At 66.9% G+C, this 115,343-nt stretch carries 94 protein-coding genes and 1 tRNA gene; 64 read left to right on the top strand and 31 right to left on the bottom strand.

Going from position 1 to position 115,343, the window contains the following annotated elements; translation table 11 throughout:
* Positions 1-77: 77 nt before the first annotated feature.
* Positions 78-2,030: an acetyl-CoA hydrolase/transferase C-terminal domain-containing protein gene (locus ACVOJ1_RS13910; RefSeq protein ID WP_346480552.1), complete on the bottom strand. Its 1,953-nt coding sequence runs from the start codon at positions 2,028-2,030 to the stop codon at positions 78-80.
* Between the two features lie 33 nt (positions 2,031-2,063).
* On the bottom strand, positions 2,064-2,621 hold the full coding sequence (locus ACVOJ1_RS13915) for a flavin reductase family protein (RefSeq protein WP_053518474.1): 558 nt from the start codon (positions 2,619-2,621) through the stop codon (positions 2,064-2,066).
* A 121-nt stretch (positions 2,622-2,742) separates the two neighbouring features.
* Here ACVOJ1_RS13915 and ACVOJ1_RS13920 point away from each other — a divergent pair, with 121 nt between their 5' ends.
* The 3 genes from ACVOJ1_RS13920 to ACVOJ1_RS13930 are packed head-to-tail and all read left to right on the top strand — an operon-like array spanning position 2,743 to position 4,911.
* Positions 2,743-3,108, top strand: coding sequence for a BlaI/MecI/CopY family transcriptional regulator (locus ACVOJ1_RS13920; RefSeq protein WP_065181668.1), 366 nt, complete (start codon positions 2,743-2,745; stop codon positions 3,106-3,108).
* Positions 3,101-4,354: a M56 family metallopeptidase gene (locus ACVOJ1_RS13925; RefSeq protein ID WP_111186767.1), complete on the top strand. Its 1,254-nt coding sequence runs from the start codon at positions 3,101-3,103 to the stop codon at positions 4,352-4,354. Before ACVOJ1_RS13920 ends, ACVOJ1_RS13925 begins: the two co-directional genes overlap by 8 nt.
* A complete protein-coding gene (locus tag ACVOJ1_RS13930) occupies positions 4,351-4,911 on the top strand; it encodes a hypothetical protein (protein ID WP_065175751.1) in 561 nt (186 codons plus the stop codon). Before ACVOJ1_RS13925 ends, ACVOJ1_RS13930 begins: the two co-directional genes overlap by 4 nt.
* 55 nt (positions 4,912-4,966) lie before the next feature.
* Here the strand turns inward: ACVOJ1_RS13930 and ACVOJ1_RS13935 are convergent, their stop codons facing one another.
* On the bottom strand, positions 4,967-5,767 hold the full coding sequence (locus ACVOJ1_RS13935) for an MBL fold metallo-hydrolase (protein ID WP_053518482.1): 801 nt from the start codon (positions 5,765-5,767) through the stop codon (positions 4,967-4,969).
* Positions 5,768-5,778: 11 nt separating this feature from the next.
* Complete coding sequence (locus ACVOJ1_RS13940) at positions 5,779-6,597, bottom strand: S1/P1 nuclease (RefSeq protein ID WP_346480553.1); 819 nt, start codon at positions 6,595-6,597, stop codon at positions 5,779-5,781.
* Positions 6,598-6,711: 114 nt separating this feature from the next.
* On the opposite strand from ACVOJ1_RS13940, the gene ACVOJ1_RS13945 reads away from it, so the two are divergent.
* Positions 6,712-7,836 carry a GGDEF domain-containing protein gene (locus ACVOJ1_RS13945; RefSeq protein WP_053518485.1) on the top strand — a complete coding sequence of 375 codons (1,125 nt, stop codon included), beginning with the start codon at positions 6,712-6,714 and terminating at the stop codon, positions 7,834-7,836.
* Positions 7,837-7,933: 97 nt separating this feature from the next.
* Here ACVOJ1_RS13945 and ACVOJ1_RS13950 read toward each other — a convergent pair whose 3' ends face one another.
* Entirely contained in the window at positions 7,934-8,563 is a 630-nt protein-coding gene (locus ACVOJ1_RS13950; RefSeq protein ID WP_111186764.1) for an OmpW/AlkL family protein, read from the bottom strand.
* 192 nt (positions 8,564-8,755) lie between these two features.
* Here ACVOJ1_RS13950 and gap point away from each other — a divergent pair, with 192 nt between their 5' ends.
* From gap to ACVOJ1_RS13990, 8 genes are all read left to right on the top strand, one after another.
* A complete protein-coding gene (gene gap, locus ACVOJ1_RS13955) occupies positions 8,756-9,760 on the top strand; it encodes a type I glyceraldehyde-3-phosphate dehydrogenase (RefSeq protein WP_053518489.1) in 1,005 nt (334 codons plus the stop codon).
* A gap of 127 nt (positions 9,761-9,887) precedes the next feature.
* Positions 9,888-12,545 (top strand): DUF2339 domain-containing protein, encoded by a 2,658-nt coding sequence (locus ACVOJ1_RS13960; protein ID WP_346480554.1) that lies wholly within the window; start codon positions 9,888-9,890, stop codon positions 12,543-12,545.
* Entirely contained in the window at positions 12,542-13,915 is a 1,374-nt protein-coding gene (locus tag ACVOJ1_RS13965) for a DUF3999 domain-containing protein (RefSeq protein ID WP_164150927.1), read from the top strand. Before ACVOJ1_RS13960 ends, ACVOJ1_RS13965 begins: the two co-directional genes overlap by 4 nt.
* Positions 13,916-14,038: 123 nt before the next feature.
* Positions 14,039-15,214: a phosphoglycerate kinase gene (locus ACVOJ1_RS13970; RefSeq protein ID WP_053518495.1), complete on the top strand. Its 1,176-nt coding sequence runs from the start codon at positions 14,039-14,041 to the stop codon at positions 15,212-15,214.
* Positions 15,211-15,897: an HAD hydrolase-like protein gene (locus ACVOJ1_RS13975; protein ID WP_053518497.1), complete on the top strand. Its 687-nt coding sequence runs from the start codon at positions 15,211-15,213 to the stop codon at positions 15,895-15,897. The genes ACVOJ1_RS13970 and ACVOJ1_RS13975 overlap by 4 nt, the downstream gene beginning before the upstream one ends.
* 143 nt (positions 15,898-16,040) lie before the next feature.
* A complete protein-coding gene (pyk, locus tag ACVOJ1_RS13980; RefSeq protein ID WP_065175757.1) occupies positions 16,041-17,507 on the top strand; it encodes a pyruvate kinase in 1,467 nt (488 codons plus the stop codon).
* Between the two features lie 166 nt (positions 17,508-17,673).
* Positions 17,674-18,678: a class I fructose-bisphosphate aldolase gene (locus ACVOJ1_RS13985; protein ID WP_053518502.1), complete on the top strand. Its 1,005-nt coding sequence runs from the start codon at positions 17,674-17,676 to the stop codon at positions 18,676-18,678.
* 130 nt (positions 18,679-18,808) lie between these two features.
* Positions 18,809-19,948, top strand: a complete 1,140-nt coding sequence (locus ACVOJ1_RS13990) for an ABC transporter substrate-binding protein (RefSeq protein ID WP_065175758.1) — start codon at positions 18,809-18,811, stop codon at positions 19,946-19,948.
* 74 nt (positions 19,949-20,022) lie between these two features.
* On the opposite strand, the gene ACVOJ1_RS13995 is transcribed toward ACVOJ1_RS13990, so the two are convergent.
* Together ACVOJ1_RS13995 and cysK are read right to left on the bottom strand one after the other, a co-directional pair.
* Positions 20,023-20,622, bottom strand: coding sequence for an O-acetyl-ADP-ribose deacetylase (locus ACVOJ1_RS13995; RefSeq protein WP_053517092.1), 600 nt, complete (start codon positions 20,620-20,622; stop codon positions 20,023-20,025).
* Positions 20,623-20,895: 273 nt separating this feature from the next.
* Entirely contained in the window at positions 20,896-21,855 is a 960-nt protein-coding gene (gene cysK, locus ACVOJ1_RS14000; RefSeq protein WP_065175759.1) for a cysteine synthase A, read from the bottom strand.
* A 206-nt stretch (positions 21,856-22,061) separates the two neighbouring features.
* On the opposite strand from cysK, the gene ACVOJ1_RS14005 reads away from it, so the two are divergent.
* The 8 genes from ACVOJ1_RS14005 (at position 22,062) to ACVOJ1_RS14040 (ending at position 33,413) form a co-directional block, all read left to right on the top strand.
* A complete protein-coding gene (locus tag ACVOJ1_RS14005; protein ID WP_053517088.1) occupies positions 22,062-23,045 on the top strand; it encodes a LysR family transcriptional regulator in 984 nt (327 codons plus the stop codon).
* Positions 23,046-23,396: 351 nt separating this feature from the next.
* Positions 23,397-24,503, top strand: coding sequence for an efflux RND transporter periplasmic adaptor subunit (locus ACVOJ1_RS14010; RefSeq protein ID WP_346480555.1), 1,107 nt, complete (start codon positions 23,397-23,399; stop codon positions 24,501-24,503).
* Positions 24,500-27,625, top strand: coding sequence for an efflux RND transporter permease subunit (locus tag ACVOJ1_RS14015; protein ID WP_053517085.1), 3,126 nt, complete (start codon positions 24,500-24,502; stop codon positions 27,623-27,625). Before ACVOJ1_RS14010 ends, ACVOJ1_RS14015 begins: the two co-directional genes overlap by 4 nt.
* Positions 27,618-28,202 (top strand): GNAT family N-acetyltransferase, encoded by a 585-nt coding sequence (locus tag ACVOJ1_RS14020; RefSeq protein ID WP_346480556.1) that lies wholly within the window; start codon positions 27,618-27,620, stop codon positions 28,200-28,202. The genes ACVOJ1_RS14015 and ACVOJ1_RS14020 overlap by 8 nt, the downstream gene beginning before the upstream one ends.
* Before the next feature lie 168 nt (positions 28,203-28,370).
* A complete protein-coding gene (locus ACVOJ1_RS14025) occupies positions 28,371-29,879 on the top strand; it encodes an alanine/glycine:cation symporter family protein (protein WP_065175761.1) in 1,509 nt (502 codons plus the stop codon).
* On the top strand, positions 29,880-30,716 hold the full coding sequence (locus ACVOJ1_RS14030) for a TrmH family RNA methyltransferase (protein ID WP_065175762.1): 837 nt from the start codon (positions 29,880-29,882) through the stop codon (positions 30,714-30,716). It abuts the gene before it with no gap.
* 246 nt (positions 30,717-30,962) lie between these two features.
* The gene (locus ACVOJ1_RS14035) at positions 30,963-31,952 is read left to right on the top strand and encodes a hypothetical protein (protein ID WP_111186758.1); all 990 of its coding nucleotides are present in this window, start codon (positions 30,963-30,965) and stop codon (positions 31,950-31,952) included.
* A 9-nt stretch (positions 31,953-31,961) separates the two neighbouring features.
* The gene (locus ACVOJ1_RS14040) at positions 31,962-33,413 is read left to right on the top strand and encodes an alanine/glycine:cation symporter family protein (protein ID WP_346480557.1); all 1,452 of its coding nucleotides are present in this window, start codon (positions 31,962-31,964) and stop codon (positions 33,411-33,413) included.
* Positions 33,414-33,549: 136 nt separating this feature from the next.
* Here ACVOJ1_RS14040 and ACVOJ1_RS14045 read toward each other — a convergent pair whose 3' ends face one another.
* The 4 genes from ACVOJ1_RS14045 to ACVOJ1_RS14060 all read right to left on the bottom strand — a co-directional run bounded on the left by ACVOJ1_RS14045 (position 33,550) and on the right by ACVOJ1_RS14060 (position 36,683).
* Positions 33,550-34,971 (bottom strand): M28 family peptidase, encoded by a 1,422-nt coding sequence (locus ACVOJ1_RS14045; RefSeq protein ID WP_053517073.1) that lies wholly within the window; start codon positions 34,969-34,971, stop codon positions 33,550-33,552.
* A gap of 178 nt (positions 34,972-35,149) precedes the next feature.
* Positions 35,150-35,554, bottom strand: coding sequence for a large-conductance mechanosensitive channel protein MscL (mscL, locus tag ACVOJ1_RS14050; protein WP_053517072.1), 405 nt, complete (start codon positions 35,552-35,554; stop codon positions 35,150-35,152).
* 52 nt (positions 35,555-35,606) lie between these two features.
* Positions 35,607-36,323, bottom strand: coding sequence for a fumarylacetoacetate hydrolase family protein (locus tag ACVOJ1_RS14055; protein ID WP_065181655.1), 717 nt, complete (start codon positions 36,321-36,323; stop codon positions 35,607-35,609).
* 78 nt (positions 36,324-36,401) lie between these two features.
* A complete protein-coding gene (locus ACVOJ1_RS14060) occupies positions 36,402-36,683 on the bottom strand; it encodes a hypothetical protein (RefSeq protein ID WP_065181654.1) in 282 nt (93 codons plus the stop codon).
* A 180-nt stretch (positions 36,684-36,863) separates the two neighbouring features.
* Between ACVOJ1_RS14060 and ACVOJ1_RS14065 the strand changes: the two genes are divergently transcribed.
* On the top strand, positions 36,864-37,199 hold the full coding sequence (locus ACVOJ1_RS14065; protein ID WP_053517065.1) for a Rieske (2Fe-2S) protein: 336 nt from the start codon (positions 36,864-36,866) through the stop codon (positions 37,197-37,199).
* A gap of 293 nt (positions 37,200-37,492) precedes the next feature.
* Here the strand turns inward: ACVOJ1_RS14065 and ACVOJ1_RS14070 are convergent, their stop codons facing one another.
* The 4 genes from ACVOJ1_RS14070 to thiS form a co-directional block, all read right to left on the bottom strand.
* Complete coding sequence (locus ACVOJ1_RS14070; protein WP_053517063.1) at positions 37,493-39,340, bottom strand: SLC13 family permease; 1,848 nt, start codon at positions 39,338-39,340, stop codon at positions 37,493-37,495.
* A 27-nt stretch (positions 39,341-39,367) separates the two neighbouring features.
* A complete protein-coding gene (trmB, locus tag ACVOJ1_RS14075; protein WP_053517060.1) occupies positions 39,368-40,102 on the bottom strand; it encodes a tRNA (guanosine(46)-N7)-methyltransferase TrmB in 735 nt (244 codons plus the stop codon).
* Complete coding sequence (locus ACVOJ1_RS14080) at positions 40,102-40,896, bottom strand: thiazole synthase (protein ID WP_053517058.1); 795 nt, start codon at positions 40,894-40,896, stop codon at positions 40,102-40,104. The genes trmB and ACVOJ1_RS14080 overlap by 1 nt, the downstream gene beginning before the upstream one ends.
* 117 nt (positions 40,897-41,013) lie before the next feature.
* Complete coding sequence (gene thiS, locus ACVOJ1_RS14085; protein WP_053517056.1) at positions 41,014-41,214, bottom strand: sulfur carrier protein ThiS; 201 nt, start codon at positions 41,212-41,214, stop codon at positions 41,014-41,016.
* A gap of 240 nt (positions 41,215-41,454) precedes the next feature.
* On the opposite strand from thiS, the gene ACVOJ1_RS14090 reads away from it, so the two are divergent.
* The 14 genes from ACVOJ1_RS14090 (at position 41,455) to ACVOJ1_RS14155 (ending at position 56,445) form a co-directional block, all read left to right on the top strand.
* The gene (locus ACVOJ1_RS14090; RefSeq protein ID WP_180875532.1) at positions 41,455-43,257 is read left to right on the top strand and encodes an autotransporter outer membrane beta-barrel domain-containing protein; all 1,803 of its coding nucleotides are present in this window, start codon (positions 41,455-41,457) and stop codon (positions 43,255-43,257) included.
* 128 nt (positions 43,258-43,385) lie between these two features.
* A tRNA-Gly gene (locus ACVOJ1_RS14095) sits at positions 43,386-43,459 on the top strand.
* Positions 43,460-43,677: 218 nt separating this feature from the next.
* A complete protein-coding gene (locus ACVOJ1_RS14100; protein WP_065181652.1) occupies positions 43,678-44,124 on the top strand; it encodes a hypothetical protein in 447 nt (148 codons plus the stop codon).
* 142 nt (positions 44,125-44,266) lie between these two features.
* Positions 44,267-45,145, top strand: coding sequence for a 30S ribosomal protein S6--L-glutamate ligase (rimK, locus tag ACVOJ1_RS14105; protein ID WP_340045007.1), 879 nt, complete (start codon positions 44,267-44,269; stop codon positions 45,143-45,145).
* A gap of 253 nt (positions 45,146-45,398) precedes the next feature.
* Complete coding sequence (locus ACVOJ1_RS14110; protein WP_263175474.1) at positions 45,399-45,875, top strand: hypothetical protein; 477 nt, start codon at positions 45,399-45,401, stop codon at positions 45,873-45,875.
* Positions 45,876-45,964: 89 nt separating this feature from the next.
* Complete coding sequence (locus ACVOJ1_RS14115) at positions 45,965-46,438, top strand: hypothetical protein (RefSeq protein WP_065175768.1); 474 nt, start codon at positions 45,965-45,967, stop codon at positions 46,436-46,438.
* An 8-nt stretch (positions 46,439-46,446) separates the two neighbouring features.
* Positions 46,447-47,124 (top strand): response regulator transcription factor, encoded by a 678-nt coding sequence (locus tag ACVOJ1_RS14120; RefSeq protein ID WP_053517044.1) that lies wholly within the window; start codon positions 46,447-46,449, stop codon positions 47,122-47,124.
* A gap of 4 nt (positions 47,125-47,128) precedes the next feature.
* Positions 47,129-48,457 carry a sensor histidine kinase gene (locus ACVOJ1_RS14125; RefSeq protein WP_277381039.1) on the top strand — a complete coding sequence of 443 codons (1,329 nt, stop codon included), beginning with the start codon at positions 47,129-47,131 and terminating at the stop codon, positions 48,455-48,457.
* Positions 48,458-48,714: 257 nt separating this feature from the next.
* Complete coding sequence (locus tag ACVOJ1_RS14130; protein WP_346480558.1) at positions 48,715-49,098, top strand: hypothetical protein; 384 nt, start codon at positions 48,715-48,717, stop codon at positions 49,096-49,098.
* Positions 49,099-49,218: 120 nt separating this feature from the next.
* Positions 49,219-51,831 (top strand): type VI secretion system Vgr family protein, encoded by a 2,613-nt coding sequence (locus ACVOJ1_RS14135; RefSeq protein WP_346480559.1) that lies wholly within the window; start codon positions 49,219-49,221, stop codon positions 51,829-51,831.
* Positions 51,832-51,922: 91 nt separating this feature from the next.
* A complete protein-coding gene (locus tag ACVOJ1_RS14140) occupies positions 51,923-52,636 on the top strand; it encodes a DUF4123 domain-containing protein (protein WP_180875503.1) in 714 nt (237 codons plus the stop codon).
* 165 nt (positions 52,637-52,801) lie between these two features.
* Complete coding sequence (locus ACVOJ1_RS14145) at positions 52,802-53,425, top strand: DUF3304 domain-containing protein (RefSeq protein WP_346480560.1); 624 nt, start codon at positions 52,802-52,804, stop codon at positions 53,423-53,425.
* Positions 53,425-55,590 carry a T6SS phospholipase effector Tle1-like catalytic domain-containing protein gene (locus ACVOJ1_RS14150; RefSeq protein WP_346480561.1) on the top strand — a complete coding sequence of 722 codons (2,166 nt, stop codon included), beginning with the start codon at positions 53,425-53,427 and terminating at the stop codon, positions 55,588-55,590. The genes ACVOJ1_RS14145 and ACVOJ1_RS14150 overlap by 1 nt, the downstream gene beginning before the upstream one ends.
* Positions 55,591-56,058: 468 nt before the next feature.
* Positions 56,059-56,445 carry a hypothetical protein gene (locus tag ACVOJ1_RS14155; RefSeq protein ID WP_065181646.1) on the top strand — a complete coding sequence of 129 codons (387 nt, stop codon included), beginning with the start codon at positions 56,059-56,061 and terminating at the stop codon, positions 56,443-56,445.
* An 85-nt stretch (positions 56,446-56,530) separates the two neighbouring features.
* On the opposite strand, the gene coaE is transcribed toward ACVOJ1_RS14155, so the two are convergent.
* Genes coaE through ACVOJ1_RS14170 form a run of 3 tightly spaced genes read right to left on the bottom strand, consistent with a single transcriptional unit; the run spans position 56,531 to position 59,282 of the window.
* A complete protein-coding gene (gene coaE, locus ACVOJ1_RS14160; RefSeq protein WP_065175777.1) occupies positions 56,531-57,142 on the bottom strand; it encodes a dephospho-CoA kinase in 612 nt (203 codons plus the stop codon).
* Between the two features lie 10 nt (positions 57,143-57,152).
* Positions 57,153-58,016: a prepilin peptidase gene (locus ACVOJ1_RS14165; RefSeq protein ID WP_053517036.1), complete on the bottom strand. Its 864-nt coding sequence runs from the start codon at positions 58,014-58,016 to the stop codon at positions 57,153-57,155.
* A 6-nt stretch (positions 58,017-58,022) separates the two neighbouring features.
* Positions 58,023-59,282, bottom strand: a complete 1,260-nt coding sequence (locus ACVOJ1_RS14170) for a type II secretion system F family protein (RefSeq protein ID WP_346480562.1) — start codon at positions 59,280-59,282, stop codon at positions 58,023-58,025.
* 361 nt (positions 59,283-59,643) lie between these two features.
* Between ACVOJ1_RS14170 and ACVOJ1_RS14175 the strand changes: the two genes are divergently transcribed.
* The 3 genes from ACVOJ1_RS14175 to pilB all read left to right on the top strand — a co-directional run bounded on the left by ACVOJ1_RS14175 (position 59,644) and on the right by pilB (position 65,045).
* Complete coding sequence (locus ACVOJ1_RS14175) at positions 59,644-60,099, top strand: pilin (RefSeq protein ID WP_197571760.1); 456 nt, start codon at positions 59,644-59,646, stop codon at positions 60,097-60,099.
* A 159-nt stretch (positions 60,100-60,258) separates the two neighbouring features.
* Positions 60,259-63,306, top strand: coding sequence for a fused MFS/spermidine synthase (locus ACVOJ1_RS14180; protein ID WP_346480563.1), 3,048 nt, complete (start codon positions 60,259-60,261; stop codon positions 63,304-63,306).
* Between the two features lie 11 nt (positions 63,307-63,317).
* Positions 63,318-65,045 carry a type IV-A pilus assembly ATPase PilB gene (pilB, locus tag ACVOJ1_RS14185; protein WP_053517028.1) on the top strand — a complete coding sequence of 576 codons (1,728 nt, stop codon included), beginning with the start codon at positions 63,318-63,320 and terminating at the stop codon, positions 65,043-65,045.
* Positions 65,046-65,114: 69 nt separating this feature from the next.
* Here pilB and ACVOJ1_RS14190 read toward each other — a convergent pair whose 3' ends face one another.
* On the bottom strand, positions 65,115-66,488 hold the full coding sequence (locus ACVOJ1_RS14190; protein ID WP_053517026.1) for a sigma-54-dependent transcriptional regulator: 1,374 nt from the start codon (positions 66,486-66,488) through the stop codon (positions 65,115-65,117).
* A gap of 54 nt (positions 66,489-66,542) precedes the next feature.
* Positions 66,543-68,162, bottom strand: coding sequence for a sensor histidine kinase (locus ACVOJ1_RS14195; protein ID WP_053517024.1), 1,620 nt, complete (start codon positions 68,160-68,162; stop codon positions 66,543-66,545).
* Positions 68,163-68,492: 330 nt separating this feature from the next.
* Here ACVOJ1_RS14195 and sucC point away from each other — a divergent pair, with 330 nt between their 5' ends.
* The 3 genes from sucC (at position 68,493) to ACVOJ1_RS14210 (ending at position 72,405) form a co-directional block, all read left to right on the top strand.
* The gene (gene sucC / locus ACVOJ1_RS14200) at positions 68,493-69,662 is read left to right on the top strand and encodes an ADP-forming succinate--CoA ligase subunit beta (RefSeq protein ID WP_005418614.1); all 1,170 of its coding nucleotides are present in this window, start codon (positions 68,493-68,495) and stop codon (positions 69,660-69,662) included.
* A 24-nt stretch (positions 69,663-69,686) separates the two neighbouring features.
* Positions 69,687-70,562, top strand: coding sequence for a succinate--CoA ligase subunit alpha (sucD, locus tag ACVOJ1_RS14205; protein WP_005418610.1), 876 nt, complete (start codon positions 69,687-69,689; stop codon positions 70,560-70,562).
* A gap of 208 nt (positions 70,563-70,770) precedes the next feature.
* Positions 70,771-72,405: an NAD+ synthase gene (locus ACVOJ1_RS14210; protein ID WP_053517022.1), complete on the top strand. Its 1,635-nt coding sequence runs from the start codon at positions 70,771-70,773 to the stop codon at positions 72,403-72,405.
* A 72-nt stretch (positions 72,406-72,477) separates the two neighbouring features.
* Here ACVOJ1_RS14210 and ACVOJ1_RS14215 read toward each other — a convergent pair whose 3' ends face one another.
* Positions 72,478-73,365: an outer membrane protein assembly factor BamD gene (locus ACVOJ1_RS14215; protein ID WP_053517021.1), complete on the bottom strand. Its 888-nt coding sequence runs from the start codon at positions 73,363-73,365 to the stop codon at positions 72,478-72,480.
* Positions 73,366-73,478: 113 nt separating this feature from the next.
* Here ACVOJ1_RS14215 and rluD point away from each other — a divergent pair, with 113 nt between their 5' ends.
* From rluD to ACVOJ1_RS14235, 4 genes are read left to right on the top strand one after another with little or no spacing between them, the layout of a single operon-like run.
* Complete coding sequence (gene rluD, locus ACVOJ1_RS14220) at positions 73,479-74,468, top strand: 23S rRNA pseudouridine(1911/1915/1917) synthase RluD (RefSeq protein WP_053517019.1); 990 nt, start codon at positions 73,479-73,481, stop codon at positions 74,466-74,468.
* Entirely contained in the window at positions 74,468-75,238 is a 771-nt protein-coding gene (gene pgeF, locus ACVOJ1_RS14225; RefSeq protein WP_065175783.1) for a peptidoglycan editing factor PgeF, read from the top strand. Before rluD ends, pgeF begins: the two co-directional genes overlap by 1 nt.
* Before the next feature lie 20 nt (positions 75,239-75,258).
* A complete protein-coding gene (locus tag ACVOJ1_RS14230; protein ID WP_081279775.1) occupies positions 75,259-75,765 on the top strand; it encodes a DUF4166 domain-containing protein in 507 nt (168 codons plus the stop codon).
* The gene (locus tag ACVOJ1_RS14235) at positions 75,740-76,156 is read left to right on the top strand and encodes a thiol-disulfide oxidoreductase DCC family protein (RefSeq protein ID WP_277381033.1); all 417 of its coding nucleotides are present in this window, start codon (positions 75,740-75,742) and stop codon (positions 76,154-76,156) included. The genes ACVOJ1_RS14230 and ACVOJ1_RS14235 overlap by 26 nt, the downstream gene beginning before the upstream one ends.
* A 25-nt stretch (positions 76,157-76,181) precedes the next feature.
* On the opposite strand, the gene ACVOJ1_RS14240 is transcribed toward ACVOJ1_RS14235, so the two are convergent.
* From ACVOJ1_RS14240 to ACVOJ1_RS14260, 5 genes are all read right to left on the bottom strand, one after another.
* A complete protein-coding gene (locus ACVOJ1_RS14240; RefSeq protein ID WP_197572149.1) occupies positions 76,182-77,492 on the bottom strand; it encodes an OmpA family protein in 1,311 nt (436 codons plus the stop codon).
* Positions 77,493-77,814: 322 nt separating this feature from the next.
* Positions 77,815-79,179 (bottom strand): alpha,alpha-trehalose-phosphate synthase (UDP-forming), encoded by a 1,365-nt coding sequence (gene otsA / locus ACVOJ1_RS14245; RefSeq protein WP_053517011.1) that lies wholly within the window; start codon positions 79,177-79,179, stop codon positions 77,815-77,817.
* Positions 79,176-80,957, bottom strand: coding sequence for a glycoside hydrolase family 15 protein (locus ACVOJ1_RS14250; protein WP_053517094.1), 1,782 nt, complete (start codon positions 80,955-80,957; stop codon positions 79,176-79,178). Before ACVOJ1_RS14250 ends, otsA begins: the two co-directional genes overlap by 4 nt.
* A gap of 40 nt (positions 80,958-80,997) precedes the next feature.
* On the bottom strand, positions 80,998-81,756 hold the full coding sequence (gene otsB / locus ACVOJ1_RS14255) for a trehalose-phosphatase (protein ID WP_346480564.1): 759 nt from the start codon (positions 81,754-81,756) through the stop codon (positions 80,998-81,000).
* 158 nt (positions 81,757-81,914) lie between these two features.
* Positions 81,915-84,347: a TonB-dependent receptor plug domain-containing protein gene (locus tag ACVOJ1_RS14260; RefSeq protein ID WP_262100836.1), complete on the bottom strand. Its 2,433-nt coding sequence runs from the start codon at positions 84,345-84,347 to the stop codon at positions 81,915-81,917.
* A gap of 214 nt (positions 84,348-84,561) precedes the next feature.
* Between ACVOJ1_RS14260 and ACVOJ1_RS14265 the strand changes: the two genes are divergently transcribed.
* The 4 genes from ACVOJ1_RS14265 (at position 84,562) to ACVOJ1_RS14280 (ending at position 90,050) form a co-directional block, all read left to right on the top strand.
* Positions 84,562-85,044, top strand: coding sequence for a DUF3574 domain-containing protein (locus tag ACVOJ1_RS14265; protein ID WP_053517005.1), 483 nt, complete (start codon positions 84,562-84,564; stop codon positions 85,042-85,044).
* A gap of 36 nt (positions 85,045-85,080) precedes the next feature.
* Positions 85,081-85,932: an XAC2610-related protein gene (locus tag ACVOJ1_RS14270; RefSeq protein ID WP_263175445.1), complete on the top strand. Its 852-nt coding sequence runs from the start codon at positions 85,081-85,083 to the stop codon at positions 85,930-85,932.
* A 109-nt stretch (positions 85,933-86,041) separates the two neighbouring features.
* Positions 86,042-87,760, top strand: coding sequence for a thiamine pyrophosphate-dependent enzyme (locus ACVOJ1_RS14275; protein ID WP_263175443.1), 1,719 nt, complete (start codon positions 86,042-86,044; stop codon positions 87,758-87,760).
* 679 nt (positions 87,761-88,439) lie between these two features.
* Positions 88,440-90,050 carry a SulP family inorganic anion transporter gene (locus tag ACVOJ1_RS14280; RefSeq protein WP_346480565.1) on the top strand — a complete coding sequence of 537 codons (1,611 nt, stop codon included), beginning with the start codon at positions 88,440-88,442 and terminating at the stop codon, positions 90,048-90,050.
* 26 nt (positions 90,051-90,076) lie between these two features.
* On the opposite strand, the gene ACVOJ1_RS14285 is transcribed toward ACVOJ1_RS14280, so the two are convergent.
* Positions 90,077-90,787 (bottom strand): glutathione S-transferase, encoded by a 711-nt coding sequence (locus tag ACVOJ1_RS14285; protein WP_277381026.1) that lies wholly within the window; start codon positions 90,785-90,787, stop codon positions 90,077-90,079.
* 171 nt (positions 90,788-90,958) lie between these two features.
* Between ACVOJ1_RS14285 and ACVOJ1_RS14290 the strand changes: the two genes are divergently transcribed.
* The 3 genes from ACVOJ1_RS14290 to ACVOJ1_RS14300 all read left to right on the top strand — a co-directional run bounded on the left by ACVOJ1_RS14290 (position 90,959) and on the right by ACVOJ1_RS14300 (position 95,996).
* A complete protein-coding gene (locus ACVOJ1_RS14290; RefSeq protein ID WP_277381025.1) occupies positions 90,959-91,780 on the top strand; it encodes a DUF3014 domain-containing protein in 822 nt (273 codons plus the stop codon).
* Between the two features lie 192 nt (positions 91,781-91,972).
* Positions 91,973-94,558, top strand: a complete 2,586-nt coding sequence (gene clpB, locus ACVOJ1_RS14295; RefSeq protein ID WP_111187257.1) for an ATP-dependent chaperone ClpB — start codon at positions 91,973-91,975, stop codon at positions 94,556-94,558.
* Between the two features lie 151 nt (positions 94,559-94,709).
* On the top strand, positions 94,710-95,996 hold the full coding sequence (locus ACVOJ1_RS14300) for an O-acetylhomoserine aminocarboxypropyltransferase/cysteine synthase family protein (RefSeq protein WP_053519387.1): 1,287 nt from the start codon (positions 94,710-94,712) through the stop codon (positions 95,994-95,996).
* Between the two features lie 181 nt (positions 95,997-96,177).
* On the opposite strand, the gene ybaL is transcribed toward ACVOJ1_RS14300, so the two are convergent.
* Positions 96,178-97,875 (bottom strand): YbaL family putative K(+) efflux transporter, encoded by a 1,698-nt coding sequence (gene ybaL / locus ACVOJ1_RS14305; RefSeq protein WP_053519386.1) that lies wholly within the window; start codon positions 97,873-97,875, stop codon positions 96,178-96,180.
* 179 nt (positions 97,876-98,054) lie between these two features.
* Positions 98,055-100,442 (bottom strand): TonB-dependent receptor plug domain-containing protein, encoded by a 2,388-nt coding sequence (locus ACVOJ1_RS14310; RefSeq protein ID WP_074899615.1) that lies wholly within the window; start codon positions 100,440-100,442, stop codon positions 98,055-98,057.
* Between the two features lie 335 nt (positions 100,443-100,777).
* Between ACVOJ1_RS14310 and ACVOJ1_RS14315 the strand changes: the two genes are divergently transcribed.
* On the top strand, positions 100,778-102,643 hold the full coding sequence (locus tag ACVOJ1_RS14315; RefSeq protein ID WP_053519381.1) for an ABC-F family ATP-binding cassette domain-containing protein: 1,866 nt from the start codon (positions 100,778-100,780) through the stop codon (positions 102,641-102,643).
* A gap of 82 nt (positions 102,644-102,725) precedes the next feature.
* Here ACVOJ1_RS14315 and ampR read toward each other — a convergent pair whose 3' ends face one another.
* Positions 102,726-103,589 (bottom strand): LysR family transcriptional regulator AmpR, encoded by an 864-nt coding sequence (gene ampR, locus ACVOJ1_RS14320; RefSeq protein WP_053519379.1) that lies wholly within the window; start codon positions 103,587-103,589, stop codon positions 102,726-102,728.
* Positions 103,590-103,765: 176 nt separating this feature from the next.
* On the opposite strand from ampR, the gene blaL2 reads away from it, so the two are divergent.
* The 3 genes from blaL2 (at position 103,766) to ACVOJ1_RS14335 (ending at position 106,672) form a co-directional block, all read left to right on the top strand.
* Positions 103,766-104,677, top strand: coding sequence for a L2 family extended-spectrum class A beta-lactamase (gene blaL2 / locus ACVOJ1_RS14325; RefSeq protein WP_193396486.1), 912 nt, complete (start codon positions 103,766-103,768; stop codon positions 104,675-104,677).
* 84 nt (positions 104,678-104,761) lie between these two features.
* The gene (locus ACVOJ1_RS14330) at positions 104,762-105,976 is read left to right on the top strand and encodes a cation:proton antiporter (protein ID WP_197572676.1); all 1,215 of its coding nucleotides are present in this window, start codon (positions 104,762-104,764) and stop codon (positions 105,974-105,976) included.
* 48 nt (positions 105,977-106,024) lie between these two features.
* A complete protein-coding gene (locus ACVOJ1_RS14335; protein WP_346480566.1) occupies positions 106,025-106,672 on the top strand; it encodes a hypothetical protein in 648 nt (215 codons plus the stop codon).
* An 85-nt stretch (positions 106,673-106,757) separates the two neighbouring features.
* Here ACVOJ1_RS14335 and ACVOJ1_RS14340 read toward each other — a convergent pair whose 3' ends face one another.
* Entirely contained in the window at positions 106,758-107,495 is a 738-nt protein-coding gene (locus tag ACVOJ1_RS14340) for a DUF3011 domain-containing protein (RefSeq protein WP_065174757.1), read from the bottom strand.
* Between the two features lie 158 nt (positions 107,496-107,653).
* On the opposite strand from ACVOJ1_RS14340, the gene aspS reads away from it, so the two are divergent.
* From aspS to ACVOJ1_RS14380, 8 genes are all read left to right on the top strand, one after another.
* The gene (gene aspS, locus ACVOJ1_RS14345) at positions 107,654-109,405 is read left to right on the top strand and encodes an aspartate--tRNA ligase (RefSeq protein WP_053519369.1); all 1,752 of its coding nucleotides are present in this window, start codon (positions 107,654-107,656) and stop codon (positions 109,403-109,405) included.
* Between the two features lie 16 nt (positions 109,406-109,421).
* Complete coding sequence (locus tag ACVOJ1_RS14350; protein WP_346480567.1) at positions 109,422-109,751, top strand: DNA primase; 330 nt, start codon at positions 109,422-109,424, stop codon at positions 109,749-109,751.
* A gap of 31 nt (positions 109,752-109,782) precedes the next feature.
* Positions 109,783-110,304 (top strand): GNAT family N-acetyltransferase, encoded by a 522-nt coding sequence (locus tag ACVOJ1_RS14355; protein WP_065174759.1) that lies wholly within the window; start codon positions 109,783-109,785, stop codon positions 110,302-110,304.
* 79 nt (positions 110,305-110,383) lie between these two features.
* Positions 110,384-111,016: an esterase/lipase family protein gene (locus tag ACVOJ1_RS14360; protein ID WP_053519363.1), complete on the top strand. Its 633-nt coding sequence runs from the start codon at positions 110,384-110,386 to the stop codon at positions 111,014-111,016.
* A 193-nt stretch (positions 111,017-111,209) separates the two neighbouring features.
* The gene (locus ACVOJ1_RS14365) at positions 111,210-111,941 is read left to right on the top strand and encodes a YebC/PmpR family DNA-binding transcriptional regulator (protein ID WP_053519361.1); all 732 of its coding nucleotides are present in this window, start codon (positions 111,210-111,212) and stop codon (positions 111,939-111,941) included.
* 105 nt (positions 111,942-112,046) lie between these two features.
* On the top strand, positions 112,047-112,568 hold the full coding sequence (gene ruvC / locus ACVOJ1_RS14370) for a crossover junction endodeoxyribonuclease RuvC (protein WP_053519359.1): 522 nt from the start codon (positions 112,047-112,049) through the stop codon (positions 112,566-112,568).
* Positions 112,569-112,581: 13 nt separating this feature from the next.
* Entirely contained in the window at positions 112,582-113,175 is a 594-nt protein-coding gene (gene ruvA, locus ACVOJ1_RS14375) for a Holliday junction branch migration protein RuvA (RefSeq protein ID WP_053519357.1), read from the top strand.
* Between the two features lie 47 nt (positions 113,176-113,222).
* The gene (locus ACVOJ1_RS14380; RefSeq protein ID WP_053519356.1) at positions 113,223-115,142 is read left to right on the top strand and encodes a potassium transporter Kup; all 1,920 of its coding nucleotides are present in this window, start codon (positions 113,223-113,225) and stop codon (positions 115,140-115,142) included.
* Positions 115,143-115,343: the final 201 nt, after the last annotated feature.

Consider the following 115,343-nt stretch of genomic DNA (forward strand, 5'->3'; position numbering starts at 1 on the left):
CATTGTCTTTGGGGGCGGGGGCGGGCCCGGCCCGGGGGGTGGGGGGGCGCGCGGGGCCGCCCCCGGCGCTACCGGCTTCAGGCCGTGCGTGCCAGCGCCAGCCGCAGCAGGCGCGCGTCCAGCCGCTCGTTGAAGTCCTTCGGTGACTGCAGGCCCATGCGCTGCAGGTACACCGCATCGCCATCGCCGGCCGGTTGCCGCAGCGCTGCCCAGACGGTACGCAGCTTGTCGCCGCGGGTCTGCGTGTTGGCCTTCAACCAGCCCAGCGCCTTCACCAGCACCTGCTCGATCTCATTGAAGTCGCTGCCCAGCGGGTAGTCGGGCAGGGTGCCGTCGGAACGGAAGGGTGCCAGCGCTGCGGCCAGGGCCTGCGGTGTATTGCGCTGCAGCCGCTGCGGATCGGGCTGCGGTGCGGCCAGCAGCTTGCGTGCGGCCTGTGCCTGCTGCAGCAGGCCCTGCTGGAACGGCGCCTCGGTGATCGCCGCCATCGCCTGCACGCAGTCCTCGTCGGTCAACCCGCGCAGGTCGGCGATGCCGTACTCGTCCAGGTAGATATCACGCAGATGGCGGGGAATGGTGGTGTGGCCATAGTTCCAGCGCACGTTCGATTCGCGCTGGCCCTTGTCATCGCGTGCGGCGCGGAACATCAGCACGCTGCGTGCTTCCGGCAGGGCATGGGCCATCGCCACGAAGTTGTACTGGCCGCCGACGCCGGACACCACGCGGCCATCGTCCAGGGCATCGGAGACCGCCGCGCCCAGCGCAGTGGCCATCATGCAGGAATTGAAGAAGCGTGCATGGCGGCGCTGCAGGCGCTCCAGCGTCTCGTTGCCGCCGTAAAGCTGGTTGATCTCACTGATGCGGCGCATGCCGATGGCGCGACGTTCATCCGCCGGCAGCTCGCGCAGCCACTGGTAGAACTCCGGCGAGCCCAGGTAGAACGCGCCATGCAGGTATTCGCCTTCGGCGGCCAGCGTGGCATGGTCGATGGACAGCGTGCTGCCGTTCTCGATGCGCTGCATCAGCGCCAGGTCGTCATGCACCTTGCGCTTGATCACGCCGGTCTGGACCAGCCGCCGGAAGCCCTCGTTGAGCATCTCGCTGCAGCCGTACAGGCCGATCTCGAACGGCTCCAGGCCGCCGATTTCCTGTACCAGCGGATGCCGCGCAAGCTGCGGATCCAGCGCGTGCAGCACGCGCCGGTAGCGCGCGTTGTCGGTATGCCGCAGCACCAGTGCATGGCTGAGTGCATCGGCCAGCGTGCCGATGCCGATCTGCAGCGTGCCGCCATCGCGCACCAGGGTGCTGGCATACAGGCCGATCGCATAGTCGGCGTCGGCGACCGGCTGCCGCGGCAGGCCGAACAGCGCCGGATACGGCGGCGGCGGGGTGATGACCAGGTCGAAGAAGGACACATCGACCGTGGCGGTGCCGCCCAGATAAGGCAGCTGCGGATCGATCTCGGCCACCATCAGCGGACGCGGCAGGCCGCGTGCGGCGATTGCATCGAGCGTGTCCTGGGTGATGTCGTTGTTGCAGGACAACGAGAGGCGGCGATCGTCCGGGCGCATCGCCACCTTCTGCACGATTACCTGCGGCGCGCGCTGGGCCACTGCATCAGCGGCATGGGTGTAGTTGAGGCTGGTGTAGCTGGACTGCGCCTGCCGGGAACCGAGCAGGGCGCCGGACTGCATGTAGAACTCCTCCACCTGCACATGGGCGGGCAGTGCGTCACGGGCGATCGCGTCGGCATAGGCCAGGCGGGGGAAATCCTCGCCGAAATGGCGCTGCGCGAAGGGGCCCAGGAAGCGGGCCTCCAGGCCGCTGCCCCGCACCTTCGGCGGATTCAACGACAGGGCAGTGTAGAGCTGGAGGGGGTGCGAGGGATCGTTCTCGACCCGTGCATACAGTGCATTGAGCAACCGGTGTGGCTTGCCCAGCGCCAGCGGTGCTCCGATCCGCAGCGGCCCTTCCACGCGCGCGAACAGCCAATCGACGGCGGCGTCCAGGTCGGTGAGGTGTTCGGTCATCCGGGGCAGTCCTGCGTAAGGGGAGTTCCGGCATTACAGCATGTCGGGCTTGAACCGCCGTCGACGCGAGACTTCCGCACCGGCCACCATGAAGCGGCCATCGCCACGGTAGTGCACGGTGCGCGGCAGTTTCGGCCGTGGCGCGACGTGGGCACGCACGATCTCCCAGATGAAAAGGTTGCTGGTCTCGATCTGGCTGTCGTCGTACAGGCGGCACTCGAAGCACGAATGGCACTGGCCGACCAGCGGCGCGCCGACCTCGCGGGCGGGCAGGGCATCCAGGCCGAAGTGCGCGAACTTGTCGACCTCCCGCCCGCTGCAGTTGCCGATGTCCACTACGGTATCGAGCAGCTCCACGCCCGGCACATTGATCACGCATTCGCCGCTGCCCCGCGCCAGCGCGAAGCTGTGGTTCTCGTTCCACAGATAGGTCGCCACCAGTGATGGCGAGAAGCCCATCACCATGTGCCAGCCCATCGTCATCAGGTTGCGCTGGCCACGCCATGCGGTGCTGACCAGCACGATCGGGCCGGGTTCGAGGAAGCGGCGGGCCTGTTCGACGGGGAAATCCTTCTTGGGCAGCGGTTTCATGCGCACTCCGGGACCGGAAGGGCCGATGCTGGGCCAGAGCGCATGAAGTGCAGGTCGATGGAGGGCTTGACAGCAGTTTTGATTACGTGCGTAATCGAATTGTCGATTACGGGCGTAAACAATGAATCCGATCAGTGAGGCCGAAGCCGTCGTGATGGAAGTGCTGTGGCAGCAGGCGCCCCGCGGTGCCGATGAGGTGGTTGCCGCACTGGCCCATCGGGACTGGGCCGAACCGACCATCAAGACGCTGCTCAACCGCCTGCTGACCAAGGGCGCGATCGCTGCCGAACGCGAAGGCCGCCGCTATCTGTATCGGCCGCTGCTGCAGCGCGAGGCCTGGGTGGCGGCGCAGAGCCAGGACTTTCTGGGCCGGGTGTTCGAAGGACGGGTGGCGCCACTGGTAGCCCATTTCAGTGAGCGCGGCCAGCTCAGCGCGCAGGACATCGCCGAACTGAAGAAACTGATCCAGGAGCTGGACCATGAGTGAGGTGCTCGACAGCGTGTGGCGGGCCAGCGTGTGGCTGGCGCTGGCGGTGATCCTGCTGGCGGCGATGCGGCCGCTGCTGCTGCGGCTGGGAGGGCCCTCGCTGGCCTATCGCAGCTGGTGGTTGTTGCCCCTGCTGCTGGCAGGCCTGTTGCTGCCGTTGCCTGCGCTGCCCCTGCTGCAGCATGTGCCGACCCTGCCCCTGAACGTGATGCCTGTCGCGCCGGAGGGCGAGCCCACCCAGGTCATGCGCTGGCCGCAATGGTTGCTGCTGGCCTGGATGCTTGGCGTGGCGATCAGTCTGCTGCGCAGCCTGCGCGCGCAGCAGCGCTTCGAACGTGTCCTGGGCCGTCTGCAGGCGCGCGTCGACGGCAGCTGGCAGGCCAGTGCCGATCCCGGTCTGCCGGCCCTGGTCGGCCTGTGGCGGCCGCGCATCGTGGTCGGCCCCGATTTCGACCAGCAGTTCGATGCACGCGAGCAGGGCTTGATCCTGGCACATGAACGCAGCCATCGCCGCAATGGCGATCACTGGGCGAACGGCGCGTTGCTGCTTGCACGCGCAGCGTTCTGGTTCCATCCGCTGATGCCGTGGGCAACACGCAGGTTCCTGCGCGACCAGGAACTGGCCTGCGATGCCCGCACCATTGCCACGCAGCCTGCGCTGCGCGGACTTTACGCCAGCACGCTGCTGAAGGCACAGCTGGTTCACCCGGTTGCGCCGGCAGTGTGTCACTGGCGCAGCCAACCCGTGTTGAAGGAGCGAATCGCCATGTTGAAGCAGTCCAAGCGGAAGGCATTGCCGTGGGTGTTCGGGCAGGTGCTGGTGGTCGGGGTGTGCGCGGGCCTGGCCACGGTGGCGTGGGCAAGCCAGCTCGGGATGGCCGGCGTGTCGTCGATCGGCGTCGAGCCAGCCGAGTACGCGCAGGCCGATGCCGCTGCGGCCGGCCTGCAGCGTTCTGCGCAGGTCGAGAGGATGGCACCGCCGAAGTATCCGGAGTCTGCTTTCCAGCAGGGCCTGACCGGCGTCGTCACCTTGAAGGTCGAGATCGACGCAGAGGGCAGGCCGACCGACGTACAGGTGCTCAGTGCCACCAATCCCGGTGTGTTCGATGCGGTGTCGATCACGGCCGCCAAGGGCTGGACCTTCCGGCCGGCCCTGAAGGATGGGCGTCCGGTGGCTTCCGCCGTGCGGATTCCACTGACGTTCTCCATGAGTGAGGACGAGAGGGAAGCGGAGCGCGCGCGGTGAGGCAGGCCGCGCTGCTGTTGGCCACGCTGCTGGCCGGCTGTGCCACCCAGGAGCGACTGGGCACGGTTGACACCCGCAGCGAGAGTGTCGGCCATCAGCGGTTGCAGCCCACAGCGGCGGGCGGCAGCGGTCAGGTGCAGGCCTATGCGCTGGCAGCGGGCGAAGGCTATCGGATGCCGCAGCTGTATGCGGCGCCTGATCCGAAGGTGGGCGACCGCGATCCGCGTACCGAACTGGCGCCCACCACCATCTGCCTGCAGGTGGTGGTCGATGCGGAAGGCATGGTAGAGCGCAGCCTGCCGCTGACTGACCGCCCCGAGTGCGCCGCCGGCGCTGCAGCGGAGAACGCGCCGCTGCTGCAGGCGGCGCAGGAGGCGGTGGCGATGTGGAAGTACAGCGCTGCCGCGGTCTGCCACTACCCGGTCGGCAAGGTCCCAGCCGACCGCGGCGACTGCGGGAGCGCCGAGCGCATCGAGCCGGTGCCGGTCAGCCTGCTGTACGCCTTCACCTTCGAGATCGTGAAGGGCCGGCAGACGGTCCGTACGCAGGGGAAATGATCGCGCGTGATGCCGGGTAGCGCCGGGCCATGTCCGGCCAGTACAGCGGCGTCGATCAGGCGCCGCCCTGGATGTTGGCCTTCACCGCCGGTTGCATCAGCGCCGGTTCGGCCAGCGTGGCGTCGCGGGCCTGGCGCACGCTGACGAAGTCGGCCTCGGCCACGCCGTCATGCACGTGGATGTTGCGCGCGCGCTGCTCGCCGATGGTGGTCTCGTTGGCGATGTCGCGGCCGCCCGGGCCATAGTCGTGGCAGACGAACACACGGGTGGACTCGGGCAGCGCCAGCAGGCGCTGGATCGAGCGGTACAGCTGCGCCGCATCGCCGCCGGGGAAATCGCAGCGGGCGGTACCGCCGTCGGGCATGAACAGCGAATCGCCCGTAAACAGTGCGTCGCCGATCAGGTAGGCGATGCTGTCGCTGGTGTGGCCGGGCACGGCGATGACCTGGCCGCGCACTTCGCCCAGCGTGAAGGTCTCGCCGTCGGCGAACAGGTGGTCGAAGATGTCGTCCGCGGCAGGAAGCTGCAGGCCGAACCGCGGCGCAAAGGTCGCCTGTACGGCGCGGATGCCTTCACCGATGGCCAGCGTGGCGTGAGGGAAACGCTGCTTGAGCCGCCGCCCGGCCGACACATGGTCGGCGTGGGCGTGGGTCTCCAGCAGCCACCTCAGCCGCAGCCCCTGCTGCTCGATCGCGTGCAGTGCCGGCTGGACCGGCGACTCGCTGCTGGCATCGGTGTCCGGGTCGTAGTCCAGGACCGGATCGATCAGCGCAGCCTCGCCGCTGGCCGGGTCGCTGACCAGGTAGCTGAAGGTATTGCTGTCACGATGGAAGAACGACTGGACCTGGACCGGCATCGGCAACCTCCTCAGCGTGCGGCGAGCACGCGGTTCAGCAGCTGCGCCAGATTCTCGCCGGCCAGCCGCAGCTGCGCTTCCGCCACCGGGCGGTAGCGCGCGGTGTATTCATCGCCGATCTTACGCGAGGCTGGATAAACGCCGGCTTGCATCGAAATGCGGCAGCTGGCTTCAGCCCACGCCTGCGGATCGCGCTGCGGATTGGACTGGCGCGCCAGTTTCGGCGCCGGCAGCGACCGCAGCACCGGCAGATAGCCGTTGTCGTCCAGCTTGCGGGTGTTGAGCATGCCGCTGTCCCACAGCGAATGGAGGTTGGTGCCGCGGTTGCCGTACTGCAGCTGGAAGTCGTTGCCGCCCTTGTCGTGACCGTAGCCGGCATGCATTGGCTGGTGGATGTCGCCGACCAGATGCACCACGAACTTCAGGGCCTGCAGCCGCTCGCCGTCGGTCAGGCTGCGATCGCCGAGGATCGCGCTCTGTGCCTTCAGCGCCTCGACGATGCAGTTGCCGTTGGTGCAGTGCCTGGGCGCTTCGTAGTGGCAGCCGTCTTCGGCGATGTTGACGTAATGCCAGCCGGCGGAACGGCGGCCGAGGCCCGGGTCCTTGGCGCGCAGCTGGTCGGCCCAAGGGGCCACGCTGGCGAGGGTGGCACCGGGTTCGCTGGCCAGCAGGCGGTCGACTTCGGCGCGCGCAGCGGGCGAGAGGCGGGAATCCGCTACCTCAGCGACAAGGCGATGACCTTGCGCGCCCCAGGCATGGGCAGGGGCGGAGGCGGACAGCAGAGCCGGCGCGATCGCGGCGGCGAGGAACAGGGAATGCAGGGCTTTCATGCCGGCATTCTAGCGGGGCGGCGGCCGGACGCGTTTGATCCAGCATGGCCGCTCGCCACGCGCCCTTGATGCGCGGACCGTTACGGTGGCGCGGCCACGGGCGGGGACATCGCGATGAGCATCACGGACCGGCGCATCACGGCAATACATGCGGACGACGGCTTTGCCCGCGCGTTCGATGAACAGGTGGTCTGGCGGATGCGCTGGGCCTGTGCCGTTGCCGGCATCTTTTCAATCGGCTTTGCCGTGCTGGACCATTTCTGGCTTCCGCCGGATGTGCATGCACAGGTGCTGCGCTGGCGGCTCGGGCTGCTGCTGCCGGTACTGCTGGTGGCGGTAGCACTCACCTTCGTCCCAGCGTTCCGCCGCCATCTGCAATGGCTGGGGGGCGGTGCTGTGCTGATCAGCGGGCTGGCGCTGGTGACGATGATCTGGACGGCGCATCGCGCCGGCGTGGATTATCCCTATGAAGGCGTCAGCCTGTTCCTGCTGCTGAACTACTTCCTGTGTGGCCTGCGCTTCGGCGTCGCCACGCTGACCGGAACCCTGATCGCATCGGCGTTCGTGCTGGCGGAGCTGCAGGTCGGCCGGCACTGGGCGCAGATGCTGCAGAGCGTGACGTTCGTGCTGGCCAGCAACCTGGCTGGCATCTTCGGTAGTTACATCCTGGAAAGGCAGGCGCGTGCAACCTGGCGCGCCGAGCAGCGGCTGGATGCACTGGCCAACCACGACGGATTGACCGGATTGCTCAACCGGCGCGCATTCGATCGTCGTGCCAACCAGATCTTCCAGCGTTATCTCCGCCGGCCGCACGCGCGTGGCGCCTTGCGCATCGCGATGATCGACATCGACTACTTCAAGCGCTACAACGACCATCATGGTCACCCGGCGGGCGATGCGGTCCTGCATGCGGTGGCGGTGACGCTGGCCGCGCAGCTTCGCGGCGCTGACTCGGTGGTGGCGCGGTACGGCGGTGAGGAGTTCGTGGCGCTGGGGCAGTGGTCGCCAGGCGAGCCGGAAACCGCGCCGTTCGAGCGGATGCGTCAGCAGGTCCAGGCGCTGGCGATCGCCCATGCCGATTCGGACGCCGCGCCGGTGGTGAGCGTCAGTATTGGTGTGGCGCGGTGGCATGACGATGGCGCCGATTCGCTGGAGCAGGCACTGGCGCGTGCGGATGCCGCGCTGTATCGGGCCAAGGCGTCCGGGCGCAACCGGGTCGAGGTGGCCACGGATGGGTAAGCCGAAAAAAGCCCCGGCGATCACCGGGGCAACATGCTGCGGAGGGTTCAGCGGTTGGCCGGAGGGCGGGGCAGGCCCGCCACGCCGGAGGCCGCGCTCAGAACTTGAAGACGTAGGAGGCGCCGTAGACCAGCGGATCGATGTTGACCGTACCGATCTTCTGGCCGTCCAGCTTCACCTTGCTGTCGATGTCGATCCAGCGCATGTCCACGCGCAGCGCGCCCCTCTCGCCGATCGCGAAGTCCACGCCGGCGTGCGCGGCCAGACCCCAGGAGTCCTGCAGCTTCAGTCGGCTGTCCTTGAGCGCGCCCGTGGTGTCTTCGCTGAAGAAGGTCGTGTAGTTCACGCCCGCACCGATGAACGGCGACACCTTGCCCTTGCTGTTGAAGTGGTACTGCACGGTCACCACCGGCGGCAGCTGCTTGGTGCTGCCGACGCGGCCGAGGCCGTTGATGTTGATGTCGTGCTTGAACGGCAGTGCCGCCAGCACTTCGATGCCCAGGTTGTCAGCGATGAAGTACTCACCGGTGATGGTCGGCTTGACGTCGTTGTCGACGTCGACCTTCAGCGTGCCACCGGCCAGCCAACCGTTGTTCGACTTCGGCGCCACCTGGTGCACGCCGGCCGAAAGGGTCCAGTCGCCCTTGGACTGGGCCATCGCCGGGGCGGCGGCGAGGGACAGGGCGGCGGCCAGGCTGGCCACGATCAGGGGAGAGGTCTTGCGCATGGGGGTGTTCTCGTTGCGGGGTGGATGGGGCCAGTCTCGGCCTCACGCCGCGCTAACGCTTTGATCCGGATCAAATCCGGCCAGCCCGCCCGCCACCGGCCCGGTCTGGCCGGCGGTGGCCAGGCCGGGCCTGCTAGACTTGTGGGCCCTATCCACCCCGCCGCACCCGTCGCGGCTGCAGGAGCTTGAGAAATGGCAATCAAGGTTGGTATCAACGGTTTCGGTCGCATCGGGCGTAACGTCCTGCGCTCGGCGGTGCTGAACTTCGGCGACGACATCGAAATCGTGGCCATCAACGATCTGCTGGAGCCGGATTACCTGGCCTACATGCTCAAGTACGACTCCGTGCACGGTCGCTTCAAGGCTGACGTGTCGGTGCAGGGCAACGACCTGCTGGTCAACGGCAAGAAGATCCGCCTGACCCAGGAACGCGATCCGGCCAACCTGAAGTGGGACGAAGTGGGCGTGGACGTGGTCATCGAGTCCACCGGTCTGTTCCTGACCAAGGAAACCGCGCAGAAGCACATCGATGCCGGCGCCAAGAAGGTCATCCTGTCCGCCCCGTCCAAGGACGATACGCCGATGTTCGTGTTCGGCGTGAACGACAAGACCTACGCCGGCCAGGCGATCATCTCCAACGCCTCGTGCACCACCAACTGCCTGGCCCCGCTGGCCAAGGTCATCAATGACAAGTGGGGCATCAAGCGTGGCCTGATGACCACCGTGCACGCCGCCACGGCTACCCAGAAGACCGTTGACGGCCCGTCCAACAAGGACTGGCGCGGCGGCCGCGGCATCCTGGAGAACATCATTCCGTCCTCCACCGGTGCGGCCAAGGCGGTCGGCGTGGTCATTCCGGAACTGAACAAGAAGCTCACCGGCATGAGCTTCCGCGTGCCGACCTCGGACGTGTCGGTGGTCGACCTGACCGTCGAGCTGGAAAAGGAAGCCACCTACGCCGAGATCTGCGCCGAAGTGAAGGCACAGAGCGAAGGCGCGCTGAAGGGCATCCTCGGCTACACCGAAGACAAGGTCGTGGCTACCGACTTCCGCGGTGAGACCCACACGTCGGTGTTCGATGCCGAAGCCGGCATTGCCCTGGACGGTACCTTCGTCAAGCTCGTGTCGTGGTACGACAACGAGTGGGGCTACTCCAACAAGTGCCTGGAAATGGCCAGGGTCGTCGCCGCCAAGTAAGGCCGGCGAAGATCGCGCACGAACCCCGGCCTGGCCGGGGTTCGTCGTTTGAGGGACCGGCCCTGTCGTAGCATGGGGCGGTCCGACCGCCGCCGCAGGGGCGCGGGATCGCATGGGAAGGCACGCAATGGAAGCACTGATAGCCCTGGTCGTATTGATACTGCTGGCGATTCCGCTGCTGCTGGTGGTCGCGCTGGTGATGATCGCCGGCCTGCGGCGCCGGGTCGCTGCGCTTGAGAGCGCACTGGCCGATGTGTCGCAATCGCCGCGCGCTGCCGCGCCACCGCCCGGGCCCGCCCCCGTTCCGGCAACGGACGCGCCAGCCATGGAGCGACCGCGGGCTGCGGCAGCACCTTCTCCCGTGGCGGCCCATGCGCCGGAATCCTCCGTGCCGGCGCCGCCGCGGCAGGCAGCGCCGCCACCACCGCCGCTGCCGGCCACGCCGCCCCCGCCTGCGCCGCCGGTCGAGCCGGCCGGGCCGGGCTTCTTCGAGCGTGGCATCGGCGCCGTCAAACGCTGGTTCACCGAGGGCAACGTGCCGGTCAAGATCGGCATGCTGGTGCTGCTGGCCGGTGTTGCCGCGCTGCTGAAGTACGTCAGTGACCAGGGCTGGCTGGTGCTCCCGGTCGAACTCCGGCTGGCGGCCGTCACCGCTGGTGCGCTGGGCCTGCTGGCCTTCGGCTGGCATCAGCGCGAACGCCGGCGCCTGTTCGCGCTGGCCCTGCAGGGCGGCGCCATCGGTGTGCTGCTGCTGACCATCTTCGCGGCATTCAAGCGTTTTGAGCTGCTTGCGCCGGGATTTGCGTTCGCCAGTTCGATCGCGCTGGTCGCCGGCCTGTGCGTGCTGGCAGTACTGCAGAACTCGCGCACCCTGGCGGTGCTGGGCATCCTGGCGGGCTTCATGGCCCCGCTGTGGCTGTCGACCGGCAGTGGCAACCATGTCGGCCTCTTCAGCTACTACGCAGTGCTCAACGCCGGCATCTTCGCCATCGCCTGGTTCCGTCCGTGGCGCGCGCTGAACCTGCTGGGCTTCGCGTTCACCTTCGGTATCGGCACGTTCTGGGGCGTGCTTCAGTACAGGGCCGAGAAGTTCTCCAGCACCGAACCGTTCCTGCTGCTGTTCCTCGCCTTCTATCTGCTGATTCCCCTGCTGTACGCGCGCAGGCAGCCTGCCGGTCGCCGCGATCTGGTCGATGGCAGCCTGGTGTTCGGCACGCCGTTGATCGCCTTCTCGCTGCAGGCGGCGATGCTGCACGAACAGCCGATGACACTGGCACTGTGCGCGCTGGGCCTGGCGGTGATCTACGCGGTGCTGGCGCGTGCCTTGATCGCCCGGGCCTCGTATACGGTGCTGGCGCAGTCGCACGCGGTGCTGGCGGTGGGTTTCGCCACGCTGGCCGTGCCGCTGGCCTTGTCCGCCCGTGCCACCGGTGCGGTGTTCGCGCTGGAAGGTGCCGGGCTGGCCTGGCTCGGTCTGCGCCAGAGGCGCTGGCTGCCACAGGTGTCCGCTGCGCTGCTGCAGATGGCGGCGGCATTCGCCTTCGTGGCAGGTGGCAACCACTGGCACGAGGACGGGCGCCTGCTGCTCAATCCCACCGCGATCGGTGCGCTGCTGCTGGCCGTGGCGGGGTTGGCGTCGGCGTGGAGCTACCAGCGCCGGGCACGTCATGAGATCGCCCTGGTCTACTACCTGTGGGGCCTGCTGTGGTGGCTCGGCGGCTGGGTGCACGAGATCGGTCGTTTCCTCGCGCATGCCTCGCAGGCCGATGCACTGCTGGTGCTGGCGGCGGCGACCGCCTGGCTGGCAGCCGAGGTGCAGCGCCGGCAACCGGCACGTGCGCTGGGGATGACCGCACTGGCGATGCTGGCGATGGCGTTCCCATTGGCATTGGCGCAAAGCCATGCACACCAGCAACCGTTCGCGGGCCACGGCGCCCTGGCATGGGCGCTGTTCGCCGTGCTGGGGGGGCGCACGTTGCTGTGCCTGCGCCAGGGCGGCGACACGGTGGCGCGCATCGCCCAGTTCCTGTGGTGGCTGCTGTGGCCATCGCTGCTTTCGCTGCTGGCCCTGTGGGGAGGCGGCGAGGCTGGCCTGGCACAGGGCTGGACGTTGTTGCTGGTGACGCTGCCCTGGCTGCTGCTGGCCGCCCTGTCACTGTGGCGCTGGGGTTGGCTGCGCTGGCCGCTGGGCCCGGCATTCGATGCCGCACGCGTGCCGCTGCAGTGCGTGCTGTTCGCGCTGCTGGCGACCGGATGGCTGCTGGGCCAGCTGCTGCCGGGCACTGCGGCACCGCTGCCGTGGCTGCCGGTGCTGAACCCGGCCGAGATGGGGCAGTGGCTGAGCCTGTTGCTGCTGGCGCGCTGGCTATACAGCGATGTGGCACCGCCCGCGCTGCGCAGGCTGCGCCTGCCGGTGCTGGCACTGGCGGGCTTCATCGCCCTGACCAGCCTGGTCCTGCATGGCGTGCACCACTGGGGGGGACTGGCCTGGAGTACGTCGATGGCGCGCTACAGCTTGGCCCAGACCAGCCTGACCGTGCTGTGGAGCGTGCTCGGCGTGATCGCCTGGGTGTGGGGCTCGCGTCGTGGCCAGCGTGTGTTGTGGATGGTCGGCGCGGTGCTGATGGGCGTGGTCCTGGCCAAACTGGTCCTCATCGACCGCCAGCACCTGGGCAACCTGCTCGGGATCGCATCGTTCATCGCCTATGGCCTGCTGTGTACGGTCGTCGGCTATCTGGCACCGGCGCCACCGGGCGCGGTGCCATCCGTGGAGGAGAACCAATGAGAATGTGGAGCAGGATGGTGGTGCCGGCGATGCTGGGCCTGTTCGCCACCATGGCCGTACACGCGTCCGACTACCGCACGCAGTACGCCGAGCAGTGGCCGCTGACGCTGTCCAGTGCGCAGTCCGGCGCCTATCGGGTGGTGCTGGAACCGGCGATCTACCGCCGTGCAGGCGCAGCAGACCTGGGTGACCTGCAGGTGTTCAACGCGGCCGGACAGGCCCTGCCGTCGGCATTGCTGGCACCGGACGCGCCGCTGGCACAGCCGCCGGTGCAGCGCGAGCTGCCCTGGTTCGCACTGCCGCCGCTGGCCGATGCGCAACGCAACGACCTGCAGTTGCTGACCGAGCGCGATACCGACGGCCGTGTGCGCCGGGTCGAAGCGCGTGTCGGTGCTGGCACGGTGAACGGGCAGGGCGGCTGGCTGATCGATGCCAGCGTGCTCGGCCAGCAACCGCTGGCGGCGCTGGTGCTGGATTGGGCCGACAGTGGCCAGCCGCTGCAGGCGCAGGTGCAGCTTGATGCCAGCGATGACCTGCAGCATTGGCGCTCCATCGGTCGGGACATTCCGCTGGTGGACCTGCAGCGCGCCGGCAAACGGTTGCTGCAGCGACGCCTGCAGGTTGACGGCAATGCGCGCTATCTGCGCGTGCTGCCGCAGGGCGACGCGCGACTGCCTGCCCTGCATGGCGTGCTCGCCGAGCTTCCGCCGGCACCGGCGACGTTGCCTTGGGAATGGCTGTCACTGACGCCGATAGCGCAGGGCAAGGGCGAATACACATTCGAACTGGACGGCCGTTTCCCGATCGCGCGCGCCGATGTCGCCAGTACCGACAACAGCCTGGTGCAGTGGACGCTGTTCAGCCGCGACGATGAAGGCGCGGAGTGGCAACGACGCAGTGCACCGTGGATCGCCTATCAGCTGCAGCAGGGAACGCAGGGCCCGCGTCAGCAGTCGGCGGCGCAGGTGCTGGGCGATGTGCACCGCGACCGCTACTGGAAGCTGGTGGCAAGCCCGGCGGAGATCGCCGGCGCCCCCACCCTGCGCCTGGGCTACCAGCCGGAAGTGATGGTGTTCCTGAGCCAGGGCGCTGCGCCCTATGCACTGGCGGTGGGCAGCGCGACGGCGCGCCGCGCGGAGGCGCCGATCGGGGTGCTGATCGAGGAACTTCGCCAGCGCAACGATCCGGCCTGGCAGCCGACGCTGGCACGCCTGGAGGGCCGTCCCGAGCCGCTGGCCGGAGACGCAGCGCTGGAACCGCAGCGGGACTGGAAGGCCTGGCTGCTGTGGGCGCTGCTGGGCGTGGGGGTCCTGGTCGTGGGCGGTCTGGCGGTCAGCCTGCTCAGGCAGAAGCCTTCGCCTTCGGCGTAGATCCCGATGAATCCCGGCCGCGCATGGAGCGGCGCTGCGGCCGGCGCCATCCGTTCTGCCGCAGCCGATACAATGACGGTCTGCCGAACGCCGGCACCCCGTCCCTGAGCCCAAGAGTTGCCCATGTCCATCGTCCGCATGACCGACCTCGACCTCTCCGGCAAGCGCGTGCTGATCCGCCAGGATCTGAACGTGCCGATCGAGAATGGCCGCATCACTTCCGAACAGCGCATCACCGCTTCGCTGCCGACGCTCAAGCGCGCACTGGAGCAGGGCGCGGCGGTGATGGTCACCTCGCACCTGGGCCGGCCGAAGGAAGGCGTGTGGAGCGAAGCCGATTCGCTGGCACCGGTTGCCGCACGCCTGTCCGAACTGCTGGGTCGCGAGGTGCCGCTGGTGCGCGACTGGATCGACGGCGTCGAGGTGCAGCCGGGCCAGCTGGTGCTGCTGGAAAACTGCCGGATGAACGTCGGCGAGGGCAAGGATGACGAAGCCCTGTCGAAGAAGTACGCCGCGCTGTGCGATGTGTTCGTGATGGATGCCTTCGGTACCGCGCACCGCGCGCAGGCGTCCACCCATGGCGTGATCCGTTTCGCCCCGGTCGCCGCGGGTGGCCCGCTGCTGATGGCCGAGCTGGATGCCCTGGCGCAGGCGCTGGACGCACCGGCCAAGCCGCTGCTGGCCATCGTGGCCGGCAGCAAGGTCAGCACCAAGCTGGAACTGCTGGCCAATCTGGTGGGCAAGGTCGACCAGCTGATCGTGGGGGGCGGCATCGCCAACACCTTCATCGCGGCTGCCGGCTACAAGGTCGGCAAGTCGCTGTACGAGCCGGACCTGCTGGACACCGCCCGGAAGATCGTTGCCGACGCCAAGGCGCGCGGGGCCGAGATTCCGCTTCCGGTGGACGTGGTCACGGCCAAGCAGTTCCTGCCCGACGCCATTGCCGAAGTGAAGGCCGTGGATGCGGTCGCCGAAGATGATCTGATCCTGGACATCGGTCCGCAGACCGCTGCCCAGTACGCGCAGCTGATTGCGAATGCCGGCACCGTGGTCTGGAACGGCCCTGTCGGCGTGTTCGAGTTTGAAGCCTTCAGCAAGGGAACCGAAGCGCTGGCGCGTGCCATCGCCACGTCCCCGGCATTCTCCATCGCCGGCGGTGGCGACACCCTGGCAGCGGTCGACAAGTTCGACATCGCCAAGGACGTGAGCTACATCTCCACCGGTGGCGGCGCGTTCCTGGAATTCCTGGAAGGCAAGACCCTGCCGGCCGTGGCCGCGCTCGCCGCGCGCGGCGCATGAACCCGGACGGCACCCAGGCCGGTTCTGCCCACCCGGCACCGGAAGAACGCGCGACGCTCTTCTTCGACCTGGACGGTACGTTGATCGATTCGCAGGTGGGCATCACCACCTGCATCGCTTATGCGCTGCAGAAGATGGAGCATCCGGTGCCGGCGCGGGAAACGCTGCTGGGCTGGATCGGGCCTTCGCTGCGCACCACGTTCGCGCCGCTGTTCATCGAACCGGCGCGGGTGGAGCAGGCCGTCGGGTACTACCGCGAGCGCTTCGATGCCGAGGGCTGGCGCGAGCACACGGTGTACCCCCAGGTGGAGGACGCCCTGCGCACCTTGCATGCGCGTGGCCACCGCCTGGCGGTGGTCACCGCCAAGAACGAGCCGCACGCGCGCCGGATCCTGGCCCATCTGCCGTTCGGCGGATTGTTCGAGGACATCATCGGCTCGACCCTGGATGGTTCGCGCAGCCACAAGCCCGAGCTGGTCGGCGAAGCGCTGCGCCGGCTGCAGGTGTCGCCCACGCAGTGCTGGATGATCGGCGACCGTCGCATGGATATCGAGGGCGCGCGTCACCACGGCCTGCGAAGCATCGGCGTGCTGTGGGGGTTTGGTGGCGAAGCGGAACTCACTGAAGCCGGTGCGGGCCAGCTGGCACGCGAACCGGTCCAGCTGACGACACTGTTGGCCTGATACCGGGCACCCTGCGCCGGCGTATGTCCGGGCGATGTCCGTTACATGTCCCGCAGAGTCAGGCAGCACAAGGTTGTAACCGCATACATGGGGCGTGAAGGATGTGCTAATTTCCGTGCTTTAACGGGAGAGGCCCATTCACCATGTTCGAGCGTCAGCGTCGCACCAAGATCCTAGCCACCCTCGGTCCGGCCACCGATCCGCCGGGCGTGCTGGAGGATCTGTTCCGCGCCGGCGTCAACGTGGTGCGCCTGAACTTCAGCCACGGTGACCCGTCCGGCCAGGCCAAGCGTGCCGCCGACGTGCGCGCTGCCGCGCAGCGGGTGGGCGTGGAAGTGGGCATCCTGGCCGACCTGCCGGGCCCGAAGATCCGCATCGAGCGCTTTGCCGAAGGCAAGATCCATCTCAAGGCGGGCGATCGTTTCGATCTGGTCGCCTCGCCCAACGCACCGGCCGGCGATGCCACGCAGGTGGGTGTGAGCTACCTCGGCCTGCCGCAGGACGTCGGCCCCGGTGATGTCCTGCTCCTCGATGACGGCCTGATGCAGCTGCAGGTCGTCGAGGTGCAGGGTGAGCGGATCATCAGCACCGTGCTCAACGACGGGGTGCTGTCTGATCGCAAGGGCTTGAACAAGCAGGGCGGTGGCCTGTCGCTGGGCGCGTTGACCGAGCGCGACAAGGAGCTGATCGGGATCGTCGCCAAGATCGGTGTCGACTTCATCGCCGTTTCCTTCTGCCGCAATGCGCAGGACATGAACGATGCCCGCGCGATCGCCGAATCGCACGGCTGCTACGCCGCGCTGGTGTCCAAGATCGAGCGCACCGAAGCGATCGAGAACCTGGAGGAGATCGTCGAGGCCAGTGACGTGGTGATGGTGGCGCGCGGCGACCTCGGCGTGGAAATCGGCGATGCCGAACTGCCGGGCCTGCAGAAGAAGATCATCAAGGCTTCGCTGGCGCAGAACAAGGTGGTGATCACTGCCACCCAGATGCTGCAGTCGATGGTGGAAAGCCCGATCCCGACCCGCGCGGAAGTGCTGGACGTGGCCAACTCGGTGATCGACGGCACCGATGCGGTGATGCTGTCGGCCGAAACCGCTGCCGGTGCGTATCCGGTCAAGGCCGTGGAGGCGATGGCGCGCATCTGCCTGGGCGCCGAGCGCCAGTTCCAGACCGAGACCGACTTCAATGCGTCGCCGCGCAACCTGGAGCGCGCCGACCAGGCCATCGCGATGGCGACCATGTTCCTGTCCCAGCACGTGGGCGTGCGGGCCATCGTGGCCATGACCGAGTCCGGCGGTACCGCGCGCTACCTGTCGCGCTTCCGTGCCAAGGCACCGGTGTTCGCGGTGACCCGCCATGACGGCGCACGCCGGCAGATGGCGCTGATGCGCGATGTGTTTCCGATCAATTTCGACAGCCGTGGCCTGACCCCGCGCGAAGCCGCACGTGGCAGCATCCGCCTGCTGGTCGAATCGGATCTGCTGCAGGCCGGCGATCGGGTGGTGTTCACCAGCGGTGAGCACATGGAAACCCACGGTGCGACCAACACCCTGCGCCTGCTCGAGGTGGGCGAAGACGGTCGCGCCAGCGGTCTGGGCGATCTGTAACCGCTGCGGAACCGGGTCGGAGCCCCACCGGGGCTCTGACCGGAACGGCGCAGGACAGCGCCTGTCCTGAACGGACATTGGAATCGTTTCCAGTCTGGCCTCCACGTCGAGGCCACGGGCTGCGGGGCTATACTTACGTTTTTCCCGCACCCGCCACAGGAAGTACATGAGCATCGAACAGCTGGCTGAAACCGCCCAGGCCATGGTTGCCCCGGGCAAGGGCATCATCGCGATCGACGAATCCACCGGTACCATCGCCAAGCGCTTCGCCGGCGTGGGCATCGAGAACACCGAGGAGAACCGTCGCGCCTATCGCGAACTGCTGCTGACCACGCCGAAGCTCAACGAGCACATTTCCGGCGCCATCCTGTACGACGAAACCATCCGCCAGTCGACCAAGGACGGCGTGCCGTTCGCCAAGTACATGGCCGACCACGGCATGATTCCGGGCATCAAGGTGGACAAGGGTGCGCATCCGCTGGCCGGCTGCCCGGGCGAACTGGTCACCGAAGGCCTGGACGGCCTGCGTGAGCGCCTGCAGGAGTATTACAAGCTGGGTGCGCGCTTTGCCAAGTGGCGTGCGGTCATCAACATCGGCGAGAGCATTCCGTCGGGCACCTGCATCGAATCCAACGCCCATGCGCTGGCCCGCTACGCCGCGCTGTGCCAGGAATGCGGCCTGGTGCCGATGGTCGAGCCGGAAGTGATCATGGACGGCGACCACGACATCGAGACCTGCTACGAAGTCACCGAAGCCACCCTGCGTTCGCTGTTCGACGCCCTGTACCAGCAGAACGTGCTGCTGGAAGGCACCATCCTGAAGGCTTCGATGGTCATCTCGGGCAAGGACTGCGAAGAGCAGGCCGACGTCGAGGAAGTGGCCGAGTCCACCGTGATGTGCCTGAAGAGCACCGTGCCGGCGATCCTGCCGGGCGTGGTGTTCCTGTCCGGCGGCCAGAGCGATGAACAGTCCACCGCCCACCTCAATGCGATGAACCAGCTGGGCAACCTGCCGTGGCCGCTGAGCTTCTCCTACGGCCGTGCCATGCAGCAGGCGGCACTGAAGCTGTGGGCCAAGGACATGAAGGGCAACTACGCCGCCGCGCAGAAGACCGTGTTCGAGCGCGCCAAGGAAAACGGCCTGGCTGCACTGGGCAAGTGGAACGGTTGATCGGTTCCATCGCAGGATGAACAGGGCAACGCCGGCCTCACGCCGGCGTTTGCTTTTGCGGGTATCTTTTCCGCCTCCCGCGGGCCCGGCCGGCCCGGGGGACACACATGGAAGGCCAAGGAGAAAAAACATGCGTTTGGCAGCAATCACGCTGGCCGTTGCTACGGTCCTCGCCGCAGGCGGTTGCAACCGCTCCGGCAGCAATGCGGATGTGGGCAAGGCCCCGTCGCTCGAGTTCGACAAGCCCGTTTCCGGCGAGATCACCTCGCGCAGCGGCATCAATTTCAATGACGGCAGCCACCACCAGCTGTACCAGATCACGCTGGAGGACAAGCAGCTGGTGGGCATGAAGCTGACCGGTGCCCTCAGTGGCTCGATTGCCGTGTTCAACAATGGCAGCCTGGTCGCCAGCAGCCGCACCGGCTATGAGCGCAGCGGGGATGTATCGCTGGCGTTCCGCGCCAACGGTGCCGGCACCTACCAGGTGGCGGTCAACGCCGACAGCCCGACCGCCTACGGCCCTTACCGCCTGCGGGTGGAGAAGCTGGTGCCCTACGACGGCAAGCCCATCGCAGGCAGCGGCGAAGTCGTGGACATGCTGGTTTCCGGATCGCAGGACTACACCCTGCAGGTGGACAAGGCCGGCCTCTATGAGGTCAACCTGTCGTCCGATGCGTTCGATACCGTGCTGAAGCTGAAGGGCGGCGAGATCGACGCGGAGAACGACGATGGCGGTGACAGCACCAATTCGCGCCTGTCGCTGCCGTTGCAGCCCGGCAAGTACACGCTGGGCGTGCGCGGGCTGGACGACGATGCGTCCGGCACCTTCAAGCTGACCGTTGCCCGCACCGAGCTGCCGGGCAACATCGTCGAGCGCGACGGTACCCAACTGCCGCAGTCGGGCAGCGTGTTCACCATGCTCGACAGCGAAGGTCGCCGTCGCTTCCTGCTGACACTGGAGCGTCCGGGCGATGTTCGCCTGGATGCGATCTCCGGTCAGGTGGACACCGTGCTGCGTGTGGTCGGCGGTGATGTCGAGCTGGTCGACGACGACGGCGGCAACGGCACCAACGCGCGTCTGCAGGAATCGCTACCGGCCGGTCATTACACCGTCGATGTTTCCAGCCTCAGCGACGAGCAGGGCCTGGTCGAGGTGCGCGTGCAGATCGATGGCGCCAGCGCTGCCGGCGCCGCGGCGTCGGCGGCCCGCGCAGCGGCGGATGCGGCGGCCGTGCCGGATGACGCCGCGGTCGACGCGGCCAGCCGCTGACGCGTCCAGGGGCACTGCCGCAATGAAAAGGCCGGGCATTGCCCGGCCTTTTCTTCAGTGCCGCCGCCCCGTGTTCAATGCGCGGCAGCGAAGCCGGTATCACCCAGTGGCGGCAGCAGCGTGCCGCGCACTTCGTTGTCCGCGTTCTGCCCGGCACTGGCCAGGGCCTGCTGATACGCCTTGGCCGTGGCGGTGTTGAAAGCAACCAGCACGATCCGCATCGGCTGTGCATGGCTGCGTTGCCACGCCAGGGTTTCCGTCACGGCGATCTGCGCGGCCTGGTAAAGCGGATAGCCGTACACGCCACAACTGATGGCCGGGAACGCGATCGACTGCACCCCGAGCGATTCGGCCAGCTGCAGCGATTTCCAGTAGCAGTTGGCCAGCAGCGCGGGTTCATCGCGCAGGCCGTCGTGCCAGACCGGGCCCACCGTGTGCAGCACGTGCCGCGCCGGCAATGCATGGGCGCCGGTGGCGCGCACTTCACCGGTCGGGCAGCGCACGCCTGGGCGCAGTTCCGGCAGTTGCCGGCATTCGGCCAGCAGGCCGGGGCCGGCGGCACGGTGGATCGCACCGTCCACTCCGCCGCCGCCCAGCAGCGATTCATTGGCCGCGTTGACGATCGCATCCACCGCCAGGGTCGTGATGTCGCCCTGCCACACTTCGATCTTCATGCGTCCGTCTCCTGCCTGTCGGATGTTCCGCGCAGTACCTGCGGCGGCTGTACCCAGCGTAGGGGACAGGCCATCGATGCTGCGTCATGACCGTCTCACGCGCTGCGATCCGACGGTCTTCACGCACGATGGCGGTCGCCACCTTCACGCAGGCTGAAGCAGAGAGGGGTCAGATCCTTTTCCGTATGGAAAAGGCCCTGACCCCATGTTTCCGAGGTGCGCAGGCAGGGTCAGAGCCCTCTCCCGGACGGGAAAGGGATCCGACCCTGTGCATCACGGCAGGCCGGCCAGCCAGTCGTCGTCGGAACCTTCGTTCACGTCGGCGAACAGGGGCGTGGAGAAGTAGCGCTCGCCGGTATCCGGCAGCATCGCCAGGATCACCGAACCCGGCTCGGCACGGCTGGCCACATCCAGCGCGCTGGCGACCGTGGCGCCGGCGGAGATGCCGACGAAGATGCCTTCCTCGGCGGCCAGCCGGCGCGCGGTGGCGATGGCGCGTTCGTCGTCCACGCTCAGCAGCTCGTCCACCACGTCGCGGTTGAGCACGTCCGGCACGAAGTCCGGCGTCCAGCCCTGGATCTTGTGCGGCTTCCAGTCATCGCCCTTGAGCAGCGCGGCGCCGGCTGGCTCGGTGGCAATGATGCGGGTCTGCGGCCGTGCGACCTTCAGCACCTCGCCGACACCGGTGAGGGTTCCGCCGGTTCCCCAGCCGCTGACGAAATAGTCCAGGCGCCTGCCGGCGAAGTCGCGCAGGATCTCCGCCGCCGTCGTGTTGCGGTGGTAGGCCGGGTTGGCCGGATTGGCGAACTGGCTGGCGAGGAACCAGCCATGCTGTTCGGCCAGTTCGCGCGCCTTGCGCACCATGCCGCTGCCACGTTCCGCCGCCGGGGTCAGGATCACCTTGGCGCCGTAGGCACGCATCAGCTTGCGGCGTTCCACCGAGAACGTCTCGACCATGGTCGCCACGAACTTGTAGCCACGGGCGGCGGCCACCATCGCCAGCGCCACGCCGGTGTTGCCCGAGGTGGCTTCGACGATGGTGTCACCCGGCTTGAGCAGGCCACGGGCCTCGGCGTCGAGGATGATCGCCAGCGCCAGGCGGTCCTTGACCGAACCGCCGGGATTGAACGACTCGACCTTGGCGTAGAGGCTGACCTGCGGCGGCGCCAGGCGCTGCAGCTTGACGATGGGGGTGTTGCCGACGGTGTCGAGGATGGAGTCGTACAGGGCCATGGAAGCGCTCCGGAGGCGGGGCCACGCCAGGACGGCGGGCGGAAGAGGGAGGGCTGGCTGTTCACGCCAGCGGCTGCCGGCTGACCGTAGCGCCGGCATATGACGCCCGGAAATGACCAGATGCCTTTCTTAAACAACCTTTGGTTATAAGCTGGTGACGGCAATTGACCCTAGAGTGGACCTCCGCCCCTGCTGCCTGCCCGCCCATGACGCTGACCCAGCTGCGCTATCTGGTCGCCATCGCCGACGCCGAGCTGAACATCACGCTGGCTGCCTCGCGCGTGCACGCCACCCAACCCGGCCTGTCCAAGCAGCTCAAGCAGCTGGAGGACGAGCTGGGCTTCCTGTTGTTCGTACGCAAGGGTCGCAGCCTGGAGTCCGTTACCCCGGCCGGTACCGAGGTGATCTCCCGCGCGCGCGCCGTGCTGGCCGAGGCCAACAACATCCGCACCTACGCGGCCAACCAGCGCCGCGAAAGCCAGGGCCAGCTGATCCTGACCACCACCCATACCCAGGCGCGTTTCGTGCTGCCGCCGGCGGTGGCGGCGATCAAGCAGGCGTATCCGCAGGTCAGCGTGCACCTGCAGCAGGCCGCCGAAGCCGATGCGCTGGATCGGTTGAACCAGGGTGATGCGGACATCGCCATCATCAGTACGGCTGGTGGGGAGCCTGGCGATGGCATCGCCGTACCGTTGTTCCGCTGGCGGCGGCTGGTGGTGGTGCCCAAGGGCCATCCGCTGGATCGCGCGGGCCGCGCACCGGACCTGGCGGCGCTCGCCCGCCAGCCCCTGATCAGCTATGAATCGTCCACGCGCCCGAACTCGTCGCTGCAGCGTGCCTTTGCTGCCAACGGGCTGGTTCCGGATCTGGCGCTGACTGCGCTGGACGCCGATCTGATCAAGACCTATGTGCGTACCGGCCTGGGTGTGGGCCTGCTGGCCGAAATGGCGGTCAGTTCCCTCGACGAAGACCTCAAGGCATGGCCGGCACCCGCTCCGATCGCCGAGTGCATCGCCTGGGCGGTGCTGCCGCGTGACCGCGTGCTGCGCGATTACGCGCTGGAGCTGGTGCATGTGTTGGCGCCACAGATCGATCCGCGGGACCTGCGCCGGGTGCTGGACGGCAACCAGGTGGCCGCGTGGCCGCTGCCGCCGACCTGGGAATCGCTGACCCAGACCATCACGGTGTGAGGGTGCTCGGGCAGGGCTGCGCCCTGCACCTGCGAAGAACTGGCGCAACAGCAACAACGCGGCCAGGCCCCGATGGATCGGCCGCGGAGAGGAACAACCGGATCGGATCCCCGCCAGGATCCGACCCGGTCCGACGCCCTCCGCCGGACCTGTCCGACTCTACGGCAGCCGCACGCCCAGCGGTCGCCCGGATACATCCCGACATACGCCGACACCGCCGCACAGACCCTTGCATGGAACGGGTTCAGGCCGCTATCGCGACGCCGGTTCCACGCCGGTAAACGCTTGGCATATACCGCCTTCGCGGGGGGATGCCTACACTCGGCGGCCGTGGATCAATCAGGACCGTTCATGTTGGCTCGTATCGCTTCGACCCTGGCCCTTGGCCTCAGCCTGGCCGTCCTGGCCGGGTGCGCAGGCAAACAGGAGGCCGCCGCGCGACGGCAGGGGGAAGCGGTGCCGGTCACCGCGCAGATCGTGCAGCCGACGCAATGGAACGACACCCTGCAGGCGCTGGGTACGGCCAAGGCGCGGGAGTCGATCAGCGTCACCGCCAAGGTCAGTGAGATCGTTGAGAAGGTGCACTTCGAAAGCGGCCAGCAGATCGCTGCGGGTGCGCCGATCGTGACTCTGCGTGGCCAGGCCCAGGAAGCGGCGCTGGTGCAGGCGCAGGCCACCTTCCACGAGGCCGACCAGCTGTACCGCCGGCAGCGCGAACTGGCCACGCAGCGGTTGGTGTCCAGCGCCACGCTGGATACGCAGAAGTCGATCCGCGATGCCGCCGAGGCCCGTGTCGCGCAGATGCAGGCCGACATCGGCGACCGTCGTGTGCGTGCGCCGTTCGCAGGTGTGCTGGGTATCCGCCAGGTCAGCCCTGGCACGCTGCTGACGCCGACCACGGTGATTGCCACCCTGGACGACATCGAGCGCATGCACGTCGATTTCCAGGTGCCCGAAGTGGAACTGGCCGCGCTTTCGGCGGGCGACAAGGTCAGCGCGACCAGCGTCGCGTGGCCGGGGCGCACGTTCGAAGGAGAGGTCACCACCATCGATGCACGTATCGACCCGGCCACCCGCGCGGTGACCGTGCGGGCCGACTTCGCCAACGCCGACCATGCGCTGCGCCCGGGCATGCTGCTCGATGTGCGCCTGTTCCGCCCCGAGCGCCCGGCGCTGGTGATCCCGGAGATAGCGGTGGTGCAGGTGGGCCGTGACAGTTTCGTGTACCGCATCGGCGCCGACGACACCGTCGAGCGCGTGGACGTGGTCACCGGCGCGCGCCGTGCCGGCGTGGTCGAGATCAAGCAGGGGCTGGCCGCCGGTCAGCGCATCGTGGTCGACGGCACCGGCAAGCTGCGCCCGGGTCTGAAGGTGGCCGCCCGTGATGCGGCGCCGGCCAGCGGTGCCAAGCCTGCCGATGCGCCTGCGCCGGTCGCGACCGAGGAACAGGGCGGATGAAGCTGTCCGACGTTTCCATCCAGCGGCCGGTGTTCGCCGTAGTGATGAGCCTGCTGCTGCTGGTGCTGGGCATCATGTCCTTCACCCGCCTCACGCTGCGCGAACTGCCGGCCATCGACCCGCCCATCGTGTCGGTGTCGGTTGACTACACCGGTGCCTCGGCGGCAGTCATCGAAAGCCGGATCACCCAGGTGCTGGAAGATGCGCTCGCCGGCATCGAAGGCATCGATACCATCAACGCGCGCAGCACCAACGGCCGCTCGCAGGTCAGCATCGAGTTCACCTCCAACCGCGATATCGAGGCCGCGGCCAATGACGTGCGCGATGCCGTCAGCCGGGTTGCCGACCGCATGCCGGAAGAGGCGCGCCCGCCGGAGATCGCCAAGGTCGAGAGCGATGCCGATCCGATCATCTGGTTCAACATGGTCTCCTCGACCATGGATACGCTGGAGCTGAGCGACTACGCCGACCGCTATGTGGTCGACCGCTTTTCCAGCCTCGATGGCGTCGCCCAGGTCCGTATCGGTGGTCGCCAGCGCTATGCGATGCGCATCTGGCTGGACCGCGATCAGCTGGCCGCGCGTGGACTGACCACCGGTGATGTGGAAACCGCGCTGCGCAACGAGAACGTGGAACTGCCCGCCGGGCGCATCGAATCCACCGACCGCGATTTCACCCTGCGCGTGGAACGCAATTACATCAAGCCCGAAGACTTCGCGACCATCCCGCTGGGCAAGGGCAGCGACGGTTACGTCGTGCGCATGGGCGACGTGGCGAAGATCGAGCTGGCGTCGGCCGAGCGCCGCGCCTATTACCGCAGCAATGGCGAGCCGGGCATCGGCCTGGGCATCGTCAAGACCTCCACCGCGAACTCGCTGGACGTCGCGCGCACCGCGCGCGCCGAAGCCGAGCGGGTCGCGTTGACGCTGCCCAAGGGCACGCAGATCTTCGTTGCCTTCGACAACACCACCTTCATCGAAGCGGCCGTCGATCGCGTCTATGCCACATTGGTGGAGGCGATGATCCTCGTGCTGGCGGTGATCTGGCTGTTCCTCGGCAGCTTCCGCGCAGCGCTGATTCCGGCCGTGACGGTACCGGTGTGCCTGGTGGCCGCATTCATCGCACTGTACGCGTTCGATTTCTCGATCAACCTGCTGACATTGCTGGCGTTGGTGCTGTGCATCGGCCTGGTGGTCGACGATGCGATCGTGGTGGTGGAAAACGTGCAGCGCCGGATCGATCTGGGTGAGCCGCCGCTGGTGGCGTCCAAGCGCGGTACCGCGCAGGTGGCCTTCGCGGTGATCGCGACCACCGCGGTGCTGGTGGCGGTGTTCCTGCCGGTCGGTTTCCTCGAGGGCAACACCGGACGCCTGTTCCGCGAGCTGGCGGTGGCGCTGGCCGCGGCCGTGGCGCTGTCCGCGTTCGTGGCGTTGACGCTGACACCGATGATGGCCTCCAAACTGCTCAAGCCGCATACCGGACAGGCGCCGCGTGGCCTGCATGGCTTCGTCAACCGCAACCTGGAGCGGCTGGCCGGCGCCTATGGCCGCATCCTGCAGCGCCACGTCGATCGCACCTGGATCTACCTGCTGGTGATGGCGGCGGCATTGGCTGCCAGCTGGCTGCTGATCAAGGTGCTGCCCTCGGAACTGGCGCCAGCCGAAGACCGTGGCTCGTTCCAGATCATGATCGACGGCCCGGAAGGCGCAGGCTACGACTACACCGTGCAGCAGGTGCAGCAGGTCGAAGCGATGCTGGCGCCCCACGTCGGAGCGGACAAGCCGATCGTGCGCGCCAACCCGCGCGTGCCCGGTGGCTGGGGCGCAAGCGAGGAAATGCACACCGGCCGGGTGAGCATCTTCCTGCAGCCGTGGCGCCAGCGCAGCGAAGGCACCCCGGAGGTCGCCAATGAGCTGCAGAAGGAGCTGGACACCATCCAGGGCGTGCGCGTGCGCACGCAGGTCGGCGGTGGCCTGGTCCGCAGCGGCGGCCAGCCCTTCCAGATCGTGCTGGGAGGCCCGGAGTACGCCGAGATCGCGCAGTGGCGCGACCGCATCCTGCTGCGCATGGCCGACAATCCCGGCCTGGTCGGCCCCGACTCGGACTACAAGGAAACCCGCCCGCAGATGCGGGTGAACATCGACCGCCAGCGCGCGGCCGACCTGGGCGTGCCGGTCACCGCAATCGGCTCGGCGCTGGAAACGATGATGGGCTCGCGTCGCGTCACCACCTTCGTCGACAACGGCGAAGAGTACGACGTGCTGGTCCAGGCGGGCCGCGACGGACGCGCCACGCCGGCCGATCTGGCCGCGATCCGCGTGCGTGCCACCTCCGGTGAGCTGGTGCCCTTGTCGAACCTGGTCACCCTGAGCGAGGTTGCCGAGGCAGGCACCTTGAACCGCTTCAACCGCCTGCGCTCGATCACCATCAGCGCAGGCCTTGCGCCGGGCTACCCGTTGGGCGAGGCCATTGCCTGGGCACAGAACGTCGCGCGCGAGGAGCTGCCGCAGTACGCGCAGGTGAACTGGAAGGGCGAGTCGCGCGAGTACCAGAGCGCGGGCGGTGCGGTCCTGCTGACCTTCGCCATGGCCCTGCTGGTGGTGTACCTGGTGCTGGCCGCACAGTTCGAGAGCTTCATCCATCCGCTGACGATCATGCTGACGGTACCGCTGGGCGTGCTCGGCGCGCTGGTCGGCCTGTGGTTGAGCGGGGGCACAGTGAACCTGTTCAGCCAGATCGGCATCGTGATGCTGGTCGGCCTGGCGGCGAAGAACGGCATCCTGATCGTCGAGTTCGCCAACCAGCTGCGTGACGACGGCCGCAGCGTGCGCGAGGCCATCATCGAATCATCGATGGTGCGCCTGCGTCCGATCCTGATGACGTCCATCGCCACCGTGGTCGGCGCGATTCCGCTGGTGGTGGCCGGTGGACCGGGTTCGGCGAGCCGTGGCACGATCGGTATCGTGATCATCTTCGGCGTCACCCTGTCCACCTTCCTGTCGCTGTTCGTGGTGCCGGCGTTCTACGCACGTCTGGCCCCGTACACGCGCTCGCCGGAAGCAGTGAAGCGCGAGCTGGAAAAGCAGGAAGCAGCGTCGCCCTCGGTGGGCGGGCATGCCTGACCGTCGCGCCGACGGGGGCGGATCCCTTTCCCTGCAGGAAAGGGCCCCGACCCCAGTGCTGCGCGGCGACGGTTTCCAGCTGCGTCCATGGCGCGGCGGCGACCTCGAATCGCTGCTGCGTCATGCCAACGATGCCGAGGTGTCACGCGGCCTGCGCGATCGCTTCCCCTGTCCCTACACACGTGGGGACGGTGAGGCGTTCCTTGCCGGTCGCGTGTTGACCCCGGGCACCCTGGCACTGGCCATCGAGATCGACGGCCAGGCCTGCGGCAGCATCGGTGCCCAGCCGGGCGTGGCCGAGCGTGGGCATACCGCCGAGCTGGGCTACTGGCTTGGCCGGGCGTACTGGGGGCGGGGCATCATGACCCGCGTGGTGGGCGTCTTCGCGCCGTGGGTGATGGACGAACTGCGCCTGTTCAGGCTTCAGGCCACCGTGGTGGACTTCAATCTGGGCTCGGCCCGGGTGCTGGAAAAGAACGGTTTCCAGGAAGAGGGCGTGGAGCGCTGCGCCATCTACAAGCGCGGCACCCTACATGACCTGCGCCGGTTCGCGCGGGTGCGCACCGAGCTGCCCTGAACGGCGCCGGGCATGGCCCGGCGCTACCCGCGGCGGAACCGGTAGCGCCCGGGCATGCCCGGCGGTTGGCATCCGGCGCGATCGCAGCGACCTTCGATCTGGGAGTTACGACCGGTCCCTGCCCGCCGACGGGGCGTCCAGTCAACCCGCCGGCGGGGGCGAGCGCGCGTGGAAGCTACCGTACATTTCGTCAACAGCATCATCTGGAGCAAGGCACTGATCTTCGTGTGCCTGGCGGCCGGCCTTTATTTCAGCGTCCGCACCCGCTTCATGCAGATCCGCGGCTTCGTGGAAATGTGCCGCCTCACCGTCAAGGGCGAAAAGTCCGACGCCGGCGTTTCTTCGTTCCAGGCGCTGGCCATGTCCATGGCCGGGCGCATGGGTATCGGCAACATCGCCGGCGTGGCCACGGCCATCGCCTTCGGTGGCCCCGGTGCGATCTTCTGGATGTGGGTGATGGGCTTCCTCGGTGCATCCACCTCGTATGTGGAATGCACCCTGGCGCAGATCTACAAGACCAAGGATGCCGAAGGCCGCTACCGTGGCGGCCCGGCGTACTACATTGAAAAGGCGATGGGCCTGAAGTGGTATGCCATGGCCTTCGCCATCGCCACGATCATCGCCGCCGGCTTCCTGATGCCGGGCGTGCAGGCCAATGCCATCGCCGACAGCATCATCAATGCCTGCCGTGGCGGTGCGCTGTGCGGGCCGCTGGATGGCCAGGCCTTCGGCATGGAATCGGTTGCCGCGCTCAAGCTCGGCATCGGCATCGTGGTCGCGCTGCTGCTGGGCGTGGTGATCTTCGGCGGCGTCAAGCGCATCGCCACCTTCGCCGAGATCGTGGTGCCGTTCATGGCGGCGGCCTTCATCCTGATGGCCATCGTCATCATGATCCTCAATGCCGACCAGGTGCCGGAGATGTTCGGCATCATCTTCAACAGCGCGTTCGGCACCCATGCGGCGTTCGGCGCGATGATGGGCCTGGCGATCGAATGGGGCGTCAAGCGCGGCATCTACGCCAACGAAGCGGGACAGGGCTCCGGCCCGCACGCGGCAGCGGCGTCGGAAGTCTCGCATCCGGCCAAGCAGGGCTACGTGCAGGCGTTCGCGATCTACTTCGACACCATGATGGTGTGTACCGCCACCGCGTTCCTGATTCTGGCCAGCGGCACCTACAACGTGTACTCGCCGGTGGAAGGCGCGGCTCCGGTGTTCCAGGGCCTGGCCGGCATTCCGGAAGGGGCGGGCTATGCGCAGGCCGGCGTTGAAGCCGTGCTGCCGGGCTGGGGCGCGTCGTTCGTCTCGCTGGCGATCTTCTTCTTCGCCTTCACCACCATCATGGCGTACTACTACATGGCCGAGACCAACCTCAGCTATGTGAACCACAACAAGCACCGTCCGCTGACCGTGTTGTGTCTGCGCCTGGGCATCATCGCCATGGTGGTGTTCGGTGCGTTCCACAACGCGACCCTGGCCTGGGGCCTGGGTGACATCGGCGTGGGCCTGATGGCCTGGCTGAACATCATCGCCATCTTCATCATCCAGAAGCCCGCCATGCTGGCGCTGCGCGATTACGAACGACAGAAGAAGCTGGGCCTGGATCCGACGTTCGATCCCGATGCACTGGGCATCCGGAACGCCGATTTCTGGCGCCAGCGCAAGCAGGAGAACGTGTAAGTGAACAACCCCTGGAACAACCGCCGCCCGTCCGCTCGTCCGCCGCGCGCCACACCGTTGCCGCGCACGGACCTGCCGGCAACGGGCGGCGGTGGACGCGGAGGCAGCGATGAGCTGCGCCTGTACGGCCTGAATGCCGTGCTGGCCGCGTTCGCAGCGCGGCCGCAGGCACTGCGCAAGCTGTATCTGCTGGAGGCCCGGATTCCGCGCCTGCAGCCGCTGTTGAAGTGGTGCGTGGCCAACCGCGTGGGTTACCGCGTGGTCGAGGAGGGCGATCTGAACAAGCTGGCCGGCACCACCCACCACGAAGGCGTGGTGGCCGACGTGCTGCGTGCGCCGACCGTGCCGCTGGCGCAGTGGCTGCAGCAGATCGGTGAAGGCCCGTCACTGGCGCTGTGGCTGGATGGCGTAGGCAATCCGCACAACCTCGGCGCGATCCTGCGTTCGGCGGCGCACTTCGGCGCGAAGGCGCTGCTGTTGCCGGCCGGCAGCACGCTGGCGCTGTCCGGTGCGGCTGCCCGCGTGGCCGAAGGCGGTGCCGAAGCAGTGCCGCTGGTGCAGCTGCCTGCGACCCCGCAGGCGATGGCCCAGCTGCGCGATGCTGGCTTCGGTCTGGCGGCCACACTCGTCGATGGGGGTGACGATGTATTCCGCACGTCGCTGCCGGCGCGTCTGGTCTACGTCATGGGCGCCGAAGGCGAGGGGATGGACCGCGACCTGGCCGGTGAATGTGACCTGCAGGTCTCCATTCCCGGCAGTGGCGCGGTGGAGAGCCTAAATGTGGCCTCGGCCACCGCAGTGCTGCTGGCGCAGTGGGCGAGCCGTCGCGACGGCTGACGGACAGGTCGCCGCCATCGGCTGCCAGGACCCGGCCCCCGTGGCCGGGTTTCTTTTGCGCGATGTGCCGGCGGGACCACCGCGGACGTCGTGCAGCGTCAAGGCAGCTTAAGGCGGATAACGTCGTCTTGCGTTGCGTACAGCCTGATTTTTCCGATCAAGCATGCTTTTGAAACTTGCCTCATTGTTGCGCCCTCTTGCTCGACGCAGGTTGGAGTTCCATTCCTGTCAGGCAAGGTGTTCCACATGCATGGTCGTCATCGTTGCGCCCTCGGCGCGCTCCTCTCGCTGTCAAGCCTGCTTGCGTCGGTCGATGTGTATGCCGGCGCACGCAGTCTGGAAGGCGTCAATTTCACGGGTCCGCTGATCACCCCGAATCCGGCCGGCATGCCGAAGGGGCACGGCTACATCGAACCCTATCTGGTACGTGTCGACAGCCGCGATCACTTCGATGACCGTGGCCAGCGCCAGCGCAGCGGTGAACGTAGTGGCGGCTGGACGGTGGTGGTGCCCATCGCCTATGGATTGGGTGAGCGGATCACCGGCCAGGTCAACCTGAGCGCGTCGCGCGCCGAATCCGGTGCCGCCCACAGCCGGGGTTTCCGCGCGGGTGACACCACTGCGCGCCTGCAGTATCTGCTGCAGGCGGCCAATGCGGATGGCACCCGGCCCGCGGTTTCAGTAGCGCTCGTGCAGCGCTTCAGCACGGGCAGCCATGACCGCATCACCGGCAATCCGCTCGACGCGCAGGGTGACGGCGTGCAGCGTACCGTTGCCGCGCTGGGCGTGCAGCAGGTGGTGTGGCTGGGCAACGAGCGGCCACTGCGCTGGCGTGCCCAGCTCAGTGCGGGTCCGGCGCCTTCCCGCACGGCCCTCACCGGTGCCAGCGTGTACGGTACCGCCGCGGGCTTCCAGGGCCACATCGCGCGCGGTTCGGTACTGGGCCTGTCGATCGGCGCCGAATACAGCGTCAACCCCCGCTGGGTGGCGGTGATGGAAGTGGCGGCCAGCCGCGAGACCCGGCAACGCCTCAGCGGCTTCGCTCCCGGCGCGGACGGCGCCATCGCGCGCGTCGACGAATGGCGCCCGGCCAGCCGTACGCTGACTTTCGCCCCTGCGTTGCAGTACCACTTCAGTCCCTCGCTTGGCCTGATCGCCGGCGTGGAGGTCACGGTGGCCGGCCGCAATGCCGCCCGCCTCATCAGCCCCCAGGTCGCCCTGGGCATGTCCTTCTGAGGGGGCGCGATGAACGTCGAATCGATCGTCAATGCCCTTCTCGGCGTGGTGTGGAGCCCTTACCTGGTGGTGCTGTGCCTGCTCGCCGGCCTGTACTTCAGCGTGCGCACCCGCTTCATCCAGCTCCGCGCGCTGCCTGACATGCTGCGCCTGGTGTTCCGCCATGAGCGGTCCGATGCAGGGGTCTCCCCGTTCCAGGCGTTGTCCCTGTCGCTGTCCAGCCGGGTGGGCGTTGGCAATATCGCCGGTGTGGCGATGGCCATCGCCTTCGGTGGTCCCGGTGCGATCCTGTGGATGTGGGTTGTCGCGTTCCTGGGTGCATCCAGCGCCTTCATCGAATCGACGCTGGCGCAGATCTACAAGGATCGCGACGCCGGTGGCCAGTATCGGGGTGGCCCGGCCTATTACATCGAGAAGGGACTGGGGCAGCGCTGGTATGCGGTGCTGTTTGCACTGGTCGCCGTGCTGGCTGGCGCGATGCTGGCGGGCACGCAGTCCAATGCGATCACCAGCGCGGTGAATGAAGCCTGGGACGTACCGGTCGTGTTCACCACCGGCGTACTGCTGGTGGCGCTGGGTGCCATCCTTGTCGGCGGTGTACGCCGCATCGCCGGTGTCGCCCAGTGGCTGGTACCGCTGATGGCCATCGCCTATCTGCTGGTGGCCGCGATGGTAATGGTGCTCAACGCGGACAAAGTGCCGGAGGTCGCAGCGCTGGTGCTGCGCAGTGCCTTCGGCATGGATGCAGCGTTCGGCGCCATGATCGGCACGGCGATCCAGTGGGGCGTGCGCCGCGGCGTGCTGTCCAACGAAGCCGGCATGGGCAGTGGTGCGCACCCGGCGGCCGCAGCGGAGGTCTCCCATCCGGTCCAGCAGGGCCTGGTGCAGTCGTTCTCGGTCTATATCGACACGATGGTGGTGTGCAGTGCGACCGCCTTCCTCATTCTGTCGACCGGCCTGTACAACGTCTACGACCCGGCGGTGAACGGCATTCCGGATGATGCGCGTCTGCTGCTGGGCAATCTGCCGGGCGTCGAGGCCGGACCGCGTTTCGTGCAGCACGCGGTGGAATCGGCATTGCCGGGCTTCGGCCGTTCATTCGTGGCGTTGGCCATCCTGCCCTTTGCGTTCACCACCATCCTGGCGCTGTACTACATGGCCGAGACCAACATCAGTTACCTGTGCCGGGACCGCCCGATGCCGTGGGTGATGGGCGGGTTCCAGCTGCTGTTCCTGCTGGCCACCGGCTACTCGGCGCTGAACAGTGCCACGGTCGCCTGGTCGCTGGGGGATATCGGCGTGGGCCTGATGAGCTGGTTGAACATCCTCGCCATCCTGCTGCTGCAGAAGCCGGCGCTGGCCGCGCTGCGCGATTACGAGCACCACCGTCGCTTGGGGACGGATCCCCTGTTCGATCCGCACCGGCTTGGTGTTCGCAACACCTGCGCGTGGGAACGGTAACTCTCCGGGCAGATGGGGCGACCCAGCCTGGTGGGTGCGATCCCCTCTGGTGATGCGATCCCCTCTGGTGGGTGCGGACCTCGGTCCGCACCTCCTTTCCCGCAGCACCCACCGGGCATCGCCCGGCGTGGCCCCCTCACTCGTTCGGCGGTGTGGTCGCTTTGGCTTCACTGCCGAAGTTGCCGTCGGCCTCTGCGGCCAGATAGGCAAATACGGTGTATGCCGCCACATTCTGCGCCAGCGCCTTCGGGTCGATCTTGTCCAGCGTGTCGTCGGCGGTGTGGTGCAGGTGGAAGTAGTCCGAACCATCCTGTGCCAGCCACGCCCAGGCGCCACCCTTGGCCGCCAGCGGGCCGATATCCGGCCCCGGGCCGCCCTTGTCGGCTGCGTACTCGATGCCCAGCGGCTTCATCACCTCGGCGATCTGCCGGGTCGCTTCGCGCGAGCCTTCCGGGTTTGGCGAGCCGGTATTGAACGCATAGATGCGGCCGGCACCGAAATCGCTCTCGGCAGCCAGCTGGTGCAGCGCCACGTCCTTTGCATGTGCTTCGGCGTAAGCCTTGCCGCCGTACAGCCCCTGCTCTTCGTTGGCGAACGCGATCACCCGGATCGTGCGCTTGGGGGCCTGCTTGAGCTGGCCGATCAGATGCCCCGCGGCCATGGTGATGCCGACACCTGCGCCGTCATCGACGGCACCGGTGCCCAGATCCCACGAATCCAGATGGCCACCGATCACCACGACTTCCTTGGGCAGGGTGCGGCCAGTGATCTCGCCGATCACGTTGTAGGAGGTCGCCGTACCGTCCCAGCCGCAGTCCAGCGCGACTTTCACCGTAGTGCTGCCACGTGCCAGCAGACGTGCCAGCTGGTCGGCATCGGGCACCGACAGGGCCGCGGACGGTACCGGGGTCAGGCCGTCATCGAATCGGGTGATGCCGGTGTGCGGCACGCGGTGCGAATCGGTGCCGGCCGAGCGCATCAGGAAACCGACGGCGCCCTTGCGGATCGCCTCGGACGGTCCCTTGCTGCGGATCGCGCCACCACGGCCGTAGTCGCGGCCATCGCGGAACGGCAGCATCTGGTAATCGACGAAGGCGATCTTGCCCTTCAATGAACCGGCGGGCGCAGCCTGCAGCGCGGCCAGGTCGGCGAAGCGCACGACCTCTGCTTCAACGGTACCGCCCGGGCTGCCACCCAGTGCGGTGATCTGCAGCGGCTGCGGGTTCCTGCCGGTCACGGCGGCGTGTTCGCTGCGGCGCTCCCACTTCGGGAAGGTCACCGGTTCTTTCCAGACCTTGTCGAAACCCAGGGCCTTGAACTTGGCTTCGGCCCAGGCGACCGCACGCGCGTCGGCTTCGCTGCCGGCGATGCGTGGACCGATTTCGGTGGTCAGCGACTCGACCACCTTCCAGCCGGTGTCATCGGCCAGGGCCTGATCGCGCAGCTGCGCGGCCGTGGCCAGCGACGCCGGGGGCAGGGTGGTGGCGCGCGGTGCCGCGAAGGCCGGGGCGGCCAGCAGGGCAAGGGAGGATGCGATGGCAAGGACGCGGCGACGCATGGACAACTCCGGGAAGGGACCAAGCCTTGGAGCTTAACAGTCGTTCAGACGCGCGCATGGGCGGGAGGTCATGTCCGGAGCGAACGCTGTTTTCCGCCACGTCCGGCAAAGCGAAAGCCCCGCCGGAGCGGGGCTTTCACATGCGGCGGCCTCGCCGGGTACGGGCCGGCGCTACGCCTTATTTCTTCAGGCTGTCGCGGATCTCGCGCAGCAGCACCACTTCCTCGGCCGGGGCGGCGGGAGCGGCTTCCTTCTTGCGCGACAGACGGTTGATGACCTTGATCACCAGGAAAATGGCGAACGCAACGATCACGAACTGGATCAGGGTGTTGATGAAATCACCGTAGCCGATCACCACCGCCGGAATCTCCTTGCCGTCCGGCCCGATGCGTGCCGGCGACAGCGTCCACGCCAGCTGCGAGAAGTCCACCTTGCCGATCAGCAGGCCCAGCGGCGGCATGATGATCTTCTCGACCAGTGCAGTGACGATCTTGCCGAAGGCGGCGCCGATCACCACGCCGACGGCGAGGTCGATGACGTTGCCGCGCATCGCGAATTCCTTGAATTCGGTGAGCACTCCCATGTGTTTTCTCCTGTGGGGGATGTGGACAGCGCGCAGAGTAGCGCAGGTGGTGTCAGCCGGCGATCACGCCGTGACGCTCGGCCACGTTTTCCAGGCGCGCGCTGAAACGGTCGCCCGGCTTCAGTGCGGCCACTCCGGACGGCGTGCCCATGAACACCAGGTCACCGGCGCGCAGCTGCCACAGCTTGGACAGCTCGTGCAGGATTTCCGGCACGTTCCAGATCATCTGGTCCAGCAGGGCCTGCTGGCGCACTTCGCCGTTGACTTCCAGCGACAGGTTCAGCGCCGCCAGATCGCCCACTTCGCCGGCATGCACGATCTCGCTGATCGGTGCAGAGGCATCAAAGCCCTTGGCGGCATCCCAGGGATGGCCCTTCTCCTTGGCGGCCGCCTGCAGATCGCGGCGGGTCAGGTCCAGGCCGACGGCATAGCCGTACACCAGCGCTTCGGCATCGGCCACGGGAAGCTCGCCGGCCGGGGCATCACGGCCGATCGCCACCACCAGCTCCACTTCGTGATGCAGGTTGGCCGTCGCGGGCGGATAGGGGATGGCATCGTCATGGCCGACCACCAGCGCATCGGCAGGCTTGCTGAAGAACATCGGCCGGCCGCGGTCATCGGCCGCCGGCACCGCGGCTCCCATTTCGCGCGCATGGTCGGCAAAGTTGCGACCCACGCAGTAGACGCGGTGCACGGGGAAGCTGCCACCGCCCACCACCGGAACACGCGGCGTGGCAGGTGCAGGGATCACATCGGAAACGTCGGACATGCGGGCATCCAGGAAGGGAATGCCCGCAGTCTAGAACGCATGGCGCCCGCCGTCAGCGGGCACGCCGGCCGGCAGGGCTCAGCGCGAGGCCGGCAGCACCGGCTTGCGCACCACCCGGTACTCGCCCTCGACCACGGTCGGGTCGACCGGTCGGGCTGCACCCGCCTTGCGCGAGGCCAGCAGCTTCCACGCCAGGCCGACCAGGATCATCGCCGCACCGACGAACACGCCGATGAACACCATCGCGGCCAGGATCGCCAGGCCGAGCAGGCCCACGGCAACGCGCACCAGCGGGTGACGCGGCTTGCGCGGCGCGAACAGGGTGCGGAACTGGTTGAAGGCGGAATCGCGATTGAACATGGCGGCTCGATAGGCTGGGAAATCAGCGAAACCAGAGTATCGGGAGCCCGCACTGTCATTGAGTGAAAAACTCGTTAAATATAGCCTGTGCTTATTACGAATCAATGACTTGTGTTCATCCTGCAGCCAGTCACCTGAGCAGGCGTGCGACAATGCTTCTTTACTGTCCGAGCCTTCGCCATGACTGCCGCTGTTGCCCTGATCGCCCTTGATGCCATTGCCGATGGTGCGTTTGCCGAGGTCGAAGCAGTGGTCGAGGGCGATGCCGAGTCGTTGCTGCTGTATCGCGACGGCGCACAGGTGCGCGCCTTCCTGAACATCTGCCCGCATGCCGGCCGTCGCCTGGACTGGGCGCCGGGGCAGTTCCTGAAGAGCCGCGAGGGGCATCTGGTCTGCGCCGCCCACGGCGCCTCGTTCGCGTTGGACAGCGGTGACTGCATCGCCGGCCCCTGCAAGGGCGACCGCCTGCGCGCGGTGCCGGTGGACGTGCGTGATGGGCAGGTCTACCTGGCCTGAGGCCGGCTAGGGGGCGGCTCCGTTTTCCGTAGGAGAACGGCTCTGACCCACCAAGCCAGGAGCAGTCGAGCATGGCTCGACTCTGCAAAGGCATCCACGCATGGCGTGGATCTACCGTGTCGACCAAGGTCGACACCTACCAAAGCGGTGCACGACGCCGTTCTGGCAGATCGCAGAAATCTGTCGGACCCACCCCGCCATCCCACGAAATGCACGCTTTTGCCGTTGAGGTTGCCGGCCAGCGGCCGGCACTACTGGGGTGCAGGGCGCAGCCCTGCCGATGAACCCGACCCTCAGAACATCAGGTTGATCATCAGCACCACCACACAGGTGTAGATCAGCGACAACGGTCCGCCGACCCGCCACATCTCGCGCGGGGTGTAGTTGGCCGGGCCGGTGATCATCGAGATGACCGGATTGGACGCCGTCATCAGATTGTTGGAGGCCGACAGCGCCACGATCAGTGCGAACGCGGTGGGGTTGCCACCCGCCGCCAGCGCCAGATTCACCGCGATGGGCACCATCACGATGGTTGCGCCGACATGGCTGATCACCAGCGAGAACACCGTTGTCAGCAGCGCCAGGGCCAGCTCCAGCACCCACACCGGTATGCCGGTGGGGAGCTTGTCGATGGTATGGCCGGCGACCCAGGCCGCCGCGCCGCTGGAGTCCATCGCCCAGCCGAGCGGGATCAGTCCGGCCATCATGAACACGGTTTTCCAGTTGATCGAGGCATAGGCCTCGTCCATCCGCAGCACGCCCGTCAGCAACATGCCGGCCACGCCGGTCATCAGGGTCAGCGCTACCGGAAGCTTGCTGGTCAGCGCGATCAGGATCGTCAGCGCGAAGATCGCCATGGCGATCTTGAACTTGTGCGGGCGCTGTTCGCCGGTCGGGTAGTCGGTGACCACCACGAAGTCACGGCTCTTGGCGGCCTGCGCCAGGTCGGTCCAGATGCTGTGGAAGACCAGCATGTCGCCAGCGCGCAGCTGCACGTCGCGCACGTCCTCGCGGATCACCTGTTTGTCGCGGTTGATCGCCAGCAGGCTGATGCCGCGCTCCTTGCGCAGGCGCAGGTCGGCCGCACTCTTGCCGATCACGTTCGAGGTCGGCGGCACCACCGCCTCGGAAATGCCCGCGCGGCTGGGATTGAACAGGTCGCCCAGGTGCTTCAGCCGCGAGGACATGCGCAGGAACTGGTTCTGGGCGAAATCGCCGATCTGCTCGCGCGGACCCATCGCGCCCAGCACACTGCCCACCCAGATGCGCATTTCCGCCGGTGGCGCCAGCCGCGTATCGTTGCCGGTCTTCAGCGCCAGCAGCAGCGGCGCGTCATGCAGGCTCTCGGCCTCGCCCAGGGTCATGCCGACCAGCGGGCTTTCGGCGGTGACCACCAGTTCGAACACATCGCCTTCGATGCCGTAGGTCTTGGCGAAGTAGCTCTCGGTACGGGCCGGGGTGACCCCATCGTTGACCAGGGTCTCTTCCTCGATCAGCTTGCGATCGCCGTAATAGCGGAAGTACAGCAGCGAGGCGATCAGCAGCGCCACGCCGATCGGCAGCGGCGCGAACATGCGCAGCGGCTCGATGCTGGCCAGGCCGGAGGGCAGGTTGTTGTTGGCCGAGGCCAGCAGGTCGTTCAGCAGGATCAGCGGCGAGTTGCCGACCATGGTCAGCGCACCGCCCATCACGATCGCCGCCGAGATCGGCAGCAGCAGCCGCTGCATGGTCAGCCCGGTGCGTGCCGCCAACCGCGAGGCGACCGGCAGGTACAGCGCCATCACCGACGGGTTCTGCATGAAGGACGAGTTCAGGCCAGCGATGGCCGTGGTCATCATCAGCAGGCGCTGCTCGATGCCATGTCCGCGTCGCAGCAGCCAGGCCGCGAGCCGGTTCAGTGCGCCGGTGCGGTCAAGGCCCGCACCGAGGATGGTGGTGGCGATGATGCTCATCACCGCGTTGCCGGAGAAGCCGCCGAAGATTTCCTCCGGGGCGATCAGGCCGGTCACACCCAGTACCACCAGCACCACCAGCGCGACGACGTCGGCGCGGATCCGCTCGAACAGGAACATCGCCATCGTGAAGCCGACCAGCCCGAGTACGAGCTTCATGTCGTTGGTCAGCGTCAGCGCGGTATCCATGTGGGGCGCGGCGTCCTCGGGCGATCGTCAGGTGCGGTCGTACAACAGGTCCCAGACGCCATGGCCGAGCTTCTGGCCGCGGGTCTCGAAGTGGGTCTGCGGCCGCCATTCCGGGCGCGGCACGCTGCCCCGTGGACCGGCCCGGTTGACCAGGCCGGCGGTCGCATCGAGCACGTCCCACATCTGTTCGGCGTAGTCTTCCCAGTCGGTGGCGCAGTGCAGGCGGCCGCCCGCACGCAGCTTGCGCACCAGCAGCTCTGCGAAGGCCGGCTGCAGCAGTCGGCGCTTGTTGTGGCGCTTCTTGTGCCACGGGTCCGGGAAGTAGATGCGCACTTCATCGAGCGCGCCATCGGCGATCTCGTTCTGCAGTACTTCCACCGCGTCATGGTGGTACAGGCGCACGTGGTCGGCGTTGTCGTCGGCCAGGGCGTTCAGCAGGCGGCCGACACCGGGCGCGTGCACTTCGATGCCGATGTAGTCGCGCGACGGGTCATGCTGGGCAGCAAAGCGCAGTGCAGCGCCGTTGCCGAAGCCGATCTCCAGCACCTTGTGCGCCGGGCGACCGAAGGTGGCGTCCAGGTCGCGCGGCTGGCCGCTGTAATCCAGGCCGAAGCGCGGCCAGCGTTCGTCGAACGCGCGCTGCTGGGCAGGCGTGAAGCGGCCCTGGCGCAGCACGAAACTGCGCACCTCGCGGCGCCCCTCGCTGACGGTGAACGGCTTGGGCGGGGCCTTGGACCCAGCGCTGTCGAAAGGATTGGTCATCAGCCGATCAACCCATCCACCGGCGACGACGCGCTGGCGTAGCGCTTGCGCGGGATGCGCCCGGCCAGGAACGCCTCACGGCCGGCTTCGACCGCCTTGCGCATCGCGCTGGCCATCAGCACCGGGCTGCGCGCGCCGGCAATGGCCGTGTTCATGAGCACGCCATCGCAGCCCAGCTCCATCGCGATCGCCGCATCCGATGCCGTACCGACGCCGGCATCGACGATGATCGGCACCCGGGCGTCTTCGATGATCTGCAGCAGGTTGTACTTGTTCTGGATGCCCAGGCCCGAACCGATCGGCGCGGCCAGCGGCATCACCGCAGCGCAGCCGATCTCTTCCAGGCGCTTGGCCAGGATCGGGTCGTCGGAGGTGTAGACCATGACCTCGAAGCCATCCTTGACCAGCTGTTCGGCGGCCTTGAGGGTCTGCATCACGTCCGGGTACAGGGTCTTCTGGTCGCCCAGCACTTCCAGCTTGGTCAGGTTGTGGCCGTCCAGCAGTTCACGGGCCAGGCGGCACGTGCGCACCGCGTCTTCGGCGGTGTAGCAGCCGGCGGTGTTGGGCAGGATGGTGAAGCGCTCCGGCGGCAGCACGTCCAGCAGGTTCGGCTCGCCGGGGTTCTGCCCGATGTTGGTGCGGCGGATGGCCACGGTGACGATCTGGGCGCCAGCGGCCTCGGTGGCCAGGCGGGTTTCTTCCAGATCCTTGAACTTGCCGGTGCCGGTGAGCAGCCGCGAGCCGTAGGTCTTGCCGGCGATCACCAGCGAATCGGGGGAGACATGAACGTTCATGGCGCGATTATCGCTTATCCGCCTGAAGATGGGGTCGTCACTTCGATGCCGCCGGGAGGCAGGTGCAGGGGCAGCGCCGGGCCATGCCCGGCGAGCGCGCAGCGTGGGCGTCGTGCCTCAACCCCCACCCAGGGCGTGCACGATCTCCACCACGTCACCTTCGGCAAGGCGGTGCTCGCCATGGCGGCTGCGGCTGACGATCTCGCCATTGACCTCGACCGCCACCCGGCGCTGCAGCAGCTGCTCGGCCTCGAGCAGGTCATGGAGGGTTGCCGAAGCGTGCAGGGTGCGGGGTTCGCCGTTGAGCTGGATGTTCATGGCGGCATTGTCGCGTATGGCCCGTCAGGACGGAAACCATCCGTTCCTCCGCACGGCGCCCGCATCGGCGCAGCCTGCGATTGGCGGGCTGCGCGGCAATTCATGCGGCGGCGCAGCGTGAGCAATCGTCGGTGCGGTGAAACCATTCACCGTGCGCCGGCGTACGCACGCCGGATCCTCAATGACGTCCCCACAGGAGTTCTTTACATGCTGCTCAGCAAACGCCCGATCCGCTCCCTGATGGCGGCCGCGATCGCACTGGCCGCGGTTCCGGCCATGGCAGGCGAATCCCCTTACTCGCACGCGGTGTTCTTCGGCGACAGCCTGACCGACGCGGGCTATTTCCGGCCGCTGCTGCCCCCGGCAACACAGCAGGTCACCGGCCAGTTCACCACCAATCCGGGCTGGGTCTGGTCGCAGCAGGTCGCCAACTACTACGGCCTGAACGGTACGCCCAACGGCAACGGCCAGAACGGCGACAACTATGCCGCCGGCGGTGCGCGCGTGTCGGTGGAGGTCACTGGTGCCCTGGGGCCCATTCCGTCGCTGAAGACGCAACTCACCCGCTACCTGGCCGCAAATGGCGGCAAAGCCGATGCCAACGCGCTGTACACCGTCTGGGGCGGCGCCAACGACCTGTTCGCGGCCGCTGCGGCGCCGGCACAGGCGCAGGCCATCATCGGCGCGGCCGTCACCGACCAGATCGCCCTGGTCGGCGCGCTGAAGCAGGCGGGCGCCCAGTACGTGCTGGTGCCGAACCTGCCCAACGTCGGCCTGACGCCGTCCTTCCGTGGCCCCAATGCCGCCGCCGCCACCGCGCTGTCGGCCGGCTACAACAACGCCCTGTATGGCGGGCTGAAGCAGGCGGGCATCGAATTCATCCCGTTGGATACCTTCACGGTGCTCAGTGAAGTGGCCGCCAATCCGGCCATGTACGGTTTCACCAACGTCACCAGCACGGCCTGCACCATCGACCCGGCCAATTCGACGCAGAGCATCATCGGCTGCAACCCGACGTCCTACGTCAGCCCGGATGCCGCGAAGACCTACCTGTTCGCCGACGGCGTGCATCCGACCACGGCAGGCCATGCACTGCTGGGCCAGTACGCGGTATCCGTGCTGGAAGGCCCGCGCCTGCAGCAGGTGCTCAGCCATTCGGCGCAGACCATCGGCCGTTCGCGCGCCGACCAGGTCGGCATGCATCTGGGCGGTCGTCCGGCTGACGGCCTGTCGTGGTGGGGCGGTGTGCGCGGCGACATGCAGCGTTATGACCACGCCGATCTCTACGACGGCCTGGCGCCGGCCGGCCTGTTCGGTGTCGACTGGTCGCGTGACGGCATGGTCTTTGGCGGCTTCGGTGGCTATGGACGCATGGATGCCGATTTCGGCAACAGCCGCGGCGATTTCACCCAGTCCGACACCACGCTGGGCCTGTTCGCTGGCTGGTACGGCGAGCGTGCCTGGGTCAACGGGCAGGTCAGCTACAGCTGGCTCGACTACGACGTGACCCGCAAGGTGCAGCTGGGTCCGGCCACCCGTGAGCATGGCGGTTCGGCAGATGGCAGCAATCTCACCGCCGCCATCAATGCGGGGTACGAGTTCGGCACCGAGGGCGGCTTCCGCCACGGTCCGGTGGCTGCCGTGATCTGGCAGAAGGTGAAGATCGACGGCTATACGGAGAGCGCCGACGCCGGCACGCTGGCCACTGCGCTGGGTTACAACAACCAGGAGCTGGACTCCACTGTCGGTCGCATCGGCTGGCAGGCGCGCTTCGATGGCGGCACCTTCAAGCCCTACGTGCAGGCCACCTACGACCACGAGTTCGAAGACACCAAGCAGGCCAGCGCCTGGCTGCAGTCCCTGCCGGAGCTGGGCAGCTACCGCGTGCCGGGCCTGAAGTTCGACAAGGATTACGCCACCGTGGTGCTGGGCGCCCGCACGGAGCTGTTCGGGCTGCAGAGCAACATCGGCCTGAGCACCTCCACCGCGCAGAAGCGTGCACGTGACGCGACGCTGTTTGCCAGCTTCAGCGGCAGTTTCTGACGAACGCACCTTCCCAGGCCCCGCAAGGGCCTGGGAAGGCTGCATGGCAGCGTCGGGCCATGCCCGGCGCATGCGGTGGCCACCATTGCGCAACACCGGCCCGACCGCATAGACTTTCACCACGCGACGCGGGCGTAGCTCAATGGTAGAGCTGTAGCTTCCCAAGCTACTGACGTGGGTTCGATTCCCATCGCCCGCTCCATCTTCCGCAACGATGCGTGTGTTTTCCGGATCGGCCGCGAACCTGGATGTTTCCCCTTTTGCATCTTTCTGTGCCTGCCGGCTCTGTGAGTCGGTGAAGCGTGGGCGCTTCCCGTGCTTGCCGATGGTCTGGCGGGGCGATAAGCCGGTAAAGTGCGGCAACATTCAAGCCAGTGGCAGGGGGGGGGAATGCGGAATCGGATTCTTGCGGTTGCGTTGATGGGTATTGCGGCGGCATGCACGCCGACCGAAGAAGATGCAAGAAAGCAGAAGGTCGAGGCTGATCGGGCCATAGCGGAGGCGGGGGTCCGTCGGGCGCTGAAGGATCCTGACTCGGCAAAGATCGTCATCCGTCAGGCGTTTGCGATGTTCGACGGTACGATTGTCTGCGGGATGGTCAACGCGAAGAACAGCTTCGGCGGCTACACGGGCGACCGCGCGTTCATGATCAACGTCAATGCGGATGGCAGTACCGGTGCGCCCTCCGTTGCGCAGGACGACGTCAGCAGCGCGGTATCCGTGGAAATGTGCGATTTCCAGCGGGACTATGCCGCACAGCCTGGCCACGTCGGCAAGGCGGTCACGCCGGAGCAGTCCAGAGAGCTTTTGGCGGCCTACACCAAGAGGGTGCGGGAGGTCGTTGCACGGATCAATACGGGCCGATAAAACGCGGCAGCCGCAGCCCGACGGCATCGGTGTCGGGCTGTTGCTGGCTGGACTGTGGCCCCCTGTCCCGGCAACCGCGGGGCATCATCCGCCCGCCACACGGCCGCGCTATGCTGCGCGCCTGCCGACCGATCCCGCCGCGATGAAGCTCGCCATCCTGTCCCGCAACAGCTCCCTGTATTCCACCCGCCGGCTGGTCGAGGCGGGGCGTGCGCGCGGCCACACGGTGCGCATCCTCGATCCGCTGCGCTGCTACATGCGCATCGCTGCCGACGGATTCTCGATGCACTACAAAGGGCGGCCGATGACCGGTGTGGACATGGTCATTCCGCGCATCGGTGCGTCGATCACGCGATATGGCACTGCGGTCCTGCGCCAGTTCGAGCTGATGGGCGCGCGTACGCCCAATCCGTCCGACGCGATCCTGCGCTCGCGCGACAAGCTGCGCGCGCATCAGCTGCTGGCGGCCAAAGGCATCGACATGCCGGTCACGGTGTTCGGCGACAACCCCGATGACACCGTCGATCTGCTGTCGATGCTGGGGCCGCCGCCGCATGTGGTGAAGCTCAACGAGGGAACGCAGGGGCGCGGCGTGATCCTGACCGAAAAGGCCAGTGCCTCGCGCGGGATCGTCGAGGCGCTGCGTGGCCTGTATGCCAACTTCCTCATGCAGGAGTTCATCGGAGAAGCCAAGGGGGCCGATCTGCGCTGTTTCGTGGTCGGCGACCAGGTGGTGGCCTCGATGCAGCGGCAGGCGCCTGAAGGCGACTTTCGTTCCAACCTGCACGCCGGCGGCACCGCCGTGGCGGCCAAGGCCAGCCGCGCCGAACAGCAGGTCGCGGTGCGCTCGGCCAAGGCTCTGGGGTTGTCGGTCTGCGGCGTCGACCTGATCCGCTCGCAGCGGGGCCCGCTGGTGCTGGAGGTCAACTCGACCCCGGGCCTGGAAGGTATCGAGGCAGCCTGCGGGGTGGACGTGGCCATGCGCATCATCGAGCACGTCGAGAAGCTGAAAAAAACCTGATTTTTCAGTAAGTTGAGATTCTCTTTGGGCGGCGAGACGCTGCTTTAACATGCCTTTAATCGGTGCGGGCGTAGGCTTCAGCGAACCGCAGCTCTGCCTCTCAGCAGGATCGGTATCGGGATACGACTTCAGGCCCAGGCGGGTGCACCGCCTGGGCCTTTTTTATGCGCGTCCGTAGGCCACGCGCCACTTGTGGCGACCCAGGGGCGCTCGTAGAGTTGGGCCTTCGTTCCGATGGACCGGGAGGTAGGCGATGTACCGCATCACGATGATCGCGTTGTTGCTGTGCCTGTCGGGCGCTGCTGTCGCCAAGACAGAGAAGAGCGCCCTGCAGATGGATCGCCAGGCTCCGGTTGCCGGCCAGGTCCAACAGGTCGAGAAGGCGCTGCAGGCGCCGGAGTACGCCGAACTGAGCGCCGATGACCGCAGCCAGATCCAGCAGGCGCTGGCCCGCATCACCCAGCGCATGGGGGACCGGCAGCGGGTCGATGAGCTGCCGCCGCAGGTACAGGCGCAGGTGTTCAACGACCAGGAGCGGGTCAACCAGCTGCTCGCCCGCGCGCACGACGACAGCCGCCAGGTCTGCACCTACCAGCGCACCACCGGCAGCAACATGCCCAAGGGCCGTTGCCTCACTGTCGCCGAACGTCGCCGCATCGAAGAAAAGGGCAAGGCGCTGATCAATGACCAGCGCACGTTCAACAATCTCAACCCTGCCAGCAACCGCTAGGCCGTCCGCCGCCCCCACGCGTGGCACTTGCTGGCGTGAAGGTGGTGCGAATACAGTCGGCTCTCAACTCAGACAAGGATCCGTTTGCCATGAAGTCCCTCCTTTTGCCTGCGCTCCTGTTCTCCGGATTGGCCTTGGCCGCCACCGCCTCCGCATCCAAGCAGGGCGGCGAGGTCTTTGCCTCCGGCAAGCCGCTGCAGCAGCAGCTCGAGCGCATCGAAGTCGAACTTAACGACGGCGAGACCTACAGCGAACTGACGATGGCCGACCGCAGCCGGGTCCGCGAAGCGCTGGTGCGCCTGCGCGCTGCCGTGGAGCAGTACCCGAACCGGGATCTGATGCCTGAACGGGTACGAACCGATGTCATCAACGACCAGCAGGTCGTGAACACGGTTTTGACACAGTCACGTGAAGATAGTCGTCTAATATGCCAACGTGAGAAAGCCACGGGTTCGAACCGGCACACGACGCAGTGCATGACTGTCGCCGAGCGCGCCCGGCAGAAGGACAAGGCACAGCGTGATATGGGCCAGGCCCAGCGCGTCGGAAAATTCGTCAACTAGAGGTGACAGTGAGAATCCTGGTAATCGAAGACAACAGCGACATTGCGGCCAATCTGGGCGACTACCTCGAGGACCGGGGCCACACCGTGGACTTCGCCGCCGATGGCGTGACCGGACTGCATCTGGCCGTAGTGCACGAGTTCGACGCGATCGTGCTGGATCTCAACCTGCCGGGCATGGACGGAATCGAGGTCTGCCGCAAGCTTCGCAACGAAGCGCGCAAGCAGACCCCGGTGCTGATGCTGACCGCTCGCGACTCGCTGGACAACAAGCTGGCGGGTTTTGATTCGGGTGCGGACGACTACCTGATCAAGCCGTTCGCGCTGCAGGAAGTGGAAGTGCGTTTGAACGCTCTGTCCCGCCGTGGCAAGGGGGTGCAGACCCGCGTGCTGGAAACCGGCGACCTGGAGTACAACCTGGACACCCTGGAAGTGCGCCGCCAGGGCAAGCTGCTGCAGCTCAACCCGACCGCGCTGAAAATCCTGCAGGCGCTGATGGAAGCGGCGCCGGCCGTGGTCACCCGCCAGGAACTGGAAACCCGCGTGTGGGGCGAGGAACTGCCCGACTCGGATTCGCTGCGCGTCCATATCCACGGTCTGCGTGCCGTGGTCGACAAGCCGTTCGAAGTGCCGCTGATCCAGACCCGCCATGGCATCGGATACCGCATCGCCACCCCGGAAAGCTGATCCCGTGGCAACCAAGGGGGAGCGCCGGCGCACGCCGTATCGGCGCCGCCTGCGCAGTCGAATCATCGTGTCATTCGTGTTGTTGGGCTTCTGCCTGACAACACTGTTCGCGTTCGCCACCAACTGGGCCCGGATTCGGGTGGAGAACCAGCTGGTCGAGGATGTGATCAACCACAACATTGAAGAATACGCCCGTCGCTTCTACGAGCACCCCGGACGCAATCCGGCCGTGCCGGTACAGCAGATCCGCGCGTATGCCTATTCGGCGGACAAGTTCGACAAGGCGCGTGAGTCCTGGCCGCAATGGGCTGACCTGCAGACCGGCAACTACAACCTCAGCGGGACCGACGAACAGGGGCAGCCGTACGCCTACAAGCTTGCCGTGCGCAAAGCCGACGATGCGTGGTTCTTCCTGGCCTATGACATGACCGACAGCATGCGCGGCAGCAAGCAGCTCAACCGCGCACTGGTGCTGTCGGTGCTGGTGTTCAGCCTGCTGTCGCTGGTGCTGGGCTGGTGGTCGGCCTCAAAGGTGATGAAGCCGGTATCGGACCTGGCGGCCCGCCTGCGCGCCTACCGGGGCGGCACCAGCGAGCCTGAGCCGCTGGCGCCGCGCTTCCCCGACGACGAAGTGGGCCAGCTGGCCCAGGCGCTGGACGACTACTCCTCGCGATTGACCGAAGTGGTGCAGCGCGACCGGGAATTCAATGCGGACGTCAGCCACGAACTGCGCACGCCGCTGGCGGTGATCCGCGGCGCCACCGAGCTGCTGCTGACCCGTCCCGGCCTGGATGAAAAGGTGCTGCAGCGCCTGCAGCGCATCCAGCGTGCCGAGCAGCAGTGCAGTGATCTGATCGGCGCTTTGCTGCTGCTGTCGCGGAACGAGCGGGGGCAGGGCACCAGCAATGTTGCCCGCGTGGCCGAGCAGCTGCTGGACGCGCACCGCGCGCAGCTGGGTGGCAAGCCCCTTGAACTGGCACTGGAGGGCGAGCGCAACCTGGTGATCGACGCGCCCGAGGCCGCGCTTTCGGTGGCCCTGGGCAACCTCATCGGCAACGCGGTGAAGTACTCGCAGGATGGCGAAGTGCGCGTGCACGTAGGGTCCAACTCGGTCTCGGTCACCGACAGTGGTCCGGGCCTGAGCGAGGAAGATGCGGCCAAGCTGTTCCAGCGCGGTTACCGCGGTACGCACGCGGGCCACTCGCAGGGCGGCGGCATCGGCCTGTCGATCGTCAGCCGCCTCTGCGACCTGTACGGCTGGCAGGTCAGCGTGCGGCCCGGGGGCGAGCGCGGCGTGATCGCAACGCTGACGTTCTCGCCCAGGCCGCTGTAGCAGATCCTTCGCTTGCCAAGCGTGCCGGCACCACGGGGAATCCTCTTCCAGGGCGCCGCTGTCGCAAACAGCATGAACGCGTCTGTCGCGTAGGGCTGGGTACCAGCTGCGCGCACGTCCTGCGGCGTCCGCTGCGTGTCCGATCTCACGGTTCCGGGTAGTCATAGGGCAGTTGACGCTTTTACCTCCTGATTGCCGGACGTGCAGATGGCCAAGATGTCAGCCCGCGCACTCTGCCGGCTGCCAGGAGCATCGCCATGTCGCATCGCATCCGTTACCCCAACCTGCATCAACTGGTCGGTGACTCGATCAGCCAGTTGTCTCCGGACGTCGCCCAGCGCGTCGAGGACGTACTGTCCCGCTGCGACGGCCAGATGCCGGCCCAGCAGACGCCAATCGAGGCCGGCGGCGTCAGCGCCGACGCAGTGCAGCCTGCCGATCTCAGGCGCGCCGTCGAAGGTCTTAGCACCCTGACCCGGGTGATGTATGCCGCGCACATCGCGCGCACGCGGGGCGGCCAGCAGAACGTGCTGCCACCGGGCGCGATGGAAGGCCTGATTCTGGCCGCGCGGGAACTGACGTGTCACGTGCAGCAGCAGCTGCAGGCCGAGAGAATCAGGGGGACAGCCACATTGCAGTGATGGCGGGGGACGCCGCAACGACGATTCTGCAACGCCGGGCACGTGCCCGGCGGGTCAGCTCGCGGCCAGCGCCAGGCGCAGCAAACGTCATCGCAGGTCATGCCTGCCGAGGGAGCTGTCATGCATCATCGATCATCATCATTCACTGCCGCATGCGAGGCGTCTTCGCGTGTCCATCGGTTCTGCGGGCCGACCGCCACGCGGCTGATTGTCGAGCGATGGCATGGGCACGAGTCGTTGTCTGGGGAGTTGCGCTGCCAGATCGACCTGTTGGGTGACGAACACGAACAGGATCTGGACGACTGGTTGACGCGGCCCGCAAGCATCACCACCCGCCTTCCGGAAGGAGGAGAGGTCGTCCGCGTCGGACTGATCCGCAGCGTTGAACGTGTGGCCTGTGTTGGCAGTCTGGTGCGTTACCGCGTCCATCTGGCGGACTGGACAGCCTGGCTGCACGACAGTCGCCACAGTCGAGTATTCCAGGATGAGGACGTCGCCAGCATCATCGATACCGTGCTTTCGGAACACGCACCCCTTGCACACTGGTGCTGGCACGCTGGCAGCCCGAGTACGCTGGACCGGCGGTGCCGGGGGTATCGGGTGCAGTATCGCCAGTCGGACATGGCGTTCCTGCAGCAGCTGATGGCCGAGGAAGGACTGGGCTGGTGCATTCGAGCACGGCCTGAGGCGCCGGGTGGACATACGCTGATGATCATTGGCGACAGTACGCAATGCAGCGTCCTCCCGGGTCTTCGGCGGGTGCACCGGACGCAGCGGGTGGTGGACAGCCCGGGCATCGCGTTCCTGCATGAGTCCCGCAGGGTGGTGCCAACCCGAATGACACGCGTGACGGACAATGACGATGCGTTCCGTGTGATATCGGCAAGCCTGCCCGTGCGTGACGCGGCGGATGGTCCTTTGGAAGACTACTCGCCAGCACGCCACGCGGCGTGGCAGACCACACGTGAAGCACTGGCCGAGGTGATGCGGGAGGCTGAAGCGGCACTGTGCGACCAACGGCGCTGGACGGGCGAGGGGACCGAGCCGGACTTCGAGCCGGGCGAGGCATTCGAGGTGCTGCCGGTGCCGGGTCAGAGAGCGGCGCCCGCGCTGTTGCTTACGGCAGTGAACCATGCCGGAGTCAATCTGCTGCCGTCGGTGGCCGAACTACAGCAGGACCTGCCGGCCTGCACGCTGCCCGATACCGTGCCCGCAGCACGCGCGCAGGCACTGGGGTACGCAAACCGGTTCCAGGCCATCCCGCTTGAGCAGCGGTGGCGACGTCGGTTGGAGGACCCGGACTATCGTCCCACCGCGCCTGGACCACAGTTGGCCACCGTAGTGGGCGGCGATGACGGCGCACCGTTGCACATGGACAGCGCAGGACGCATCCGTGTGCGGTTTGGCTTCGCCACCGATGGCAGGGCGGAAAGTGGATGGCTGCGTGTCGCCCAGCGCTTCGCCGGTCCTGGCGTTGGCAGCCAGTTCCTGCCGCGCGTGGGTCAGGAGGTAGTGGTGGACTTCATCAACGGAGACATCCGCAGGCCCCTCGTGGTCGGTGCGCTCTACAACGGTCGCGGGGAATCGCGTCCGGATGCCTTGGCACTGGCCAGTGATGCGGCCACCAGCGCCCAGAACAATCTGGCCGGAGGTCAGGCGCCACGTTGGCATGCCGCTGGCGCCGGCGAATGCGCCCAGCGCAACGCGGGTGCAATCTGGGGCATCAGTTCCCAGAGCTGGGACGGCCAGGGGGGCAGCAGCCTCGAATTCGATGACAGCGACAACCAGCTGCAGGTCAGGCTGGGTACCACCCAGCGCCACAGTTCCCTCAGTTTGGGCCAGTTGCGTCACCAGCAGCACAACTTTCGCGGCAGCCTGCGCGGAAACGGATACGAGCTGCGTAGCGACGCATGGGGATCGGTACGTGCCACGGCAGGTCTGTGGCTGGACAGCACGGCGCGAACTTCCAGTGATCCCGCGGGTCTGCGGATGGCACCGGTTGCGCTGCTGCGGCAGACCCTGGTGCTGGGACAGACGTTTGATGACGCAGCGCGGCGGCACCAGACGATACGACTGCGCGGTTGTGTCCGGCAGGCCAGCGGCTCATCGGTGTTGCAGGTTCTGGCCGACAGCGTGGCAGCGTCGCGTAGCATCAGCACCGCCGGTGAGCAGGTCCCCGCCACACGGTCGCCCGTGCTGGGCCTGTCGGCACCGACTGGCATCTGCCAGGTGGCCGGTCAGGCGTTTCAGATGGGAGTTCGGGACTGCACGCTGTTGGCCAGTGGCGGCAGCTCCGCGGCCATCGTCGTCGGCCATGCCCGCTGGCAGGGACGCCAGGCCATCGGTGTATTGGCCGGTGCGGCGCACCGCGCGGATCAGACGGGTTTGAGCGTAGTGGCCGGCGAACAACAGCTTGACCTGCAGGCCCAGGCCGACGCGGTGCTTCTGCAGTCACGGGCCCGTCTGCGGGCGACAAGCGGCCAAGGCGAGGTGCAGCTGGCGGCCGGTCGCGCCCTGCGCATCGCCACTGCGGAGGGTGCCGCGATCACGCTGACTGATGGACATCTGCGGGTGACGTGCCCGGGTACGCTGACCTTCAGGGCGGGCCGGCGGACCTTCGTCGGTCCGGCGCAGGAACTGTTTCCCCTGCCGCAGTTCCCGCAGACGATCTGTGTGGAGTGCCTGCAGAAGGCGATGCAGGCCGGATTGCCATGGTCCTTGAAGAATGGTTGAGCCTGCCTGGATTGACCCATGGCAGCACACCGGGCTGCCGTGGCAGGGCACTGACGAAGAGACGGCAAACGCCCTGCCTGCACATGTTCTAGTGGACAGGGCATTCGCGCCGACTGCCTGCGAATCGCTGCACGCGCTGTCAGCCAGCATCCAGCCACTGTTCAAGCATCGCTACGCGGGCGAGGGCCTGGACCGCTTGTCGCCCTGCCTGCTCACCCTTCCCGATGATGCCCGCGCACGCGAGCGGTGCTGGCAGGCGCTGTTGGGCCTGAGCCTTGGTGCGCCAATGCTGTCTGTCCTGCGTACTACAGCCGAACCGGGGGCGCTGATCCACCACCTGCGACGCATCTGGGAAGCCGAGTCCAGCGTGGGAGAGCCCTGGCTGCTGCGTTGGGCTGACGGGAGAGCGGCAGCCGTCCTGCTTGAAGCGTTGGATGGAGATCAACGCAGACGTGTGCTGGCCGGACTGCAGGACTGGTATCTGCCCACCCGTACAGGAGGCTGGATGCGCGTGGCAGGCGCCGGGGGACCACTGTTCGCTATCGATGCCAGCCCCTTGATGTTCACCGCCGTACAGGAAGCGGCACTACGCCGGCAGAGCCAGGCCGATGCCATCGCCCGCTTCGTGCTGCAGCGGCCATCACTGCGACCGGACGACATGATGCCTTCACATGTACATCGTTGTGCGGAAGTCGTGCTTGCGCGCTTGGCGCGGCGCGGTATCGACCATCTGGCGCTGGCACACCGGATGACGGTCAAGGCCGTTACCGCGTGGGATGCGCGCTCTGCTGGAGAGGACGCATGAGCCCTCGATCAGGATGGAGGGTGCTGCTGTCTGCGGTTGTGCGCCGTTGCGTGCCTACGGTGGGGGGCGCATGAAGTGCGGCTCATTCCCGGCGAGTCTGGTGGATGGTGCGGACTGCGAGCAGATCATACCTTGCTGTGCGGCCATAACCTGGGACCCAATTGAATGACACCCCCTGATCAAATAAAGGTCGTGAGGAAATTGTTGACGAGGCTCGCCCTGATCGGTCTTGCACTGCTGGCCCTGGCAGGTGTCGTGCTCAAGTTCATGGACTTCAGCATCGGGCCGACGCCTCCGGATCCCACGAAGCCAGTAATTATTGAGCCTGATACTGGCCACGACATCACCGGTGCTCCTGCAGAAATGCATTTGAAAATTGGTATCGCCAACTACTCGGATGAAGGGCTGGGTGCTGTTTTCATTAATGATGCGTGGGGTGGAGGTATTCAGCCGAAGGCCAGCAGTAACGGGCGCACGTGTTGTGTGACGCTTCCTCGTCTTTGGCATCCGGGCCTGAAGGTCAGCGTGGCTTATCGAACAAGCAGCATGTTCCTGAAAGATCCGAGTGGCTACGTGGAAAAGGACGTTCCTGTGCCGCGCTATGCCCCATTTTTGGATGGCTTCATCTATTTCATGTACTTCCCGGATGACCAGGTGCGGGTGGTGGCCACTCCCTACTCCCCAGGATATCCGGGCTTCGCTTACGACCTCGACTTCGGCGACGGACATGGTGATCCAGAAAGGATCAGGAAATTTCTGGAAGCCACTGCAGGCGAGGAGGCGAAATAGTGAGGGTAAGGGTATCTACTACGACGACAGAGCATCCGACGCGACTGAGCTCCGTTGAAGCGGCGCGATACGCAGCCTCATTGTCGGAATCTGGATCCGACTGCGGTGTGGACGTGTCAGTAGGCTGCTTCTTTGATGGGACGCGTAACCACAGGCTGGCCTCCAAGAGACGCGGGGACAAGAGTGACAGCAACGTGTCGCGGCTATTCGATGTCTATGATGCTGACCAATTGCGCCGTGAGGGGCAACGTAGAAAAAAGTTCTCCAGCTACATCCAAGGCGTAGGCACGGAAGCGCTGAAGGAAGTCGGCGACACCGGCACCGGATGGCACGCCCGAGCCGGGGCGGCAGCAGGCTGGGGTGGCGAGGGCCGGGTGAACTGGATGCTGATGCAGGTCCAGGACCACCTCCTCGATCATTTCACAGGTATTACCGTCACCAAAGCAATGGGCTTCGACTCCACCGTTCCCGTCGCGCGGAAGATGAGTGCCGATCTCCGCCTGAGCCTTCAGGACGTGGAGCGCTTGGCTCAGGCAGCACGAATGCCGCTGTCCAACTATCTGGCTGTCAACCAAGGCGAGAAGGAGCTCGATCTGCGCAACTCGCTCAGTGGCGGCTTCTGGAACATGGTCGGTGCGCTGCAGCGGGTGCGTGGTACCCATCTGACCCGAGCCGATCACGCGGCGCGCCGGGCGGTATTGCAGGAGCGACGGGCCTTCCTGGCGAAGAAGGTGGCCCCGTTCCAGGCCCAGAATCCACGCGTGGACCGCATCCGCCTGTCGATCTTCGGCTTCTCGCGGGGCGCGGCAGAGGCACGCGTATTCTGCAACTGGCTGGGTGATGCCTGCGATCCGGGGCGGGGTCCCCTGCGCCTGTGTGGCATTCCCGTGCAGATCGATTTCATGGGCCTGTTCGATACGGTCGCTTCGGTGGGTGCCGCGCAGAGCTTCTTTGAATCGGTGTTCGACGGCCACGGCGGCTGGGCGGCAGCCGAAGACCTGCGCATTCCCGCTGATGTACGTCGCTGCGTGCACATGGTGGCCGCACATGAAGTACGCGGTTCATTCCCGGTGGACCTGGTGGATGGCACGAACTGCGAACAGATCATCTACCCTGGGGTGCATTCGGACGTAGGTGGTGGGTATGCGCCGGGCGAACAGGGGCGTTCGCCGAATGACGCAGACAAGCTCTCGCAGATTCCGCTGTGCGACATGTACAGGCACGCCTTGGCGGCAGGTGTGCCACTGTTGCCTATCGCAAAGGCACGCGTGGAGTTGCAGCGCCAGTTCGAGGTCTCTCCCGCCTTGCGCCAGCACTACAACGCCTATCTGCAGACGATGGCGCCATTCCTGCCGGGCACGAATCCCGCGTCCAAGGCCAATCGCACGGCGGTGCTGATGTACGCGCACTATCGCCAGTACCTGTTGTGGCGGCGCCAGCATCTGGATGATTTCGCCAGCCTGCCCGCCTTCCAGAGGGCGTCGGCACAGGACCGTGCGGATCTGCGCGGCGGAAACACCGAGCTGGCAATGGAAGTGAGGGGGATGCGCTACAACAACGCGACACAGCGCATCCGTAATGCACCGGTAAGCACGCCGCACCACGGCATGCTCGCGTTGCCGCCCCACAAGAGCATTCCGGCAACGGACTTCGTGCAGGCGACGCTGCGCGGCCAGAAGGAGCAGCAATGGCTGGATGGTCATATCGAGCAGATATGGGCGTCGCGGCAGGTGCCACCGGAACCCGTGGCGACGTTTCTGGATGGCTACGTGCACGACTCGCGGGCCTGGTTCAAGCCGTTCGGCCTGGACGATGACGAGTGGCTGCACGTGCAGCAGCGCGAACGTGATACCTATCGGCAGCGGATGCAGGAGTTGGACGCGATGGAGCGGGCCCATCGGCAGGAGCGGGAGCGCATGCAACGGGCTGGGCAACTGTTCCAGCCGCGGGTTCCGTTGGCGATGTCGGTGCAGGAGCTGGAGGAACTGACGGCATGGCGCAAGCACCCCGAGAATTATGACGACGCCCTGCAGCTGACGGGGCGCGAGTACTACTGGCAGTGGGGCTACCTGCGCTGGCGCACCTGCTATCTCAACCCGCCCGGTGTGGCCGTTGCGGAAGCGGCATTGCGCAGGGGGCGTGCTGTGGAAGATGCGGCGGCCTAGATGATCAGGCAGTGTGTGCTCGGCCTGACGGATGCTCCGCGTCGCGCGGGTTGTCGCAACCGGCGCGCACGGTGCGGCGCTATCACTTCATCAGCAAGGCCCATCACGACAAGTGCGTGATGCGTGCCGCGCCCTCGGCGTGCACCACTGCGCGAATCGCTACAGCCACCCGTAGCTTGGCAATCCCCTTACAGAAAAGCGCTTCGCTGGATGGCGTGATGGCGGGGCCGGGGCGGGTGCCCCGGCCGGGATTGGCGTCCTGAAAAAGACCGACATTCAGCAATCCATCGGTGGGCGAAGGTCCATCGTGGAAAATGCACCGCATGCCTAGTCAACGGCGGGCGGTGCGTGGGGATTCATCAGAATCCGCTGGAGCTTCTTTGCTGAATGTTGGTCTCCGGTACGCCAACCCGCACCGTCCGCCACCTTGCATCTGCAGGTGGCCTGCCGTCTGCGAGGAGCCTCACCATGTCCGCACGTCCGTTGTTTCCCCATCTCTGCGCCCTGATCGGCGAATCTGCCGACCGGCTTCCTGCCGATGCTGCCGAGCGGCTCGAAGCCCTGCTGGATGACCCCCAGGACCTGCTTCCCGCCTTGCTGGCCCGCATGGATGGTCGCGACGGCGCTGATGGCAGACGGCTGGACGTAGAGGGTCTCAGTCCGGTACAGGTCGCAACCCAGGCCGGACTCGGTCGTACGTTGGCGGGTCTGGACGTGCTGGTTCAGGTGCTGCACGCCGCCGCAGCCGCGCGTGAGCAGGGGGGCGTCCATCAGCAGCTCAGTCCGGATGTGGTCGATGGCCTGTTGCTGGGCGCCCGTGAACTGGTCCGCCACGCCCGCCAGCAGGTGGAGTAGGTCACGCTGATGATCCTGGCAGAGCCGGGCTCGCGCTCGGCTCACCGCGCAGCGCAGCCAGGAAGCCGGGCACGTGCCCGGTGGGTCAGCTCCCGGCCAGCGCCAGATAGCGCTGGTGCAGCGCCTCCACCTGCGCCTGCAGGTCGTCCGGCTGCCCATCGTTGACCACCACGTCATCGGCCAGTGCCCGGCGCTGCGCGCGGCTGGCCTGGGCGGCGATCATCTGGTCGGCCAGGGCGGCGTCGATGCCATCGCGCTGCATCAGCCGGGCGTGCTGTACGGCTTCCGGTGCATCCACCAGCAGTATCCGGTCCAGCCATGGATAGGCCTGGCGGCCGCCCACCTCGGTCAGCAGCGGAATCGCAGCAATGGCGTACGGGCTCGGCGCCTGCGTGCACTGCTGCTGCATCAACAGGCGGATGGCGGGGTGGGTGATGGCTTCCAGTGCCGTCCGTTCGGCCGGGTCAGCGAAGACATGGGTGCGCAGGCGCGCCCGGTCCAGGCTGCCATCTGCCAGCAGCATGTCCGTGCCGAACCGGTCGGCAATGCGGGCCAGTGCCGGGCTGCCGGTGGCCACCACCGCGCGGGCGGCCAGATCGGCGTCGGCCACCACGATGCCCAGCGCCTCGAAGCGCCGCGTCACTTCGCTCTTGCCGGCCGCGATGCCGCCGGTCAGGCCGACCACGTAGCGGCTCACGGCGGCGCCCTCAGCGCAGGCCGCTCAGGGCCAGGTAGCGCTCCACCAGCGGTTCGCCCCACATGAAGAACAACCAGCCGGCGATGGCCAGGTACGGGCCGAACGGAATCGGCGTGGCGCGATCGCGTCCGCGGCTGTAGAGCCAGATCGAACCGACGATGGCGCCGATCACCGAGGACAGCAGGATGATCGGCAGGATGCCCTTCAGGCCGCACCAGGCGCCGAGCGCCGCCAGCAGCTTGAAGTCACCATGGCCCATGCCCTCCTTGCCGGTCAGCTGCTTGAACAGCCACCAGACCGTCCACAGCGACAGATAGCCCACGGCCGCGCCGACCAGGGCCGGCTTGGCGGGCATGTACAGATTGTCGATGCTGCCGATCAGGCCCAGCCACATCAGGGGCAGGGTCAGCTGGTCGGGCAGCAGCTGGGTGCGCAGGTCGATGCCGGACAGCGCGATCAGGAAACAGGTCAGCACGATGGCGCCGAAGCCCTGCCAGCCGAAGCCGAACTGCCACACGCAGGCCAGCACCAGCAGGGCGGTCATCGCTTCCACCAGCGGGTACTGCAGCGAGATCGGCGCCTTGCAGTGGCGGCATTTGCCCCCCTGGATCAGCCAGCTGAACAGCGGGATGTTCTCGTACCAGGACAGCTTGTGCTTGCAATGCGGGCAGTGCGACGGCTCGACCACGATGCCCGGCGGCGGCGGCTCGTAGAAGTCCGGTTCCTCCAGCACTTCGCGCGCATCGCGCTTCCACTGCCATTCCAGCCGCTTGGGCAGGCGCAGGATGACAACATTGAGGAAACTGCCCAGCAGCAGTCCCAGTCCGGCCGCGGCGGGGTAGCCGAGGCCGGGGTGCTGGTCGAGAAAAGCCATGTATTTTTATCCGACGACGGCGCCCAGTTTGAAGATCGGCAGGTACATCGCAATGACCAAGCCGCCGACAATGGTACCAATGAACACCATGATCATCGGTTCCAGCAGGCTGCTCAAGGCATCCACGGCGTTGTTGACCTCCTGCTCGTAGTATTCGGCGACCTTGAACAGCATGGTGTCAAGGGCGCCGGCCTCCTCGCCGATGCCGGTCATCTGGATCACCATGTGCGGGAACAGGTTCAGCTGTTTCATCGCCATGTTGACCGGATAGCCGACCGAAACGTCGTCGCGCATGCGCAGCACCGCCTCGCCGTAGACCTTGTTGCCGGTGGCGCCGGCGACGATGCCCAGGGCCTCCACCAGCGGCACGCCGGCCTTGAAGGTCACCGCTGTGGTGCGGGAGAAGCGGGCGATCGCACTGTTGTGCATGATCTGGCCGATGACCGGCACCTTCAGGATCAGCCGGTCGACGGTGTGCTGCATCTTCTCCGATCGCCGGTAGGTCATGGCGATCGCCACCACCGCGCCGATGGCGACGATGGCGATCAGCCACCACCACGACACCATGAACCGTGACAGGTTCACCACCATCTGGGTGAATGCCGGCAGGTCGGCACCGAAGCTCTGGAAGACTTCCTCGAACTGCGGGACCACCCAGACCAGCAGGATCGTGCTGACCAGGAACGCCACCACCAGCACCATGGCCGGGTAGAACAGCGCCTTCTTGATCTTGCCCTTCAGTGCCTCGAGGTTCTCCTTGTAGGAGGCGATGGTGTCCAGCACGGTCTCCAGCACGCCGGCGCTTTCGCCGGCCCGTACCAGGTTGCGGTAGAGCTCATCGAACTGCACCGGATGCTTGCTGATGGCCTCGTACAGCGACGAGCCGCCCTCGATGTCGGTGCGGATCGTGTCCACCATCTTCTTCATGCGCGGGTTCTTGTGCCCGCTGCCGATGATCTCCAGCGCCGACACGATCGGCACGCCGGACTTCATCATCGTGGCCATCTGCCGGCTGAAGAACGCGATGTCCTTCGGCGAGACCGGCCTGCCAGCCGCACCGAACAGCGGCTTCGGCTTGGGCTTGACCTGGCCCGGGCTGATGCCCTGTTTGCGCAGTTCGGCGCGCAGCATATTGGCGTTCTTCGCCAGCTGCTCACCCTTCATCTTTATGCCCCGCTTGTCGGTCCCCTCCCAGACAAACGGCTGCAGCTCCATCGTGGCGCGGGCCACGGGCTCCTTCTTGATCGCACTGCGACTCACAGACATGTTGGCTCCCCAGGCCCGCCATCCCCAGGCGGGCATCCTGAGCGGCGATGGTAGCTGGTTCAGACCCGTCCGGGGAGCCTGCCGGCGTGACGGCGTGCAGGGTTTTCGACGCGTCGAGGCGGAAGGTGACGCGCTGCGTCACATTGCCGCGTCCATCGCAGATTCGGCGCAGGGGGGTTCCCATCCGCGAAATAGCTGCCATCATTGGCGCGGGGAAATCGGGGGAGGCGTGGCCATGGGAGATTGGCACGCAACCTGCGTTGATCCACCCGCGGGGACGGGCAGCCTGCTCATCCGGTCATCTGGCCGGCCGGTTGCCGCACCCGGAAAATCAACCACCACTACTTGGGGACGTACCACCATGAAGAACCAGAAGGGCTTCACCCTGATCGAACTGATGATCGTCGTTGCGATCATCGCCATCCTGGCCGCCATCGCGCTGCCGGCTTACTCGAACTACACCAAGAAGGCCAAGGTTTCGGAAGTGATCCTTGCGGCTTCTTCGCTGCGTACCGACGTGTCGGAATACGTGGCCAGCAACAATGCCCTGCCGCCGGCCACCTGGGAGCCGGATTTCCAGGAGACCAAGTACGTCAAGTCGGTCACCTGGGACGGCACCGAGATCGTTGCGACTGCCCAGGCTATCGGTGACACCAACATTGACGGCAAGACCATCACCCTGACTCCGGATGGCACCAAGGTGGCCAGCGGCGTCGTGCCGGCCTGGACCTGCGCTGGCAGCATCGACACCAAGTTCCGCCCGGGTTCGTGCCAGGGCGCTCCTGCTGCTGGCGGTAACGGTGGCGGCGGCGAGTAATCAGCGCTTGCTGATCGCAGTATGAGAACGGGGAGCCCAGGCTCCCCGTTTTCGTTTCAGCGCTCCGGGTTGACCGGATCGCGTCTGGTCACACGCTTGCATTGAGTCCGCGAAGTTTGTTCTTCTGTTGAAATCGACCGTGCGACTGGGGAGTTCGCAATGCGCCGTCCTTCATTCAGCCATGGCCCATGGCTGCTTCTGATCTTCGTGCTCTCCGGCTTCGCCGGGCTGATCTACCAGTCCATCTGGACGCAGTACCTGGGGCTGTTCCTGGGGCATTCCTCGCACGCGCAATCGCTGGTGCTGATCCTGTTCATGGGCGGCATGGCGCTGGGGGCGTGGCTGGTCAGCCGCCGCAGCGCGCTGCTGCGCCGGCCGCTGCTGGCCTACGCGGTCATCGAGCTGGTGATCGGGGTGCTGGGCATCGGTTTCGACGGGCTGTTCCAGGGCGTGACCGGCTGGGCATACACCCACCTCATGCCGGGCATGGAGGGGACCTCGTCCACGGCGCTGCGCTGGGCGCTGGCCACGGCCCTGGTGCTGCCGCAATGCATCCTGCTGGGCGCGACCTTCCCGCTGATGAGTGCGGGCTACATGCGCCTGCAGCCCGGATCGCAGGGTGAGGTGCTGGCCGGGCTCTATTTCTCCAACAGCCTGGGCGCGGCCGCCGGTGCCCTGGTGGCCACCTACGCGCTGCTGCCGGCGGTAGGACTGCCGGGCACCGTCCTCAGTGCCGGCCTGCTCAACATCGTGGTGGCCATCCTGATCTATCCGCTGGCCCGCGACGGCAGCGCGCCTGCGGTAGTGACCTCCGCCGCGCCGGCTGCCGGCGGCGTACGACCGGAGACCGCAGTGCCGGTGCGCCTGGTGCTGCTGGTCGCAGCGGCGACCGGCGCGTCATCCTTCGTCTACGAAATCACCTGGGTGCGCATGCTGTCGCTCGCACTCGGCACCACGCTGCATTCGTTCGAGCTGATGCTGGCGGCGTTCATCCTCGGCATCGCCTTCGGCGGCCTGTGGCTGCGCCGCCGCGCCGACCGGATGCCGTCGCCCCTGCGCGTGGCAGGCTGGGTGCAGGTGTGGATGGGGCTGGCGGCGCTGGCCTCGATGTTCGTCTATGCGCAGGCCTTCGATTGGGTCGGCTGGCTGATGCGGGTCATCGTGCGCAGTGCGGATGGTTACGTGCTGTACAACCTGGCCAGTGCCGCCATTGCCGGCCTGGTGATGTTCCCGGCGGCGTTCTTCGCCGGCATGACGCTGCCGCTGCTGACCCTGGCGCTGCTGCGCGCCGGGCAGGGCGAGCGCGCGATCGGCCAGGCCTATGCGTTCAATACGCTCGGCGCGATCGTCGGTGTGCTGGCGGCCATCCATCTGCTGATGCCGCTGCTGGGGCTGAAGTACGCGCTGCTGGTCGCGGCGGTGATCGACATCGTGCTGGGCCTGGTGCTGCTGCAGCGCCTTCGGCTTGCGGCTCCGGGCCGTCTGCGCTCGCCCCTGTGGCAGGCTGGCGCGCTGGGTGTCGCTGGCGTAGTGGCGGCCGTCGTGCTGGTCCGCTTCGATCCGCTGGTGCTGAATTCGTCGGTGTACCGCCATGGCACGGCCCGTCTGGCGGATACCGCCACGATGCTGTTCTCGCGCGATGGGCAGACGGCCACCGTGGCGGTCTATGAAAGCACCCAGCCGATCGGCCGCATGCGTGCCATCGCCACCAACGGCAAAGTGGATGCAGGCATGGCCGTGTCGATGGCACAGGCACCCACCAGCGACGAATCGACCATGATCCTGCTGGCGGCTCTGCCGTTGGCGCTGCGCGATGATTACCAGCGCGTCGGTGTGATCGGTTTCGGATCCGGGCTCAGCACGCACACGCTGTTGGGCGACCAGCGCGTCGGGCGCGTGGAAACGGTGGAGATCGAGCCGGCCATGGTGGAGGGCGCGCGTCTGTTCGGCGAGCGTGTCGAGCGCGCCTTCAACGATCCGCGCTCGCACGTGGTGATCGACGATGCGAAGTCCTATTTCGCCGCCAGTCCGCGCAAGTACGATCTGATCATTTCCGAGCCGTCCAATCCCTGGGTGGGTGGAACGGCGGCGCTGTTCAGCGACGAGTTCTATGCGTTCGTGCCACAGCAGCTCAACGAAGGTGGCGTGTTCGTGCAGTGGCTGCAGCTGTATGAGATCACCCCCGAACTGGTCAGCTCGGTACTGGCGGGGCTGCTGGAACAGTTCTCCGATGTGCGCGCTTACCTGGCCAATCGTGGCGACCTGATCCTGGTGGCGACGCCGAAGGGCACGTTGCCGCCGATGAAGGGCAGCCTGTTCCAGCAGCCGCAGCTGCGCGGGGAACTGGCGCGGATCGGCGTGCATTCCGTGGCCGATCTGGAGAACGCCCTGTCCATGGATGACGCAGCGCTGCGCGCCTTCGTTCCTCTGTATCCGGCCGCGCGCAATTCCGATTACTTCCCGACCTTGAAGTTGAATGCCCCGGTAGCACGTTTCCAGGGGGCGTTCACCCGTGATTTCCAGCAGGTGATGACGGCCCCCTGGCGGATCGTCAGTGCGCCGCCAACGGGGCAGGTGACGGGTGCTGCGGCGGGTCTGCCGCAACCGGCGTCCAGCCGGGATGACAAACGTCCGACCGCACGGGCCGTGGCAGCTTTCCTGCAGGGCGAGGTGCCCACGGATGCGGCGGATGCCGATTGGATGAGTGCGCAGGCGCTGCGTGGGCTGGCAGCGCGCTGCGAACTGGACGGATCTCCGATGGAAACCACCCGGCTGCTGTTCGTGCTGGCCGGAGAAACGATCCCGTTCCTGCCGGCAGCGCAGCGGGCGGCCCTCTGGGCGCAGCGCGACTGGATGGACTGCACCCCGGCAGATCCCGTCGTGTCCGCCAGCCTTGCCCTGGTTGCCGCCGCGGCCACCGACGACCACCACGCTGTACTCACGGAAGGCCGGCGATTGTTGGGCAGCGAGCATGCGCCGATGCTGCTGGCCGACCCTGCCACCGGCTATTATCTGTTCGGTGCAATGCAGCACGCTGCGCGGCAGCTGGGGGATACCACGGCGTCGCGGCAACTGACGGACCAGTACTGGAAGGCGCTCGCGCCCGATGCGCGAGGAAACGGACCACTGCGTTTGCTGAGCTACCTGGCCGCTATGGGCCGGCAACCCGTTTCTGAAACTGAATTCCGGCCGTCAGGGCACGAGTAACGAGGAATCCCATGAGCGTTGTTTCATCCCCCAACCTTGTCGGCATCACCGGGCTGGCGCGCCGCTTGGTCCAGGATGGTGCGCTGGACGAGGCCACCGCCCGCGACGCCATGACCCGGGCCGCCGCCGCGCGGCAGCCGCTGCCGCAGTGGTTCGCGCAGAACAAGGTGGTGGGGGCAGCACAGCTGGCCGCGGCCAATGCGGTTGAGTTCGGCATGCCGCTGTTCGACGTCTCGACCTTCGATGCCAGCCAGAACGCGATGAGCCTGGTCAGCGAGGAACTGCTGCGCAAGCACAACGTACTGCCGCTGTTCAAGCGTGGCGGCAAGCTGTTCGTCGGCACCAGCAACCCGACCCACGCACTGGACGAGATCAAGTTCCACACCAACCTGGTGGTGGAGCCGATCCTGGTCGACGAGGACCAGATCCGCCGCACTCTGGAACAGTGGCACGCCAGCCACGACACGCTGGGTGACGCGCTGGGCGGTGACGATGAGGGGATGGCCAACCTCGACGTGGGCCTGGGCGATGAGGATGGCGCGGGCGGCGACTCCGGCATCGATGCCAAGGGCGACGACACCCCGGTGGTGAAGTTCGTCAACAAGGTGCTGGTCGATGCGATCCGCAAGGGCGCGTCGGACATCCATTTCGAGCCGTACGAAGACGATTACCGCGTGCGCCTGCGCATCGATGGGCTGTTGAAGATGGTCGCGCGCGCGCCGGTGAAGTTGAACCAGCGCATCGCCGCGCGCCTGAAGGTGATGGCACAGCTGGACATCGCCGAGAAGCGCGTGCCGCAGGATGGCCGCATCAAGCTCAACCTGTCCAAGTCCAAGCAGATCGATTTCCGTGTGAGCACGTTGCCGACGCTGTTCGGCGAAAAGGTCGTGCTGCGTATCCTCGACGGCAGTGCCGCCAAGCTGGGCATCGACAAGCTCGGCTATGAGCCCGACCAGCAGAAGCTGTTCCTGGATGCGATCCACAAGCCGTACGGCATGGTGCTGGTGACCGGGCCGACCGGTTCGGGCAAGACGGTGTCGCTGTATACCGCGCTGGGCATTCTCAACGACGAGACGCGCAACATCTCCACGGCGGAAGATCCGGTGGAAATCCGGCTGCCCGGCGTCAACCAGGTGCAGCAGAACAACAAGCGCGGCATGACGTTCGCCGCTGCGTTGCGCTCGTTCCTGCGCCAGGATCCGGACATCATCATGGTCGGCGAAATCCGCGACCTGGAGACCGCCGAGATCGCCATCAAGGCCGCGCAGACCGGCCACATGGTGCTGTCCACCCTGCATACCAACGACGCGCCGCAGACCATCGCGCGCCTGATGAACATGGGCATCGCGCCGTACAACATCACCAGCTCGGTGACCCTGGTGATCGCCCAGCGTCTGGCGCGACGGCTGTGCCCGAACTGCAAGCGCCCGGCGCAGCTGCCGGAGCATGCATTGCTGGCCGAGGGCTTCACCCAGGCCCAGCTGGATGAGGGCATCCAGCTGCATGAGGCGGTGGGCTGTGATGAATGCACCGAGGGTTACAAGGGCCGCACCGGTATCTACCAGGTGATGCCGATGACCGACGAGATCGCCACGATCGTGCTGGCCGGTGGCAATGCGCTGCAGATTGCCGAAGCCGCGCAGGCAATCGGGGTCAATGACCTGCGGCAGTCGGCATTGAGGAAGGTCGCGGCGGGTGTGACCAGCCTGGCCGAGATCAATCGCGTTACCAAGGATTGACGCGGTTGTGCTGGCGGGGTCGGAGCCCTTTCCTGCGGAAAGGGATCCGACCGCTGGGTCTTGCGGCCCTTACTCCATGCCCAGCTTCTTCAGCTTGTAGCGCAGCGCGCGGAAGGTGATGCCCAGCTGCGCGGCGGTACGGGTCTTGTTCCAGCGGTTTTCTTCCAGCGCGCGCTGGATGGCGCTGCGTTCGAGCTGTTCGATGTACGAGGGCAGGGCGGCACTGCCCGGCTGCAGATCGACCACGGCTTCGGCGGCCGTGCCGTTGCCGGGCATGCGGGGGGCGTGTTGCGGCAGGCGCAGATCGTCGACACCGATGCGGTCTTCCTCGGCCAGGGCCAGCGCGCGCTCAAGGATGTTCTCCAGTTCGCGCACGTTGCCGGGGAAGGCGTACTGCGCCAGTGCCTCCAGCGCCGAGGGCGCGAGCAGCGGCGTGGTGCGGCCGTGGCTGCGGGCCAGCCGTGCCAGCACGGCAGCGGCCAGCTCCGGCAGATCCTGGCGGCGTTCGCGCAGCGGCGGCACCTTCAGTTCGATCACATTGATGCGGTAGTACAGGTCGTGGCGGAAGCGGCCGTCCTCGACCAGCTCGGCCAGATCCTTGTGGGTGGCCGACAGGATGCGCACATCGACCGGTTCCTCGCTGGCCGCACCCACCGCGCGCACCGACTTCTCCTGGATCGCGCGCAACAGCTTCACCTGCATCTGCAGCGGCAGCTCGGCGACCTCATCCAGGAACAGGGTGCCACCATGGGCGGCCTGGAACAGGCCGGGCTTGTCGGCGTGGGCGCCGCTGAAGCTGCCCTTGCGGTGGCCGAAGAACTCGCTCTCCATCAGTTCGCCGGGAATCGCGCCGCAGTTGACCGGCACGAACGGCCCGGCAGCACGTGCCCCCTGGGTGTGGATGGTCCGCGCGACCAGTTCCTTGCCGACGCCGGATTCGCCGAGGATGTAGACCGGGGCCTGGCTGCGCGCCACTTTGCCGATGGTGGCACGCAACACGTCCATCGCCGGCGAATTGCCGAGCAGCCGGGCGCCCTGTTCGGCGACGGGGCCCGGTACGGGCCGCTCGCTGTTGTTCAGTTCCAGCGCGTGCTTGACCAGCCCGCGCAGTACGGCGATGTCCACCGGCTTGCTGACGAAGTCGAAGGCGCCCGCCTTCAGGGCTTCCACTGCCAGATCCATGCTGCCGAAGGCGGTGATCATCGCCACCGGTGTGCGCGGGTAGTGCTGGGCGATCTCGCTGACCAGCTCGATGCCGTTGCCATCCGGCAGGCGCATGTCGGTGATGCACAGGTCATAAGGATTGCTGGCCAGCAGCTCGCGCGCTTCGGCGAGGTTGGCTGCAGTACTGATGCGCAGCCCCATGCGGCCGAGCGTCAGCACCAGCAGTTCGCGGATGTCGCGTTCGTCGTCGACGACGAGGGCGCTGCGGGTTTCGTTCATGGGCGGAAAAGATAAACGAGGGGGCTGAAAGCGACAAATGTTTGACGCACAGAATCAGGAACCATCGGGCAGCAGGGTGTGCGGACCTGGCAGGACCAAGCGGAAGCACGAGCCGCCGGCTGGCACCGGGATGTAATCCAGCCGTGCCTGGTTGGCCCTGCACAATTCGCGGGCGATGTACAAGCCCAGGCCGGTGCCGTGCTCGGAGGTGGTGAAGAACGGCCGGAACAGCTGCGCCGCCACGCTTTCGGGAATGCCGGGGCCACGGTCCATCACGTCGATCACCGCGCTGCGTTCGTGCCGGGCTACACGCAGCCGCACGCGGGCCGGCTGCTGGCCGATGCGGCCGTACTTCAGGGCGTTATGGACCAGCACGGTCAGCACCTGGTAGAGGTGGCGGGTGTCGACCTGCGCCGGCACCGAGGTGTCGCTGACGATCGGTTCGATGCTGTCGGTTTCCAGCGTCTGGCCCTGCTTGTACTCCAGCACGAAGCGGCGCACGAAGGCGACCAGATCCACGTTCTCCGGCGTGGCACGTTCGCGCCGGGCCAGGCCCAGCACGCTCTCGACGATGCCGTTGGTGCGCTGGCACTGCTGGCGGATGATCTGCAGCAGGCGGCGGTCGCTTTCGTTGAAGCCGGTACCTTCTTCCAGCAGCTGCACGGCATAGTTGATCGCCGCCAGCGGATTGCGGATCTCATGGGCCAGGCTGGCCGAGAAGCGGCCCATCGCCGACAGGGTGAGCGACTCGGCGCGCCGCGACACCACGCTGGAATCATCCAGGAAGACCAGGGCCAGTTCGCTGCCGGCCAGCAGGCGCGCGAAGCGCGGTTGCACTTCGGGCTGGTCCGGGTTGAGCTGCAGCGGCAGTTCGTCCTGGGTCCAGCCGTTGCGCCAGCGCTGCAGGCGACGGGCCAGCTCGGGTGCGACGCTGGCCAGATCGAGGCGGCCGGTTCCGCCCGCACCGTCGCTGTCGCCGAGCAGCATCGAGGCAGCCTCGTTGGCCAGCGTGATGCGGCTGTCGGCATCCACCACCAGCACGCCGGTGCGCATGCGGCGGATGATCAGTTCGTTGATCTGGAACAGATTGGCCACCTCGTCACCGCGCTGGTTGGCCAGCTGCTGGTTGCGGCGGGCGCGGCTGCCGACCTGGTAGCTGATGAAGGCCAGGGCCAGGTAACTGGTCGTGAACATCGCCAGCTCGGCCAGGGTGCGGGTCGGGTCGCCGCCCTCCAGCAGCTTCCACAGGTATTCGCCCACCGTTGCCAGGCTCGCCGCCAGGGCCAGCCCAAGGCCCCAGCTCAGCGGCAGCAGGGTGGCGGCCGCGGCGATGTTGAACAGCAGCGACATCGAGATGCCGGCACTGGCGCCGGGCAGGGCGTGGGCCAGCAGGATGGCGGCGATGATGTCCACCAGCACGCCGGTGACCACGATCGGCCGCAGCCAGCGTTCGTTGCGGCCGATCGCCAGGGCCAGCAGCGACAACGCCAGGTAGGCCGCGCCGACGGTGTAGGCCAGCCGCGGGTGGTGGGCCTCGCCGACCATCATCGACAACGGGCTGTACAGCAGGGCGGCGATCACGGCTGCGATCAGCACCCGGTACAGGGCGAAGAAGTACAGCTCGCGCCGCGGAATCGATTCGATGCGGTCGATCAATGAAGCACTGGGTGACACGCCGGAACTCCCCTTCTGGCTGCCTGGATCTGGGTTGTGCGACGGGCATGCCCGAGCGGACGCAGATGCCCAGTATACGGTCGTGGCGATGCCCGGCCGCGGGTCCGCGTCGCGCAATCGGCCTGTGGCGAGGGCGGCCGGGCGGCTGCCGGCGATCCGCAACTGCCTGAATGACAGCGGAAATCCGCCCGGATCCGGTACTGCGTACAGACTTCTTTGCGCCCCGGCGCCGGCTCGGCCACAATAGTGGGCCCGCCGCGGTCCGTGCCGGTGCCTCCCCCGGAGGCCCTGAGGAATTGCGTGCGGTCGTTCCTATTCCCACGGTGACGCATGAATTTCCACGAATACCAGGCAAAACAACTGCTTGCCGAATACGGCATCCCGGTCCCGGCCGGCAAGGTCGCGGCTACTCCGGATGAGGCGGTTGAAGTCGCCCAGTCGCTGGGCCAGGGCCCCTGGATGGTCAAGGCGCAGATCCACGCTGGCGGCCGCGGCAAGGCTGGCGGCGTCAAGTTCTGCAAGACCGTCGATGACGTGAAGGCCGCAGCGGCCAAGATGCTCGGCACCAAGATGGCCACCTACCAGACCGCCGGCGTCGAGCTGCCGATCAACCTGGTGCTGGTGACCACCGCCGGTGAGATCGTCAAGGAACTGTACCTGTCGGTCCTGGTGGATCGCGGCACCCGCACCATCAGCTACATCGCCTCCTCGGAAGGCGGCATGGAAATCGAGCAGGTGGCTGCCGAGACCCCGGACAAGATCCACACCCTGAATGTGGACTTCGTCGAGGGCGTGCAGGGTTACCACGGCCGTGACATCGGCTTCAAGATGGGCCTGACCGCCAAGCAGGCCGGCCAGTTCGCCAACATCATGGTGAACCTGTACCGCATCTTCAACGAAAAGGATCTGGCGCTGGTTGAGATCAACCCGCTGGCGATCCTGGACGACGGCAACCTGTACGCGCTGGACGGCAAGTTCAACAGCGACGACAACGCCAACTTCCGCCACAAGGAACTGGTCGCGATGCGCGACAAGTCCCAGGAAGATGAAACCGAAGTGACCGCTTCGGAGCTGGACATCAACTACGTCACCATGGACGGCAACATCGGCTGCATGGTGAACGGCGCCGGCCTGGCCATGGCGACCATGGACGTCATCAAGCTCAACGGCGGCGAGCCGGCGAACTTCCTGGACGTGGGCGGCGGTGCCAACAAGCAGCGCGTCATCGAAGCGTTCAAGCTGATCCTGTCCTCGGACAAGGTGGAAGGCATCTTCGTCAACATCTTCGGCGGCATCGTCCGCTGCGACATGATCGCCGAGGGCATCATCGCCGCCGTGAAGGAAGTGGGCGTCAAGGTGCCGGTCGTGGTGCGCCTGGAAGGCACCAACGTGGAAGAAGGCAAGCAGCTGCTGCGTGACAGCGGCATGGCCATCATCCCGGCTGACAACATCAACGACGGCGCCAAGAAAGTCGTTGAAGCGGTCAAGAACGCCGCCTGATCCACGACACCGAAGGAAATTCCCATGTCTGTTTTGATTAACAAGAACACCAAGGTGATCGTGCAGGGCTTCACCGGCCAGCAGGGCACCTTCCACGCGACTCAGATGATCGAGTACGGCACCCAGGTTGTTGGCGGCGTGACCCCGGGCAAGGGTGGCACCACCCACATCGACCTGCCGGTCTTCAACACCGTTGCCGACGCCGTGCAGAGCACCGGCGCCAATGCTTCGGTCATCTACGTGCCGCCGCCGTTCGCGGCCGACGCGATCCTGGAAGCCGCAGCTGCCGGCATCAAGGTCATCGTCTGCATCACCGAAGGCATCCCGGTGCTGGACATGCTGCGCGTCAAGAACGTGCTGACCCGTTCCTACCCGGACACCGTGCTGATCGGCCCGAACTGCCCGGGTGTCATCACCCCGGGTGAGTGCAAGATCGGCATCATGCCGGGTCACATCCACAAGCCCGGCAAGATCGGCATCGTGTCGCGTTCGGGCACGCTGACCTATGAAGCGGTCAAGCAGACCACCGAAGTCGGCCTGGGCCAGTCCACCTGCATCGGCATCGGCGGCGACCCGATCAACGGCCTGAACTTCGTTGACTGCCTGAAGCTGTTCAACGAAGACCCGCAGACCGAAGGCATCATCATGGTCGGCGAGATCGGTGGCGACGCCGAGGAAGCCGGTGCGGAATACATCAAGAACCACGTGAAGAAGCCGGTCGTCGGCTTCATCGCCGGTGCCTCGGCTCCGGCCGGCAAGCGCATGGGCCATGCCGGTGCGATCGCCTCCGGCGGCAAGGGCACGGCGGAAGGCAAGTTCGCCGCCATGGAAGCGGCTGGCGTCGTCACCGTGCGTTCGCCGGGCGACCTGGGCGCTGCCATCGCCAAGCTGGTGAAGTAAGGTTGTTGCCGGCTTCCGGCCGGCACGATCTGTAGAGCCGAGCCCATGCTCGGCTTGCTTTGGAAAGGCCGCCTCCGGGCGGCTTTTCTGCGTCTGGGCGTCGCGCAGTCATCCGCCGGGCATGGCCCGGCGCTACCCGCAGGGTCCGCCCGGCAGGCACACGGTGCGGCGTTACAATGGGCCATTGCAACCACAGGCTGGACCTTCCATGGCTTCGATCCGCATCGCGATGGCGCAGTTCGATTTTCCGGTCGGCGATGTCGCCGGCAATACCGAGCGCATCATCGAGATGATCGGCCAGGCGCGCGATGAGCATGGCGCCGGGCTGGTGATGTTCCCCGAGCTGGCGGTCAGCGGCTATCCGCCGGAAGACCTGCTGCTGCGTCCGGGGTTCCTGTACGAATGCGAGCAGGCGATCGCGCGCATTGCGGCTGCCTGCCGCGGTATCACCGCTGTGGTCGGCTGGCCGCAGGCGGCGGGCGCGGTGGTGTACAACGCCGCCAGCGTGCTGCGCGATGGCCGGGTCGAACAGACCTATCGCAAGCGCGAGCTGCCCAACTACGCGGTGTTCGACGAGCGCCGCTACTTCGACGTCGATCCTGATGGCGGCAGCTGCGTGTTCGACGTCGACGGCATTCCGGTGGGCCTGCTGATCTGCGAGGACCTGTGGTTCGCTGAGCCGCTGGCCGATACCGTGCGTGCTGGCGCGCAGTTGGTGGTGGTGCCCAATGCCTCGCCCTACGAGCGCGGCAAGCACGCCCAGCGCGATGCCGTGCTGGCCGCGCGCACCCGCGAGAGCGGTGCGGCGATCGCGTATCTCAATGTTGTCGGTGGCCAGGACGCACTGGTATTCGACGGCGCTTCGGTGGTGGCCGATGGCGACGGTACGGTGCACCCGGCTGCCGCTGCGTTTGTCGACCAGTGGCTGGTGGTGGAGTACGACGGCGCCAGCCGTCGCTTCATGCCGCACGTCTGGATGGACGATGGTGACGAGAGCATGGACGCCCTGGCCTGGCGCGCGGTGACCCGTGGCATCCAGGATTACTGCCGCAAGAATGGTTTCACGAAGGTGTGGCTGGGCCTGTCCGGCGGCATCGATTCGGCCCTGGTGCTGGCCCTGGCGGTGGATGCGATGGGGGCCGAGAACGTGACTGCCGTGCGCCTGCCGTCACGCTATACCGCAGGCCTGTCCAACGATCTGGCTGCAGAGCAGTGCCAGGCGTTGGGAGTGAAGCTGGAAGCGGTGTCGATCGAGCCGGCGTTCAAGGGCCTGATGGAATCGCTGGCGCCGCTGTTCGAGGGCACAACCCCGGATGTGACCGAGGAGAACCTGCAGTCGCGCAGCCGCGGCGTGATCCTGATGGCGCTGGCCAACAAGTTCGGTGGCCTGCTGCTGACCACCGGCAACAAGAGCGAGTATGCGGTCGGCTACGCCACCATCTACGGTGACATGTGTGGCGGCTACGCGCCGTTGAAGGATCTGTACAAGACCGAAGTATTCGGTCTGTCGAAGTGGCGCAATACCGTGGGGGGCGCGCCGGTGATTCCGCCGGCCGTGATCAGCCGCCCGCCGTCGGCCGAACTGCGCGAGAACCAGCTGGACCAGGATTCGCTGCCGGCCTACGACGTGCTGGACGGCATCCTGTACCGCTACGTCGACCAGGAGCAGTCGCGCGCCGAGATCGTTGCAGCCGGTTACGATGCGGCCGTGGTCGACCGCGTGCTGCGGCTGGTGCGCATCAGCGAGTGGAAGCGGCACCAGGCCGCACCGGGGCCGAAGGTCTCCCGTCGCGCCTTCGGCCGCGAACGCCGCTATCCGATCAGCAACGGCTACAAGGGCTGAGGCCCGCGCCTCCGCAGGGCCCGGCCATGGCGGGCCCCACAAAAAGGAAGGGCCCCTTGCGGGGCCCTTTTCTTACTTCTTTTCCAGCCGCGCGTTGCGCTGGCCGGTACTGGCGGACTTCTCGCCTGCGAACGGGTTGAGCTTGCGGATCATCCAGGGGTACTTCGGCCAGTTGCCTGCCAGCCACGGGTGATCGGGCTGGTTCAGCTCCAGCACGCGCCGGGCATCGTCGGCCAGGGTCTTGTTGCCCAGGTGGGTGTAGGAGTCGGCCAGGACCGCCACGGCGTCGTACTGGAAGGCGCTCTGCGGATAGGTTTCCAGCAGGTAGTTGGCGCGGCCAGCGGCCGACACCCAGGCGCCACGGCGCATGTAGTACAGCGCGTTGTCCAGCTCGTGCTGGGCGAATACGTCACGCAGCTCGATCATCCGCTGGCGGGCGTCGGCGGCGTAGCGGCTGTTCGGGTAGCGGTCAACGACGATGTTGAAGTCCGAATACGCCTGGTGCGGCGTGGACAGATCGCGGCGGCTGGGGTCCAGGGACCATACGCGACGCAGGAAAACCGTATTGCGGTTGGAGTTGGCCAGGCCGCGCAGGTAATACAGGTAGGCGATGTTGCGATGGGTCGGATAGGTCCGGATGAAGCGGTCGATGCTCGACACCGCATCGTCGTGCTTGCCGGCCTTGTACTGCGCGTAGGCTGTTTCGATCATCGCCTGTTCGGTGTACGGGCCGTAGGGATACTGGGCCACCAGGCGACGGAAGCTGGCTTCGGCGCCGCTCCAGTTGCCCCCCTTCATCAGCGTGTGGCTCTTCTCGTACAGCTGTTCGACCGGCGTCCCCTCGTCGGGGCGATCACCCTTCTTGGCGCCGCGATGGCAGCCGGTGGCGGCGATGACCAGCACCAGCAGCAGGGCGGTGAGGCGGACGGGCGCGGAGAGCATGGCGGAGCGTCGGATCATGGGGTCAAGGCGGGACGCGTCTGGAATACGAAGGGTCGATGATAGCCTAGTGTCCTGTCCTGCGACTGAAACCGACCGCCGGGACCCCAAAATTTCAAAGATGCCCCCCTGCCATGTCTGAACAACCCTCCGAATCGGCCCGCCAGGCCATCGTCCCCGACACCGCCGCCGGCCGGCGTTTCGACGCCGTCGTGGCCGAACTGTTCCCCGAGTACTCCCGTTCACGCCTGACCGAATGGATCAAGGCCGGCGACGTCCTGCTCGATGGCGCCCAGGCGCGGCCGCGCGATCCGCTGCGCGGTGGCGAGGTGGTGACCCTGAACGTGGTGCTGGAGACCCAGACCGATGCCCAGCCGGAGGACATCCCGCTGGACGTGCTGTTCGAGGACGAGCACCTGCTGGTGATCAACAAGCCGGTCGGCCTGGTGGTCCACCCGGGTGCCGGCAACCACAGCGGCACCCTGGTCAATGCGCTGCTGTACCGCGACCCGTCGGTGGCGGTTCTGCCGCGCGCCGGCATCGTGCATCGCCTCGACAAGGACACCAGCGGCGTGATGGTGGTCGCCCGCACCCTGGAGGCGCAGACGGCCTTGGTCGAACAGCTGGCCGCGCGTGATGTGCACCGCCAGTATCTGGCCATCGTGATGGGCGCTCTGGTGGCCGGCGGCACCGCCGATGCGCCGATCGACCGTCATCCGCGCGACCGCCTGAAGATGGCGGTGCGCGAAGACGGCAAGGACGCGATCACCCATTACCGCCTGCGCGAGCGCTTCCGGGCGCACACCGCGCTGGAATGCCGGCTGGAAACCGGCCGCACCCACCAGATCCGCGTGCATATGGCGCACCTGCGCCACCCCATCATCGGCGACCCGCTGTATGGCGGTGCGCTGAAGCTGCCCAAGGGCGCCAGCGACGAACTGGTGGCCGCGCTGCGTGGCTTCAAGCGCCAGGCCCTGCACGCCGAGACGCTGGAGTTCGTGCATCCCATCACCGGCGAGCCGGTGCGCAATTCGGCGCCGGTACCGGACGACATGCTGCACCTGATGAAGGTGCTGCGCGAAGACAGCGAGGCCTTTACCGAGCGCGAGCGGGATCGCTGGTGATGGCGACCGCGCTGCCGCTGCTGCAGGCTGACTGGCCGGCGCCGCCGGGCGTGCGGGCGCTGACCACACGCCGGCACGGCGCGGGCATTTCGCCGGCACCCTTTGCCCAGTTCAACCTGGGCAACCGGCACGCAGCCGATGGAGATGCGCCGGCCAACGTCGAACACAACCGGCAACTGCTGCAGCAGGGGCTGGCGCTGCCCTCCGCGCCGCACTGGCTGCGCCAGGTGCATGGCACCACCGTGCTGCGCTTTGATGGCCCGCCAGTGGCCGGGGCCAGCGAGCCGGTGGCCGATGCCGCGGTGACGTCGGTGCCGGGGGTGGTGCTGGCCATCCTGACCGCGGACTGCCTTCCGGTGGTGTTTGCCGCCGCCGACGGCAGCGAAGTGGGCGCGGCCCATGCGGGCTGGCGCGGCCTGGCCGATGGCATGCTGGAACACACGGTAGCCGCGATGCGCACCGCGCCGTCGCAGCTGCGGGTCTGGCTGGGCCCGGCGGCAGGGCCTGCCGACTATGAGATCGGCGAAGAGGTGTATCAGGCCTTCGTCGGCCACGAACCGGCTGCGGCCGCCGCCTTCGTGGCCACCCGCGCGGGGCACTGGAAGGTCGATCTGTTCGCACTGGCCCGCCAGCGCCTGCAGTCCGTGGGCGTGGACCCGGCCCAGGTGTCTGGCGGCACGATCTCCACCATTGCCGATCCGGACCTGTATTCGCACCGTCGCGACCGCCGCACCGGCCGCATGGCAACGCTGGCCTGGATCGCTCCCTGACCGTGCCGCTGTTCGCGCAGGTGCTGGGGCCGGCCTTCGCCACCCTGGCAGCACCGGTGCAGGCGTTGCATGCGGCGCCGCTGCCGTGCCGCCGTACCGGGCAGGCGCGGATCGCACGGGGCCGCCATTGGCTGGTGCCCATGCTGGCCGCGTTGGCGCGGCTGCCGAAGGAGGCGCACGCCTTGCCGGTCGAGGTGGTGTTCAGCGTCTGCGGGCAAGGCGAGCAGTGGGCGCGACGTTTCGGGCGCTGGCCGATGGTGTCGCGGCTGTGGGCACAGGAAGGCGGTCTGCATGAGCAGCTCGGTGCGGTGCACTTTGGATTCGAGCTGCGGGCGCGTGAAGGCGGCATCGACTGGTCGGTGCGCAGCGTCCGCGTGTTCGGCCTGCTGCCGCTGCCGACGCGCTGGTTCGACGGCGTGCGCTGCCGCGAGGCCTGGGCCGCAGAGCGCTACACTTTCCTGGTTGATGTGACATTGCCCTGGATTGGACCCCTGATCCGTTATGAAGGCTGGCTCGACCCGCAGTGACGCAGTGATCGTGTTCGATGGCGTCTGTGCGCTGTGCAGCCGCTGGGTGCGTTTCCTGCTGCGTGTGGACCGCCACGGGCGCTATCGCTTCGCAGCGATGCAGGGTACGCATGGCAGCCTGCTGCTGCGCAGCCATGGGCTGGATCCGCAGGACCCGCGCTCCTTTCTGCTGCTGGACGAGCAGGGCGCCTGGACTGACACGGACGCGATCCTGCGCGTGCTGACCGGGCTGGGAGGCGCATGGCGGCTGGCGGGCGTGCTGCGCCTGTTGCCGCGCAGCTGGCGGGATGCCGCCTATCGCAGGCTGGCCCGCAACCGATACCGCTGGTTCGGTCGTCACGACCGCTGCACGCTGGCGACGACGCAGCAGGCCGGCCGTTTCCTGGACTGATGTGCCGGTCGGTCCGCGCGCGGTGTCAGTGCGGAGCCGCAAGCAGCCGATAGGCGATGCGCTGGTTGCGCGCGCGGCCGTCCTCGCTGCGGTTGTCGGCTACCGGATGCTCCTCGCCGTACCCCACCGCGACCAGCGTCGGTGCCGGCACGCCATGCGCCTGCAACGCCGTCACCACCACGTCCGCACGCTGCTGGCTGAGCTGCCGGTTGGCCTCGGACGCGCCCTGGCTGTCGGTGTGAGCGGCCACTTCCACCCGTGTGCCTGGCGCAGTGCTGCGCAATGCGTCGGCCACCACCTGCAGCGTTTCGCTGGAGCTGCCGCGCAGTTCGCTGGAGCCGGGATGGAACTCCAGCCGGGTCAGGTTCAGCGCAGCGATCCGCTGCGCGGCGCCGGCATCGGCCGGCAGCCGCGACAATGCCGCCCGGCCCGGACCCCACAGCCCACTCATCCGCAGGGCGGGGAAATCCTGGCGGAGCTGCCGCGAGATCGCCAGGCGCCGCTCTTCGCTCAGGGCGGTGGAGTCGATATCCAGCTGGTTGCCGGCGAACTCCAGGCGCAGTCCGTCGCCCTGCAGGCAGGGCAGGGTGCGGATCAGGCGCTCGAACCAGCGCGGCGACCGGGCCTGCGGATCGATCTCGATACGGCCACTGACGTGCCCTGCGCCATGCACCGCAATCAACGCGCTCCACAGGCGGCGGCGCAGGGCGTCGCTGGGCAGGCTGCCATGGACCGAGACCTGCGCGCCGCGCTGGTGCAGGAACAGCCGCGCGTCGTGCTCGCGGACGATCACCTGTGGCGTCCACAGCGGCGTGCGTGCCTTCAGCTGCAGCCATGCGGTAGCGCCGAGCACGACCACGGCGGCCATCATCCACAGCAGGCTGCGCAGGGCCATGCCCTGCACCCGCGGGGTGAGCAGGGTGCCGGCCATCTGCGGTCGCTGCCGCTGCGGGCGGTTGCGCAGCTGGCGCGGCTCCGAAGGGGCCGGCTCGATGGGCTGGGAGGTCAATGCGATCAGCCCCGGCAGCAGATCGCAGGCCACGACCCGGAACGCCCCCGATGACAGTCTGCTGCGCCGGGCCAGCCGGTCCATGACCGGATCACCCAGCGCACGCTGCAGGTCGCTGGCCAGCACCGGCAGCGGCGGCTGCCCGGGACGCCGCCAGGATCGGAAGTGAACCCCCAGGCCCGCCTGCTCGAAGGTCTGCTCCAGTCCGTCCAGTCCCCGCGGGTGGGAGGCTATCCAGCCGGCAATCACATCAACCACCCAACGGGTGCGATGGCCCAGTCCCAGGCGGTGGCTGGCTTCTTCGATGAAACGGTCGTACGCGTGCATGCAGTGGATCCCCGGAGTGATGTGCACGCAGTCGTGCACGGTGTGGCTTCTGTCGATTGCAGGAGCTCTGGGGGCGCCACTGTGGGGAGGTCGCGTCAATGCGAAATGAAATATCGCCGGTTCATTTTCTTTCGTTTTCCGCGATGGCGTCGCGAGGACGCCACGCAGCTGGCTGGAAGCCTTGGGGCAGCAGGACGTTCGCCTGCCTGAGTGCCACTTGCGACAGCGGCTGTGGAGATCACGCCACAGCGGCGGGATGGTTGCATGCGCAATTACTTTCGAGCCAAAAGCGTCAAGTTTCGGCGTACAGAATGCGCCTGATTCAGCCTTCGAGGGCGTCCAGGTAGCTGCGCCGCCAATGGTTGATGTCGTAGGTGCGCAGGTGCTCCATCATGGCGTGCCAGCGCTCCTGGCGCTTGCGCAGCGACATGGTGGCGGCCGTGGCGATGGCATCGGCCACGCCGTCCAGATCGTGCGGGTTGACCAGCAGCGCCTGCTTCAGTTCATCGGCGGCGCCGGCCAGAAGGGACAGCACCAGCACGCCCGGATCCTCCGGGTCCTGCGAGGCGACGTACTCCTTGGCGACCAGGTTCATGCCATCGCGCAGCGGGGTGACCAGACCGACGGCCGCCGCGCGGTAGAAGCCGGTGAGGGTGGCATGGGTGAAGTTCTGGTTGACGTAGCGAAGCGGCGTCCAGTCCGGCTCGGCATGGCCACCGTTGATGTGCCCGGCGATCTGTTCCAGCTGGCTGCGCAGTTGCCGGTACTCGGTGACATCACCGCGCGAGACCGGCGCGATCTGCAGGTAGGTCAGGGTGCCGCGCTGGTCGGGGTGGCGCTGCAGGTAACGTTCGAAGCCGAGGAAACGTTCGGGCAGCCCCTTGGAATAGTCCAGGCGGTCCACGCCGATGGCCAGCTGCCGATCCCGCAGACTGGCCCGCAGGTTCTTCACGGCGGCCTTGGCCGCTGCGGTGCTGGCCTGACGCGCGATAAGCCCGGTGTCGATGCCGATCGGGAAGGCGGCAGCGCGGAAGCGGCGCCCCCCCGGGGCCTCCAGTTCGCCGTTGTCGAGCACGCGACCGCCGCCGAACAGCCGCAGGTAGGTCTGGAAGCGGTCGGCATCGCGCTGGGTCTGGAATCCCACCAGGTCATAGGCATACAGCGCGGAGAACAGCCGCAGGTGGTCGGGCATGGCCTGCAGCAGGTCCGCCGAGGGCATCGGGATGTGCAGGAAGAAGCCGATGCGGCAGCCGATGCCGCGCTCGCGCAGCAGGGCACCCAGCGGGATCAGATGGTAGTCGTGGATCCAGACGATATCGTCCTCGCGCAGCAACGGCGCGAGCTTGTCCGCGAACATCGCATTGACCTTGTGATACGTCTCGCGCGTGCCGCGGTCATAGTCGACCAGGTCCAGGCGGAAATGCAGCAGCGGCCACAGCGTGCGGTTGGCGAAGCCGTTGTAGTAGCCGTCCACCTCGCGCTTGTTCAGGTCCATGGTGACGAAGCGGATGTCGCCGTCCTGCTGTTCATGCAGCGCGCCGCTGCCATCACGCACGGTCTTGCCACTCCAGCCGAACCACATGCCGCCGCGCTCCTTGAGCGCAGCCAGCAGGCCCACCGCAAGGCCCCCGGCGCGGTTCTCGCCGGGCACGGCAACGCGGTTGGAGACCACCACCAGACGACTCATGATGCCTCCTGCCAGGAACGCGACAGGCGCATCGCTGCCGTGATCAGACCCACATGCGAATACGTCTGCGGGAAGTTGCCCCACGCTTCGCCGCTGTCGAAGGCCAGGTCCTCTGACAGCAGGCCAAGATGGTTGCGCTGCTTCAACAGCGTCTCGAACATCTCGCGTGCCTCATCCATGCGCCCGATCGCCGCCAGCGCATCGATGTACCAGAAGGTGCAGATGGTGAAGCTGGTTTCCGGCTCGCCGAAATCGTCCGGTGCGATGTAGCGGTACAGCGAATTGCCATGCTTGAGGTCGCGGCCGATGGCCTCGACGGTGGCGATGAAACGTGCGTCGAGTGCATCGATGAAGCCGATGTCGGCCAGCAGCAGCAGCGACGCGTCCAGGCGATGGCCGTCGAAGGTGTCGGTGAAGTGGCCCAGCGATTCGCTCCAGGACCGCTGCATGATGCGCGCGTGGATGATGTCGGCGCGCTCGCGCCAGTAGCGTGCACGGTCATCGCGCTTGAGCCTCACGGCGATCTTGCACAGGCGATCGCAGGCGGCCCAGCACATCGCGCTGGTGTAGGTGTGCACCTCGGTGCGGCCGCGGAACTCCCACAGGCCTGCGTCGGGGACGTCGTGCAGGGCAAAGGCCTGTTCGCCCAGCGGTTCCAGCCGGGCAAAGGTATGGGCATCCCCGGGGTCCTGCAGGCGACGATCGAAGAACAGCTGCGTGGAGGCCAGCACCACGCTGCCATACACGTCGTGCTGGCGCTGCACCCAGGCCAGGTTGCCGCGGCGCACCGGGCCCATCCCGCGGTAGCCGGACAGGCTGGGAACTTCATCCTCGTCCAGCTTGGCCTCGAATCCGATGCCGTACAGCGGCTGCAGCGTGCCGTCGGTGGTGGCGAGGTTGAAGATGTAGCCGAGGAACTGCTCCATCGTACGGGTGGCGCCAAGCCGGTTCAGCGAACGCACCACGAACGCAGCATCGCGCAGCCAGCAGTAGCGGTAGTCCCAGTTGCGCACGCTGCCGGGAGCCTCCGGAATCGAGGTGGTCATCGCCGCGATGATCGCCCCACTGTCCTCGTACTGGCACAGCTTGAGAGTGATCGCGCTGCGGATCACCGCGTCCTGCCATTCCAACGGGATCGACAGATAGCGCACCCATTCGCGCCAGTAATCACGCGTGCGCTGGAACGCTTCCTGCACATAGCCGCTGATCGAGCGGTTGAGCGATTCATCCACGCCCAGGATCAGGTGCACAGGGTGGTTGAGGACGAACGGCAGGCCATCACGGACCATCCGGACCGGCACATCGGTGGTCAGCCGCAGCACGTGGTCGGGCAGGATCCAGCGCACGTGGTTGCTGCCCCACGTGGATTCGGGAACACGTGCGCCCCAGTCGGCCAGCGGCCGTGCGCGGATGACGATACGTGGGCTGCCGGCCAATGGCCGCACCTGGCGGATCAGGCTGACCGGCCGGTAGAAGCGGTCGTTCTGCCGCCAGCGTGGCGCGAAATCGAGGATCTCCAGCGCACCTCCATGCGTGTCGCGCAGCACCGTGCGCAGGATGGCGGTGTTGGTGAGATATTCCTGCTCGCTGTCGGCGAAGTCCTCCAGCTCGACGGCGAAGTCGCCGCCTGTCTGCTGGTTCGGGCCCAGCAGCGCACAGAAGGTGGGGTCGCCGTCAAAGGTGGGCAGGCAGCTCCAGACGACACGGGCATGTTTGTCGACCAGGGCGCCGAAGCTGCCGTTGCCGACCACGCCCAGATCAAGATCGGGTTGGGTCATCACGCGGTACATCTCGGTTGCGGCCGTGGGGGTGGCCGGGTCAATAGGCATTCTCGCGCAGCCAGGCGTGCACGCTGCGTATGTCAGGCAGCGCGAACACGGCGGCGCTGGGTTCACGCTCGCCGACCAGCACGCTCCAGCCATGCTGGCCGTTGGCGGCGTCGAATCCGAATTCATCCGTCAGGTCATCGCCGAGGAACACGGGCAGGCGGCCCCGGAACGGCAGGTACTGCATCATCCGCCGGATCGCGCGGCCCTTGTCGGTGCCGACGGGCACGAACTCGACCACGTGATCGCCGGGTTGCAGGCGGTAGCTGGAGCGACCGCGCACATGGCGGTCAGCGAACGCCCGCACCTCGCTTCCAGCGTGCGGCGCCTCGCGCCAGTGCAGGGCCAGGCCCACACCCTTGTCTTCTACCAGTACCCCGGGATGGCCATGGGCAAAACGCATCGCCTGCTGATGCAGGGCATGCAGCCATTCGGCGGTGTCATCGTCATGTTCGTCGCGCAGCACGCGTCCGTCCTGGCCACGCAGTTCATGGCCGTGCAGGCCGGCCGCAGGCAGCTGCAGAGGCGCGAACAACTGGTCAAGCTGTGCCAGAGGACGGCCACTGACCAGTGCTACGGCACCTTCCAGGCGGTCGCTGATACGACCGATGGCCTCACGCACATCGGGCAGCAGCTGCACGGCGTCCGGTCGTGCAGCGAATTCAATCAGGGTGCCATCGACATCGAGGAACAACGCGCAGGCATCGTCCAGCAATGGAGGTGGCGGACGCAGGGGGAGCGGTTCAGCCATGACGCCCAGCCTGCCAGCGTGGGCGTGTACGTGGGGTCGAGAGCAGGCGACGACAGTGCGTCGGCGCTGTCTGCCGGTTGCCGGCATGAGGGAGCGGTACCGGAGCGGGGCAGTGCGGACCCACGGTCCGCACCACCGCAGACACGCGTCAGCCGCGGTCAGAACGTGTAACGGACGCGGCCGTAGTAGTAGGCGCCGTTGCTGCCGATCGGCGAAAGCACGTCGTAGGGCAGATTGCCGAAGTAATGGATGTCCTCATTGGATCGATCCGGGTAGTTGTCGGTCAGATTCTGTCCGCCGATGGCCACGCTCCATCGGGCGCTGATGCGATACTCCACTTCTGCATCCAGCTGCCATTCGGCCTGGTAGGTCTGGCGCGGAATGTAACCGTCACCGAAGTTGAAGACACGGGTGACGCTGCCATAGCGGTTCACCCGGCTGCTGAGTGACCAGTGGTCATTGCTCCATGCTGCAGAGACGCTGCCGCGCGTGCGCGGGGTGGCGTCGGTCAGCGTGTTGGTCTCTTCGATGCCGAACAGCACATAGTCCGGATCGAGCGCCTGCAGTTGTGCAGGGGTGGCCAGCACGTTCTTCAGCGTGGTCTTGGTGTAGGCGTAAGTGCCGGTCAGCAGCAGCTGGCCATCGCCCAGCGCCTGCCGCCAGTTGCTGACCAGTTCGGCGCCACGGGTACGTGTATCGGCGGCATTGACGAAGAAGCTGGCGCTCTGCAGGCCACTGACGCCGTAGTTGGCGGCGACGTAGTCGGTCAGCGCATCGCCAGTGATGCTTTCGGACAGCGCGATGCGATCATCGATGTCGATCTGGAAGAAGTCCAGCGACAGGTCGAAGTGTTCACCGATGCGGCTGGTGAAGCCCAGCGACGTGTTGATCGACTTTTCGGGCTTGAGGTCCTGCGCGCCCAGGCCGCGGGCAATCGGATTGTTGACCGACAGCAGCCGGCCCTGCACCAGCTGGCCGCCGGCGTTGTAGCCAGTGGAGGTCGACTCGTAGCCGATCTGTGCCAGCGACGGGGCGCGGAAGTTGTTGGAGATCGCGCCACGCAGGGCGAAGGCCGGGGTGAACTGGTAACGCAGGCCGAGCTTGCCGGTCAGTTCGCCGCCGAAATCATCGCTGTGCTCGTAGCGCGCAGCCAGGTCGCTGGAGAAGTGATCGCCGAACTGGCTGGACAGGCTGGCATAGGCGCTGGCCACATCGCGCGACAGGGTGGCGGCATCCTGCGGCGTGAGGCCGCCGCCGGCCTGCGAGCCGGTGGGACGGTCGGTAAACGGGCCGGCCGCATAGCTGGCGGGGTCGCCGGGGCGGGTCTGGTAGCGCTCATGGCGCGCTTCCGCGCCCAGGCCCAGCGTATGGCTGATGCTGTCGCTCTGGGTGAACACACGGCTCAGGTCCAGGTTGCCGACGGTCTGAGCGTACTCATAATCAGCCGTCTTGAAGCGTGTCGGGCTGGCCGGGCCCAATGAGGCGTTGAGCGAATCACGCAGGCGATAGGTGAAATCGTTCTGGCCATGGTCCAGGCTGCCGTCGTAGCTCCACTCACCCCATTGGCCGCGCACACCGGCGACCGCCTGCACGTCGCGGTTCTCGCCTTCGGAGACCGGCCGGTAACCGTTCGGATAGACCTCCTTCCAGTTGGCCTCGCCGTCCGGGTAGCGGAAATAGTTCGCGCCTTCGGTGTCACGCTGGTTGAAGGTACCGAACGCGTAGAAGGTGGAGGTCTGGCCGACCGGGATTTCAGTGTTGAGCCACAGGTTGATGTCCTTGCTCTCACCATCGCCCAGCACGTAGTTGCGCTTGCCCTGCAGTGCCAGGTTGTCCGGGGTCTGGTCCCACGGTGGAATCTGGTCGAAGCCGGCGCGGTTGGTCCCGTTGCGGTGCTTGTACTCCAGGCCGACGCGCAGGAAGCCACCGTCCTCACCCAGCGAGGTGCCCACTTTGGCGCTGATGTTGCCGGCCTGCCCATCGGTAAGGGTGCGGCCGATCGGCTTCAGATCGGTGTGATTTGCACCGTAGCTGGCTTCGATCTCGCCGCCGTCGCCACCATTGTCGAGGATCACATTGATGACACCTGCCACGGCGTCGGAGCCATACAGCGCGCCGGCACCGTCGCGAAGCACTTCGATGCGCTTGATCGCGCTGACAGGGATGGCATTGAAGTCGACCGGCGTGGTGCCCTTGCCGATCTTGCTGTCGGTGTTGACCAGGGCGGTGTGGTGGCGGCGCTTGCCGTTGATCAGCACCAGTACCTGATCCGGCGACAGGCCGCGCAGCTGCGCGGCGCGGACGTGGTCGGCGCCACCGGAATTGGACTGGCGCGGGAAGTTGAACGACGGCAACAGCGCCTGCAGCGCACTGCCGAGTTCGCCGTTGACCACGCCGGCCTTGCGGATGTCTTCGGCGGTAAGCACATCCACCGGCGAGGTGGATTCGAGCACCGTGCGGTCGGCGGCACGGGTGCCGGTGACGATCACGGTGTCGAGGTTGGTGGCGTCCTGGGCCAGGGCCGGGGCGATGGGGGAGAGCGCAAGGGCAATGGCGAGGCCGAGCGGCGACGCGGGCAGGCGGGCGGACATGGGGGCTCCAGCAACAACGACGACGGGGAAGGGGGAGATAGTTTCACTTACATCCATCCGGATGAAGCGATATATTATCTTCGCGTGATGACCGGTGCTGATGCAAGCCCCTGCCGGTCCGGCATGAGCTGATGCCCTGTTGGCATCAGCACGCCGGGCCGGTGGCGCTGTACGCTGCCGGCTCGCACTGTCCCCCTTCCCCGGAGCTGTACCGATGAAACACCTTGGCCTTGCCTTCGCCGTTCTGCTCGCCGCCAGTGGCTGCGCCAGCCTCTCCTCGCAGGCGCCCAGCGCCTACGCTACGGCCACGACCGCTGAACTGAAGGGGGATGCCGCACGCCCGTCCGCTGGCCAGGGCTGGGTGCGCAGCGAGCTGTACTTCGGGGTGGGCGAGGAGCAGGGCGCCGGCAACCGACCGCAGGCCGATACCATCAGCGAGGCGCAGTGGCGGACGTTCCTGGACAAGGAAGTGACCCCGCGCTTCCCCGATGGCCTGACCGTGTTCGATGCCTACGGCCAGTGGCTGTTCCGGGGTGACGCTGCGCCGAACCGCCTGCGCACCAAGGTACTGGTGGTGCTGCACGAAGACAGCCCGCAGCGTCGTGCCGACATCGAAGCCATCCGCCTGGCGTGGAAGCAGCAGACCGGGCACCAGTCGGTGCTGTGGTCGCGACAGGCCGTTGACGTATCGTTCTGACCGGGAGGCGCCGCCCTGGCGCCGCAGGGAAAGACGATGAGACACAGGGACACCGTGATTGGCCTGCTGGCGGGCCTGCTGGTACCGCTGGCGCACGCTGCTGACAGCGATGCGCCGCTGCGCTTCGAGGCGGCACCTGGCATTGGCGTGCAGGCTGAGGTGGCGGAGGACGGCAGCATTGCCGTGCAGCTGCTGCCCTCTGGCAAGCGGCTGAGCCTGCCGGGTGCCCCGGACGTCGACGGCAATTCGCGGTTGTCAGCCGAGGATGTTGATTTCGATGGGCGCCCGGAGCTGGTTGCGCGCGCGTCGGTCGGCATGGTCAATGAAGCGGTGGCGGTGTATCGCTACGATCCGGCCAGCGGTGGTTTCCGCGCGCTGCAGGCCGAAACCCATGGGCGTGACAACTGCGGCGGCCTGATGGGGCTCACCGTTGATGCCGCCACGCGCACGTTGACCAGCAGCTGCCGCAGCGGCCCGATGTGGTACACGGACCAGTACCGGTTTGCAGGCGCGAAACTCTATCTGTACCGCGCCGAGCGCGTCTTGATGCTGGGCGATACCCTGAACGCCGCACTGCGTTGGGTGCAGGCCGACGAGCAGGGCCCGTCGGCGGTCTGGCGCACCTTTGATCCCACCGGTCGTGTGCTGGAGAGCGCGATCGCTGATGGCCTGGGCGCACCGCCCGACGGCCCGCTGCGCAGCCAGCAGGCCACCGTGGTGCCGGCGCGCCTGTTCCTGTTCGACCGGCCCGGTGCGCCCAGCACCCAGCGTTACCTGCTGCAGGGCGACCGCGTGGAACTGCTGGATGAACACGAGGGTTGGCTGAAGGTGCGGTATCGCAACCCGAAGAGCGGCGCGGTGGTGGGCTGGATCAACGTCAACGATTGACCCGATATCGCTCTGTACTTTGCCTGTCGAGGCGATGCATGCCTTGCCCACGGAGGCATCACTTCGTCGGGTCTAGCCTCGGACGTTCCCCCGTTCGAGGATGCATCCGATGAGCAAGCGCGTTGCCGAGATCGTTGTCGATACCCTGCAGCAGGCGGGTGTCCGCCGCTGTTATGGCATCGTCGGCGACACGTTGAACCACGTCACCGATGCACTGCATCGCAGCGAAATCGAATGGGTGCATGTGCGCCACGAAGAGGTGGCCGCCTTCGCCGCCGGCGCCGACTCGCTGGTGAGCGGCGAGCTGACGGCCTGTGCCGGCTCCTGCGGTCCCGGCGGCCTGCATTTCATCAATGGCATCTTTGAAAGCAACCGCAACCGCGCACCGATGGTGCTGATCGCCAGCCAGGTGGTGACCAGCGAACTGGGCATGGAATTCCCCCAGGAAGTGGATTTCAAGGCGGTCTATGGCAGCTGCACGGTGTTCTGCGAGCAGGTGCACAGCCCGGCGCAGGCACGACGCGTGGTCGCCCTGGCCTGCCAGGCGGCGATCAGCCGCCGCGGCGTGGCGGTGGTGATCCTGCCGGCCGACATCAGCCAGGCCGAGGTGAAGCACGATGTACCGTTCTCGGTGCACTACACCCAGCCGGTGCTGCGCCCGTCGGATGGCGAGCTGCAGCGCATCGCCGGGTTGCTGGGGCAGGGCAAGCGCATCGGCATCTATGCCGGTGCCGGTTGCCAGGGCGCCCATGCGCAGCTTCTGGAACTGGCCCGGCGCCTGCAGGCCCCGATCGCGCACACCTCGCGTGCCAAGGACTTCGTCGAGCCGGACAACCCGTACAACATGGGCATGACCGGCATCTTCGGCATCGAATCCGGGTTCCACACCCTGATGGAGTGCGACACGCTGCTGCTGCTCGGCGCCGATTTTGCCTGGGGGCAGTTCTATCCGGACAAGGCGACGATCATCCAGGTCGATCGCGATGGCAGCCATCTCGGTCGCCGCCATCCGGTTAACCTGGGCGTGGTGGGTGACATCGCACCGACGCTGGATGCACTGCTGCCGATGCTGCCACCCCGCGAGGACAGCACGTTCCTCGACGAGTGTATCGAGCGTCGCGACAAGGCGCTGGCCAAGCGTGAGCAGGAGGAGCAGCCGGGCGAGGGCGAACTGATCCATCCGCAGCACCTGACCGCGCTGCTGTCGAAATACGCCAGCGACGATGCGTTGTTCACCGCCGACGGTGGCTCGCCGATGGTGTGGGTGCTGCGGCATATCCGCGTCAATGGCCGTCGCCGCACGCTCACCAGTCTCCTGCACGGGACGATGGCCAATGCGATGCCGCAGGCGCTGGGCCTGCAGAAGGCGTTCCCGGGCCGGCAGGTGATCTCGCTGTCGGGCGATGGCGGCCTGGCGATGCTGCTGGGCGATCTGCTGACCGCCGTGCAGGAGAAGCTGCCGATCAAGGTGGTGGTGTTCAACAACGGTTCGTTGAACTTCGTGGAGTTGGAGCAGAAGGTGGAAGGGCTGCTGGACAACTACACCGATCTGAAGAATCCGGATTTCGGCCGTCTGGCCGAGGTGATCGGTTTCCATGGCCGCACGGTCACCCGCAGCGAGGACCTGGAGAAGGCCGTACAGGACTTCCTCGCCCAGCGCGGTCCGGCATTGCTGGACGTGCATACCAGCCGGGCGGAGCTGGTGATGCCGCCGCAGATCGAGGCCAAACAGGTGGCGGGTACGGCCCTGTATGCGGCCAAGGCGGTGTTGAATGGCCGCTTCGACGACGTGAAGCATCTGCTGGTGGACAACTTCCTGAAGAAGTGAGGGTTGGGGTTTTATGCAGGGCTGCGCCCTGCACCTGCTACGAGCCAGAGCCAGAGCAGAAGCGGGTTATCTGGGGGATGGCGGGGTGGGTCAGGTTGCGGGGGACGCCGTAAACCCGTCCTTGGGGGCTTGGCCGCGGCATCCATGCCGCGGACACCCCCGCAACCGGACCCACCCCGCCTTCGACAGATTCCTGTGATCTGTCGGAATGGCATGGCTGTTGCCTGATGGGTGTCGACCTTGGTCGACACGGTAGATCCACGCCATGCGTGGATGAACGAAGGAGTGATCGGGATGATCTTCTGTAGCCGAGCCATGCTCGGCTCAGAGGCTTCGCGTATGGCAGCCGAGCATGCGCTCGGCGCTACAACGAGAGCCTGCCTTTGCTTTTGATCTTTTGATTCTCTTCCGTGGCTGGCACACGCGGGAAACTGTCAGGGGCCGGGCGGGTGGGCGTAGCCGGGGTGTGCGCGGCATGGGTGCCGCCGCCCAACCCCCACGGATGGGTTCACGGCGTCCCCCGCGACGCCCACCCGCACGGGCCAGCCCGGGAATCTGCGATTTGCGTCCAGCCACGAGGGGCCCCGCCGTTGGCTGGAACCCATCATTCCACCGTGGAATTGGCGCGCCGGCCCCGCTGGGCCTACCATCGGCGCTCCCCACCCCCATCGCCCCTTCCATGTCCGCTCCCGCTTCCGCCGCACCGCGTCGCTGGTTCGTCGCCGGTGACTTCAATGGCTTCTTCGGCCTGGTCGTCGACAACCTCTCCATCCTCGGCTTCATCGCCATGGCGTTGGTCGGCATCTTCCAGTTTCCCGCCGACGTGGTGTTCGGCCGCATGTTTCCCGGTACCGCCTTCGGCGTGCTGATCGGCAATCTGCTGTACACGTTGATGGCGCGCCGGTTGGCGGCACGCACAGGGCGTGATGACGTCACGGCGATGCCGCTGGGGCTGGATGCGCCTACCAGCATCGGCATGGCATTGCTGGTGCTCGGTCCGGCGTTCGTCGCGTTTAAGCAGCAGGGCATGGATCCGCATGCCGCCGGCATTGCGACCTGGCAGCTGGGCATGGCGGCGCTGGTCATCATGGGCGCGCTCAAGCTGGTGCTCTCCTTCTTCGGCGAAGCCGTCACCCGCGCGCTGCCGCGTGCAGCGTTGCTCGGCTCCATCGCCGGCATCGCGCTGGTACTGATGGGCCTGCTGCCGTTGTTGGAAACCCTGCGTTCGCCACTGGTCGGCTTCACCACGTTGGGCCTGCTGCTGTATGTGCTGATCGCCAAGGGCCGGCTGCCGGTGCGTGGCCCGGGTGTGCTGCTGGCATTCGTGTTCGGCACCGTCCTGTACTACGGCCTCGGTCTGGCGGGACTGGGGGCCCCCGGCTTCCACGTGCCGGCGTGGACGCCGCCGCAGGTGGTGCTGCCGCTGCCGACGCTGGGCTTCCTGGACGGCCTGCCCACGGCAATGACCTACCTGCCGCTGCTGTTGCCGTTCGGCCTGCTGATGGTGGTCGGTGGCATCAACGTGTCCGAGAGCGCGCGCGCGGCCGGGGATGATTACCGCACCCGCGATATCCTGCTGGTGGAAGCGGTGGCCACGCTGGTGGCCGGTGTCTGCGGCGGTGTCGCGCAGACCACCCCCTACATCGGCCAGCCTGCATACAAGCACATGGGCGCACGCAGCGGGTACACGCTGCTGACGGGCCTGTTCGTCGGCATCGGCGGCATGCTGGGCATCATTTCCGGGCTGGTGCAGTGGCTGCCGCTGGCGGTGCTGGCGCCGATCATCGTGTACGTCGCCATCGACATCACCACCCAGGCCTTCCAGGCCACACCGCGACAGCACGCCGGAGCGATGGTGTTCGGCTTCCTGCCTTCGGTGGCCTACCTGCTGGCGATCAAAGCGCCGGGCTGGATCGCACCGGACCAGCTGCCGCAGCTGCTGACCACGCTCGATGGACACGGCCTGCCGGAACTGGCGGTGATCTTCACTCTGGGCAACGGCTTCATCATCACCTCGATGCTGTGGATTTCCGCCGTGGCCGCGATGGTTGACGGCCGTCTGCGCCGCGCCTGCGGCTTCCTGCTGGTGGCGGCTGTGCTGACCCTGTTCGGCCTGATCCACTCGGTGGATCCGCGCGGCGGCATCTATCTGCCGTGGGACCTTGAAGGCCTGGCGCGTACCATCAGCTGGCAGTTTGCGGGGGCTTACGTGGCGCTGGCACTGCTGCTGGGGCTGTTGTCGCTGCAGAAGCAGGCGGTGAAGCTGTTGGGTGATCGCGCCGATCATTGACCGGGAACGCCGGGCATAGCCCGGCGCTACCGCTCTCCGTCCAGCTCGGGGTAGTGGCGGAAGATGCCGTTGGTGTTGAGCGCCAATCGCCGCTCCGACGCGAGATAGGCAGCGATGTTCGGTCGCTTCGCCACCCGCTCCTGCAGTGCCCGCAGCAGGGGCAGGCGCGGCGTGAGTGCCTGCATCCGGCGCGGGAACATGTAGTCCAGCCCGCTCATCAGCTGGAACAGCGACAGATCCACGTAGGAGTGCTCGCGTAGTGCATGGCGGCCACCGTTGGCCGCCAGCACCTGCTCGAAATAGCCGAGGAACTTCGGCAGCCGCTCGCTGCGCAATGACGCCGCACGTGCCTTGGCTTCGGTCTTCTGTTCCTCGTAGTACTTCGACGCGGCAATCGGATGGTGGGTGTCGTGTACTTCAGCCACCAGGTCGGCAATGGTCAGCTGCAACTGCAGCGCCTGCATGCGCCGCGACGTGGCCTGCGGCACCAGATCCAGGGTCGGGCCGAGAAAATCCAGGATCGCTGCGACCTGCGCGATGACCTGTCGCCCCGCCTTGAGGAACGGGGGTGCGAACGGCTGCGCGCCCTCACTGCGGCCATCGAGAAAGGGCTGCATCACGGCGTCGCCATGTATCCGCGCCATGTCGATGTAGTCGGCGCCAGCGTCTTCCAAGGCCAATCGTACGAATTCGCCACGTCCCTGGATGCCGGTCCAGTAGTACAACGCGTAGTGCATGGCACGGTCTCCCCACGACAAGATGCACAGCCTCGCGCAGCGCGCGCAAAGCAGGCGTGAGCGTGCCCTGCGTGCGGCGCCAACCCCAACGGCAGCGGAACACGCGGGGAACCCTCGGGAATCGAGAGGGTCACACCTTGTCCATGCAGATGGAAAACGAGGGACTGCATCATGCAGAGTGGAAAGGCGGTATGGCCCTGGGTGCTGGGTGTGGTGGTGATCGGTGGCGCGGGCGGTTGGCTGTTCCGCGATCAGCTCAAGAGCCTGGCGGACGGTGTCCCGGTGCCGGTGCAGTCGCCCCCCGCCAGTGCTGGCGCACCGCCACAACCGAAGGCGGCCGCAGAAACCGCACCGGCGCCGCCCGCCATCCAGCATCCGCTGGACACCGAAGCCGCGGCCGATCCCGCGCTGCCGAAACTGGCCGACAGCGATATCGCGGCCTGGAGCGCATTGAGTCAGCTGTTCCAGGGGGAGGGGCCGCTCACCCTGCTGCTGCGCGATCACCTGATCCAGCGCCTGGTGACCCAGGTCGACAATCTGGACAAGCCCAGTGTTCCGCCGACCGCATTGGCCGCGCGGCCTCTGCCGGGGAGCCTGCAGGTCGAGCCGGGCGAGGGCGGGGAACGCATCGCCGCCAGCAACGCCGCGCGCTATGCGCCCTATGTGCAGGCATTCACCGCGCTGGACGCGGCGGCAACGGCGACGGCGTACAAGCGCTTCTACCCGTTGATCCAGCAGGCCTATGTCGATCTTGGGCGGCCAGAGGGCTACTTCAATGATCGCCTGGTGGCGGTGATCGACCATCTGCTGGAGACCCCGGAGCCGCAGCAGGCGCCCCTCGTTCAACGCGATGAACGGGGTCGCTACCGCTTCGTGGATCCGGATCTGCAGGCGCGCTCGATTGGCCAGAAGGCCCTGCTGCGCATGGATGTGGCGCAATCGCGGGCGGTCAAGCAGCAGCTCCGGGCGATCCGCAGCGCGATCGCGCGCTGAGCGATCGCGGGCGCGGCCCGCCATGCGTAACTGATCCGGATCAACGCGCCGACCACACCCGCTCCGGCATGCTGGCCCCAGGCTGACTGGCCCCGGGGTGCAGTCGCAGCCACCCTTGAAACCGGGTGGTGCAACCGCATCTTTCCAGCATCGCCGGCACGGGCCGGCACTGACGACCGATGAGGATTCGCAATGCGGATGGACAAGCTCACCTCGCGTTTCCAGCAGGCGCTGGCGGACGCGCAGTCGTTGGCCGTGGGCCGCGACAACAGCATCATCGAACCGGTCCACGTGTTCAGCGCACTGCTGGACCAGCAGGGCGGCAGCACGCGTCCGCTGCTGGCGCAGGCCGGTGTCAATGTACCGGTGCTGCGCGAGCGCCTGGACGAGGCGCTGGACGCGCTGCCGAAGGTGTCCGGGCAGGCCGGCAACCTGTCGATCGGCAATGATCTCAACCGCCTGCTCAACCACACCGACAAGCTGGCCCAGCAGCACGGCGATGCCTTCATCGCCAGCGAGTGGTTCGTGCTGGCGGCGCTGGAGGATGGCGGCACGCTCGGCATGGCGCTGCGCGCCGCCGGTGCCGACAAGGCGCGCCTGCAGTCGGCGATCGACAAGCTGCGCGGCGGCGAGAACGTGCAGTCGGAGAACGCCGAAGAGCAGCGCCAGGCGCTGGAGAAGTACACCATCGACCTGACCGCGCGCGCCGAGAGCGGCAAGCTGGACCCGGTGATCGGCCGTGACGAGGAAATCCGCCGCACCATCCAGGTACTGCAGCGCCGGACCAAGAACAACCCCGTGCTGATCGGGGAACCCGGCGTGGGCAAGACCGCGATCGTGGAAGGGCTGGCCCAGCGCATCATCAACGACGAAGTGCCTGAGGGCCTGCGCGGCAAGCGCGTGCTGTCACTGGACATGGGCGCGTTGATCGCCGGCGCCAAGTTCCGCGGTGAATTCGAGGAGCGACTGAAGGGCGTATTGAACGACCTGGCCAAGAACGAAGGGCAGATCATCCTGTTCATCGATGAGCTGCACACCATGGTCGGGGCCGGCAAGGCCGACGGTGCGATGGACGCCGGCAACATGCTGAAGCCGGCGCTGGCGCGCGGCGAGCTGCACTGCATCGGTGCCACCACGCTGGACGAGTACCGCAAGTACATCGAGAAGGATGCCGCACTGGAACGCCGCTTCCAGAAGGTATTCGTGGGCGAGCCTTCGGTGGAGGACACCATTGCCATCCTGCGTGGGCTGAAGGAGAAGTACGCCCTGCACCACGGCGTTGAGATCACCGACCCGGCGATCGTTGCTGCGGCCACGCTGTCCAACCGCTACATCACCGACCGCCAGCTGCCGGACAAGGCCATCGATCTGATGGACGAGGCCGCCTCGCGCCTGCGCATGGAGATCGACTCCAAGCCCGAGGAACTGGATCGGCTGGAGCGGCGCGTGATCCAGCTGAAGATCCAGCGCGAAATGCTGAAGAAGGAGAAGGACGATGCCTCGCGGCAGCGCCTTGCCGATCTGGAGAATGACATCGAGGTGCTGGAGCGCGAATTCTCCGACCTCAATGAAATCTGGAAGTCGGAGAAGGCCGCGCTGCAGGGCGCAACGAAGATCAAGGAGCAGGTGGAGCAGGCCAAGCTGGAGCTGGAAGCCGCGCAGCGCCGGCAGGATTTCGCCAGGATGAGCGAGATCCAGTATGGGCTGCTGCCCCAACTGGAAAAGCAGCTGGCGGCTGCCCAGGAAGCCGAGCACAAGGACTTCAAGCTGGTGCAGGACCGGGTGACCGATGAGGAGATCGCCGAGGTCGTGTCGCGCTGGACCGGCATCCCGGTGAACAAGATGCTCGAAGGAGAGCGCGACAAGCTGTTGCGGATGGAAGAGGTGCTGCACAACCGCGTGGTCGGCCAGGAAGAGGCGATCAAGGTGGTGTCCGACGCGGTGCGTCGCTCACGCGCGGGCCTGTCCGACCCGAACCGGCCTGCCGGCTCGTTCCTGTTCCTGGGCCCGACCGGCGTCGGCAAGACCGAACTGTGCAAGTCCCTGGCCGAATTCCTGTTCGACAGCGCCGACGCGATGGTCCGCATCGACATGAGCGAGTTCATGGAGAAGCACAGCGTCGCCCGCCTGATCGGTGCACCTCCGGGCTACGTCGGCTATGAGGAAGGGGGCTACCTGACCGAAGCCGTGCGTCGCCGTCCGTACTCGCTGATCCTGCTCGACGAGGTCGAGAAGGCGCATCCGGACGTGTTCAACATCCTGCTGCAGGTGCTGGACGATGGCCGCCTGACCGATGGCCAGGGCCGCACGGTGGACTTCCGCAATACCGTCATCGTGATGACCTCGAACCTGGGCTCGCACCAGATCCAGGACATGAGCGGTGACGACAGCCCGGAGGCCTACATGCAGATGAAGGCCGCGGTGATGGGGGTGGTGCAGGCGCACTTCCGTCCGGAGTTCATCAACCGCCTCGACGATATCGTGGTGTTTCACCCGCTGGACAAGCAGCAGATCAAGCAGATCGCGCGCATCCAGATGCGCGGGCTGGAGAAGCGGCTGGCCGAGCGCGGCCTGAAGCTGGTGGTGTCCGACGCCGCGTTCGACCTGCTGGGCAATGTGGGCTTCGATCCGGTATACGGCGCACGCCCGCTGAAGCGCGCGATCCAGTCGCAGCTGGAGAATCCGCTGGCACAGAAGATCCTGTCGGGCGCCTTCGCCAACGGTGACACCATCGAGGTCGGCAACGACGGCGGTCACCTGGTGTTCGCCAAGGCCTGATGTCAGCCGGGTTCCCGCCCATGGGGGCGGGAACCTGCGGGCTGCCGGGCAGGTCCTGATAACCACAGGTTACGGGCTCATCGCCAGCGGCTCTCAGCGTGCGCGGTGGGGTCGCCTATCGTGCAGGTTTCCCCGGATGGAACCTGACGCGATGAGTGATCCGCAGTGGCAACTGGAAACCCTGGCCGTGCACGGCGGCTACCGGCCCGACCCGACCACGCGCGCAGTGGCGGTGCCCATCTACCAGACCGTGGCCTACGCCTTCGATGACACCCAGCACGGCGCCGATCTGTTCGATCTGAAGGTGCAGGGCAACATCTATACCCGCATCATGAATCCCACCACCGACGTGCTGGAGCAACGTCTGGCCGCGCTGGAAGGCGGGATCGGTGCGCTGGCGCTGGCCTCCGGGCAGGCTGCGATCACCTATGCGATCCAGACCATCGCCGAAGCAGGCGACAACATCGTCGCCGCCAGTGCGCTGTATGGCGGCAGCCTCAATCTGCTGGCGCATACGCTGCCGCAGTACGGCATCCAGGCGCGGTTCGCCGACCCGGCCGATCCGTCAGCCTTTGCTCCCCTCATCGACAGCCGTACCAAGGCGGTGTTCGTCGAGTCGATCGGCAATCCACGCGGGAATGTCACCGACATCGCCGCGATTGCCGAAGTCGCCCATGCCGCCGGCGTGCCCTTGATTGTCGACAACACGGTTGCCACGCCTTTCCTGCTGCGCCCGTTCGAGCATGGCGCGGATATCGTGGTGCACTCGCTGACCAAGTACCTCGGCGGCCATGGCAACAGTCTGGGGGGAGCGATCATCGATTCGGGCCGCTTCGACTGGACGGCGCAGCCACAGCGTTTCGCCCGTCTCAACCAGCCGGACCCGAGCTATCACGGTGTGGTCTACACCGACGCCCTCGGCCCGGCCGCCTACATCGGCCGTGCGCGGGTGGTGCCGCTGCGCAATACCGGCGCGGCGCTGTCGCCGTTCAATGCGTTCCTCATCCTGCAGGGCATCGAGACCCTGGCCCTGCGCATGGAACGGATCAACGCCAACGCGCTGGCCGTGGCGCAGTATCTGAAGCAGCATCCCAAGGTGGCGTGGGTGCGCTATGCCGGCCTGCCGGATGACCCTGAGCATGCGGGCGCACAGCGTTACCTGCGTGGGCAGGGCTCAGGCGTGCTGACCTTCGGCCTTCCTGGCGGACGTGAGGCCGGTGCCCGCTTCCTGGACGCACTGAAGCTGTTCACGCGGCTGGTCAACCTGGGTGACGCCAAGTCGCTGGCCACCCATCCGGCATCCACCACCCATCGCCAGCTGGATGCCGATGAACTGGCCCGTGCCGGGGTCAGCGAAGACACGGTGCGGCTGTCGATCGGCATCGAGCACATCGGCGACCTGCAGGCCGACCTGCAGCAGGCGCTGGCCGGCGCCTGATAGCCAGGCGCTTGGTCGTCATCGCCAGTGGCGATCACCACCGCCGCCGCGATGCGCTACGGTGGAGCTGCCTCTCCAAGGCGTGGCACTGGTGTTACCTATCCCCGGTCGATGCGGGTCGACCGGGGATTTTTCATGGCAGCCGCCGGGCATGGCCCGGCGCTACGCCATCCGCCCTGCCTCACACCACCGGAATGCTGTGCTGGCCGAGATTCCGGTAGGGCGGGGTGGACATGATCATCTCCGCCAGCGAATAGGCCAGCTCGCGCTCGGCCATCACCGTGCCATCGGCGCCATGTTCCAGCAGGTGCTTCACTTCAGCATCGCTGTGTGCCCGTGCCAGCAGGGTCAGCTCGGGATTGATCGCGCGCAGTTTGGCCAGCGCTTCGCCGGCTTCCAATGGCTGCGGAATGGCCAGGACGGCGATCTTGGCGCGCTCCGGGTGGGCCTCGGCCAGCACCCGGTCGGCCGCGGCGCTGCCACGGATCGCCGCGAGGCCACTGGCATGTGCACGCTCGACATGGTCCTTGTTGTCATCGATCACCAGCACCGGTACGCCGCGGTCGCGCAGCACCTGTGCCAGCTCGCTGCCAACCCGGCCGTAGCCGATCACGATAGCGTGGTCATGCAGGTCGCGCGAGGGCCCGGTGGCTTCTTCCGGCTCCGGCGCCTGCGGCAGCTGCTCCTGCTTCGCCTGCCAGCGGTCGAGCAGGCCGAACACCAGCGGGTTGAGCATGATCGACACCAGTGCACCGGCCAGCACCAGCGACTGTCCTTCCTTCGGCAGGATCTGCAGCGAGACACCGAGGCCGGCGATGATGAAGGCGAACTCACCGATCTGCGCCAGGCTGGCCGAGATGGTCAGCGCGGTGCTGCTCGGGTGGCCGAACGCACGCACAATGAAGAAGGCGGCGGCGGACTTGCCGAACATGATGATCAGCACCGTGGCCAGTACCTGCCACGGATGCTGCACGACGATGTTGGGGTCGAACAGCATGCCCACCGAAACGAAGAACAGCACCGCGAACGCATCGCGCAGCGGCAGCGAATCATGCGCCGCCTTGTGGCTCAGTTCCGATTCGTTGAGCAGCATCCCGGCGAAGAACGCGCCCAGCGCGAAGGACACGCCGAACAGCATGGCCGAACCGAAGGCCACGCCCAGTGCGATCGCCAGCACTGACAGGGTGAACAGCTCGCGCGAGCCGGTGCCGGCGATGCGTTCGAGGATCCAGGGAATGACCCGCCGACCGACCACCAGCATCACGGCCACGAACAGGCCAAGCTGCACGAACGTCCAGCCCAGATCGGCCAGCACGCTGCCGACGGTGTGGGTTTCCTTGGCCGCATCGGGGCCGAACACGCCGGCAAGCACCGGCATCATCACCAGTGCCAGTACGCAGGCCAGATCCTCCACGATCAGCCAGCCCACTGCGATCTTGCCGCGCATGGTCTCCAGCAGGCGGCGCTCTTCCATCGCCCGCAGCAGGACCACGGTACTGGCGGTGGCCAGCGAGAAGCCGAAGATCACCCCATGCAGCGTCGGCCAGCCCATCAACCACGCCACGCCCCAGCCGAGCAGGGTGGCCACCGCGATCTGGCCGATGGCACCCGGGATCGCGATGGCCTTGACCGCCATCAGGTCCTTCAGCGAGAAGTGCAGGCCGACGCCGAACATCAGCAGCATCACGCCCAGTTCGGCCAGCTGGTTGGCCAGCGCCTGGTCGGCGACGAACCCCGGGGTGAATGGCCCCACGCAGATGCCAGCAACCAGATACCCGACCAGGGGAGACAAGCGCAGCTTGTTGGCCAGCGCGCCGAAGATGAAGGCGAGCCCCAGGCCAACGGCGACGATGTTGATCAGGTCGGTGTCATGGTGCATCGGCACTCGCAGGGTTCGGGGAGGGGGATGTCCCGATTTTCACCCAAGCGGCCAGATGCAGCAAACCCGGCAGGTGGAACGGATGGTTTGAGCAGTACAGGGCCGATCCCTTCTGCCGGAACAGAAGGGATGCAGGTTCCACCGCGCCGCCGGGCGCGGCCCGGCGTTACCGGTGCCGCTTACCAGGTGTACCGGATACGCCCGTACACATACGCGCCGTTGAAGCCGAACGGCGAGTAGTTGCTGTACGGCAGCATGCCGAAGGTCGAGTTCTGCAGGTCCGCCGTCCGGTCCGGATACTTGTCCAGCAGATTGTCCGCGCCGACGGTCAGGGTCCAGTTGCTGCTCGGCTTGTAGCTGGCCGAGGCATCCACTACCCAGGCATCACCGTAGGTCTGGTCACGCAGCGCGGTGGCCGAATTGCGCACGGTGAACTTGCCGTAGCGTGTGGCCGCCAGGCCCAGCTCCCAATGATCCGAGCGCCAGGTGCCGCTGAGGATCGCCTTGTCGCGCGGATAGCTGTCCTCGATGCGGCCGATCTCATCGCGGCCGATCAGCGACTGCGAGATACCCAGCGTCGGGAACACCGACGGAGACCCGTTCACCCGCTTCACTTCGGTTTCGTTGTAGCTGTAGGCCGCCGTCAGCTCCAGGCTGCTGGCACTGAAGGGCACGGTATAGCTGGAGACGAAGTCCACGCCGCGCGTGCGCGTGTCCAGTGCGTTGGTGAAGTACGAGAAGGCCGTCACCTGCGGGAGGCCCAGCCCGCCCAGCAGCGCGGCTGCAGCCGGCGTGGTGGTGATGTTGGAGGACAGCGCGATGCGATCGTCAATGTCGATCTGGTACGCATCGATGGTCACGTACAGGCGGTCCACCGGCTGCAGCACCAGGCCCAGGCTGTAGCTGGTGGAGGTCTCGGCCTTCAGTGGCGAGGCGCCCAGCGCCTGTGCGGCCGGGCTGGTGGTGGGGAAAGTGCCGCGTTCGAAGAAGTCACCGTTGATGATGGTGCTGGTCACCGCCTGGTAGCCCTGCTGGCCCAGCGATGGCGCGCGGAAGCCACTGGACGCGGTGGCCCGCAGCGCGACCTTGTCGGTGAACGCGTAGCGTGCCGAAAGCTTGCCGGAGAAGCGGTCACCGAAGTCCGAATAGTCTTCGTAGCGCCCGGTGAGGCCGGCGGAGAACTTCTCGGTCAGGTCCGCTTCCAGGCCGGCGTAGACCGCATAGTTGTGGCGGTCGGTATGCACTTCATTGGTCGGGGTGAAGCCGGCGAAGCCCTGTGCGCCGCTGCCGGTGTACGAATTCAGCTCGCCCGGGTTCTGGTCCCACTTCTCCTTGCGGTACTCACCACCGAAGGACAGCGTCACCGGATAGGCCAGGCCCCAGTCCAGCGACTTGGTCAGGTCGGCATTGAAGATGTCCTGCTGGTACTTCAACGTGCCGTCGTAGAACGAGCTCGGGCTGGCCGTGCCCAGGCTGTAGTTGATGGTGTTGCGGGTGTGGAAATCCAGGGTGTTCTCGCCGTGGTTCAGGCTCAGGTCCCAGGTCCAGCCGCTGTCGGTGCTGCCCTTGACGCCGGCCACCAGCGAGCGGTCCTTGGAGTACTGGTTGATCTGCGGCACGAAGCCGTCGGGGTAGACCTGGGCCAGCAGGGCGCCCTGCCCACTGTGGTTGCGCGAGCGGTAGAACGCGAACGAGGTGATGTCGCGGTTGCTGAGCAACGCGCTGGCGTAGCCGGTAACGCGGTCGCTGAAGTCGAAGCTGGCGTTGGCCGAGGCGGCGGTCGCATCCACGCGCGGATCGCCGACCACGAAGGTCGTCTCGCCGATGCCAGGGAAATTGCCGGTGTTCGGTGTGCTGCCCTGGTAAGGACCGGCGCGGTTGCTTTCATCCTGCTGGCTGATCTGCCCGGCCACGTGCAGGCGGCCACGGCCGCTGCCGAACTCCACGCCGGTATCGCCGGAGAGCTGGTACTTGTTGCCATCGCCGGCCGAATACTGGCCGTAGTCGACAGCCAGGCTGCCGCCGCTGCCGCTGCCCTTGAGCACGATGTTGATGACGCCGGCGATGGCGTCCGAGCCGTACTGCGCCGAAGCGCCGTCGCGCAGCACTTCAACGCGCTCGATGGCGGCGATCGGAATCGCATTGATGTCCACCGCCGACGAGCCGCGGCCGATGCTGCCGTTGACGTTGATCATGGCGGAGGTGTGGCGGCGCTTGCCGTTGACCAGCACCAGCACCTGGTCCGGTGACAGGCCACGCAGCTGCGCCGGTCGCACGCCGCTGGTGCCGTCGGTCAGGGCCGGGCGCGGGAAGTTCAGCGAGGGCAGGGCACGCGACAGCGCGGTGGCCAGTTCGCTGGTGCCGGTGGACTGCAGAACCTCGGGGGTGATGATGTCGATCGGGGACTGCGATTCGGCGACCGTGCGGTCGGCCACGCGGGTACCGGTGACGATCACGGTGTCCAGTGTGTTGGCGGCAGTACCGCTCTGCTGGGCGGCGGCGAGGAACGGAGAGCCACCGAGTGCGACAGCGACGGCGGCGGCGATCAGGCTGGTCTTGCGGGTCATCGGGACGGAACTCCGGTTGGCGGGGACGGCACCGGTATCGACATCACGAGGTGAAGCGGACGACGGTTGTTGCGGTGCGCAAAATAGGAATTAACGGGATATTCAGTGCCTGTCAAATGCCGGCCATCGGAAAAAACGTTGCAGCAGCAACCATTTAGCCGCGATGGGCATCATCATGAGAGGGGCCCGGGACACGTGCGGTGAGGACGTGGGAGAGAGGAAACGCCAGCCGCTGCGCATCCCGGGGCGCGTCAAGTATTCGTTAACGCTAGAATTGCGTCGCAGGAACAGTGCTCACCAGCACATTCCATCCGGTTATATGGACCCCTCCCCCGATGATTTCGCTTCGTAATTTCGCCTTGCGCCGCGGCGAGCGGCTGCTGTTGTCCAACGTCGACCTGACCCTGCATGCCGGTTACCGGGTGGGCGTGGTCGGCCGCAACGGTGCCGGCAAGTCCAGCCTGTTCGCGGCGGTGAAGGGCGAACTGGAGGCCGACAAGGGCGACGTCGACCTGCCCGGCAAGGTCCGCATTGCCAGCGTGGCCCAGGAAACCCCGTCGCTGCCGGATCCGGCGTTGAGCTTCGTGCTCGGTGGCGATACGGAAGTGGCCGCCGTGCTGGCCGAAGAGGCCGATGCGACCGCCCGTGAAGACTGGGAGGCGGTGGCCAATGCCCATACCCGGATGGCCGAGATGGGCGCCTATGACGCCGAAGCACGTGCCGGCAAGCTGCTGCACGGCCTCGGATTCCCGGCCGAGACCCACCACCGCGCGGTGTCCTCGTTCTCCGGTGGCTGGCGCGTGCGCCTGAACCTGGCCCGCGCGCTGATGATGCCCAGCGACCTGCTGCTGCTCGACGAACCGACCAACCACCTCGATCTGGATGCGGTGTACTGGCTGGAACAGTGGCTGCTGAAGTACCCCGGCACGCTGCTGCTGATCTCGCATGACCGCGAGTTCCTCGACAACGTTGCCACCCACACCCTGCACCTGCATGGGGGTGGCGCCAAGCTGTACCCGGGCGGCTACACCGATTTCGAGCGCCAACGTGCCGAGCAGCTGCGCCAGCAGCAGATCGCGCACGAGAAGGAACAGGCCGAGCGGGCCCACCTGCAGAGCTTCATCGACCGCTTCAAGGCGCAGGCCAGCAAGGCCGCGCAGGCGCAGAGCCGCATGAAGCGCCTGGCCAAGCTGGCCGGTACCGAGGCCGTGCGTGCCGAGCGCGAGTTCCGTATCGAGTTCGCACCGCCCGCCAAACTGCCGTTCTCGCTGATCCGCCTGAATCATGTCGAGGCGGGCTATGGCCAGGACGCCGTGATCCTGCACAACGTCGGCTTTGGTCTGGAAGCGGGACAGCGTATCGGCCTGCTCGGCCCCAACGGCGCCGGCAAGACCACCCTGGTGAAGACCCTGGTGGGCGAGCTGGCACCGATTGCCGGCGAGCGCATGGCCCATCCGGACCTGAAGATCGGCTACTTCGCACAGCACACGGTCGAGTCGCTGCACGAAGGCCAGTCGCCGATGGAGCATTTCCGCGAGATCGCGCCGGATGCGCCGAACCAGTCGTTCCGCGATTTTCTCGGCAAGTGGAATTTCCCGGGTGATCGTGCATTCGAGCCGGTCGATGGCTTCTCCGGTGGTGAGCGTGCGCGCCTGGCGCTGGCGCTGATCGCCTGGCAGCAGCCGAACGTGCTGCTGCTGGACGAACCGACCAACCACCTGGACCTGGAAATGCGCGAGGCGCTGGCCGAAGCGCTGGCAACCTTCGAAGGCGCGATCGTGATGGTCTCCCATGATCGCCACCTGATCGGCCTGGTCTGCGATACCTACTGGCGCGTGGCCGATGGCGTGGTCGAGCCGTTCGACGGAGATCTCGACGCCTATGCTGCGTGGCTGCGCACCCGTCCGCAGGCGCAGGGCACCAAGGCGCGCATGGAGCAGGTGGAAGAGCCGGTGGTGGTCAAGACCGCACCGGTGGCGCAGGTCGTGCAGAAGAAGCCGGTGAATCCGCACAAGCTGGCCGCGGCGGAAGCCAAGGTGGCCGAGCTGGAAGCCGGCCTGGCCGAACTGGACCGTCAACTGGCGGACCCGGCCAACTATGCCGACAGCACCCGCATGGCCGTGCTGGGCCGTGATCGCGAAACGGCCGCTGCGCAGCTGGAAAAGGCTGAAGCTGCCTGGATGGAGCTGCTGGAGTCCTGATGGAGGGCGCCGGGCCATGCCCGGTGGTGTTCCCGATGCACTGCGCTCGCCGGGCATGGCCCGGCGCTACCGCTCGCGCGCGTCAGCCCTGCGCCTGCAACCATTCCCGGAAGCGTCGTGCAGGCTCACGCTCGGCGCGTGAGCGCAGCCTCGTCAGCCAGTAGCGGCCCAGTTCCAGCGTCGTGGCGAACGGCTGCAGCAGCCGTCCTTCCGCCAGTTCCTGTTCGAACATGCGCAGCGGCAGCAGGGCCACGCCGGCCCCTCCGGCAGCGGCCATGGCCAGGGTCAGCGACGAATCGAATACCGGCCCGCGCGCCTCCACGCCGCTGACCCCGGCCGCCTGCAGCCAGCGCGGCCACTCGTCATTGCGATAGGAGCGCAGCAGCGGCAGCGTGCCCAGATCACGCGGCTGTTTCAGCCGGCGTGCCAGGGCGGGGGCGCACAGCGGTGCGAACGGCGCATCCAGGATCGCCGTGCAGGCCTGCCCCTGCCAGTCGCCCTCACCGAAGCGGATGGCCAGGTCCAGGCCTTCGCCGGCAAGATCGATGCGGTTGTTGTGCGTCTGCACGCGAAGCTCGATATCCGGATGCGTGGCCTCGAACGCGGCCAGGCGTGGCAGCAGCCAGCCGGTGGCGAAGGTGCCCACCACGCCCAGCGTCAGCACTTCGCGGGCCGCTCCCCCCGTGTAGCGCGCGATGCTGGCCGAGATGCGCTCGAACGCTTCGTTGAGCACCGGGAACAGCGCGGCGCCTTCATCGGTGAGGGCGACGCCGCGAGGCAGGCGATGGAACAGGCGGATCCCCAGCCGGTCCTCCAGCCCCCGGATCTGATGGCTCAACGCGGCCTGGCTGACGCACAGCTCAAGCGCGGCGCGGGTGAAGTTCTGGTGGCGGGCCGCTGCTTCGAAGGCGCGCAGGGCGTTGAGCGGCAGAGTCGGATGCAGCATCGGAAAGCCGTGAGCTGAAATGATGACTGATCGTAGCGGGATCCGGACGGCTCGTGGAATCTCCGTTGAATGCCCTTCTTAGGCATGAATGAAATTGATGGCACGTGCTGAAAAAACGCGCTGGTCAGGCGCGGCGGGGGCTTTCGATAATCGGGTTCACTTTCCGGAGGTCCTGCATGTTGCCCCGTCGACGATTCCTTCAGTTCAGTACTTCAGCAGTGGTGTCTTCACTGGCTCTGCCGCTGATCGCCCGTGCTGCCGGCAGGGGCGTTGGCACGTCGGCGGCGGCCGGCGCGATCGCCGCCGCCACGGACTTTGCCGCCCTGGAAAAGGCCTGCGCGGGCCGGCTTGGCGTGACCGTGCTGGATACCGCCAGCGGTCGCCGCATCGGCCATCGCCAGGATGAGCGGTTCCCGCTGTGCAGCACGTTCAAGACGGTGCTGGCGGCCACGGTGCTGGACCAGTCACGGCGCGTGCCCGGGTTGCTGGACAGGCGCGTGCCGGTGCGCGAGGCCGACCTGCTCTCGCATGCGCCGGTGGCGCGCCGCCACGCCGGCAAGGATCTGACCGTACGCGACCTGTGCCGGGCAACGATCATCACCAGCGACAACACGGCGGCCAATCTGTTGTTCGACGTGGTGGGCGGGCCGCCCGCCGTGACGGCCTTCCTGCGCGCTCAGGGCGACAGCGTGACCCGCAGCGATCGTCTCGAGCCGGAACTGAACAGCTTCGCCGAGGGTGATCCACGTGACACCACCACGCCGGCGGCGATGGCCGCGACCCTGCAGCGGCTGGTGCTGGGCGATGCGCTGGCGCCGGGCGCGCGCCAGCAACTGGCCGACTGGCTGATCGACAACGAAACCGGCGATGCGTGCCTGCGCGCAGGGCTGGGCGCGCGCTGGCGGGTGGGCGACAAGACCGGCAGCAATGGCGAGGATGCACGCAATGACACCGCCGTGTTGTGGCCCATGGGGGGAGGGGCACCCTGGGTGATTACGGCCTACCTGCAGGCTGCGGACATCAGCAACGATCAACGCGCCAGCGTCCTGGCGCAGGTTGGACGCATCGCGGACAGGCTGATCGGCTGACGCCCGCCCGTCTCCGGGCCGGGCTTGCTCCGAGGGTCGTGCGCGCGCATCCTGCGCGCGTTCGAAACCACACGGAAGTCCCCCATGAGTCATGAGTTGATCTACCTGCTGCTGATCTTCGCGCTGCTGGTGATCCCGCGCGCGCTGCAGCGCTTCAGCCTGCCCGCACCGCTCACCTGCCTGCTGTTCGGGATCATCGGCATGCTCTGGCTCGGGGACCAGGCGCACGACGCGGTGATCGGGCTGCTGGCCACGCTCGGCATCTCGTCCCTGTTCCTGTTCGCAGGTCTGGAGGTCGATCTGCAGGCGTTGCGCCGTGGCATGTGGCCCCTGCTGGCGCATCTTGTGGTGCGCAGCGCCACCCTGTTCGGCGTCGGCTGGCTGGCCTGGCGCTACGCCGGCCTGCCGTGGCAGGCCGCGGGCCTGCTGGCCCTGGCGCTGCTGACGCCCTCCACGGGTTTCATCATGGATTCGCTGTCGCGGCTGGGTCTGAGCGAGGACGAGCGGTTCTGGGTGACCAGCAAGGCCATCGCCGGTGAGCTGCTGGCGCTGGCGGCACTGTTCATCGTGCTGCAGGCCGGCGATCCCGGTCACATGGCCCTGTCCAGCCTGGCCCTGCTGGCGATGATGGTCGGCCTGCCGCTGCTGTTCATCGCGCTGGGTCGCTGGGTGGCGCCGCACGCGCCCGGTTCGGAGTTCTCGCTGCTGGTCATGGTCGGCATGGTCGCTGCCTACATCACCTACCTGCTGGGGGTGTATTACCTGGTGGGCGCCTTCATCGCAGGCCTGGTCGCACGGCTTCTGCACCAGCGCATGCCGCTGCTGGCCTCGCACGAGAACCTGCATGCACTGCGGCTGTTCGCATCGTTCTTCGTGCCGTTCTACTTCTTCAATGCCGGCACCAAGGTTCCCGCCGAGGCATTGAGCTTCGAAGCGCTGGGGCTGGGCATCGTGATCACCCTGGTGGTGCTGCCGCTGCGTATCGGCGTGGTCTGGCTGCAGCGCCGGCTGATGTTCGGTGAGAGTTTCCGCAGCAGTCTGCGCGTGTCGCTGGCGCTGGCGCCGACGCTGATCTTCACCCTGGTCCTGGCCGCGATCATGCGTGAGCGGTTCCAGATTCCGGCGGTGCTGTTCGGCGCATTGCTGCTGTACGCGGCGCTGACCACCCTGCTGCCCTCGCTGGTGTTCCGCACGCCCTTCGATGTCGACCCGGTCGAGCAGGAACCGGTCGGGGCGGGCGAGGCCGCACCGGTGGCGGCAACCGAGACCCTGGCGGAGGGCGTGGACACGGGGCGTTGAACGGGCCAGTGGTTTGCGCAGGCCGGCCATGGCCGTTAGGGTTGGGGCATGAAACTGCCTGCCCTCGTCACTGCTTCTGTCGCCCTGCTCACGCTCGCAGCCTGCTCACAGCCCTCGCATACAGTCGCCCACGACGTGGCGACGGCTCCGGCCGACGCCTTCATGGCTGCGATCGCCGCCCACTGCGGCCAGGCGTACGAGGGCAAAGTGGTGGAGGACACGCCGGCACCGACCGGCAAGGACCCCTTCGCCGGGCAGCGGCTGGTCATGCACGTGCGGGGCTGTGCCGATCCCGGGCATGAGCTGCGCATCCCCTTCCATGTTGGCGATGATCATTCGCGGACCTGGGTCCTGACCCGCACCGAGAGCGGGCTGCGGCTCAAGCACGATCACCGGCATGCCGACGGCAGCCCTGATGCGATCACCCTGTATGGCGGCGACAGCCGTCCGCCGGGTACCGCCGAACGCCAGCAGTTCCCGGCCGATGCCGATTCGGTGGCCATGTTCCGCCGCGCCGACATGCTGGCGTCCACCCACAACGTGTGGGCGATGGAGATCGAGCCGGACCAGCGCTTCGTCTACGAGCTGACCCGTCCCGAAGGCCGCCGCTTCCGCGTGCAGTTCGACCTGAGCAAGCCGGTGGCGTTGCCGCCGGCACCGTGGGGCGACGAGGCCCCGCCGGCAATCGCACCGTAGCGCTCGAATCGGGCCTGACAGTGCCGGGCGATCCCCGGCGAGCGCGGCGGCGGCGATGCCGCCGCACGCCCGCAGGTTCGTTCGCTCAGCGCGTGCCGAAGCGGGCCCGGCAGCCGTTGCTCACCCAGACCTGGCCCCGCGAATAGCCCCAGCTGCGGCCCTCCTGACAGGCGCTGCCCGACAGCTGCTGCTGCAGCACGGGCCGGCCCTGGCGCTCGTCCCAGTCACAGTTCTGGGTGCGGTTGTTGTTGCTGCTGCAGGTAATGGAGTAATTGCTGTTGCCGCCGCCGCCCCAGCCGCCGTTGCCGCCGCCCCAGCCACCGCGGGCTTCAGCGAACTCGGCGCGGCAGCCATTGCTGACCCACACCGCGCCATTGCGCACGCCCCAGGTGCGGCCTTCCTGGCAGGGACTGCCGGACAACTGGCGGACCAGGCGGGCATTGCGCCATCCGACCGGACAGCTGCGTTCACGGTTGTTCTGGCTTTCGCAGCGGATGGTGTCGCCGTTGTTGCCCCCCCAGCCGCCATTGCCACCGCCCCAACCGCCGCGACCCTCGACGAATTCGGCACGGCAGCCGTTGTTGACCCAGATGCTGCCGTTGCGGCTGCCCCAGGTACGGCCTTCCTGGCAGGCCGAGCCGGACAGCTGGCGTACCAGCTGCGCGCTGCGCCAGCCGGTAGTGCAGACCCGTTCGCGGTTGTTCTGGCTTTCGCAGCGGATGACGCCGTTCTGCGCGGCGGCGGGGGCGGGGGAGAGGGTGAGCCCGGCGAGGGCGCCCAGGCTGAGGGTGACGGCCAGGCTGGCCAGGGACAGCGTTTTCATGGCGAATCCCCATACGGTGTGTGGTGCGCGACTATAAGGACGGAACGGATAAAGCCCGTGTGACTGCCCCGCATTTGCCCCGGCCGGGGCCTCGGCCGCAGAATACGGGGCTTTCCGGCCCCATCGGGTGCCGGCGTTCTCCAGCGGAGCTTTCCCCCATGCGTACCCACTTCTGCGGCCTGGTCGACGAGACCCTGATTGGCCAGACTGTCACCCTCGCCGGCTGGACCGACGTGGCCCGTAACCAGGGCGGCGTCTGCTTCATCGATCTGCGCGATCATGAAGGCATCGTGCAGGTGACGGTCGAGGTCGACAACGCCGAAGTGTTCGCGGTCGCGGCCAGCCTGGGCTACGAGGATGTGCTGCAGGTGGAAGGCGTGGTGCGTGCCCGCCACGCGGTGAACGACAAGATGGCGACCGGCAGGGTGGAAGTGATCGCCACGGCCATTACCGTGCTGAACAAGGCGGCGCCGTTGCCGTTCCACGCTCACGAGAATCCGGGCGAAGATACCCGCCTGAAGTACCGCTACCTGGACCTGCGCCGCCCGGAAATGCAGCGCATGCAGCGCACCCGCATCAAGCTGGTGCAGGCGCTGCGCCGTCACCTGGATGCGCGTGGCTTCCAGGACATCGAAACCCCGATCCTGACCAAGGCCACCCCGGAGGGCGCGCGCGACTTCCTGGTGCCGGCGCGCATGCATCCGGGCGAGTTCTACGCTCTGCCGCAAAGCCCGCAGCTGTTCAAGCAGATTCTGATGGTGGCCGGCTTCGACCGTTACTACCAGATCGCGCGCTGCTTCCGCGATGAAGCGCTGCGTGCCGACCGCCAGCTGGAATTCACCCAGCTGGACATGGAGTTCGCCTTCGTGCGCGAGCGCGACGTGCAGGATTTCGTCGAAGAGATGATCCGCGCCATCTTCAAGGAAGTGGTGGACGTCGACCTGGATGCCAGCTTCCCGCGCATGACCTGGGCCGAAGCGATGCGCCGGTATGGGTCGGACAAGCCGGACCTGCGCATCGCGCTGGAACTGGTGGACGTGGCCGAGCTGGTCAAGGGCAGTGAGTTCCCGGTGTTCACCGGCCCGGCCAACGACGCCGATGGCCGCGTCGCCGCGCTGCGCATCCCCGGTGGCGCAGCGTTGAGCCGCAAGCAGATCGATGAGTACGCTGCGCACGCCGCCAAGTACGGCGCCAAGGGCCTGGCCTACATCAAGATCGCCGACAACGGCGAGGTCAGCTCGCCGATCCAGAAGTTCTTCAGCGAAGACGCCTTCGCCGCGCTGGTTGCCCACGTCGGCGCCGGCAAGGGTGACATCGTGTTCTTCGGTGCCGGTGGCTACAACAAGGTCTCCGACTTCATGGGCGCACTGCGCCTGAAGGCCGGCAAGGACTTCGGCCTGGTCGCCGATGGCTGGCGCCCGTTGTGGGTCACCGATTTCCCGATGTTCGAATGGGACGACGAGGCGCAGCGCTATGTCGCCCTGCATCACCCCTTCACCGCACCGGCCGTGGACGATATCGCCGACCTGCGCGCCAATGCCCGTACCGCGGTCTCGCGCGGCTACGACATGGTGCTCAACGGCAATGAAATCGGCGGCGGCTCGATCCGTATCCATCGCCCGGACATGCAGAGCGCGGTGTTCGAGCTGCTCGGCATCGGTGCCGAAGAAGCGCGTGCGAAGTTCGGTTTCCTGCTCGACGCGCTGAACTACGGCGCGCCGCCGCACGGCGGCATCGCATTCGGCATCGACCGCATCGCCGCGCTGATGGCCGGTACCGAGTCGATCCGCGACGTCATCCCGTTCCCGAAGACCACCGGTGCACAGGATCTGATGACCGACGCGCCGTCGCCGATCGTCGACGAGCAGCTGGCCGAAGTGCACATCCAGGTTCGCCCCAAGAAAAACTGATCAGGAGATCCAGGCAATGACCGAGTTTGCGTTTTCGCTGGAGTGGGAAAAGCTGGGCAATGAAGGCTCCGAGGCCAACCTGGTCACCGAGCGGGCACGCGTGTTCGGTGGTTGGCTGGTCCGCGTCGGTACCAACCCGGCGGCGATGGCCCTGACCTTCGTCGCCGACGGCGAAGGCCGCTGGGACGGTGAAGACTTCGGCGTCGAGGATTACGAAGACGACGAAGAGGAAGAAGAGTACGACGAGGACGAGGAAGGCGAAGAAGAGGACGAGGACGAAGAGGAGTACGAGGAAGAGGACGAGGAAGACGAAGACGAAGACGCGGAATCGCCCGAGAAGGCTTGACCCGCCCTTCGCGCTGACGTCAACTTCCTGCATGTACTCGATCCGCCGCGCCACCGTGGACGACGCGCCGACCTTGTCGGCGCTGGCCGCACGCACGTTCACCGAGACCTTCGGCCACCTGTATCCGCCGCAGGACCTGCAGGCTTTCCTGCAGGAGTCCTACACGGTCGAGCGCCAGCGCACGATCCTCGCCCACCCGGATTACGCCGTGTGGTTGCTGGAGCGGGAAGGGGAGGCGGTCGGTCATGCCGCCGCCGGCCCCTGTGGCCTGCCCCATCCGGACGTGAAAGCGGGGGATGGCGAGCTCAAGCGCCTGTATCTGATCAAGTCGCAGCAGAGTTGTGGCTGGGGCAGCCGCCTGCTGGAAACCGCTCTGGCGTGGCTGGAGCGCGACGGCCCGAGGACACTGTGGCTGGGCGTGTGGTCGGAGAACTTCGGCGCACAGCGCTTCTACGCCCGTTACGGCTTCGAGAAGGCCGGGCAGTACCTGTTCCCGGTCGGCCAGACCAACGATCTGGAGTTCATCCTGCGCCGCGCGCCGCGAACGGCCTGAGCGCGTTCACCGCCGCTTTCTGCCGGCCTGTGTTCAATCACCTCACGTTTTCGCCCCGCTGATCGCCAGGCTGTTGCACATGACACCCCCCGTACTGCTGCTCCATGGCATCTGGAACGCCCGCGCCTGGGTAGGGCCGCTGGCGTGGCGCCTGCGCGCGCGCGGGTTCCGGGTGCAGACCTTTGGCTATTCCTCCGTGTTCGGCGGCCCGGATGTAGCGGTCCCTCAGCTGTTGGAGCGTCTGGCCGATGCCGGACCGCTGTCGCTGGTCGGCCACAGCCTTGGCGGGCTGCTGGCGCTGGAGGCACTGCGCCGGCAACCGCAGCTGCAGGTACAGCGCGTGGTCTGCCTTGGCTCGCCGCTGCGCGGCAGCGGTACCGCGCGTTCGCTGTCCGAGCATGGCTGGGGCCTGGCCTTGGGCCGCAGCAGCGAACTGCTGCTTGACGGCCTGCCCGACTGGCAGGGCACGGCCGCGGTCGGCCTGATCGCCGGTTCGGTGCCGCATGGGCTGGGCAGCCTGCTCGGCGCGATCGACGATGCCTCCGACGGCACGGTGGCGCTGGCGGAAACCCGCCTGCCGGGTCTGGCCGATCATTGCGTAGTGCGTACCAGCCACAGTGGCCTGGTGGTTTCGCCCGATGCGGCACGGCAGACCGCGCACTTCCTGCGCCACGGCCGGTTCGATCACAGCCGCGACGCTGCGGCCGCGTAGGCGCCCGGTCGATGCGCACCGTCCGCCGGGCATGGCCCGGCGCTACCCCGGCAACGATCCTGCGGCGCTTTCCCCGGTAGCGCCGGGCCAGGCCCCGCGCGCGCCGCGGCGTCCCACCCCCCGAGACCCGGGTGCAGCGCCTGCTCAGGGAGAATCCGCGCCTTGATCCTGAAGCAGCCAGACGGTAGCACCCATGGGTAGAGGCCCCTCCATCGAAGCCCGCAAGAACGCGTCCGACGCGAAGCGCGGCAAGATTTTCACCAAGATCATCCGCGAGATCGGCGTGGCCGCGCGCGGCGGTGGAGGCGACCCCAACAACAACCCGCGCCTGCGCGTGGCGATGGACAAGGGCCTGGCCGTGAACATGTCCAAGGACGTGATCGAACGTGCGATCAAGAAGGCCACCGGTGAGCTGGAAGGCGTCGACTACGAGGAAGTGCGCTACGAGGGCTATGCGCCCGGCGGTGTGGCGGTGATCGTCGATTGCCTGACCGACAACCGCGTGCGCACCGTGGCCGATGTCCGCCACGCGTTCAGCAAATGCGGCGGCAACATGGGTACCGAGGGCTCGGTGGCCTTCATGTTCAAGCGCCTGGGCGTGCTCAGCTTTGCCCCGGGTGCCGACGAGGAGGCGATCACCGAAGCGGCCATCGAGGCGGGCGCCGATGACATCGTCGTCTATCCGGACGATGGCTCGATCGACGTGGTCACCAGCCCTGACGCATTCAACGCGGTAAAGGAGGCGATGACTGCCGCAGGGCATCTCGCCGACCACGCCGAGATCACCTTCCGCGCCGACAACGACATCAAGGTCGAGGGCGAGGTCGCCCTGCAGGTCCGCAAGCTGCTGGACATGCTTGAAGACCTGGACGACGTGCAGGACGTGTATTCGAACGCCGAACTCGGCGCCGACGCCTACGCCTGAGCCGTCACCGACGGCCTGGGCGCGGGCCGTTGAACGGTCACCGCGGACAGTCATGAGCCCATACGCCTGCCAGCGCTTCCCGTTCCGCCCCGCCAGGAGCGCGGCATGACCCGCATCCTCGGCATCGACCCCGGTTCACAGCGGACCGGGGTGGGCATCATCGATGTCGATGCCGCAGGGCGCGTCATCCACGTCCATCACCAGCCCCTGGTGCTGCTGGGCGCCGACGATTTCCCGCAGCGGATGAAGCTGCTGGTGCTGGGTCTGGCCGACCTGTGCCGCGAGTACCAGCCGCAGGAAGTGGCGATCGAGCGCGTGTTCATGGCGCGCAACCCCGATTCGGCGCTGAAGCTGGGCCAGGCCCGCGGCGCAGCCATTTCGGCAGTGGTGCTGCGCGACCTGCCGGTGCACGAATACGCCGCCAGCGAGATCAAGCTGGCCGTGGTCGGCCGTGGTGGCGCGGAAAAGCAACAGGTTCAACACATGGTCGGGCTCATGCTCAACCTGAAAACCAAGCTGCAGGCCGACGCGGCCGACGCGTTGGCGGTAGCGATCACCCACGCCCACGTAAGGGCGACGGCCAACCGCCTGGGGCTCAGCGCCCGCCAGGCGTGGGGTCGCAAATGAGGAGCTGCACGCAATGATCGGTCGACTGCGCGGCATCGTCGCCTACAAGGCGCCGCCGTGGCTGGTGGTGGACGTGAATGGAGTGGGCTACGAACTGGAGGCGCCGATGAGCACCTTCTACGACCTGCCCGAGCTCGGACGCGAGGTCACGCTGTACACCCATTACGCGCAGAAGGAAGACAGCGTCTCGCTGTACGGCTTCCTGCGCGAAGGCGAGCGTCGGCTGTTCCGCGATGTGCAGAAGGTCAGCGGCATCGGCGCGAAGATCGCGCTGGCCGTGCTGTCCGCTGTCAGCGTCGAGGAATTCGCGCGCATGGTGCAGGCGGGCGACATCACCGCACTGACCCGCATCCCGGGCATCGGCAAGAAGACCGCCGAGCGCATGGTGCTGGAGCTGCGCGATCGTGCGGCCCAGTTCGGTGCCGGCGGGGCGCTGCCGACCGGCAGCGGTCCGGCCCCGGCCGACCCGCTGTCCGATGCCACCGTGGCGCTGCAGCAGCTGGGCTACAAGCCGGCTGAAGCGGCCCGCATGGCCCGTGATGCCTTCAACGAAGGCGACGAAGTGGCCACGGTCATCCGCAAGGCCCTGCAGTCGGCGCTGCGCTGAGCCGCGTCCTTTTCCTCCCCCATCGCCTGAGCTTCGCCAGGAGTCCCATGTCCAGCAGTCAAACCCCGCACGCAGCCGCCCCTGGCGGACACGGTCACGCCCCCCCGGCCGGGGGACTGGCGCTGGTCATCGGTGCGATCGGTGTGGTCTTCGGTGACATCGGTACCAGCCCGCTGTACACCCTGAAGGAGGCGTTCTCGCCGCACTACGGGCTCAACAGCGACCACGACACCGTGCTCGGCGTGCTGTCGCTGGCGTTCTGGGCGCTGAACATCGTGGTCACCCTGAAGTACGTGACCATCATCATGCGCGCCGACAACGATGGCGAGGGCGGCATCATGGCGTTGATGGCGCTGACCCAGCGTACGCTGCGCAACGGCTCACGCTCGGCCTACGTGGTGGGCATCCTGGGCATCTTCGGTGCGTCGCTGTTCTTCGGTGATGGCGTGATCACCCCTGCGATCTCGGTGCTTGGTGCCGTCGAGGGCCTGGAGGTGGCCGCACCGGGCCTGCACGCGTTCATCGTGCCGATCACCGTGGTGGTCCTGCTGATGGTGTTCGCCGCGCAGCGTTTCGGCACAGAGAAGATCGGCAAGGCGTTCGGCCCGATCACCTCGGTGTGGTTCATTTCGCTGGCGGCGATCGGCATCTACAACATCATCGATTCGCCGGAAGTGCTGAAGGCGTTCAACCCGTGGTGGGCGATCCGCTTCTTCATGGAGCACAGCTGGCACGGCATCTTCATCCTTGGCGCCGTGGTGCTGGCGGTCACCGGTGGCGAGGCCCTGTATGCCGACATGGGCCACTTCGGTGCCAAGCCCATCCGCCATGCCTGGTACTTCTTCGTGCTGCCGTGCCTGGTGCTGAACTATCTGGGGCAGGGCGCGCTGGTGCTGAACCACCCCGAAGCGGTGAAGAATCCCTTCTTCGAAGCGGTCCCCGACTGGGCCCTGTATCCGATGATCATCCTGGCCACGATGGCGGCGGTGATCGCCTCGCAGTCGGTGATCACCGGCGCGTTCTCGGTCTCGCGCCAGGCCATGCAGCTCGGCTACATCCCGCGCATGCGCATCAAGCACACTTCGCACGACACCATCGGCCAGATCTACATCCCGGGCATCAACTGGGGCATCGCGGTGATGGTCATCGGCCTGGTGCTGGCGTTCCGCAGCTCGTCGAACCTGGCCGTGGCCTATGGCATCTCGGTCTCGGCCACCATGCTGATCGATACGCTGCTGCTGGCCCTGGTCGCGCGCTCGCTGTGGCCCAAGGCGCGCCATTGGATCCTGCCGCTGTGCGTGGTGTTCTTCATCATCGACGTCGGCTTCGTCATCGCCAATGGCGCCAAGCTGCTGCAGGGCGCCTGGTTCCCGGTCGTGCTGGGCATCTTCCTGTTCACCATGATGCGCACCTGGCGCCGTGGCCGAGAGCTGCTGCGCGACGAGATCCGCAAGGACGGTATCCGCATCGACACCTTCCTGCCGGGCCTGATGCTGGCGCCGCCGGTGCGCGTGCCGGGTACCGCGGTGTTCCTCACCGCTGACCCGACCGTGGCTCCGCATGCACTGATGCACAACCTCAAGCACAACAAGGTGCTGCACGAGCGCAACGTCTTCCTGCATGTGGAAACCCTGCCCATTCCCTATGCGATGGAGGGGCAGCGGCTGAAGATCGAATCGGTGGGCGACGAGTTCTACCGGGTCTATGTCCGCTTCGGTTTCATGGAGACGCCGGACGTACCGTTGGCGTTGATGCGCTCCTGCGACCACGGCGGGATCTATTTCGATCCGATGGACACCACCTTCTTCGCCAGCCGCGAGACCATCGTCGCCACCGCCAACCGCGGCATGCCGATCTGGCGCGACAAGCTGTTCGCACTGATGCATCGCAATGCTGCGCCGGCCACGGGCTTCTTCCGGATTCCGGGCAACCGTCTGGTTGAGTTGGGCGCACAGGTGGAGATTTAATCTCCACCTGCGTTACGTCCCACGATTTGCTGCGCAAACCGTGGGCCCCGCGCGCATTCCACCTTATCCCCCCGCCTATCGGCGCGCCCCCTTGAACAACAAGGGGGCTCCTCTTGCGGAGATGCTGCGTGCCTGAAACTGAGCCCACTCTCCTGCTCTGTTCCATCCACGCATGGCGTGGATCTTCCGTGTCGACCAAGG

The sequence above is a fragment of the Stenotrophomonas sp. STEN225 genome (assembly GCF_056756445.1).

Bases quoted from the DNA above. Each gene is read 5' to 3' on its own strand.
- ACVOJ1_RS14065 (WP_053517065.1), top strand. From the start codon at position 36,864: ATGACTGCCGCTGTTGCCCTGATCGCCCTTGATGCCATTGCCGATGGT.
- ACVOJ1_RS14190 (WP_053517026.1), bottom strand. From the start codon at position 66,488: ATGAACGAAACCCGCAGCGCCCTCGTCGTCGACGACGAACGCGACATC.
- ACVOJ1_RS14300 (WP_053519387.1), top strand. From the start codon at position 94,710: ATGAGTGATCCGCAGTGGCAACTGGAAACCCTGGCCGTGCACGGCGGC.
- ACVOJ1_RS14110 (WP_263175474.1), top strand. From the start codon at position 45,399: ATGTACCGCATCACGATGATCGCGTTGTTGCTGTGCCTGTCGGGCGCT.
- ACVOJ1_RS14170 (WP_346480562.1), bottom strand. From the start codon at position 59,282: ATGTCTGTGAGTCGCAGTGCGATCAAGAAGGAGCCCGTGGCCCGCGCC.
- gap (WP_053518489.1), top strand. From the start codon at position 8,756: ATGGCAATCAAGGTTGGTATCAACGGTTTCGGTCGCATCGGGCGTAAC.
- sucD (WP_005418610.1), top strand. From the start codon at position 69,687: ATGTCTGTTTTGATTAACAAGAACACCAAGGTGATCGTGCAGGGCTTC.
- ACVOJ1_RS14210 (WP_053517022.1), top strand. From the start codon at position 70,771: ATGGCTTCGATCCGCATCGCGATGGCGCAGTTCGATTTTCCGGTCGGC.
- ACVOJ1_RS13910 (WP_346480552.1), bottom strand. From the start codon at position 2,030: ATGACCGAACACCTCACCGACCTGGACGCCGCCGTCGATTGGCTGTTC.
- ACVOJ1_RS14015 (WP_053517085.1), top strand. From the start codon at position 24,500: ATGAAGCTGTCCGACGTTTCCATCCAGCGGCCGGTGTTCGCCGTAGTG.
- ACVOJ1_RS14265 (WP_053517005.1), top strand. From the start codon at position 84,562: ATGAAACACCTTGGCCTTGCCTTCGCCGTTCTGCTCGCCGCCAGTGGC.
- ACVOJ1_RS14100 (WP_065181652.1), top strand. From the start codon at position 43,678: ATGGGTATTGCGGCGGCATGCACGCCGACCGAAGAAGATGCAAGAAAG.
- rimK (WP_340045007.1), top strand. From the start codon at position 44,267: ATGAAGCTCGCCATCCTGTCCCGCAACAGCTCCCTGTATTCCACCCGC.
- ACVOJ1_RS13995 (WP_053517092.1), bottom strand. From the start codon at position 20,622: ATGAAGATCGAAGTGTGGCAGGGCGACATCACGACCCTGGCGGTGGAT.
- ACVOJ1_RS14005 (WP_053517088.1), top strand. From the start codon at position 22,062: ATGACGCTGACCCAGCTGCGCTATCTGGTCGCCATCGCCGACGCCGAG.
- ACVOJ1_RS13975 (WP_053518497.1), top strand. From the start codon at position 15,211: ATGAACCCGGACGGCACCCAGGCCGGTTCTGCCCACCCGGCACCGGAA.
- blaL2 (WP_193396486.1), top strand. From the start codon at position 103,766: ATGTTGCCCCGTCGACGATTCCTTCAGTTCAGTACTTCAGCAGTGGTG.
- ACVOJ1_RS14045 (WP_053517073.1), bottom strand. From the start codon at position 34,971: ATGCGTCGCCGCGTCCTTGCCATCGCATCCTCCCTTGCCCTGCTGGCC.
- ACVOJ1_RS14175 (WP_197571760.1), top strand. From the start codon at position 59,644: ATGAAGAACCAGAAGGGCTTCACCCTGATCGAACTGATGATCGTCGTT.
- ACVOJ1_RS14145 (WP_346480560.1), top strand. From the start codon at position 52,802: ATGACACCCCCTGATCAAATAAAGGTCGTGAGGAAATTGTTGACGAGG.
- ACVOJ1_RS14180 (WP_346480563.1), top strand. From the start codon at position 60,259: ATGCGCCGTCCTTCATTCAGCCATGGCCCATGGCTGCTTCTGATCTTC.
- ACVOJ1_RS13940 (WP_346480553.1), bottom strand. From the start codon at position 6,597: ATGAAAGCCCTGCATTCCCTGTTCCTCGCCGCCGCGATCGCGCCGGCT.
- cysK (WP_065175759.1), bottom strand. From the start codon at position 21,855: ATGGCCCTGTACGACTCCATCCTCGACACCGTCGGCAACACCCCCATC.
- ACVOJ1_RS14010 (WP_346480555.1), top strand. From the start codon at position 23,397: ATGTTGGCTCGTATCGCTTCGACCCTGGCCCTTGGCCTCAGCCTGGCC.
- ACVOJ1_RS14060 (WP_065181654.1), bottom strand. From the start codon at position 36,683: ATGTTCAATCGCGATTCCGCCTTCAACCAGTTCCGCACCCTGTTCGCG.
- ACVOJ1_RS14135 (WP_346480559.1), top strand. From the start codon at position 49,219: ATGCATCATCGATCATCATCATTCACTGCCGCATGCGAGGCGTCTTCG.
- ACVOJ1_RS14055 (WP_065181655.1), bottom strand. From the start codon at position 36,323: ATGTCCGACGTTTCCGATGTGATCCCTGCACCTGCCACGCCGCGTGTT.
- ACVOJ1_RS14275 (WP_263175443.1), top strand. From the start codon at position 86,042: ATGAGCAAGCGCGTTGCCGAGATCGTTGTCGATACCCTGCAGCAGGCG.
- ampR (WP_053519379.1), bottom strand. From the start codon at position 103,589: ATGCTGCATCCGACTCTGCCGCTCAACGCCCTGCGCGCCTTCGAAGCA.
- ACVOJ1_RS13950 (WP_111186764.1), bottom strand. From the start codon at position 8,563: ATGCGCAAGACCTCTCCCCTGATCGTGGCCAGCCTGGCCGCCGCCCTG.
- ACVOJ1_RS14260 (WP_262100836.1), bottom strand. From the start codon at position 84,347: ATGTCCGCCCGCCTGCCCGCGTCGCCGCTCGGCCTCGCCATTGCCCTT.
- clpB (WP_111187257.1), top strand. From the start codon at position 91,973: ATGCGGATGGACAAGCTCACCTCGCGTTTCCAGCAGGCGCTGGCGGAC.
- ACVOJ1_RS13945 (WP_053518485.1), top strand. From the start codon at position 6,712: ATGAGCATCACGGACCGGCGCATCACGGCAATACATGCGGACGACGGC.
- ACVOJ1_RS14310 (WP_074899615.1), bottom strand. From the start codon at position 100,442: ATGACCCGCAAGACCAGCCTGATCGCCGCCGCCGTCGCTGTCGCACTC.
- thiS (WP_053517056.1), bottom strand. From the start codon at position 41,214: ATGAACATCCAGCTCAACGGCGAACCCCGCACCCTGCACGCTTCGGCA.
- ACVOJ1_RS14035 (WP_111186758.1), top strand. From the start codon at position 30,963: ATGCATGGTCGTCATCGTTGCGCCCTCGGCGCGCTCCTCTCGCTGTCA.
- pgeF (WP_065175783.1), top strand. From the start codon at position 74,468: ATGGCGACCGCGCTGCCGCTGCTGCAGGCTGACTGGCCGGCGCCGCCG.
- pyk (WP_065175757.1), top strand. From the start codon at position 16,041: ATGTTCGAGCGTCAGCGTCGCACCAAGATCCTAGCCACCCTCGGTCCG.
- ACVOJ1_RS14155 (WP_065181646.1), top strand. From the start codon at position 56,059: ATGTCCGCACGTCCGTTGTTTCCCCATCTCTGCGCCCTGATCGGCGAA.
- ACVOJ1_RS14165 (WP_053517036.1), bottom strand. From the start codon at position 58,016: ATGGCTTTTCTCGACCAGCACCCCGGCCTCGGCTACCCCGCCGCGGCC.
- ACVOJ1_RS14315 (WP_053519381.1), top strand. From the start codon at position 100,778: ATGATTTCGCTTCGTAATTTCGCCTTGCGCCGCGGCGAGCGGCTGCTG.
- otsA (WP_053517011.1), bottom strand. From the start codon at position 79,179: ATGAGTCGTCTGGTGGTGGTCTCCAACCGCGTTGCCGTGCCCGGCGAG.
- pilB (WP_053517028.1), top strand. From the start codon at position 63,318: ATGAGCGTTGTTTCATCCCCCAACCTTGTCGGCATCACCGGGCTGGCG.
- ACVOJ1_RS14090 (WP_180875532.1), top strand. From the start codon at position 41,455: ATGGCGGCCGCGATCGCACTGGCCGCGGTTCCGGCCATGGCAGGCGAA.
- ACVOJ1_RS14040 (WP_346480557.1), top strand. From the start codon at position 31,962: ATGAACGTCGAATCGATCGTCAATGCCCTTCTCGGCGTGGTGTGGAGC.
- ACVOJ1_RS13915 (WP_053518474.1), bottom strand. From the start codon at position 2,621: ATGAAACCGCTGCCCAAGAAGGATTTCCCCGTCGAACAGGCCCGCCGC.
- ACVOJ1_RS14365 (WP_053519361.1), top strand. From the start codon at position 111,210: ATGGGTAGAGGCCCCTCCATCGAAGCCCGCAAGAACGCGTCCGACGCG.
- ACVOJ1_RS13990 (WP_065175758.1), top strand. From the start codon at position 18,809: ATGCGTTTGGCAGCAATCACGCTGGCCGTTGCTACGGTCCTCGCCGCA.
- ACVOJ1_RS14080 (WP_053517058.1), bottom strand. From the start codon at position 40,896: ATGAACGTTCATGTCTCCCCCGATTCGCTGGTGATCGCCGGCAAGACC.
- ACVOJ1_RS13920 (WP_065181668.1), top strand. From the start codon at position 2,743: ATGAATCCGATCAGTGAGGCCGAAGCCGTCGTGATGGAAGTGCTGTGG.
- ACVOJ1_RS14070 (WP_053517063.1), bottom strand. From the start codon at position 39,340: ATGGATACCGCGCTGACGCTGACCAACGACATGAAGCTCGTACTCGGG.
- ACVOJ1_RS13935 (WP_053518482.1), bottom strand. From the start codon at position 5,767: ATGCCGGTCCAGGTCCAGTCGTTCTTCCATCGTGACAGCAATACCTTC.
- ACVOJ1_RS14330 (WP_197572676.1), top strand. From the start codon at position 104,762: ATGAGTCATGAGTTGATCTACCTGCTGCTGATCTTCGCGCTGCTGGTG.
- ACVOJ1_RS13925 (WP_111186767.1), top strand. From the start codon at position 3,101: ATGAGTGAGGTGCTCGACAGCGTGTGGCGGGCCAGCGTGTGGCTGGCG.
- ACVOJ1_RS14270 (WP_263175445.1), top strand. From the start codon at position 85,081: ATGAGACACAGGGACACCGTGATTGGCCTGCTGGCGGGCCTGCTGGTA.
- ACVOJ1_RS14380 (WP_053519356.1), top strand. From the start codon at position 113,223: ATGTCCAGCAGTCAAACCCCGCACGCAGCCGCCCCTGGCGGACACGGT.
- trmB (WP_053517060.1), bottom strand. From the start codon at position 40,102: ATGACCAATCCTTTCGACAGCGCTGGGTCCAAGGCCCCGCCCAAGCCG.
- ACVOJ1_RS14215 (WP_053517021.1), bottom strand. From the start codon at position 73,365: ATGATCCGACGCTCCGCCATGCTCTCCGCGCCCGTCCGCCTCACCGCC.
- ACVOJ1_RS14020 (WP_346480556.1), top strand. From the start codon at position 27,618: ATGCCTGACCGTCGCGCCGACGGGGGCGGATCCCTTTCCCTGCAGGAA.
- ACVOJ1_RS14280 (WP_346480565.1), top strand. From the start codon at position 88,440: ATGTCCGCTCCCGCTTCCGCCGCACCGCGTCGCTGGTTCGTCGCCGGT.
- rluD (WP_053517019.1), top strand. From the start codon at position 73,479: ATGTCTGAACAACCCTCCGAATCGGCCCGCCAGGCCATCGTCCCCGAC.
- ACVOJ1_RS14250 (WP_053517094.1), bottom strand. From the start codon at position 80,957: ATGACCCAACCCGATCTTGATCTGGGCGTGGTCGGCAACGGCAGCTTC.
- ACVOJ1_RS14130 (WP_346480558.1), top strand. From the start codon at position 48,715: ATGTCGCATCGCATCCGTTACCCCAACCTGCATCAACTGGTCGGTGAC.
- ACVOJ1_RS14290 (WP_277381025.1), top strand. From the start codon at position 90,959: ATGCAGAGTGGAAAGGCGGTATGGCCCTGGGTGCTGGGTGTGGTGGTG.
- sucC (WP_005418614.1), top strand. From the start codon at position 68,493: ATGAATTTCCACGAATACCAGGCAAAACAACTGCTTGCCGAATACGGC.
- mscL (WP_053517072.1), bottom strand. From the start codon at position 35,554: ATGGGAGTGCTCACCGAATTCAAGGAATTCGCGATGCGCGGCAACGTC.
- ruvA (WP_053519357.1), top strand. From the start codon at position 112,582: ATGATCGGTCGACTGCGCGGCATCGTCGCCTACAAGGCGCCGCCGTGG.
- ACVOJ1_RS13960 (WP_346480554.1), top strand. From the start codon at position 9,888: ATGGAAGCACTGATAGCCCTGGTCGTATTGATACTGCTGGCGATTCCG.
- ruvC (WP_053519359.1), top strand. From the start codon at position 112,047: ATGACCCGCATCCTCGGCATCGACCCCGGTTCACAGCGGACCGGGGTG.
- ACVOJ1_RS14285 (WP_277381026.1), bottom strand. From the start codon at position 90,787: ATGCACTACGCGTTGTACTACTGGACCGGCATCCAGGGACGTGGCGAA.
- ACVOJ1_RS14235 (WP_277381033.1), top strand. From the start codon at position 75,740: ATGAAGGCTGGCTCGACCCGCAGTGACGCAGTGATCGTGTTCGATGGC.
- aspS (WP_053519369.1), top strand. From the start codon at position 107,654: ATGCGTACCCACTTCTGCGGCCTGGTCGACGAGACCCTGATTGGCCAG.
- ACVOJ1_RS14355 (WP_065174759.1), top strand. From the start codon at position 109,783: ATGTACTCGATCCGCCGCGCCACCGTGGACGACGCGCCGACCTTGTCG.
- ACVOJ1_RS14350 (WP_346480567.1), top strand. From the start codon at position 109,422: ATGACCGAGTTTGCGTTTTCGCTGGAGTGGGAAAAGCTGGGCAATGAA.
- ACVOJ1_RS14340 (WP_065174757.1), bottom strand. From the start codon at position 107,495: ATGAAAACGCTGTCCCTGGCCAGCCTGGCCGTCACCCTCAGCCTGGGC.
- ACVOJ1_RS14335 (WP_346480566.1), top strand. From the start codon at position 106,025: ATGAAACTGCCTGCCCTCGTCACTGCTTCTGTCGCCCTGCTCACGCTC.
- ybaL (WP_053519386.1), bottom strand. From the start codon at position 97,875: ATGCACCATGACACCGACCTGATCAACATCGTCGCCGTTGGCCTGGGG.
- otsB (WP_346480564.1), bottom strand. From the start codon at position 81,756: ATGGCTGAACCGCTCCCCCTGCGTCCGCCACCTCCATTGCTGGACGAT.
- ACVOJ1_RS14115 (WP_065175768.1), top strand. From the start codon at position 45,965: ATGAAGTCCCTCCTTTTGCCTGCGCTCCTGTTCTCCGGATTGGCCTTG.
- ACVOJ1_RS13985 (WP_053518502.1), top strand. From the start codon at position 17,674: ATGAGCATCGAACAGCTGGCTGAAACCGCCCAGGCCATGGTTGCCCCG.
- ACVOJ1_RS14240 (WP_197572149.1), bottom strand. From the start codon at position 77,492: ATGCACGCGTACGACCGTTTCATCGAAGAAGCCAGCCACCGCCTGGGA.
- ACVOJ1_RS14360 (WP_053519363.1), top strand. From the start codon at position 110,384: ATGACACCCCCCGTACTGCTGCTCCATGGCATCTGGAACGCCCGCGCC.
- ACVOJ1_RS13965 (WP_164150927.1), top strand. From the start codon at position 12,542: ATGAGAATGTGGAGCAGGATGGTGGTGCCGGCGATGCTGGGCCTGTTC.
- ACVOJ1_RS13970 (WP_053518495.1), top strand. From the start codon at position 14,039: ATGTCCATCGTCCGCATGACCGACCTCGACCTCTCCGGCAAGCGCGTG.